The organism is Novosphingobium sp. BL-S-19 (genome assembly GCF_055521675.1).
Map to the genome: position 1 here is coordinate 1,119,230 of NZ_CM145497.1, position 113,848 is coordinate 1,233,077.

The following is a 113,848-nucleotide window of genomic DNA, read 5'->3' on the forward strand; positions in this document are numbered from 1 at the left end:
CTCTACGACCGGCTTAACATTGGCCGTCCGGGCTTGCTCAAGCAGCAGTCGGCATTCCGGCGAGGTGGACCGCAGGGTCCAGAGCTGTTCGACAGTCCGGGCAATGGCACTGTTTCTGCCGGCCCTGGCGATCGTCATGTGAAAGGCCATGTCGGCATTCTCGCCACCATTTTCCTCGGCGTTCTCCTGCTGGATGGCTTTGACGAGTTCTTCCAGTCGCTGGAGTTCCTCATCGCTGATATGGCGCGCGGCCAGCGCCGCAGCCTCGCCCTCGATGAGCAGCCGGGCTTCTACTAGTTCGAATGGGCTGACCGCGAATTCCGGTTCATTGTCGATTTCGCCGGGAAGGCGGATCACGAATGTGCCAGCACCCAGCCGGGCCTCGACAAGGCCCAGTACTTCCATCGCGAGCATGGCTTCGCGCACGACGGGCCGGCTTACGCCCATGCCGATGGCAATATCGCGCTCCGCCGGCATACGGTCGCCCACGGCATAAGTTCCCGATTGCAGTTCGGCGATCATCGCCTTGGCCACGCGGCGGTATAGCCGACCGTCATCGTCGGCCGCCGGATCCGCTCCAAGCGGCGGCTTCGCCCCCATGATACCTGCCATAGCTTTCCACCTTATCGTTGTGGTAAGACCAATATTATCTAACTGGTCAACGCAATCTAGCGTGCTTTAACCTAGCCGGGATCAAGTCGACACATGAAAATTCAATCGGCCAAAGTGATCGTCACGTGCCCGGGGCGCAATTTCGTCACACTCAAGATCGAGACCGACCAGGGCGTCTACGGGATCGGCGATGCCACGCTGAACGGGCGTGAGAAATCGGTGGTCGCCTATCTTGAGGATCACGTGGTGCCCTGTCTGATCGGCATGGACCCGCGCCGGATCGAGGATATCTGGCAATATCTCTATCGCGGCGCCTACTGGCGTCGTGGCCCGGTGACGATGCGCGCGATCGCGGCAGTGGATGTGGCTTTGTGGGACATCAAGGCCAAGATGGCGGGCATGCCGCTCTACCAGCTGCTGGGCGGCCGCAGCCGCGACGGCGTGATGGTCTACGGCCATGCCAACGGCAGCGACATCGCCGAAACGGTTGAGGCGGTGGGCCAGTATATCGACATGGGTTACAAGGCGATCCGCGCCCAGACCGGCGTGCCCGGGATCCGCGATGCCTATGGTGTGGGCCGGGGCAAGCTCTACTATGAGCCCGCCGACGCGGCGCTGCCTTCGGTAACCGGATGGGATACACACAAGGCGCTGAACTACGTGCCGAAGCTGTTCGAAAAGCTTCGCGAAACATACGGGTTCGATCATCACCTGCTGCATGACGGGCATCATCGCTACACGCCGATGGAAGCCGCGCGGCTAGGCAAGGCGCTGGAGCCGTTCCAGCTGTTCTGGCTGGAGGACTGCACCCCTGCCGAAAACCAGGAAGCCTTCCGGCTGGTGCGCCAGCACACCACGACACCGCTGGCCGTGGGCGAGATCTTCAACACGATCTGGGACGCCAAGGACCTGATCCAGAACCAGCTGATCGACTATATCCGCGCCACGATAGTCGGCGCCGGCGGGCTGACGCATCTGCGCCGGATCGCCGACCTTGCGGGCCTCTACCAGATCCGCACCGGCTGCCATGGCGCCACCGACCTCTCACCCGTCACCATGGGAACGGCGCTGCACTTCGATACGTGGGTGCCCAATTTCGGCATCCAGGAATACATGCGCCACTCCGAAGAGACCGACGCGGTGTTCCCGCACGACTACCGCTTTGAGAAGGGCGAGCTGCTCTGCGGCGAGACCCCCGGCCACGGCGTCGACGTCGACGAGGCGTTGGCAGCGAAGTATCCGTACAAGCCGGCCTATCTTCCCGTGGCGCGCCTTGATGACGGCACGATGTGGAACTGGTGAGATGAAGCGCCTTCCCCCGGCACCATCCCTTCGCGGGCCGATGCCGGGGCGCACGGGTCAGGCGAGTTCGACGAGGGCGAGACCTTCAGGAGGCAGTTCGAGCGTGAGCGTTCCGTCCGCATTGAGGCGGCGGGTTTCCACGACCGGACGAGAGACCTGACGCAACTGCGCGATCTGGGGGCGCGAGGGATAACGGGGCGAGCCCATCGCCCGCCAGGTCGGCATCGGTGATCCGCGCTCCCAATCGACGAACCGGACTTCGGCCGTCTTGCGGCCCTTGATCCCGTCAAGCTGCAGCGTCAGCCTCTTGGGGCCTCCCGTGATCTTGCGCTCCGAGGTCATGCCCGGGATTCCGCCCGGCTGGTCGACTTCGGCAAGGTTCCAGACGAGTACGGAAATCCGCCCGTTCTTGTCCTTTGAAGCCAGTGCCGGCCCCTTTGCAGCAAGGCGCTCTGTGCCGAGGCGATGCAGCAGGCGATAGGTGTTGAACGAGGGCTTGGCGATGCCGTCGATCATCATGCTCCATCCCATAGAGCCTTCCTTGAGCATATAGTCGTCGACGCCGAGTTCCTCGTACATGCCGCTGAGGGTCCACTGCGACATGCCGGCGCAGTGGACCATGCTGTTGGCGATGACGTGGGCAATCATCGCCGGGCTATCGGACGACCATTCGGACAGCCACATCGGCTTGCCCGCGAATGGCCCGGCATCGATCGTGCGCCGGGCATTGGCAAGGGCCTCGGGGATGACGTCGTTGATGCCGCGTCGGGGGCTGCCCTTGCCGAAGACGTCGTCCTGATCGTCACCCGCATAGACATGGGTGGCGAAGAAATCGACCGGGGCGTTGTTGGCCGCGCACCATTGCCCGAAATCGCCGATCCAGGCGGTTTTAGAGGTTGCCGGTCCGCCGACCTGGATGCGCGGATCGACCGATTTGATGGCGGTCGCGGCAGCCTTGTACATCTCGAAGTAGCGCTGCTTGTCGGCGGTCCAGAAGAAGGAGAGGTTGGGCTCGTTCCAGACTTCGAACGGCCATGTGCGCACGGTCTCGATGCCATAGCGATCCACCATCGCCGCCGTGAAAGACTTGATGAAGGAGGCGTATTCCGCATCGGAGGTCGGCGGTGTGATGTTGCCACCGTAAAAGCCGAACTGGCTCTTCCCGGAAGCGAGCTTGCCGGGCATGAAGCTAAGCTCGACATAGGGCGAAACCCCGAGATCGAACAGGCCGTCGTAGACACGGTAGACATTGAGCCAGTTCGGCCCGCCGTTCCGGCGCATCTCCAGAATGCTCTTGCCGAAGACGCCAAGCTCGTCGTTGAAGATGCCGTGGAACCGGGCGCGCTTGATGCCGGCTTCGGCCACCGCCAAGCGCATGTCCTGCCGCCATTCCTCGCGCATGGTGATCGCCGCGCGGTCCGATCCGACGCATTCCTCCCAGACATGCGGCAGTGTGCCGGCAATCGTGCGGGTATCGACCCGGACAGTTTCACCGGGAATATCGGCGGCCTTCACGCCGCTTGCCGAAAGCGCGGCCGCCGCCGCGCTCGATGCCAGAAAGGTGCGCCTGTCAAACATGCTTCTCTCCAAGGAATTCGGGCTTGCGGCGTTCACTGCGAAATCTCGATCCCGGCCAAGGCGGCATTTCCCGAGACGCTTGAAAAATCGAGGATCAGGCGGCCATCGGCGACGGTGACCGGAAAGCTGCGGACCAGTTCCTTGAGCGGGGCGCCGGCTTCCTTCAGGATATTGAGGCCCTGGATGACAGTCTGACCGTTTGCCTTCACGGTAAGCGCCTGATCGGGCGAGGCCGTCTTGCGCGGTTCGAACAGATGAAGGGTTACCGTCCACCGGCCGTTGGGCAGCGGGATGTCGTAGGCGTAAGCGTCGCCATCGCGCCAGTAGTCGAACAGAGCCGGGTCTGCCGCCTGCACCTGCCGGATCGGCGCCATCGAGCGGCCGCCGAAGCCCACGAGGTTGAGCACGACAGGCTTGCCGCCCTTCACGAAAGTGTCCGAGCCGAAATGCCGGGTGCCAAGGTCCAGCCCGGCAAGACTGCCGGCATTGATCCGCAGGCCATTGCGTTCGAGATCAGGGCCGTTCCAGATGGCGGTATCGCGCAGGGTCTTGCCGTCCGTTGTCGTGGAGACCACCGCCTCATTGGCGCCGGGGAGAAGGGCGACATTCCTCCATTCGCATACGAAATCGCTGCAAGGCGCCGTGCCGATCGATTTGCCGTTGATCGTCAGGGTCGCGGTCGGGGCGGTCGAATAGGCTTTCACATCCATGACCGGATAGGCCCGGTCGACATAGCGCTTGCCTGCGAAATGCAGGGCAGGGGTATCGCTCCAGGCGACCTTGTAGAACCAGAATGCGTCCTTGCGTTCCTTGCGGTCTGCAGTGACCAGCCCCTTGTCGTTGAGATCGACGGCATCGCCTTCGTCGCGCAGGTCGCTGGAGAAATCGAACATGGCCCAAACCCAGCTGGCGAAGACGAAATCGCGCTTGGCGATGCTCGGCCATGTCTGTTCGTGGACCCATGCCTGATATTCTTCGGGGTGAGGGCGGCCGACGAAATTGACGAAGCCGCTCAGCACGTCGTCGCTGTGCTGGCTGATCGCGCCGCCTGCGCCGTATTCGCTCAGCGATAGGGGCAGCGCGGGATGGTCGCGGTGGAACTTGTCGAGCGTGTCGCCAAGGTCCGCCCGTGCCTGCAGCGGGTTGGGGTAGTACCACCCGTAATAGCGGTTGTAGCCGATAAGATCGGCAGTCCCGGCGAGTTTCTCGCCGGCGGTCTGGATAAGGCCGAGACCCTCACAGCAGTCCGCAAAGGTCGTCGGGCGGTCCGGATCCTCCTCCTTTGCGATTGCATTGAGGTGCTGGAGCAGCGCGAGCGGTTGCGGTGGTGCGCCCTTCTGGCCGAAGCCCTTGGCGGAATCCACTTCATTGCCGACCGACCACATCAGGATCGAGGGATGGTTGTAGTTCTGCCGGATCTGTTCGCGCAACTGCTGTTCGGCGTTGGCCCAGAGTGCATCCGAACCTTTTCCGCCCGAGACACTGGGCGTGGTGACGTAAGGCAGTTCGGCCCAGACGACCATGCCGGCTTTGTCCGCCAGATCGGACCAGGCATCGGCATGCTGGTAATGGGCCTGACGAATGGTGTTCGCACCAAGTTCCTCGATCAGCGCCATATCATCGGCATGCTGTTTGGGTGTGAGCGCCCAGCCTGCGCCAAGCGCGTCCTGATGGCGGGAGACGCCCCGCAGCTTTACATGCCGATCGTTGAGGAAGAAACCGGCATCTGCATCGAAGCGGAATGTGCGCAGGCCCAGTGGCTGCGTCACGCGATCTAGCTGTGTCCTGCCGTCCGAAAGGGTGGAAGTGACCGAGTAGATGTAGGGATCGGCTCTGCCGTCCCAGCGATGGGGGCGGGCGATATCCAGCGCTGCGCGTTGCTCGCTGGCTCCGGGTGCCAGAATGACGGGCTGAACCGTTCGGGCCACGATCTTGCCACGCGCGTCGCGGATCTCGGTTGCAAGCGTGAGGTTTCGAGGCGCAGCGCCTGCGTTGCGGAGCTTCGTGCGGACTTCGACGGCGGCAGTTTCCGGCGTGATTTTGGTTGCGTGCGCGTAGACCCCGGGCCCGCCGAAATCGAGCGGGTCGATCGAGGCGGCCGGAAGCTGGAGCAGCGAAACCTCGCGGTAAATGCCCCCATGCACGAAGAAATCGCCCGACAGCGGGATGACTTCGGAGGTGGAACTGCCGGGCTCCACTTTGCTGTTGTCGGCACTGACCACGACCAGATTGCGCTGGCCCGGCTTCCATGCGTCGGTAACGTCGAGGCGGAAGCGGGCGAATGCGCCCTTATGGGTGCCCACATGGTGGCCGTTCACCCACACTTCGGCCAGCTTGCCGACCGCGGCAAAGTCCAGATACTGGTGATCGCCCGGCTTCGCCTTCGGCGCATCGACCCAGAGGCGATACCAGCCCACCCCCTGCCGGTTATCGGTCTCGGCGCCGCGTGTCAGGGTATAGGCGCCGATGTGGTTCCAGCTGTGCGGGACAGAGACCTGCTGCCAGTCGCGGTCGTCGAAGTCGCTTCCCGTGACTGACGCAGGTTCATCGCCGAAACGAAAGCGCCAGCCATGCGACAGGTCGATTGCGGGCCGGGCGGCGGTGGTTTGGGCCGCAGTGCGATCCTTGGCAACCAGAGAAGGCGAAGCGAATGCCGCGCTCACGATGGCCGAGCCCAACAGCATTGTTTTCAGTACCCGCTTGATATCGCCCACTTGCCTTTCTCCCGGTTAGTTGAGGGGCCGCGCTTGCGGCCGGCCGACTTGTGTTCATTCGGAATTACCGGTTGTTCAGCAGCCGTACCGGGCCGAGCAGACCGGATGGGCGCAAGGGCGCGTCCTTCCGGTAGGTCGGGGTCGCGGTCCATGTCACTTTCGTGGCGCCCGGCTGTGCGTCGCCGATGAGACGATTGACCCACAGGTTCGCCACGCGGATCGAGAGCCGGTTCTTGCCGGAACGCATCTGGCCCGAGATGTCGATGCGGTAAGGCTTGTGCCAGGCATAGCCTGCCCGCTGCCCGTTCACGCTAATCTCTGCGATCTCGCGCGCCTCGCCGAGATCGAGAAACAGCGGCATTCCCTTCTTCCATCCGCGCGGAGCCGCGAACTCTTTCGTGTACGTGGCGATACCCGAAAAGTAGCGGATGGACGCGTCGGCGTTTTCGCCCAGCGGAGAGAGTTCGGGAAGGCGGGTTTGGGGCGGTGCGCCGCGACCCGGCTCGAATGCGACATCCCATGGACCGCCAAGGATCGCTGCTTCCGTCAGTTCGACCGGAGCGACTTTTTGTTCGGTCTCTGCAGTGTTCTTGCGGAAGACCACATGCACGGACTCGTCCGGCCCCAGGGTCAAGGGAACCGTGGTCATCCCATCCTGAACCGAGAAGCTGACGGGTTCTGATTTACCCGTCTCTGCATGCCAGAGTTCCGGGGCCTTGCCGGTCACTCTGAAGCGCGCGGTGATCGTTTCGCTGCGATCCTTCTGGTTGGCGATGAAATAGGTATCGCCATCCGCCAGCTTGCGGTGGACGAAAGGTAGTGCTGCTCCCTGCTGGGCATCTTCGAAGACGAAATCGGGCAGGATGCCAGCCTGGGGCAGGGCTCCGGCGAGATCGCTGGTCGCGATCACCCTGCCTCGTCCGACCTGGTTCACGCCCGATCTCGGCCACAGCTTTTCGAGCAATGCCTGGTAGCGCTCAGGATCAGCCGAGAGACCCGGGTCGCTGACGGGGCGAGGGCCGATGACCGTCGCGCCTGCTTCCACCAGTTCGGCAATCCGGTTGAGAACCCCAAGGCTCATCTTGCCAGCAGAGCCTCCCAGATAGAGCGCGCGGTAGCGTGCCCCTCCGCTGCTCACCAGATCGCCGCCGTCGTTGGACAGGGCGCCGAGGAGGGCATCGGCGTTCACGAAATCGAATGCGGTGCCGGCAGGAACATCGGCGACCGGCCTGTCGCCGAACAGCGATGTCAGCGGGGCCTCTTCGCCGTAGAAATAGGCGATATCGGCGACATTGGTGCCCTGCTGGAGCATGAGGGAATTGCGTGCGATATAGTCCATCCACGGGCGCGCGAGTTCGCCCCATGCCTCGTTGCGGTTGAAGTCCTGTCCAAAGATCGACAGGCGCAGACCCGGCTTCTTGTCATCTACCGGAACATGTACTGAAGTATGGATGACAGGGCGGTTGATGCCGCTCACAAACTCGAGGTCGATCATCCGCTTTAGGTCGTTCGGGGCAAATGCCCAGGGCGAGAGCATCGAGGTCAGGGATTCCGCTGCGACGTACTTGCGCCCGTAAACGTGCGCGACCGATGCAGCGCCCTTCATGTCGGCAAGGTAGGTCGGCTTGGGCCCGCGGTCGCGCTGGAACGACCACATGGCGGACATGGGCACGTCAGCCCATCTGCGCATCGCCATATCATCGCCGAGCTGTGGTCGGTGATCCTCCAGCGCCTCGCCATAGACGACAAGGTCATTGTCATGCGCGGCCTTGGCAACCGTGCCGTAGTGCTCGCTTGCCAGAAGGTCCGCCAGGGTCCGCCGAAAATCGTAGAGGAAGCGTTCGCTTTCCTGCCGCGATCCGATGATCGTCCCGGTCAGTGCTGGCATCCAGGGGATCGGATCATAGCCACGCAGTCGCTTGAACTGGGCCACCATTTGCGGCGTCCAGTTCGCTGCGCCGACCTCGATGCTGTCGGTGAGTATGGTCCGGATGCCCTTGCCGCCCATGAGGTCGGGACCGACCGTTTCGCGGTAGGTCGAAAGGTAGTGTTCCATGTAGCGACGGACCGCATCGGCGTCGTACTTGTCCACTTCAAGCCCGGTCGCCTCGAATGGAGCGGGATGGTTCATCGTGCCGACAAGCGAATAGCCGAAACGAATGATGCGCCAGCGCCCGGCGGGAGGCGTCCAGTCCAGCGTGCCGTCCGGCCTCAGCCGATTAGTAAGGTCGATGACCTTGTTCGGTGCCACCCCGGCAGAATTGGCAAGGCCGCTGTCGAGCGCATAGTAATCGGGAACGACATCGAAGCCCGCCTTGGCCTCAACCCGATTGACCCGATCCTGGCCGGACAGCACGAATTCGGCGATGCGGATCGAGGTGCTGGGCTTTTCACCTGAAAAGCCGGCAGCGAGTGCAGAGAGGTCCACGCCGGCAGGCGGCGGGGCGATGTTGGGAAGGCTGCTGACCTCCTGAAACGAAATGCGGAAATTGCGGGCAGTCACGGGCGCGAAGCCGAGCGTGGTGGGGACACGGCTCATCGGAATGTCGCCGATAGAGATCCATTTTCCCGCAGAGACTTCCGCCTCGAGGCTCGCCTTGAGGTTGGCGCCGATGAACTTGCCCGCGCCTCCGGGAACAAACAGCGTGACCGCGCGGATCGTTTGAGCGCTTGGGTAACGAGCGACAAGGAGCGTCGCTCCCTTGCCTGCCTTGGCAAGGGCGATGCCCGTCTCGAGATCGCTGTCGGTTAAGGCTTTTGCATCGATGGCTTTCCCTGCGGCGTCGGCGAATGCGGGAAGGGCCGAAGTGTCTCCGGGCGAGGCGGGCACTGCGACAATCACGGCGTCGCGATAAAACGGTGCCGGGACATCAGGCGCTTTCTCGTTGATGGTCGAGTTGGTCCCCGACGTCGCGGCGATCGACTGATAGGGTCCGGTCACGGATGGTGGGGCGGGAAGGCTGAAGGGCGCACGCGCTCCGCCGCTGACCGTCACTTCGCTCCAGACCAGCTTTTTCATGCCGTCTGCTGAAGGCACCCATGGCCCGCCGGTTTCCGACCAGCCCGGCGAAGAGGCAATGGCCAGTTCAATGCCCAGGCGATCCGCTTCCCGGGCGGCGGCCTTGAAAGCCGTTCGCCATGCGGGTGTCATGTAGACTAGGCGCTGATCTACAATCTGCGGGCTTTGGAGATTGACGTCGAACGCCTGCGCGCCGCCAATCCCCACACGCTTCATCCAGGCGAGATCCTTGAGAAGTCCGTCCTCGGTGATGTTGCCGTTGATCCAGTGCCACCACACGCGAGGGCGGGCATCCATCGGCGGGTCGGAGAATTCCGCTTCGAGATTATCCGATACGGCGGGCGGTGATGCTGCTTCGCTGTGCGCGCGTGCCAATGATGGGCACGCGGCGACTGACAGCAAAAGCGCCAACTTCACCGATACGGCAGAGTCTCGAAACGCGTAGTTCTTCGCCATATCTGTTTTTCGCCTGACGTTCGCATCAGCAGGTGCGCATGATCGAAGCGCATCCCGCAATTCTCCCAGCATCGCCTCTTTGTGCGATAGTGTATCGCGTATAATTGAGGGTCCGTACTGTCAAGTCGGTCAGACCAATTTGGAAGTTGCGTATCCGAGAAGGGAGCTGAATTCATCAGGTTTCGGTCTCAGAGCGCCTTGGAAGGCACCTCGGACGCCATGGATAACGCCGCAGCGATCAAACCTATCGAAGTTCTATTCGGTCGTGAGATTCGCCGCGGAACAATCGCGCCGCCAGTGGGCGCGTTGGCGGCCTGTAGGTTCGAGAGTTTCTAAGCGGATGGCCGGGAGATTAGGTCGGCCGCATCAGGACCAATGCCGCTCGAGCGGGCCATTTCTGCAATGCGCGATTGCAAGCCTTCCGGGTTGACGTCCTCAAGTTGGTAGACGTATGCGACACTGTATCGCATAAAAGTGGATGTGCTCATTTTGGCCTCACGCGAGCCGACGGAGTGCGGTTCGCACCGACGGCAATGATCGCAGCCACGAGCACACAATAGGTCAGAACCTGAAAGAGGGCTGAAAATGGCATCAATTACCGTCGTGGGCGTCTTGGGAGAGGAAAGGGTTCTCGAGGCAAGGCCCGGGCAAACCGTGATGGAAGTCATACGCGACGCAGGCTTCGACGAAATGCTGGCGCTGTGCGGCGGGTGCTGCTCGTGCGCGACCTGTCATGTCCATGTGGAAGCTGGCCCTGCCGACGCTCTCGCCTTGATGAGCGACGACGAGAACGACCTTCTCGACTCGTCCAGCCACCGTGGCGGTCAGTCGCGCCTGTCGTGTCAGTTGCCAATTACAGATGCCCTCGAAGGGCTGCGTGTGAGGATCGCGCCGGAAGATTGAACGAACGGACATCGCTTGCCCGCCGAAAGAGCGGGCAGGAAGCAGGAGTGGGATGAAATGACTGAACTGGCAGATCGCGATTACTTCACCGACCACGAAATCCTCGTCGATCCTTACGCTTACTTCGAAGCGGTGAGGGGCAAGGGCCGGGTCTATCAGCCCAAGGGCAAGGACTATCTGATGGTCATGGGGTTTGAAGAAACCCTAGAAATCATGCGCAATTCGGAGGATTTTTCGGCGATTATCGGTCTGCAGGGGGCTGCTGCACCTCTCCCGTTCACGCCGCACGGATCCGACATCACGGCCCAGGTCGAGGCGCACCGCGACGAGTTCCATGGCGGCGACCTGCTGGTCAACCTCGACGACAATCCGCACCTGCAACTGCGTTCGCTGGTCAATCGGTTGTTCACGCCTTCGCGCCTCAAGGCGAACGAGGAGTTCATTCAGGCTTTCTCGGACGAACTGGTTCGTGACGCCGTGGCAAATGGCGGCGTCGAACTGGTCAGGACAATCGCTACGCCCTTCGTCACGTTGGTCATCGCCGACCTGCTCGGTATTCCGGCCGTGGATCGGCAGAGGTTCATCGACCTTATCCAAGACGCGCCGCCTCCCGGAAATCTTGACGGCGAACTCGACCTCGATGCCGAAGACCACCCGTTCATGATCATGGGCGGCTATTTCGCCCAATACGTCGCCGATCGTCGTGCCAATCCGCGCGAGGATATTCTCTCCGAACTGGCGAATGCGCTCTACCCCGATGGCACGCTTCCCGACGAGATGGCGATCGTTAAGCTGGGCATGTTCATGTTCGGCGCTGGCCAGGACACCAGCGCCAAGCTCCTCGGCAATGCGATGCGCTACATCGTCGATGAGCCGGGCCTGCAGGACAAGCTTCGGGCCGATCCCAAACTCATCCCCGCACTGATCGAGGAAGTTCTGCGGCTCGAGGGTTCGACCAAGCAGACTGCTCGGCTGGCGCGCCGTGACACGAAGATTGGCAATATCTCGGTCCCGGCCGGGACTAAGATCATGCTGTCGATCGCTGCGGCCAACCGGGACCCTGCACGCTGGGAAGATCCGAAGGAATTCAAGCTAGACCGGCCGAAGATCCGCGAACACGTGGCTTTCGGACGCAGTGCGCATACCTGCGCCGGTGCACCGCTTGCGCGTGTGGAAGTGCGGATCATCCTGGAAAAGCTGCTCCAGTATACCTCGGACATCGATCTCGATCCGGAGATTCACGGCCCGCGCGGCGCGAGAAAGCTCAACTTCGAGCCGAGCTTCATCATCCGCGGCCTCGCGGAACTGCATCTCAAGCTGACGCCGGCCGCCGGCGTCGATCTTTCGTCGGACCGGCCATCGGTGATCCAGAAGTCGGAAGCAGCTTCGGCTGCGCCCGTGGCGACTGACGTGCCTGCTGCCGCACCGACCGCGGGGTACTCAACCGGCGCAACGAAGCTGGCAATTCTCCTGGCGGATGCTGGTGCCAAGGCGGTGCTCGATCAACACTTCCCGGGAATTACCACCGACAAACGGATTGGGATGGCGAAGTCGATGACGCTGCGGGCTATTCAGAAGTTCGCGCCGGGCCAGTTCACCAATGAAGCACTCGATGCCGCCGACCGGGACCTGGCCGCTCTGCCGGCAGATTGAACCGAACGATCAGAGTGATGAGCCGGCAGAACCGCGAGGCGTCTGCCGGCTCCGTTCAAATACCAGATCAACAGACTTCGCCTGAGCGAAAGGTCAATCCATATTTCTTAAATGGATTGACCAATGCGATAGTGTGGCGCACAAAATAACAAATAGAAAATATCAGGTAGGGAAGGGGATTCGATGCGTAGGAAGAATGCGCTCATATTCGTTGGAGTGAGTACGCTGGCCATGGCCGCACCGGCGTTTGCACAGGATGCGACTTCGGCGGCGCCTGCTGAACCGGCTGACGCAACGGCGGTGAATGAGATCATCGTTCAGGCTCGGCGCCGCGACGAGAGCTTGCAGGACGTGCCGCTGGTGGTGAATGCCGTTACTGCGGATGCGATCTCCAAGCTGAACATCCGCAACTTCACCGAAATCAGTTCGGTTGTCCCTGGTCTTCAGCTCACGCCCAATGCGAACGGCATCGGAACCTCGTCCTCGATCCGCGGGGTCAATCATGACGTGAACGTGAGCGCCGAGAACGGCACGATCCAGTACTACCGCAACGATGCTCCCGTACCGTCGAACTTCGTCATGCAGACGATGTACGACGTTGGGCAGATCGAAGTGCTGCGCGGTCCGCAGGGCACGTTGCGGGGGCGCTCGACACCGTCCGGTTCGGTTACCGTGACCACGAGAGAGCCTGACCTCGTTGAAGCAGGGGGCTATGTTGCCGGAACGCTTGGTTCGGCTTCCGCAACCAATTTCTATGCTGCTCTGAACATTCCGATTATCGCGGATGTACTGGGTATACGCGTGGCAGGACTGCACAGCTTCGATCGCGGTAACCGCGTGACAAGCGTGAACAGCGACGAGAAGCCGCGCAGCGAAACCAATGCGATCCGCGCAGCGGTCCGCTTCGAACCGATCCAGTGGCTTCGCCTGGGCTTCCTGTACGAAGGCATGCAGAATGACGGGACCCGCTTCGATCAGGTGCGGTCCGTCAGCCAGTACGATCCCGATTATGTGCCCAGCGTCGGTGCTCCTGACTATGGCGAGATCGGCCTGAGCGACCGGCTTTCGGTCCAGTCACGCCCAAGCACGACCACGCAAAAGTTCCAGTTCTACAACTGGAACGCCGAAGTGGACTTCCTGGGGCAGCGCCTCATCTACGTGGGTTCGGCTACGTCTCAGAAATACCACAGCTACGGCGTGCGCGACCTTGCCAACTTCTTCCCTGACCTCGAGATCGCACAGATTGCGGATACCAAGGGGACGACCAGCAGCCACGAAGTGCGCTTGCAGAACCTTGATCGGGTCGCAGGGCTATTCGACTATGTGGTGGGCTATTTCCGCTACTCGGTCCCGTCGCAGACCAATCTAAGCGATCTCAGCATCACCCAGCTCCGTCTTGCCGGTCTCGGCATTCCGATCGCGGCCCCGAGCGTTACCGACACGCCCATCTACATTGCGAAGGGCACTCCGACGGAAGACTCGTTCTTCGGCAACCTGACATTCCATCTGACCGAATCCACCGAACTTTCGGGCGGACTGCGGCGCATACACTTCACCGATAATCGGGACGGGCTGTTCATCAGCTGTACGCCGGACATGTACGCTGCAGGCGATTGTACGCGCCAGAACGGCACGCAATCGGACGTCAACGAAAACACCACGATCTACAGCGCCAGCATCAAGCACCGCTTCACGCCGGGGCTGATGATCTATGCTTCGACCGGCAGTTCGTGGCGCCCTCCTGTCGTGGCCATCGGCAACTTCACCCATGCCGATTACACGCCCAACGAAGTTGCCCATATCTCGCTGCCATCGGAAAGCTCCAAGTCCTACGAAATCGGTTTGAAGTCGGATTGGTTTGACCGCAAACTGCAGTTCAACCTCACTGCTTATCACCAGGACTACAAGAACTATCCCTACCGGGCCGGCGGTGCAGGTATTGCCTACATCAACATCAACTCGGCGGGCGCGCCGACGATCGGCAATTTCAATTTCGTGAGCGCAGTGCCGATCAAGGTCAACGGGGTCGAGGCCGAACTGGCATTCACGCCGACATCGCGCTGGAACCTGGGCGCTACGGTCAACTTCGCGCGCAGCCGCATCGGTAATGCCCTGCTGGCCTGTACCGATGCACTCAACAACCAGACCGGGGCTGTGGGTTCGGATGGGGTTCCCGATACGGTCACGCCCACGCTTGCGCAAATGGAGCAGGCTTACGGCGATGAGCGCGTGGCGCAATGTCCCGGCGGCGGACAATCGGCGACCTTCCAGCCGGAATGGTCGGGCGTGTTCAGGGCCGAGTACACTCTGCCCGTCGGCAACAAGATGGATGGCTATTTGCGCGGGCTGTTTAGCTGGAAGGGCAAATCCAAGACGGATCCGAACAACCCCTACGATGATGTAAAGGCTTACGGCATCGTCAATTTGTTCGGCGGCCTGCGCTCGCAGGATGGTGCCTGGGAAGTGTCGGTCTATGCCAAGAACATCTTCGATACGACGAAGCTGATCAGTCAGGACGATCTGGCCCAGTTTACCTCCGTCACCGACGTCTATCTCCGCCCGCCTACCTTCGCTGTCTCGGGCATCGGATCGACGGTCTACAGCAGCCGCTATGCGGGTGTCTCGGTAACCGCTCCGCGTGAATTCGGTGTGACCTTCCGGGCAGCATTCGGCTCGCGGTAAGAAGCTTCCGAACGGAAGGGCTGTGGGATCTCCCAACCGCAGTCCTTCCGGCCTTGGATTTGCAATGTGCTCCGGTGATGGCGGAGCCCCTGGCTTTGACAGGTAAGCGAGCAGGGAGGACCATAATGCGAACTCAAAATAGCGGTCCTGTCTCTCGTCGGGAACGCGCGCGGCCAAGGAAAGGGCAGGGGCCCGATCTCAAGCAGCTTGGGCGTTGTGCCTTGTCGGCATTTTCGCGACGCGGTTTCGAGAATGTTGGCCTGCGCGAACTTGCGGCATCGGTGGGCATCGCACCGACCTTGATCCTCTATCGTTACGGCTCGAAACTGGCATTGTGGAGGTCGCTGGTCGATGAATTGGGTGAGCGCGTCGATTTGGCATGCGCCGCAATCGATTCTACTTACGCACTGGCCCAGCCGTTTCCCGATCGCGCCAGTGCGGCGCTGCGGCACTTCGTGTTGCTTACCATAGAGATACCGGAATTATCCCCGCTGTTTATAGGCGAGATGTCCGAGCCGGGAGAGCGGCAGGAATACGTCCTGGAAAAGATCTGGAGCCCGTTTCTCGCTTCGGTATTGCCCATCATTCACGATGCCGAGCGTTACGGGAATTCCGACCTGGGTGCCCCCAAGTTTGCCGCTTTTTCCATCGTCAGCATGATATTCGCAGCTCAGTACATGGCCCCCATTATCGACCTGGCCGCCGACGACCGGCAGAACGATTCAGCAGTACGCGTTCTTCGGCCCATTGAGCGGTTGCTGACCCTGGTACCTACGCAGAACTCAATCCGGCGCCATGATTGAGGTCGAAAGAAGTCGGTAGAGGATCTTGGCGATTTCGGAGACGCTGTAGGCCTCTTCGGGTTGGCCGACCCACCACGCTAGCGTTTCGGCAATGAGCGTGGCGGCGCAGATCGTGCCAAGTTCGGTAGGCAACCAGGCGTTGATGGGCTTCTCACTTTTTGCCACGACCATGGAGACCCGCAGCCATTCCTCGCGCATTGCGCTGCCGGCACCGCCGTTGAGAAGGATTGCCCAAAGAGCGCGGTGGTCGGCGACGTATGCGCACAAGGCTTCAAACCCGGCCTCGTAGCTTTCGGCATTGCGAATCGACAGAGTCAGCTGGTTGAGGTGCGCGATTTCGTCCTTGGCGATGGCATTGAGCAGCGCTTCTTTGGTCTCGTGATGCCGAAAGAACGTGGCGTAGTGGACCTTGGCTTCGGCGCAGATGTCGCGGACGCTGATCTGGTCGAATGGCTTGCGCTGGAGCAGGGCCAACATGGCTTCCTGCAGTGCCTTGCCTGATCGCAAAGCACGCGCGTGGGTCGATCTAGATGATGCCAGCGGCTCGGTTTTATGCGATACTGTGTCGCCCAACTTGCGATTCGGTTTGCTGTTCTCGGCCATCCCATCGTGTGTGACGCAAAAATGCTGGTTAGCGCAAGCAGGTAGCTGGTTGCCACGCTAGGCCGAGCAAAAAGGGTCAATGCCTGATCGAATTGGATCGGGATGATATCAATGAAGAGAGGATTTAACTTATGCTTCGTCAGATTTTGACCGCCGGAACCTTCGCTCTCGCCGTAGCTGCGCCGCTGTCGGTCAACGCCGCCGAGCCCGCTACAGCCTCGGCACCAGCCGGGGCCTTTTCGACCTCGACCAGCTCGATCGGCACTCTGCTGGACAATCCGGCAACCAAGGTCATTCTCACGAAGTATCTCCCGGATTTGGTGAGCAACCCTCAGATCGAGATGGCGCGGGGCATGACCCTGAAGCAGATTCAGTCATACTCTGCCGACACGGTCACCGATGAAGTGCTCGCAAAGGTCGACGCTGAACTCGCGAAGGTCCCGGCTCAAAAGTGATCCAATGAAGGAGCCGGCAGCCCGGTGGCCGGCTCCGCTAGCTGGAGATATCGCTTGGGACCTTTTTTGCGTGTGTTTGCCGCAGGCCTTGTCCTTCCGTTGGCTGCAGGAAGCGTAACGGGGCTCGCCCGAACGATGATAGTTGCCAACAAGGGAGAGAACACCGCGAGCTTCATCGATATGGAGACGGGAAAGGAATGGTCTCGCCGGCCGACCGGACCTTCGCCTCACGAGGTGAGCATCTCGCCAAACGGCAAAGTTGCAGCCGTCGCCGCCTATGGTGGCTCGACAATCGACTTGTTCGATGCCCGCACAGCAAGGCACATCAAGACTATCGACATATCGCCGGGCAAAGCGCCACACGGGATCGCCTGGATTTCGGACCAGCGCCTTGTGGTTGCTGCTGAAAAGTCGCGCAGTCTGGTTGTTGTGGATGTGACTGATGCCAGCTTGCAGTCCGTAGCCCTTGAGCAGGCGGGATCGCATATGGTGGTCCTCTCTCCCGATCACAGGACCGCCTATGTTTCCAATGTTGTGGCCGGGACGGTCAGCATCGTCGACCTTCGTGCAATGCGAAAGCGCTCTGATCTCAAAGTGGGTGGTAACCCGGAGGGGCTGGCAGTCAGCCGAGATGGCACGGAACTCTGGGTTGGCGATAACTCGGCGCCGCGCCTGCGTGTCGTCGACATCGCAAAAGGCAAAACGCTCGCCGTTCTGCCCGCGGACCCGGTGCCGATCCGAGTTGTGATGAGCCGAGATGGCAAGACCGCGGTCAGCTCAAATATCGGGGCCGGAACGCTCGGTATCTACTCTGTGCCTCGGCGGCAGCTGCTGCGCACAATTTCCGTGAGCGGGGCGGTCGATGCGATTCAGGTAACGGCGATTTTTGCCGATTCTGATGATCGAGTTCTCGTGGCGGAAACCGGCCGGGACACTGTAGCGGAAGTGCAGGTAGCAGAAGGAAAAGTCGTCAGACGGTATGCGGCCGGCAAAGGCGGCGATGGGGTGGCCATATCGCCGTGAAAGCATTTCGGAGTCCGGCGGAAAACGTCGATCAAGCTGACAAATCCACCGCGCAGCCGGCACATGCAAGCCGCCACCGCCGCAACGAGCAAAAGAGCCGGTTTGAGGATCTCAGGGTCGCGAAATCATATCATGCCTTGCGCAGCGCATTTCTCGACCTGCTGAAATCCTCTCCGCTTGAGCATATCGCGATCACAGGCATTGCGGACAAAGCCGGAGTGACCGTGCCGGTGTTCTACCGGCAGTTTGCCTCGAAAGAGGCTTTGCTCGCCGACATCGCAGGTGATGAGACTCGGTTCGTCATCGAGCATATCCGTTCGGCAATCGTCAGTTCTGACAATGCCGGCGACCTGCGAGACCTTTGCGCGCTTGTCGACGGGAAACGCGACCTCTGGAAGCTGCTGCTCACACATGGAGCGGCAACATCCATGAGAAACGAATTTACTCACTCGATCATCGGGATGGATTTGGATCTCGAGACTTTCTGCGCCGATATGCCGCCTGCGTTGGCGGCCACGTTTGTTGCGCACGGCGTCTTCGACGTCCTTGCCTGGTGGCTGGATCAGGGTCCGAATTATCCTGTCTCGACAATTGTGCAAGCTTTGCAGAATCTGGTGATCGGACCCGCAGCAAACCGGGTCAATCGCTAACCAGCGGGCGGAACGCTCATGTCGAAGCCATCCTCGAACGCCATGCAGTGTGCGAAGCCATGCTGGGGATACAGGGCATCGTTCGGATTGCCGATTGAACTCGGACCCGGCTTCCCCCAATTTGGAGATCCGCTGGGCCGCCTCTCGCACGGTCGTCGCGTAGTATCGCCATGCGGTGGAATGGATAGGCGCCGACTGTTTGGGTTGCGACATTCACATACTTTATCCCCTCGGACTGGTCGCGGACGTGGATCACACACCTACTGTCAGCGATGATCTTGTCATCGACTGCTCTTCATCCAGTCATTCCTCTTGGGCCAGGACCGGAAAGCTGACGGGCCGGTTTTGGGATCATCAAAGCGGTCGGGGAACGACTGGAATGGGGGCGAAGCCTGCCACGGGCCCGACGTAAACCGGCTGCCTCGTCGGGCGCGTACTCGAGACCCGCGAGGGAGGGGTAGGTACAGAACCGGTCTCTTGCAGCACGGTGTATTATCTCGCCAGCATGTACCGGTCTGGTGGTGAAGGAAAGTTTCACCAGGCAAGCGGTGTTGCCGTTCCTAGAGTGGCATTCGGGGGGCAGGTCAGGTCGAATGTGGCGAATTCATTTCTACTCTATCCTGCGCGTTATTCAGAAAGCCGATGATGAGTTGGGCCATCGCGTCCTCCAGCTCAACCGTACCTAGCAAAGTGAGAGATCGTAGGGTTGCGGCGCGTAGGACCTCCACGATGGCCGTGGTCAGGACGAATCGCTCTGCGTCGGTCAGCCTCCGGTCATCCGCCTTGCTTGCCCCACGCCATACGGCGACAATGGCATCAGCGACATACTCGGCGGGTTCGGGCAAGCCGCGATCCAGTGTGAAGGTGACAAGAGCGCGGATCAGGCGGGGATCGGCATGGCGATACCGGGCGAAGGCATCGTGCATTAGGCGCACGATCGCCCGGACCATCACCTCCCGCGGTTCGTCGTCGCGCGCTTTCAGCAGCGCGTCGATATCCCTCCGCATCGCCTCCCGCTGGCGCTCGATCAGTGCGACGACGACGGCCTCCCGGTTGTCGAAATACTGGTAGAGAGTGCCGATAGAATAGCCGGCGCGCTGCGCGAGCAGGTTGGTGGTCAGGCTTTCGCCGCCGTCGCTGTCCAGAATCTGAGCGGTTGCCTCTAGGATTGTGTCGACGGTGCGCCGGGATCGATCCTGTCTTGGAGTTTTTCTTTTTAGATCAATTCCTTGATTCATTGGCATCCTTGCCTGCGACCGCGTTTTGGTTCGCGAGTATGAGCCTCAGCGGCGCTCGATACAATGCCGGCTCCCGAACGTTGCCGCTTCGACGCGATCACCGCATCAGACAGAGAGCCCTATGATCAACCTACGCCGTTTCCGCGAACGGTGTCGCAACGCGTCATCTCGGCTTGCGATCATTTGCTGCGCGCTGCCCCTCTTGTTCGCTTGCCACAACGCACGCGCACAAGGATCAGGCGGCGAGGAACCGTACCATGCCAGGGTTGCGGCCGCTGGCTACGTGCACCGGTTCGCCGAGGTGAACGGAGTTCGGCTGAGCTATTGGGAGGGGCAAGCGCCATAATGCTTCATAGCGATGCGACCGCTGTCGCGACGGTCAGGCTGCAGGAGGATGCAGTCATCGAGCATGATGCGCGGTGGATTCCGGGCTGGACGCTGGCCGATAGCGACCTGACGGGTCGCGCAACCTTCGAGAAGCGCGGAGCCAAGCTCGACGTATTCACGGCCAACAAGCGGCCGCTCGAGCAGTTGTTCGGCGTCGATCTCATTTACTTCAACGAGGCCCGCGGGGCCCTCGTGATGGTCCAATACAAGATGCTCGAACCGCAGGAGCGCGGCCGCCGCACGATCACGACCGACCTGTTCGATTTCGAGGAACTCGACGACGAGGAATGGATCGTTCGCATCGACGATCAGTTCGAAGACGAGATGGAGCGCATGCGTAGATTCGATAGGGATCTCGACCCACAAGGCCCCTATCGCCTCCACTCCGGTGCCTTCTTCTTCAAGCTGGTCCGTCGCCATGCCTCGGCCAGATCGGCCGGCATGCTGCTGAGCCTTGGGCATCTCGATCATCTGAAGGGCGACGGCACACTCGCTGGTCCCAAGGGCGGCCTCAGGATCAGCTATCAGCGCCTTGATGGACATTATCTTCGGGGCGACCCGTTCGTGGAACTGATCCGCTCGGGCTATATCGGAACGCGGGGCGCCACGACCGACCATCTGCAGGCGCTTATCCGCGCGTCGCTCGAGGGCGGCAAAGCCGTGGTGGCCGGCGTGCAGCGCGCGCTTGATCCGGAGCGGCACGCCGTTTAGTTGGACATATGCCGCCCACCTGACGGGCTGAAATCAATGATGCCCCCTCACTAACAGGGCGTTTCATCAAGCGATCTTCTTCCCGAATTCGTTGCCGATGCCTTCATCGAGTGGAATGGCGCGCGACAGATAGCCGTCGGCAGGATCTCGCACGGAGGACAGATGATCCGGTGCGAACGCTTTCTCGGCGAAGGTGATAGCGTCCTTGGTGGCTGCGACAGCGCAAGCGTGAGGAACGGTTATGATGTGATGATCTGACCGCCCAGCAAGGATGGGGCTGCCGTGATGGGCGGGTTCGGCATCAGCAACGAAACGGGGCCCGCCTTCCCGCAATGCTTGTCTGCTAGATCACGATTTGCTGTGGAAAAAAGAACCATTGGGCCACGCTCGATGTCCGCCGGTGACCGAGGTTGCTCGCACTCGGATATTAGACCCATATTAGATCGGTCATTTTTTAGGAGGCGGAAAGCAAGCTAAGTGCTTGAAAAGACTGGTGACCCCTACGGGAATCGAACCCGTGTTTCAGCCGTGAGAGGGCCGCGTCCTGACCGCTAGACGAAGGGGCCGTAAAGACCAGTCGCGACTGTCCGGAGACTGTCGATATGGTGACCCCTACGGGAATCGAACCCGTGTTTCAGCCGTGAAAGGGCCGCGTCCTAACCGCTAGACGAAGGGGCCAGAAAAGGCATTTTAACTGCACTCAGCGCACCGAAATGGTGACCCCTACGGGAATCGAACCCGTGTTTCAGCCGTGAAAGGGCCGCGTCCTAACCGCTAGACGAAGGGGCCATTCCGAGCTGCGCCGGAGGCAGGACCGGCCCTCTAGCGGTGGTCCCCCGGGGGGTCAAGCCCCTCTGACGAGAAAAATGAGCTATGGGTGTCGGTTGTTGAAATCAGGCGAGGAAAGCCGCGTCGTCGACGTGCAATTCCGCCTGCGGGCGACTGCCCCAATCGTCGATTTTCGCGCGACCGGCCAGCCAGAGCCGACGTCCCTGCGTGGCGTGGAGCAGTGCCTGGCCCAGTTCGGATTCGGCGGCACGAAAAGCCATGGCCTTGAAGCGGCCGCCATCATTGCCGCTTACGATCAGGCGGACGTGATCGGCGCCGACGGTATCTGCCTTGATCACGCGGACCGGGCCGACGGCTACGCGCGGGCCGGGCCAACCCATGCCGTAGGGGCCGGCGCTTTCCAGCGTTTCCACCAGTTCGGGCGTAAGGCCGCCGGGGGCGAGGGCGAGATCGAGCAGCATCGATTGATGGGCGCTGGCGAGGGCCACGTCGTTGCCGAGGCGCGAATCCAGCCATTCGGCCAGAGCGTCCACCTTGTCGGGTGCGATGGTGAGGCCGGCAGCCATGGCATGCCCGCCACCGGCGACCAGCAAACCAGCCTCGCGCGCGGCGATGATGGCGGCGCCAAGGTCGACGCCGGAAATCGATCGGCCCGAACCTTTGCCCTGTCCTGCCTCGTCGGCATCGAGGGCGATGACCAATGTCGGCTTTCCGGTCTTTTCCTTGATTCTACCGGCCACGATACCGATTACGCCGGGGTGCCAACCCGCGCCTGCGACAACCACGACCGCGCGGTTGTGCTGCGCGGCCAGTTGCGCCTCGGCCGCTTCCTGCACGGCCTGTTCGATGGCACGGCGCTCATCGTTCAGGCGCGAGAGTTGGGCGGCGATGTCACGGGCCTCGTCAGGGTCGGTCGTGGTGAGCAGGCGCACGCCAAGCGTCGATTCGCCCACGCGGCCGCCGGCATTGATGCGCGGGCCGAGCGCGAAGCCAAGATCGGAACAAGTGGGCGCGCGATTGAGGCGGCTGGCGTCGATCAGAGCCGACATGCCGATATTGTCGCGCCGAGCCATGATTTTGAGGCCCTGCGCGACGAGCGCACGATTGAGGCCGTGCAGGGCGGCGACGTCTGCGACGGTGCCCAGCGCCACGAGGTCCAGCAGAGCAAACAAGTCAGGCTCTCGCCGGCTTGTGAAGAATCCCTGGCGGCGCAGCACGCGCACGGTGGCGACAGCCAGCAGGAAAGCCACGCCCACCGCGGCGAGATGACCGTGCGCGGCGGCAAGTTCGCTCTCGTCCAGTCGGTTGGGATTGACCAGCGCCATCGCGCGCGGAAGCACCGCAGCGCACTTGTGATGGTCCACGACCACGACGTCGACGCCGGCGTTGCTGGCCATCTCCAGGGCTTCATAGGCCATGGCGCCGCAGTCGACAGTGACGATCAGGCTGGACCCTTCGCCGGCGATTCGCACCAATGCCTCTCCGCTCGGGCCGTACCCCTCCAGCAGGCGATCCGGAATATAGTACCGTGCCTTATGCCCCAGTTCGCGCAGAAGGAGGATCAGCAGGGCGGCGCTGGTCGCGCCGTCCACGTCGTAGTCGCCGTAGACCGTAACCGATTCGCCCGTCAGCACGGCCTGCGCCAGGCGCTCCGCAGCCGCATCCATGTCGCGAAATTCCGACGGATCCGGCAGGAAGGAACGCAGCGAGGGGTTGCGGTGGCGGTCCAGATCCTCACGCGGGACACCGCGCGAAAGCAGCAACTGGGTGACGATATCGTCGATGGACCCGCCGCCGACGCCGGAACCCGGTTCGGAGAGGTCCATGTTGCCGCCGCGCCAGCGCCAGGATTTGCCGGAGAGCGAGCGATCTACGCCGAAGACGGATGCGGGTCGGGAAGCCATTCAGGCCGGTTATACCAGCGCGAAGCAGACGGGAAGACGCGGATATGCCGATGGCGGGTGTTCTGGCGGCATTGATGACTAGGGAACCGCTTCAAGCGAGCGTATAGTACCGGCAAAAGCCGAGGAGAGGGCTGCCATGACGATACGCGCGGAACAAGCGATGCGTCCGCCTGCTGGCTGGAAAGGCTGAACCATGCTGGCGATCATCTGGCACAGCCGCACCGGCGCCGCGCGCGCAATGGCCATCGCCATCGCGGAAGGGGCAGGGCAATCGTCGTACCTGCTTCCCGCCGCCGAGGCGATGCCGGCCATTCTACTGGGCGCGAGTGGATATATCTTCGTCTGTCCCGAGAATCTTGGCACGATGTCGGGAATGATGAAGGAGATGTTCGACCGCTGCTATTACCCTCTGCTCGGCAGGCTTGAAGGGCGCCCCTACGCCACTGCCATTGCCGCCGGCACCGACGGCATGGGCGCACAGGCTCAGGTGGACCGCATCGTCACCGGGTGGCGGCTGAAGCGCGTTGCGGATCCGTTGATCGTGCATGTGAATGCGCAGACGCCCAAAGAAATTCTTGCCGAAAAGACGGTTTCACACGGCGATCTCGATGCATGTTGTGAACTGGGCATGGTCTTTGCCGAAGGACTGGCGCTGGGCATCTTCTGAAGAGTCTGCGATGGCATGGTTAATGCTTGTTCATCGTGAAGAATCGGACTCGACGAGTCTTGAATATTGGTGCCAATTGTTCGCGTGGAAACGGATGATCCCGTGAGCTTGGGGCTTCGCAATAACGACGCGCGATCGCGTTCGGGGACCTCCACCGGCATTTCGTTGTTGTTTGCCCCCCCGTCCAGGCCGTCGGTTGCCATTATCGAAGGGGTGCTGGCGGCAAACGACGGCGGCGCGCCGACGGCACGGGTCAGCCATCGGCCACCTGCCGACCAGGGATGGCTCGAATTGCTCGCAAGCGGGCTCACTTTCGACATATCGGGCCTTGCGCCCGCCAAAGCCGCTTCGGTTATGCCTTCGTGCCATGTCTATGGGTTCGAAACACCACCCAGGCTGGACGAGCTTGAGGCGATTGATCTGATGCCGAGCGGCCATATCGCCGGGGGCGGAACGATGCCTCCGGTCGTCCGCACGCTGGTGGGCCTCGCGGCCGCACTGAGCCTGCAACTGCCCGTTTCGGCGGTTGTGTGGCATTTGGCCGGCACGGTCATGGCGCCGGGCTATTTCGTACGGATCGTGATGAACTGGCTCAGCGGCGGCGCATTCCCGGCCTTGGGTCTGTCGGCGCTGGCGCAGGCGGACGACGGCAGCATTGCCAGTCAGGGGCTGGAGGCCTTTTGCGGCCAGGAATTTCAACTTGAAGCGCGGCAGGGTGAAGCGCAGGCGGATACCTTGAAGCTTGCCCTGCGTGTGGCCGATTACCTTGTGCGTCGCGGACCCGTAACGTCGCCCACGCCGATCGAGGGAACAAGGTTGCTTGCAGAACCTTCGCAGGTCGGCAGGCTGGTCTGGATCTGGCGCCAGGATTGAAAGGGGCGGCAGACCACTGCGAAAGCCCCTACCTTTTCGGGCGGTGAACCTGCGGCATCACCCAGACTACGATCCCGGGCTCCAGCGGCACCATCTGGTGCCGCGAGAATTGCTGGGCAGACCAGCCTTCGCACGCATGTTCGCAGCCGTTGGCAACGAGCGGGCCCATTTCGACAATTTTCGCGAGAACGGCTTGCTACTGCCATGCAACGAGCGTGCGGTGCTGCGTATGGGCTTGCCGCTGCATAGGGGGCCGCACAACCGCTACACCGAACTCGTCATGGAACGCGTTTCGCAGATCGAGGCGCAGTGGCTTTTGGGCAAGGCGCGGAACCCGCGCGGCGCAGCGGCCGAAGCGCAGATGCGCCTTACCTTTCTGCGCCGTGCGCTGCGGCGGCTTTTGCTTTCTCGCCGGGCCGTCCGTCCGCAGCTGAACCGGCATGATCCGTTTAGTGCGAACCTCGATTTTTCCGATCTGGATGCCGCAGCGGATATGCTCTGGCTTGGAACAGGGACGGGGACAAGAGACGTCACGCACCCCGTCCCCGTGCCTCAGCAAATGCCGGTTCGTCCGCTCAGCTCGATCTTGGCGGCCTGATACTGCGCCTCCAGAGCGGCGACGCGATCGGCAACCGATTCGATCCGTTCCACCGCGCCTACGCCTTGTCCCGCGCCCCAGATGTCTTTCCACGCCTTTGCCGCAGTGTTGCCGCCGGAGCCGAAATCCATCTGGTTCTTGTCACCCTCGGGCAGATGGGCCGGATCGAGGCCAGCGGCCAGGATCGAGGAGCGCAGATAGTTTCCGTGCACCCCGGTAAAGAGGCTGGAATAGACGATGTCTGCAGCATGGCTGTCGACGATGGCCTGCTTGTAGCTTTCCGCCGCGTTAGCCTCGGTCGTGGCGATCCAGGGGCTGCCGACATAGGCGAAATCGGCGCCCATGGCCTGCGCCGACAGGATCGAGCGGCCGCAGGCGATGGCGCCGGAAAGCGCCAGAGGGCCGTCGAACCAAGCGCGAATTTCCTGCATCAGCGCAAACGGCGATTGCGTTCCGGCATGGCCGCCGGCTCCAGCGGCAACTGCGATAAGTCCGTCGGCACCCTTTTCGACTGCCTTTCGCGCGAAACGATCGTCGATCACGTCATGCATGACCAATCCGCCCCAGCCATGCACTGCGGCGTTCACCTCGGGTATCGCCCCAAGCGACGTGATCACCAGCGGCACCTTGTGCTTTTCCAGAACCTTCAGGTCTTCTTCAAGCCGGTTGTTGCTTTTGTGGACGATCAGATTGACCGCAAGAGGCGCGCTGCAGCCCGATGTTTCTTCGGAAATTCTGTGAAGCCATTCGTCCAATTGGCTGGCCGGCCGCGCATTGAGCGCCGGAAAGCTGCCGACGATCCCCGCGCGAAGCTGGGCAATCACCAGATCGGGATTGGAAACGATGAACATCGGGGCAGCAATCACGGGAAGGCGCAGGTGGGAGAAGGGCGCAGGCAGGGTCATGTCCGGTCCGTTTAAGTGATCGATTAAATTGCGGCATAATCGGCTACCGTCACCCTGTCGAGAGCGGCATAGCGCCACGGCGTTACCGCAACGCACCTGTCCCTTTGAGGCGTGACCTTCGCATGGCGAGGTGTAATAGACAGCACTGTCGACCATTAATGGGCCAAGCAATGGCCTGGATCAGGAGAGGATTTCGCCATGGCCGAAGCGGCAACCGCCACGCTGGATTGTTCGGACATCGATCAGTACCTCGGCAAAGTCATCGATTCCTCGCCGATCCGCGAACCGCTGGGCAACAACGACATCCGCCGATGGGTTCAGGCGATGCACTATGCAAACCTGCTCCACTTCGATCCTGCCTATGCCGCGGCAAGCCGTTATGGCCGTCTCGTCGCGCCGCAAAGCTTTCCGATCGTCATGGACGACGGCCACGGCACAGCGCCTTCTTGCGTCGGCTGCATCCCCAATTCTCACCTGCTCTTCGGCGGCGACGAGTTCTGGCACTACGGCCCCCGCGTGTTTGGGGGCGACACCGTCACCAATGAGCGCATTCCGTTCGACTACGTGGTGAAGAACACGGGCTTTGGCCCCACCTGCTTCCAGCGCGGCGACAACTTCTATCGCAATCAGCATGGCGAACTGATTGCCAAGCAGCGCTCTACGGCGATCCGCTATCTTGCCCATGCCGGCGGCGATACCGTCAACACGGCGGAGTTCGACGAACCCGAATGGACGGACGAGGAGCTGGAGAAGCTGGAGGAGCGCAAGTTCGCGTGGATCCAGATGATTCACGATCTGGGTCACAAGGAGCGCTGGTGGGATGATGTGAATATCGGCGACCAGCTTCCCGAACGCGTTTTCGGGCCGCACACCGTTGCCAGCTTCACGACCGAATGGCGTTCCTATCTCTTCACGACCTGGGGCACGCTGGATCGCCGCGAGCTCGATCTTGCCGCGTTGGGCTTCACGCCGGAAATGGCTGGTCACGAGAACGATCCGCATATGGAGCGGATCAACCCCGAACTGACCGACGGGGCTTATTTCGGCCCCTCGCGCGGGCACCTGTTCCCCAAGTATGCACGCAAGATCGGTATGCCGCGCGCTTATGGCTATGGCGCCTCGATGGGGGCCTGGGTGACGGACTATCTGGCCGGATGGGCCGGTGAATGGGGCATGGTGGTCCACTCCACCGCGAACTATCGCGGCCCGGCGCTTTCCGGCGATGTCACGATCCAGACGGCCGAAGTGGTGGACAAGATGGTGGACGAAGACGGCCGCCACCTTGTCCAGGTCAAGCACAAGATGGCGAACCAGAAGGGCACGTTGATGTGTGCCGGTCTGGCAGAGATTGCGCTGCCGAAGAAGCCGGGCTGAATCGTCAGGCGGTCATGGTCGTGATCGGCAAAACGGATGCGGCCCTGGGATCGGGGCCGTATCCGTTCGCGCCTTTCGTGCCGGGGGCCAGCAGCAAAATCAGGTAGACGAAGCCGAACGCAGGAAACAGGATCCAATCCAGATAGCGCGTGACGGCTTCCATGCTGCCGCGCGCTTGCCACCCGGCGGTGCGTGTAACCAGTTCGAGCGCCAGATTCTGGATGGCCACGAGCGGCATCGGCAGGGTCCACCATCCACGATAGCCGATGTCATGCATACGCCGCGCAAACAGCGCAAAGCCGGGGATTATGGCAAGGACGGTAATGGCGAACCGCGTCCATTCCAGCGTGGCGCCGGAAACCGTGAGCGAAGAGACCGCGCCGGCAACGGTGTCCACCAGCAGGACCAGGGCGGCCCACGAGATCAATTCGCTGCGCGTGGCTCGGCCCGATACCACGAAAGTTCGACGTACCGACTGAGTAGCGAGCGTCAGCCAGAGTTTAAGCGTATCGTTCATGAAATCGCTTCGATTCCGTGGGTGCTGGCATCCAGTCCGGCGCGCTCGGCACTTTCCGACATGCGCATTGGAAACAGGATCGAGGCCATCAGGGCGGCAATGGCGCTTACCACGGCAGACCACAGGCAAACTACACCTAGCCCTACTGCCTGGGCAAAGGTTTGTGAAACCATCGTGTAGCCGGCGGCATATCCGGTTCCGCCCAACTGAGGGTTTTGAAAAACGCCTATCAGAAGAGTCCCGGCCGCGCCGGCCAACCCGGCCGAGGCAAAGATGCCGAGTGCATCGTCGATTCGCATGCGGCCGAGCAAGGCAAGGCCCGGCAATGCGATCAGCACGCCAACCACGCCAAGCACCAGCGCGGCGCCGGGGGACACGTAACCGGCGCCAGGCGCGATGGCGGCAAGGCCGGCCAGAATGAAGGTGCCAGGGCCGGCAATCATCCGGGCGCGATCGCCGGCAAGGCGCGCGGCCCCCAGCCCCGTCAGCAGCGCGGCTGCCATCGCGATGTGGGCATTGATGGCAGCCGCGGCGGCAGTATCGTTGGCCGCCAGCGCCCAGCCTGCGCAAAGTCCAAGTCCGCCTATCCACAGCAACGCGCTGCCCACGAGCGGCATGGGCGAGCGGTTCCCGACCCTGGGCGGGGCAAGCCGGCGGCCCATCATCATGGCAACGACCAGCGAGGAGACGCCGGCCGCGACGAACACCACCAGTCCGCCCGCCCAATCGAGCGTGCCGACCGAACTGGCCAGCCATCCCCCGCCCCAGATCCAGTGCGCGACCGGCGCGCCGATCATCAGGGACCATAATCCGCAAAACAGCAGCACCCAGCCGAACCGGGCCCGCTCTGCCCAGGCGCCGGTCATCAACACGGGGGCGAGTGCGGCGACAGCCAGTTGGAAAAGCACGAAGGCGCTTTCGGGCACGGCGGTGCCGACCCGCAGTACGCCAAGCCGGATCAGCATCCAGGCGTTGCCCGCCCCGATCCAGCCTCCGCTTACGTCACCGAAGGCCAGCGTATAGCCGACGACCACCCAACTCAGGGTGACAACGGCAACGATGGCAAGCGCCTGAAATATCACCGACAGGGCGTTACCTTCCCGCAATCGGGCCGAATGGATAAGCGCTATGCCGGGCAGCGCCGCCAGCAAGACCAACGCTGTCGCAGCCAGAAGCCATGCCGTATCGCCACTGTCTGCAACGAGCGCCGGGCCGGTAGCCGGTTGCGCTGCGCAGGGCGCGGCATTCACAAATCCTGCAAGCAGCAGCCCCACGGGAACCGTGTAGCGCTTGGTCATGGTATTCCCCCCGAACGGTTCAGGCAGCGGCCGAACACGGGGAAAGACTTAGAGCAGGAAATCGTGCGGGGGAAGCGGCGCTGCCGGGTTGGCGCCGGGCGCATCAGGGCAATTCGGGAAGCACCTGGTCCGGCGGGCGATGGCCGTCGACCCAGAAGCGGATGTTGGCGATGATCCGCTCACCCGCCGCGCCGCGCCCCTCGAACGTGGCGCTGCCGAGGTGGGGGAGCGCCACAAGGCGGGGAAGGGCCAACAGCCGGGGATCGATGTCGGGCTCATTGGCGAAGACGTCGAGCCCCGCCCCGCCGATGCGCCCTTCGGAAAGCGCGGCGATCAGCGCTTCTTCATCCACCAGTCGGCCGCGGCCGGTATTGATGAGGCAGGCCGTGGATTTCATACGGGCAAGGCGTTCGGCGTCGATCAGCGGCACGCCATCGGGCAGGGCCGGGCAATGGAGCGTCAGGATATCGCTTTCGGCGACAAGTCGGTCCAGATCGGCTTCAAAACGGGCGCCGAACATGGTTTCCAGCGCGGAAGGCAGCCGCCGGCGGTTGTGATACGTCACTTCCAGCCCGAAAGCGCGCGCGCGATGGGCAACGGCTTGGCCGATCCGCCCCATGCCGACGATACCGAGTCGCTTGCCCGAAAGCCCGTGGCCCAGCATCGCCGAAGGGCCCCATCCACTCCATTGCCCCGCATGGAGCAATGCCTGATTTTCGCCGAAACGACGCATCGTGAAGAGAATCAGCGCCAGTGTGAGGTCGGCGGTGTCGTCCGTGAAGACGCCGGGGGTATTGGTGACGACGATCCCGCGCGCGCGTGCCGCTTCCACGTCGATATGTTCGGTGCCCGCCCCAAAATTGGCGATCATTCCGAAGCCTTCTCCGGCTTGGGCGATCAGATCCGAATCGATGCGATCGGTTACCGTGGGGACCAGGACGTCGCACTCTTGCATCGCCTTGGCCAGCGCATCGCGCGACATCGGCGTATCGGTGCGGTTCAGCGTCACGTCGAACAATTCTGCCATCCGGGCCTCGACCGCAGGAAGCAGGCGCCGCGTGACGACGACGCGAGGGCGTCCACCGGGGCGATGGGCCAATTCGGTCTCGGTAACCAGGGTCATGTCGGAAACGGGCTAGGCCTTCCACAGGCGGCGGGTCAAGCGGCCTTGAAGCAAGGCGATGCGGCAATGTATGAACCTGCCATGTCTCGAGGAAAAACCTTCCGGCTGCGTGCGGCCGCCTATGCCGCGATTGCCGCCGGCCTGGCCTTTGTCGTGGCGAGCCCTGCCGCGGCCGCCGATGATGGCAAGGTGCCCTATTGGGCCTCGATCGATGCCGATATCGCCAATCTTCGCGTCGGGCCGGGAGAATCCTACCGGATCGACTGGGTGTACCGCCGGCAGCATTTGCCGGTGAAAGTGATCCGGCGCGAAGGTCCGTGGCGCTTGGTCGAGGATCCCGACGGCGCGCAAGGCTGGATGCGCGATCTGCTGTTGTCCCGCTCGCGCTCGGCCATCGTCCGTTCCAAAGGCGTGATCGAGATGCATGCCGAGCCGAAAGCATCGTCCGCCATGCTCTGGCGCGTCGAGCCCGGCGTGGTGGGAATGCTCGGCGAATGCAAGGAAGGCTGGTGCCCCTTCGACGTTGCCGGGCACAAGGGGTTCGTCGAACAGGATCAGCTATGGGGCGCCGGCTCGCTCTGAGAGTCCGTTTGAAAAATGCCCGCAGGGGCATTTTGAGGCGGCACTCTGAGACTTCCGGACCAAGCGTTCGACGTAAAAGAAAAACCCCCGCCGTCGCCGGCGGGGGTTTCTTCTTGAGAGCCGTGTGAGCCCGATCAGGCGAGTTCGATTGCAACCGCCGTGGCTTCGCCGCCGCCGATGCAGAGCGAGGCGACGCCCTTCTTCAGGCCCTTTTCCTTCAGGGCGTTGATGAGGGTGACGATGATGCGGGTGCCCGAAGCACCGATCGGGTGGCCGAGCGCAGTCGCGCCGCCGTGGACGTTGACCTTGTCATGCGGGATGCCAAGGTCGTGCATTGCGAACATGGCGACGCAGGCGAAAGCTTCGTTCACTTCGAACAGATCCACGTCCGACAGCTGCCAGCCCACCTTGTCCATCAGCTTGGTGATCGCGCCGACCGGGGCCGTGGTGAACTTGGCCGGTTCCTGCGCATGGGCGGCAACGCCCACCACGGTGGCGACCGGGGCAAGGCCCTTGGCATCGGCCACGCTCTTGCGGGTCATGACAACGGCGGCCGCACCGTCCGAGATCGAGCTGGAGGTGGCGGCGGTGATCGTGCCGTCCTTGGCGAACGCGGCCTTCAGCGTGCGGATCTTGTCCGGATTGCCCTTCGGCGGCTGCTCGTCGGTGTCGATCACCAGATCGCCCTTCCGGGTCTTGACGGTGACGGGGACGACTTCGTCCTTGAACGATCCGTTGGCGATCGCTTCCTGCGCGCGGCGCAGCGACTCGATCGAGTAGTCATCCTGGTTTTCGCGGGTCAGCTGGTATTCGTCGGCCGTCACTTGCGCGAAGGAGCCCATCGAGCCGCCTTCGTAGGCGTCTTCCAGGCCGTCGAGGAACATGTGATCGTAGAGCGTGTCATGCCCGGCGCGTGCGCCCGAGCGGTGCTTCTTCGACAGGTACGGCGCATTGGTCATCGATTCCATGCCGCCGGCAATGATCACGTCCAGCGAGCCGGAAGCGAGAGCCTCGGCGCCCATGATCACCGTTTGCATGCCCGATCCGCAGACCTTGTTGACCGTGGTGGCCTGCACCGACTTCGGCAGGCCGGCCTTGATCGCCGCCTGACGGGCCGGGGCCTGGCCGAGACCGGCCGGCAATACGCACCCCATATAGATGCGTTCGATGTCGTCACCGGCAACACCGGCACGCTCGACGGCGGCCTTTACCGCAGTTGCACCGAGGTCGGTGGCCGAAACTTCCGCGAGCGAGCCCTGCAGGCCGCCCATCGGGGTACGCGCATAAGAAAGAATGACAATCGGGTCCGAAACCGAGATCTGGGCCATTATTATGCCTTTCACGCTGGAAAACAGGTATCCTTGGCAGGTGAACTAGTGTTGCGCTGCATCAATTGCAATTGGCGACTCTGGCGATAATGGACGGGAAGATGCTCCATCCCCGTGGCGTTGGGCAGTTCCCGACAGCGTCGTTTTTCGCAATCTGGCTGCGAAATCTTGCATCTGTGAGGCGAAAGCGGGTTTGCGGGTAGTATGCGGCCTATCCCGCAGGGTTCTGCGGGTTTCCGGATGATGCCCGATGGTAGCGTTCCGTGTCTGGAGGTGCCCTTATTGCGAACGTGTTGCAACGCGGCGAAATCGGGCCGAATATTCCCATCGGACACCTTGCGATAGGGGGAGGGCTGGCCTAAGGACGCCCGCAACGACCGGGCGTTGCCTTATGGCATGAGTCCGGCTGCCGTAATCCGGTATGAGGCCAGAACCATTGACTGATCTGTCACAATACCTGCCGATTCTGATCTTCCTCGTGATCGCGCTTGCGCTCTCGTCGGTGATCGTGCTCCTGCCGCTGGCCGTTTCGCGCCTGACCGGCACGCACAATCCGAGTGCCGACAAGAACAGCGAGTACGAGTGCGGGTTCCCCGCGTTTGAAGACCCGCGCAGCCAGTTCGATGTGCGCTTCTATCTCGTGGCGATCCTTTTCATCGTCTTCGACCTTGAAGCCGCGTTCCTGTTCCCCTGGGCCGTTTCGCTCAAGCTGACCGGTTGGGCCGGTTGGCTGACGATGATGGTGTTCCTGGGCGAACTGGCCATCGGCCTCGCCTATGCATGGAAGAAGGGAGCTCTGGACTGGGAATGAGCACGCTCGTGAACTCCGCCGGCCAGCCTCTGGCGCCGGCTGCAAGCCAGGGCGGCGCGATCACGCCGCCCGATCAGTCCTTTTTCAAGGACCTCAACCAGGAAGTGTCCGACAAGGGCTTCCTTGTCACCTCGACCGAGGAACTGTTCCAGTGGGCCCGCACCGGCTCGCTGTGGTGGATGACGTTCGGCCTCGCCTGCTGCGCGGTCGAGATGATCCACGTGAACATGCCGCGTTACGACATGGAGCGCTTCGGCGCCGCGCCGCGCGCGTCCCCGCGCCAGTCGGACGTGATGATCGTGGCCGGTACGCTCTGCAACAAGATGGCCCCGGCGCTCCGCAAGGTCTACGATCAGATGTCGGACCCGAAGTACGTCATCTCGATGGGCTCGTGCGCCAACGGCGGCGGCTACTATCACTACAGCTACAGCGTCGTGCGCGGTTGCGACCGGATCGTTCCGGTCGACATCTACGTGCCGGGCTGCCCGCCGACTGCCGAAGCGCTGCTCTATGGCGTGATGCAGTTGCAGCGTAAGATCCGCCGCGTCGGCGCGCTTGCCAGGTAAGGACGACGATGACCGTTCTGCATTCCGCCCCGAAGTTCGCTTCGAATGAAGGTGTGATCGAGACGCTCTCGGCCGCGCTGGGCACCATGGTCGAGGCGAGCAAGGAAGAGCATGGCGAAGTCGTGCTCACCGTCGCGCGTGACCAGATCGAAAACGCCCTTCGGCTGCTGCGTGACCATCACGAATACCAGCAGCTGATGGAAATGGCCGGCGTCGATTATCCGTCGCGGGCCGAGCGTTTCGAAGTCGTCTACATGCTGCTCTCGGTGACGAAGAACCATCGCCTGATGGTGAAGGTGAACGCCGCCGAAAGCACCCCGGTGCCGACCGTGACCACGCTGTGGCCCAACGCGGGCTGGCTGGAGCGCGAAGTGTTCGACATGTACGGCGTGATCTTCGCCGGCAACCCAGACCTGCGCCGCATCCTCACCGACTATGGCTTCGAAGGGCACCCGTTCCGCAAGGACTTCCCGCTCACCGGCCATGTCGAGCTGCGTTACTCGGAAGAGGAACAGCGCGTGGTCTACGAGCCGGTCAAGCTCGCGCAGGATCTGCGCCAGTTCGACTTCATGAGCCCGTGGGAAGGCGCCGAATACGTGCTCCCGGGCGATGAAAAGGCCGAAGGAGAGGCGAAGTGAGCATGTTGCTTGAGCAGTCGCCGACCACCGGCGACGAAGTCATCACCAACTACACGATCAACTTCGGCCCGCAGCACCCGGCGGCCCACGGCGTTCTGCGCATGGTCATGGAACTCGATGGCGAGATCATCGAGCGCATCGACCCGCACGTCGGCCTGCTGCACCGCGGCACCGAAAAGCTGATCGAGCACAAGACGTATCTTCAGGCGCTGCCGTATTTCGACCGTCTGGACTACTGCTCGCCGCTGGGCATGGAGCATTCCTACGTCCTCGCGGTCGAGAAGCTGCTCAACCTCGAAGTTCCGATCCGCGCGCAGTACCTGCGCGTGCTGTTCGCCGAGCTGACCCGCATCTGCAACCACATGCTCAACATCGGCTCGCACGTCATGGACGTGGGCGCGATGACCCCGAACCTGTGGCTGTTCGAAATCCGCGAGGACTGCCTCAACTTCTTCGAGCGCGCTTCGGGCGCGCGCATGCACTCGGCCTGGTTCCGCCCCGGCGGCGTCCACCAGGACGTGCCGCTGAAGCTGCTGACCGACATCGCCGACTGGCTCGACACCCGCTTGCCGGAGCTGTTCGAGGACGCGATGAGCCTCGTGGTCGACAACCGTATCTTCAAGCAGCGCAATGTCGACATTGCGCTGGTGAGCAAGGAAGACGCGCTGGCATGGGGCTTCTCCGGCCCGATGATCCGCGGCGCGGGCATCCCTTGGGATATCCGCAAGTCGCAGCCTTACGACGTCTATGACCGCATGGACTTCGAGATCCCCGTCGGCACCAATTCTGACTGCTACGACCGCTTCATGGTCCGCGTCGAGGAAGTGCGTCAGTCGGCCAAGATCATGAAGCAGTGCCTGGCCGAGATGCCGGAAGGTCCCATCGCCTCGTCCGACCGCAAGGTTACGCCGCCGAAGCGCGGTGAGATGAAGCAGTCGATGGAATCGCTGATCCATCACTTCAAGCTCTACACCGAAGGCTTCCACGTTCCGGCCGGCGAAGTCTATGTCGCCACGGAAAGCCCGAAGGGTGAATTCGGCGTCTATCTGGTGTCGGACGGCTCGAACAAGCCGTATCGCTGCAAGATCCGCCCAACCGCCTTCTCGCACCTGCAGGCGATGGATTTCATGTCGAAGGGGCACATGCTTCCCGACGCGACCGCCATCCTGGGCGCCATCGACGTGGTGTTCGGGGAGTGCGACCGTTGAGCAAGCTCGCCATCGCCGAGGCCATGATCGCCGCCTACAATGCGCAGGACGCCGATCTTTACGTGACTTACATGACCGACGAAGCCAGCGAAGCGAACTATCGCGGCGCCGTGGTTCGTGAGGGCAAGGAAGGCACGCGCTCGGGCCTCAAGACGGCTTTCGCCAAGTGGCCCGAGAACAAGGCCGAGATCGTCTCACGCGAAGAGACCGACAATTATGTCGTCTTCCGCGAGCACGTGACGCGCGGCCCGGCGACGGACGGTTCCGATCTCGTCGAGCCGTTTGACGTTCTCGCTGTCTACAGCTTCGAGGGCGACAAGTGCTCCCGCGTCGAGTTCATCCGGTGAGGGAGGTCTTCCGGTGAAGTTCAATACGCTCGAACTGACCCGCATCTGGGCCGCTGTCACCGGTGTGGCGCTCGCGGTCTGGTATTTTGCCGCCGTCTACCTCGCATTCCAGCCTTCGGCCGTGCTGCCGATGATGGTGACTGCGATCGGCGGTTTCGAATTGTTTCTTTTCGGCCAGGACCAGTGGCTGAAGCGCAGAGGTAAGCATGGCTGACCGCTATATCGAACCCGATACGCCCGAACTGCGGGCGCGTTGGGGCAATTTTGCCTGGACTCCGGAAAACGCCGAAAAGGCGAAGGAAGTCGTCGCGCGGTATCCGGAAGGGCGCCAGCGCTCGGCCGTGATGCCGTTGCTCGATCTCGCCCAGCGCCAGGTTGGCGCCGAGCTGAACACGCAGGGCTGGCTGCCGATCCCGGTGATGGAATACATCGCCGCCTATCTCGACATGCCGATCATCCGCGTTGTCGAGGTCGCGACCTTCTACACGATGTACAACATCGCGCCGATCGGCCGTTTCCACGTGCAGGTCTGCGGCACCACGCCGTGCATGCTGCGCGGATCGGACGATCTGCTGGCGACCTGCAAGTCGCGCGGCATGAAGAAGGGCCACATCTCGGAAGACGGCCTCTGGTCGTTCACCGAGGTCGAGTGCATGGGCAACTGCGCCTCGGCCCCGATGGTCCAGATCAACGACGACAACTACGAAGACCTCACCTCCGACCGCCTGAACGCGGTGCTGGACGCGCTGGCTCGTGGTGAAACGCCCAAGGCCGGTACCCAGGACCCCGCCCGTCACACCGTCGAACCGGTGGGCGAGCCGACCAACCTGGCGGCCATGATCACTGAAAACCATGACTATCGGAGTGAGTGGTAATGGCTCTCCTCGATAAAGACCGCATCTTCACCAACCTCTACGGCTATCAGCCGTGGAACCTGAAGGAAGCACAGGCGCGCGGCGCCTGGGACAACACCAAGGCGCTGATCGAGCGCGGCCGTGACGCCATCATCGACGAGATGAAGGCTTCGGGTCTGCGTGGCCGTGGCGGTGCGGGCTTCCCGACTGGCATGAAGTGGTCCTTCATGCCCAAGCAGCCGCCGCTCGACCAGCACGGCAATCCCAAGCCGAGCTTCCTCGTGATCAACGCGGACGAATCCGAGCCGGGTTCGTGCAAGGACCGCGAGATCATGCGCCATGACCCGCACCTTCTGTTCGAAGGCGCGCTGGTCGCGGGCTTCGCAATGGGTGCGCGCGCGGCCTACATCTACATTCGCGGCGAATACATCCGCGAGGCAGAGACCCTGTTCGCGGCGCGTGAAGAGGCTTACGCAGCCGGTCTGCTGGGCAAGAACGCCTGCGGTTCGGGCTATGACTTTGACGTCTTCGTCCACCGCGGCGCCGGCGCCTACATCTGCGGTGAAGAAACCGCGATGATCGAAAGCCTCGAAGGCAAGAAGGGCCAGCCCCGCCTGAAGCCGCCGTTCCCGGCCGGCGCAGGCCTCTACGGCTGCCCGACCACGGTCAACAACGTGGAATCGATTGCCGTCGCGCCGACCATCCTGCGTCGCGGCGCCGCGTGGTTCTCCAGCTTCGGCCGCGAGAACAACAAGGGCACCAAGCTCTTCCAGATCAGCGGGCACGTGAACCGTCCCTGCGTGGTCGAGGAAGAGATGTCGATCCCGTTCAGCGAACTGATCGAGCGTCACTGCGGCGGCATTCGTGGCGGCAAGGACAACCTGCTGGCGGTGATCCCCGGCGGTTCGTCGGTTCCGCTGGTTCCGGCTGCCGAGATCTGGGACGCACCGATGGACTTCGACGGCCTGCGCGCCGTCGGTTCGGGCCTCGGCACCGCTGCCGTCATCGTCATGGACAAGTCCACCGACATCGTCCGCGCCATCAGCCGCATCTCGTACTTCTACAAGCACGAGTCCTGCGGCCAGTGCACGCCCTGCCGCGAAGGCACGGGCTGGATGTGGCGCGTGATGGAGCGCCTGCGCACCGGCGACGCGGAAGTCGAGGAAATCGACATGCTGCAGCAGGTGACCAAGCAGGTCGAAGGCCACACCATCTGCGCTCTGGGCGACGCTGCGGCGTGGCCGATCCAGGGCCTGATCCGTCATTTCCGTCCGGAGCTTGAGCGCCGGATCGCCGAAAACGTCCGCGAGGCTGCCGAGTAATGCCCAAGGTCAAAGTCGACGGCGTCGAGATCGACGTCCCCACCGGCGCAACCGTGCTGCAGGCCTGTGAGCTTGCCGGCAAGGAAATCCCGCGCTTCTGCTACCACGAACGCCTGAGCATCGCCGGCAACTGCCGCATGTGCCTGGTCGAAGTGAAGCCCGGACCGCCGAAGCCCCAGGCTTCGTGCGCGCTTCCGGCCGCCGAAGGCCAGGAAATCCGCACGGATTCCGAAATGGTCAAGAAGGCGCGGGAAGGGGTGATGGAGTTCCTCCTCATCAACCACCCGCTTGACTGCCCGATCTGCGATCAGGGCGGCGAGTGCGACCTTCAGGACCAGTCCGTCGCTTACGGTCGTGGCGCTTCGCGCTATGACGAGAACAAGCGCGCGGTCACTGAAAAGTACATGGGCCCGCTCATCAAGACGACGATGACGCGCTGCATTCACTGCACCCGCTGCGTGCGCTTCTCGGAAGAGATCGCCGGCGTGGACGAGATCGGCGCGCTCTATCGCGGCGAGAGCATGCAGATCACGACCTACCTCGAACATGCTGCCAAGCACGAGATGTCGGCCAACGTGATCGACCTGTGCCCGGTCGGCGCGCTCACCTCGCGTCCCTACGCCTTCGAGGCCCGTCCCTGGGAACTCAAGAAGACGCTGGGCATCGACGTGTCGGACGCCACCGGCGCCAACATCCGCATCGATGCGCGTGGCCGCGAAGTGCTGCGCGTGCTTCCTCGTAACAACGATGACGTGAACGAGGAATGGATCAGCGACAAGGCGCGCTACATGGTCGACGGGCTTACCAAGCGCCGTCTCGACAAGCCGTTCCTGCGCCGTGACGGCAAGCTCGTCGCGGTCAGCTGGAACGAGGCTTTCGCCGCCATCGCCACGCTGAACCCGGGCAACTCGATCGCCGCCGTCGCTGGTGACATGGTCGATTGCGAAACGATGTTCGCCGCCAAGAAGCTGGTCGGCGCGCTCGGTTCGAAGCTCATCGAAGGTCGCCAGACCGGGATGGACTACGCGACCGACAGCCTCGCTGCCGTCAACTTCAACACCACTTTCTCGGGCATCGAGACGGCTGACGCGATCCTGATCGCGGGCAGCCAGGTGCGCTGGGAAGCTCCGCTGCTCAACGTTCGCCTGCGCAAGGCGGTCAAGCGCGGCGCCAAGGTGGTCCTCGTCGGTCCCGAGTGGGAAACCACCTTCGGCGGCGAGTTCCTCGGCGAGGATCTCTCGGTCCTCGGCAATCTTCCGCAGAACGTCACCGATGCGCTGTCGAACGCGAAGCGTCCGGCAGTCATCCTCGGCGGTGCGGCGCTCGGCCGTGGCGGTCTGGAAGCGGGCCTCGCGCTCGCTGCCCAGTTCAACCTCGTTCGCGATCTTGAAGACGGCACCAAGTGGAACGGCTTCAACGTCCTCCACATGGCGGCAGCCCGCATGGGCGGCCTGATGCTCGGCTACGCGCAGAAGGGCGGCATTGCTGACCTCGTCGCCGCCAAGCCCAAGGTTCTGCTCGCGCTCGGTGCCGACGAAGTGGACTTCACCCAGTTCGCCGGTTCGATGATCGTCTACATCGGTCACCACGGCGACAAGGGCGCCCACGCGGCGGACGTGATCCTGCCGGCTTCGGCCTACACCGAAAAGGCGGGCACTTACGTCAACACCGAAGGCCGCGTGCAGTGGGCCGACAAGGCCGTCTTCGCACCGGGCGATGCCCGTGAGGACTGGACGATCCTGCGTGCACTTGCCGATGCCTTCGGCGTGACCGTGGGCTTCGACACCTTCGATCAACTGCGAAACGCAATGATCGAGGAAGTTCCTGCACTTGGCAGCGAAGGTCTTGCCGACTACGGGAGCGTTCTGCCCAACGGCGGCGGTTCCGCTGCCGGTCAGATCGCTTATCCGATCAAGGACTTCTACATGACCAACCCGATCGCCCGTGCGAGCGCCGTCATGCAGCGTTGTTCGGCTGAACTGCTGCGCGGTGAAGAGCTGGCGGAGGCCGCGGAATGACCGCTTTCTTCCAAACTCTCGGGATGAGCTACGAGTGGGCCTGGTTCGTGGCCACCGTTTGCGGCATCCTGCTCATCGCGCTGCCGCTGATGCTGGCCGTGGCCATGATCATCTATGTCGACCGCAAGATCTGGGCCGCCATGGCGCTTCGCCGTGGTCCCAACGTGGTCGGCCCGTTCGGTCTGCTGCAGTCCTTTGCGGACGGTCTGAAGGTCTTCCTTCAGGAAACGATCATTCCTTCGGCGGCGAACAAGGGCCTGTTCCTGATCGCCCCGGTGGTGACCTTCACGCTGGCGCTGCTGTCCTGGGCGGTGATCCCGTTCAACTCCGGCGCTTTCGTCTCCAACATCAACATCGGTCTGCTCTACATCCTCGCGATCAGTTCGCTGGGCGTCTACGGCACGATCATGGCGGGCTGGGCTTCGAACTCGAAGTACCCGTTCTTCTCCGCGATGCGCGCTTCGGCGCAGATGATCTCGTATGAAGTCTCGATCGGCTTCATTCTGATTACCGTCGTCCTCTGGGCGGGCACGTTCAACATGAACGACATCGTCTGGGCGCAGAAGGGTCACGTTTGGATCATCAACGGCTTCGTCGCGAACCCGCTGCTGTTCCCGATGTGGGTGATGTTCCTGATTTCCAGCCTTGCGGAAACGCAGCGCGCCCCCTTCGACCTTGCCGAAGCGGAATCGGAACTCGTCGCCGGTTATCAGACCGAATACTCGTCGATGGCCTTCGCCGCCTACTGGCTGGGCGAATATGCCAACGTGCTCCTGATGTGCGCGCTCAACGCGACGCTGTTCTGGGGTGGCTGGCTGCCGCCGCTCGACATCCCCGTTCTGTACCTCGTGCCGGGCTTCATCTGGTTCCTGCTCAAGGTCTTCTTCTTCTTCTTCGTGTTCAGCTGGATCAAGGCCACCGTTCCCCGGTACCGCTATGACCAGTTGATGCGCCTGGGCTGGAAGGTCTTCCTGCCCGTATCGCTGCTGTTCGTTGTTCTCGTCAGCGGCTACCTCATGGCTACCGGACACTTCCAATGACCGTCGGACAACTCATAAAGAGCTTCACGCTCTGGGAGTTCGTGAAGGCGCACTGGCTGACCTTGAAGTATTTCTTCAAGCCCAAGGCGACGATCAACTACCCCTTCGAGAAGAACCCGCTTTCGCCGCGTTTCCGTGGTGAGCACGCCCTGCGCCGTTATCCCAACGGCGAGGAACGCTGCATCGCCTGCAAGCTGTGCGAAGCGATCTGCCCGGCGCAGGCGATCACGATCGAAGCCGCACCGCGTGAAGACGGTTCGCGCCGTACCACGCGCTACGACATCGACATGACGAAGTGCATCTACTGCGGCTTCTGCCAGGAAGCCTGCCCGGTGGACGCGATCGTCGAGGGGCCGAACTTCGAATACGCGACCGAAACGCGCGAAGAACTGCTCTATGACAAGGCCAAGCTACTGGCGAACGGGGACAAGTGGGAGCGTGCGATTGCCGCGAACCTTGAAGCCGATGCGCCGTATCGATAGGGGCCCGCGGACATGATCCAGACCATCGCCTTCTATCTCTTCGCTGCGCTGACCATCGCGTCGGCCGCTGCGACGATCCTCTCGCGCAACCCGGTTCACTCGGTGCTGTTCCTGATCCTGGCGTTCTTCAACGCCGCCGGGCTCATGGTGCTTACCGGTGCCGAATTCATCGCCATGCTGCTCATCATCGTCTATGTCGGTGCGGTCGCGGTGCTGTTCCTGTTCGTCGTCATGATGCTCGACATCGATTTCGCCGAACTGCGGGCCGGGTTCGTCAAGAACTTCCCGCTCGGCATTCTCGTCGCTGTCATTCTGCTTGCCGAATTGGTGCTTGGCATCGGCGCTTACAAGTCGGGCAGCCTCATTCTCGGCACGCCTGACGGCACCAACGCCGCTCCGGCCGGCACCACGAACATCGAAGCAATCGGCGCGCTGATGTACAGCCGCTACTTGTTCCTGTTCGAGGCCGCAGGCCTGATCCTGCTCGTCGCGATGATCGGCGCCATCGTGCTGACCCATCGCCAGCGTGGCGACACGCGCGGCCAGAAGATCAGCAAGCAGATCGCCCGTCGTCCCGACGAAGCGACCGTGAACGTCAAGCCGGAAGTCGGCAAGGGGGTCCAGCTGTGATCGGCATCGAACATTACGTGGTCGTGAGCTCGATCCTTTTCGTGCTCGGCGTCCTCGGCATCTTCCTCAACCGCAAGAACGTCATCGTTCTGCTCATGGCGATCGAACTGATCCTGCTTGCGGTCAACCTTAACCTCGTCGCGTTCAGCGCGGCCCTGCACGACCTCACGGGTCAGATCTTCGCGATGTTCGTGCTTACGGTCGCCGCCGGCGAGGCTGCAGTGGGGCTTGCAATCCTCGTGATCTACTTCCGTGGCCGCGGCACCATCGCCGTCGACGACGTCAACCGGATGAAGGGATAAGGCCTTGCAGTCGATCCTGATCATCGTCTTCCTGCCATTATGGGCAGCGATAATCGCCGGGCTGGGTAACAAGCAGCTCGGCAACGTCGCCGCGAAGTCTCTCACGACGGGCGCACTCTTCGTGTCGTGTGCCCTGTCGTGGCCGATCTTCCTTCAGTTCCTCGGCGGTCACGCCGAAGCCAGCGTCGTTCCGGTCCTCAAGTGGGTCCAGTCTGGCGCCATGACTTTCGACTGGGCGCTGCGTGTCGATACGCTGACCGCCGTCATGCTGGTGGTCATCACCTCGGTCTCTGCGCTCGTGCACCTCTATTCGTGGGGCTACATGAGCGAGGAGCCGGATCAGCCGCGTTTCTTCGCGTACCTGTCGCTGTTCACCTTCGCCATGCTCATGCTGGTGACGGCGGACAACCTGGTGCAGATGTTCTTCGGTTGGGAAGGCGTGGGCCTGGCCTCGTACCTTCTGATCGGCTTCTGGTTCCGCAAGCCTTCGGCCGGCGCTGCCGCGATCAAGGCCTTCGTGGTCAACCGCGTCGGCGACCTCGGCTTCATGCTCGGCATCTTCGGTACGTATCTGGTGTTCGGCACCGTCTCGATCCCCGAGATCCTGCATGCCGCGCCCGGCATGGCCGGTTCGACCATCGGCTTCCTCGGCGCCCGTTTCGACACCATGACGGTGATCTGCATCCTGCTGTTTATCGGCGCGATGGGTAAGTCGGCACAGCTTGGCCTGCACACCTGGCTTCCGGACGCGATGGAAGGCCCGACCCCGGTGTCGGCGCTGATCCACGCGGCCACCATGGTCACCGCCGGCGTCTTCATGGTCTGCCGTCTCTCGCCGATGTTCGAGACCAGCGAGACCGCGATGCACATCGTGGCCTTCGTCGGCGCCTGCACCTGCTTCTTCGCTGCCACCGTGGGTTGCACCCAGTGGGACATCAAGCGCGTGATCGCGTACTCGACCTGCTCGCAGCTCGGTTACATGTTCTTCGCTGCCGGCGTCGGCGCTTATGGCGCGGCCATGTTCCACCTGTTCACGCACGCTTTCTTCAAGGCGCTGCTGTTCCTCGGTGCCGGCTCGGTCATCCACTCGATGCACCACGAGCAGGACATGCGCTTCTACGGTGGTCTGCGTAAGCACATCCCGGTCACCTTCTGGGCGATGACGGCGGGTACGCTGGCCATCACCGGCGTCGGTATTGCTGGTTTCGCCGGCTTCGCAGGCTTCCACTCGAAGGACGCGATCCTCGAAGCAGCCTTCGGTTCGGGTACGCAGGTTGGCGGTTTCGCCTTCTGGATGGGTATCGCTGCCGCGCTCATGACGAGCTTCTATTCGTGGCGCCTGGTCTTCCTGACCTTCTTCGGCAAGCCGCGCTGGATCCAGTCGGAGCACATTCAGCACGCCGTTCATGACGCGCACGGCCACGGTCACGACGACCATGCTCATGACGCACATGCCCATGACGATCATGCTGAGGACGAAGATTCGCACGCCAGCGAAGACCTCGGCTCGCGCGGTCCGGACTACTCGCAGCACGGCGACGGTACGGGTGGTTATCACCCGCACGAAAGCCCGCTGGTCATGCTGCTGCCGCTGATCATCCTCTCGATGGGCGCGATCTTCGCCGGCTACATCTTCCAGCACGCCTTCGTGTCGGAAGGAGAGGGCGAGTTCTGGAAGGGCGCACTGGTCTTCCACGAACACCTGATCCACGCGATGCATGGCGTTCCGACCTGGGTGAAGTGGGCACCGTTCACGGTGATGGCGTTGGGCCTGCTGACCGCATGGTACGGCTACATGAAGAACCTCTCGTTCCCCAAGGCAGTCGCCGAACAGCTCGGGCCGGTTTACACTTTCGTGTTCCGCAAGTGGATGTTCGATGAGCTCTACAACACGATCTTCGTCCGTCCCGCTTTCTGGTTCGGCAATGTGTTCTGGAAGGTCCTGGATATCGGCGTGATCGACAAGTTCGGTCCCGACGGTGCGGCCTGGGTCGTCGCCAGGGGTTCGACTTACGCGCAGAAGGTCCAGTCGGGCTATCTGTACAGCTACGCACTTGTCATGCTGATCGGCGTCGTTGCCGCCATCAGCTGGGTGATCGCGGGATAAGATGATGAGTGGTTTTCCGATCCTCAGTCTGATGTTGCTGGTGCCGCTCGCGGCGGCACTGGCTTGTCTTTACCTTGATGCCAAATCGGCCCGAGTGGTGGCGCTTCTCGCCACCCTCGTGGACCTTGCGCTTGGCATCGTTCTTTGGATGAACTTCGACATCGGCGGTGCGCAGTGGCAGTTCCAGGAACGGCATGAGCTGTTCTCGGGCTTCTCCTACGCCCTCGGTATCGACGGCATCGCCTTGCTTCTGATCATGCTTTCCGTGTTCCTCATGCCGATTTGCATCGGCGCGAGCTGGAATTCGATCGAGAAGCGCGTCGGCGAATACATGGCCGCCTTCCTGCTCGTTGAAACGCTGATGATCGGCGTGTTCGTGGCTCAGGATATCTTCCTGTTCTATATGTTCTTCGAAGCAGGCCTGATCCCGATGTATCTGATCATCGGTATCTGGGGTGGTGCGGACCGCATCTACGCCTCGTACAAGTTCTTCCTCTACACGCTGCTCGGCTCGGTGCTGATGCTCGTGGCGATGCTGTGGATGGTCCACACCGCCGGCACGACCTCGGTCCCCGAACTGATGAACTATGACTTCGATCCGAAGGTCCAGACCTGGCTCTGGCTCGCCTTCTTCGCCAGCTTCGCGGTGAAGATGCCGATGTGGCCGGTTCACACCTGGCTTCCGGCGGCCCACGTTCAGGCGCCGACCGCAGGTTCGGTCATCCTGGCCGGCGTGCTGCTGAAGATGGGTGGCTACGGCTTCATCCGCTTCTCGCTGCCAATGTTCCCCGAAGCCTCGGCCTATTTCGCGCCGCTGGTGTGGGGCCTGTCGATGGCTGCCGTCGTCATCACCTCGCTCATCGCGCTGGTGCAGGACGATATGAAGAAGCTGATCGCCTATTCGTCGGTCGCCCACATGGCGATCGTCACCATCGGTCTCTTCGCTTTCAATCCGCAGGGCCTCGAAGGCTCGATGCTGGTCATGCTCAGCCACGGTCTCGTTTCGGGCGCGCTGTTCCTCTGCGTCGGCATCATCTACGATCGCCTGCACACCCGCGAGATCGCCCGTTACGGCGGCCTTGCCATCAATATGCCGCGTTACGCGCTGTTCTTCCTGCTCTTCACGATGGCCTCGATCGGCCTTCCGGGCACCAGCGGTTTCGTCGGCGAATTCCTGAGCCTTGGCGGCATCTACCAGGCATCGAGCTGGACTGCGCTGATCTGCACCACCGGCATCATCCTGGGCGCTGCCTACATGCTCTACCTTTATCGCCGGGTTGCCTTTGGCGACCAGAAGAATGCCGATGCCGCCGCCATGGCCGACCTCGATCTGCGCGAAATCCTGATGGTGGTTCCGCTCGGCCTCGCGGTGCTGTGGATGGGCGTCTACCCTGAGAGCTTCATTGCTCCGATGCGCGCAGACATTGCCGCGCTCGACGCCCGGCTCGCTCGCGCAAAGCCGGAAGGAGACGCCAAGTTGGCCATGGGCAAGGAAAAGCCTGCGCATGAAGAAGCAGCCGCGCATGAGGGGGCACACTGATGGACTGGTCACAGTCGCTGCGCCTGATCGCGCCGGAAGAAACGCTTAGCATCGCAAGCCTCGTCTTGCTCCTTGTCGCCGCTTGGGGTGGCGACAAGGCAGCGAAGCTGATCTCCGTTCTCGCCGTGGCGGCGCTTGTCGCCGCAGGTTTCCTGGTTGCCCCCGCGCTTTGCGGCGGCGCCATGGGGGCCGAAACTTACGCCTTCTTCGGCCAGTTCAAGGCCGACGCCTTCGCGTCCTACGCCAAGGTGCTGATCTACATTTCGGCCGCCGTCGCGCTCGTGGTGGCACCGAAGTTCTTCGATCGTTTCAACGCGATGCGTGCCGAATATCCGGTGCTCATCCTGCTGGCGACGATCGGCATGAGCATGATGGTTTCGGCCACGAACCTGCTCACGCTCTACATCGGCCTCGAAATGAACTCGCTGGCGGCCTATGTTCTGGCAGCTTTCCTGCGTACCGACGGTCGTTCGGCCGAAGCGGGTCTCAAGTACTTCGTACTGGGCGCGCTGGCTTCGGGCATCCTGCTCTTCGGCATGAGCCTGACGTACGGTTTCGCCGGCACCACCTCGTTCGACGGCATCAGCGCCTCGATGGCGCAGGGCCTCTCGAACGGCGCGCTGTTCGGTCTGGTCTTCGTCTTCGCCGGCCTTGCCTTCAAGATCAGCGCCGTGCCGTTCCACATGTGGACGCCCGACGTTTACGAAGGCGCGCCGACCCCGGTGACCACGCTCTTCGCCACGGCCCCGAAGGTTGCGGCGCTGGCGCTCACCATGCGCGTCGCCATGGAGGCGTTCGGCAACCAGGCCCATGCCTGGCAGCAAATCATCGTCTTCGCTGCGCTCGCCTCGATCGTCGTTGGTGCCCTCGGCGCCATCCGTCAGTCGAACATCAAGCGACTGATGGCCTACTCGTCGATCAACAACGTCGGCTTCATGCTGGTCGGCCTTGCCGTCGCCACGCCTGAAGGCATCTCGGCCATGCTGTTCTACCTCGCGATCTACGTCGCGATGTCGATCGGCGGTTTCGCGATGATCCTCATGCTGACCGACGAAAACGGCAATCAGGTTGAGGATCTTGGCAAGATGGCCGGCCTGTCGCGCACCCGTCCGGGACTGGCGCTGGGCCTTGCCATGATCATGTTCAGCCTTGCCGGTATCCCGCCGATGTTCGGGTTCTGGGGCAAGTTCCTGGTCTTCAAGGCAGCCGTCGACGGCGGTATGATCGCGCTTGCCGCGCTGGGCTTCGCGGCCTCGGTGATCGGCGCGTTCTACTACCTCAAGGTCGTCAAGATCATGTACTTCGACGAACCGGCCGACGTCGTGAAGGGTGAGAGCGACATCTGGCACAAGCTGATCCTGTTCGGCTCGTGCGTGGTGATCTCGCCGCTCGGCTTCTTCCTTACCAAGTGGCTGGGCCATCTGGCCGATACGGCCGCTGCGGCCCTCTTCGCCGGCCTTTGATAGAGGTCGTCGAAGAAACCGCTTCGACCAATGCCGATCTCGTCCGGCGCCTCGGCGCCGGCGAGGGCATTGGCGAAGGCTTCTGGCTGCGCGCGGTGCGACAGAGCGCCGGGCGCGGTCGCCGGGGCAAGGCATGGTCCTCGCCCGCCGGCAATCTATACGCCAGCACCGTGGTCGCGCTTCACGCTGGCGACCCGCCGGTCCACACGCTGGCCTTCGTCGCGGCGATTGCGGTTCGCGACCTGATCGTTTCGCTGCTGCCTGCCGAAACCACGATCCAGCTCAAATGGCCGAACGATGTTCTCGTCGAAGGGGCCAAGATCAGCGGCATCCTGCTTGAGCGCCGCGGCGATGATGTGATCGTCGGGATCGGCGTCAATGTCGTCTCCGCGCCGGAACTGTCGGATCGCGCGACCACCTCCATTCATGCTGCAAAAGGGCGCGATATCGACGCTCAGGGCGTGCTGGAACTGCTGGCAAGTGCGTTTGCGGAGCGTCTTGTCCAGTGGCGCCGCGATGGAATTTCCGCCACTTTGGCAACGTGGCAGCAGGGGGCCTATCCCCAGGGAACGGCGCTGAAAGTGATGCTGGATGGGGAGGGGGAAGTGACCGGCACCTTTGCGGGGCTTGACCCGGACGGTGCTCTGCGCTTGCGTCTTGCGGACGCGTGCCTACGTGTCATCCATGCGGGCGACGTCTCGCTGGTCTGAAGGAAATTCCATGCTGCTCGCGATCGATGCCGGCAATACCAATGTCGTTTTCGCGCTTTTCGAAGGACGCACGCTGCGCGGCCGCTGGCGCATCGCCACCGATCCGCGCCGCACGGGTGACGAATACGCGGTCTGGCTGATGCAATTGCTGTCGATCCGCGGGGTAGACCCCAAGGCGGTGGAAACGGTCATCATCTCCACCGTGGTGCCCCGCGCGCTGCACAATCTCGAAATCCTCTGCCGCCACTATTTCGAAGTCGAACCGCTGATCGCAGGTCGCGGGAAGGCTGAATACGGGATCGATATCGATGTCGATCAACCGAGTTCGCTGGGAGCGGATCGTGCGGTCAACGCCATTGCCGCGCATGAACGCCATGGCGGCGACCTGATCGTGGTCGATTTCGGGACTGCGACGACGTTCGACGTGGTGGACTATCACGGCGCCTACAAAGGCGGTATCATCGCGCCGGGCATCAATCTCTCGCTTGATGCACTGGTGGGGAACACCGCAAAGCTGCCGCGCATCGCCATTGCCGTACCCGAAACCAAGTCGGTGATCGGCCGCAATACCGAGGACCAGATGCTAATCGGCGTCTTCTGGGGCTATGTTGCGATGATGGAAGGCCTGATAGCCCGCATGCGGGCAGAGATCGGCCGCCCCGCGAAAGTGATCGCCACGGGCGGCCTTGCCGTCCTGTTCGACAAGGCGACCGATATTTTTGACGCCGTAGACGCCGACCTGACGTTGGAAGGCCTTGTGATTCTAGCCGAAAGGGCTGCCAAGAAGTGATTCCGGGTAACGAACTGCTGTTTTGCGCGCTGGGTGGGTCCGGCGAGATTGGCATGAACGTCAATCTCTACGGCTGCCAGGGCAAGTGGCTGATGGTCGATCTTGGCATGACCTTCGGCATGAACGAGTACCCGGGTGTCGATCTGGTATTTGCCGACCTTGAATTCATCGAGGGCGAGCGGGAGAACCTGCTCGGCATCGTGCTGACCCATGCGCACGAAGATCATATCGGCGCCGTGCCCTATTTCGCCGAGGAACTCGGCGTACCCATTTATGCCACCCCCTTCACCGCGCGCCTCGTCGCCGCGAAGCTGGAGGAAGCGGGCATTCTGGAAGACGTGGAACTGATCGTCGTCGAAGACCTCGAGCGGTTCGAACTGGGGCCTTTCGGCATCCGCTATGTCCCGCTGGCGCATTCGATCGCAGAGGGCAACGCGCTGCTGATCGATACGCCTTACGGCAAGATCTTCCACACCGGTGACTGGAAGCTGGACGATGAGCCTCAGGTCGGCACACCGGCCACCTCGCAGGAACTGACCGCGATCGGTGACGACGGCGTTCTCGCGCTCGTCTGCGATTCGACCAATGTGTTCAATCCGCAGGCTTCCGGTTCCGAAGGCGAAGTCTATCGCGGGCTGCTGGAGGAAGTGAAGAAGCACCGTGGCAGGCGAGTGCTTGTCACGACGTTCGCCTCCAACGTGGCGCGTCTGCAGACGCTGGGCGATGTGGCGCGTAAGACCAATCGCAAACTTTGCGTTGCCGGGCGTTCGCTGGACCGCATCATCGAGACGGCGCAGGCCAGCGGCTATCTTGGAAAGCTGCCGGACCTGGTGGACATCGATACCGCGATGGACTTGCCGCGCGGCGAAGTTCTGATCGTCGCGACGGGCGGGCAGGGGGAGCCGCGCGCGGCACTTTCCCGCATTTCGGAGGGCAACCATCCGATCAAGCTTGAAGCCGGCGACGTGGTGCTGTTTTCCAGCCGCCAGATCCCCGGCAACGAAATCCCCATCGGCCGCATCCAGAACCGCCTTTCGGATGCGGGCATCGTCATCGTTACGGACCGCCAAAGCCTGATCCATGTCTCCGGCCATCCCGGACGGCCTGAGCTGGAAGCGCTCTATGGCTGGATACGGCCCGAAATTCTTGTGCCGGTGCATGGCGAAGTTCGCCATATGCGCGAACAGGCCCGGCTCGGGCTTGAATGCGGCATTCCCAAAGCGATCTTCCAGAAGAACGGCGATCTCGTTCGCTTGGCGCCCAGTCATCCGGGCAAGTTCGGGGAAGTGCGTGCGGGGCGCTTGATCCTCGACGGCGATATCATCGCGCCCGCGGATGGCGATGCCATGGTCATGCGCCGCCGGATTTCGTTCAACGGCGTCGTATCGGTCGCCGCTGACCGCAAAGGCCATGTGCAAGTCGCTGCCATCGGCCTTCCGCTTGATGAGGACTACGCGAAGTTCGTCGAGGAAGCACAGCGCGACGTGGCCGATGCGCTCGGGCGGGCGAAGAAGTCCGACCGTGAGGTTCGCGTCGAGGCAGCGCGGTTGGCCGCGCGGCGCGCGGCAACGCGGTGGTCCGGCAAGAAGCCGCAAGTGCAGGTATTGCTGCTGGAGGATTGAGCGATGGCCATGCAATGGACTTCGATGGTGGCGATCTATGGCCTGTTCTGGGTCCTGAGCGCGTTCCTCGTAATGCCGTTCGGTTTGCGGACGCCAGATGAAGTGGACGGCTATCAGGTGGAGAAGGGACATGCGACCAGCGCGCCTGTGAACTTCCGCCCCAAGCTGATTGCAAAGCGCGCGACGATCCTCGGCGCCGTGCTGTTTTGCCTCTATTACGTGAACTATGCCGAGCAGTGGATCACGGTGGACGATCTGAATTTCTTCGGAAAGCCGCCGGTGCAAGATCTGGGATACTAAGCCGCTGACGGTTCGGTATGCGAAAAGAGGCGAGGGATTCCGGATCCCTCGCCTCTTTTCGTTTTCCGGTCAGCTGCGCAGGCGTTCAATGCCTTGCGCGAGCGCCACGTAGAGCTTGCCCATATCCGACGAGAGCAGCGTGACGCCCAGGGCATTGCCGTCTCGTGTGGAGAGTATCTGGCGCAGGATGGCCTCGAAATCGTGGATGTAGCGGCTGACATGCTCGCGAAACGCGTCGTCGCGCTCGAACAGTTGCTGGATTGATTTTACCTCGCCGGCGTCAAGCAGCGCCACGGCCCGCCGGGTGAAGATGCCACGATCGCCGCGCAGATAGGCGGCCCAGGACGTGTCCGAAACGTCGGTGGACAAGGAGTTTGCAATGTCGATCGCGTTCGAATTGAGCGATTCGGTGATAAGTGCCACGCGCCGGGCGAAATCATTGTCGACCTGCTCTTCGGCACGTTCGCGGGCGTGGGCGACGCGATTTTCCAGATTGCCCACCAGTTCGTCGACTTTGCCCAGCTGGTCGCGCAACTGGATCGTCGCTTCACGGGTGGCGCCGGATGCGTGGGCCACGGCTTGATCGAGCTGCCCGGTTACTTCGGCCACCCGCTGGCGCATTGCCTTGTCGATGGCCTGGGCGCTTTCCGAACCGAGCGATTCGGCCACGCGGCCGATGCGTTCGACACTGTCCGTCTCGATGGCATCGACGGCACCGGCAAGTGTGCCTTGAAGCGCCACCACAGCGTCGCGCAACTCGCCTTGAGCCTTTCCGGCGGCGTCGCTCGTGGCGATCTCGATCGCCGATACGGATTGGCGCAATTCGTCCAGCAGCCTGGCGTGCGCCTGCCCGCTTTGGGCAAGATCGGCCTGCGCTTCGATCAGTTCGCTGGTCAACGCCTTGAGGCTGCTGCCCGTGCTTTCCACGGTGCCGGCAAGTTCCGCACTGTTGCCGTTCGAGGCGTGCAGGGCGTCCAGCAGCGTGGAAATGGCAGTTTGCAGGCGGTTGAGGCGGTCTTCCGACACGGCCAGCGACTCGGGCAGATCGTGATTGGCGTAGCGTGCGCTGCCCTGAATCAGTTCAAGCAGGCGCACGCTGGATTCGGTCAGGCGGTCCACCTCACCATCGGTGGCGGTCAGCGTGGCCCGGGCCGCGGTGAGGCGATCGGTCAGCGAGGTCAGGCTGGCAGCGAGCCGTGCTTCGACGCTCTCGCTGCTGGAAACGATGCCGTCGAGACGCGCCTGGTAACGGTCCAGCTCCGCAGTGATGGCGCCGGCGCGTTCGCCCAGCGTCGCGGCTTGCAGGCGATGGCGTTCCAGCCTTTCCGCAATGCCGCTGTCGAGATCGCCGAGCATGAGTTCGATCCGCGCAGCGGCAGATCGTTCGTACTCGGACTGGCGCGACTGTCGTTCCTCCATTTCGGAGGCGAAATGTTCGCGGCGAGCGGCGATAGTGCCGTCCATCTGCTCCGCGTCGGCCGCAATCGCTTCCAGACAGGCACGCAAGGCGCCGATGGCGACATCCTGCGTGCGGGCGATGCCGCGGGCGACTTCGCGCTGTTCGTCCTCGAGTTCTTCCAGCGCCTTGCGCCAGGCCTCGGCAGCGCGCCCTTCGCTTTCACGCAGGGCGCGCGATACCACGTCGCTTTCCTCACGCAGTGAAACCAGGCGGGCGCGCAGGGAGGTAAGGCTTTCCTCCTCATGCCGGTCAAGCTGCGCGCGGGTGTCGGCTATTTCGCTTTCGAGCGCGGCGGCGCGGGTGCGAATGCCGGCGAGGGCCTCCACTTCATGGCGGTCCAGATCCGTCCGGAATGCCTCACCACGCTCCGCCAGCGCTGCAAAGCGTTCGTCGGCGAGGCTACCCATCTGATCGCACCGGTTCGTGAATTCATCCAAGGCCGTGCCCACGGCTTCCCGCAGGCGCGAGACCTGCCGTTCGCTGGCCGAACCGAATTCGTTGAGGCGGTTGAAACCGTTGATCATGTCCTCAAGCTGGACATGCGCGGCGCGCCCGGCATTGCCGATATTGTTCGTAACGTCCTTCGCGGAACTGGCGATCACGGGAAGCTGGCTGCGCAGTTTCTCCATGTTGTCCAGCGCGGCTACGCTGACATTGCTGATGGAATCGATCCGGCCGCCATTGTCACGGATAAGATCCTGAAGGCGTTCGGCATTTTGAGAAAGGCGCTCCGTGGCGATCCGGCCGAGCGATTCCAGATCGCGGGACTGCGCGGCGACGAATTCACGCGCCAGGCTCAACTCGCGATTGACCGTGACCAAGCGCGCCTCAAGATTGGCGGATTCCCGTGAAAGGGTCTGCGCAATGCTCCCGAAACGTCTGGACTCGCGCGCGCTGTGACGCATGGCCAGCAGCCAGGCAAGACCGATCAGCAGGAGCGGCACCGCCCATGTCGTCAACACGGCAGGCACGGCGCCGAGCGGCAGGGCCGCCAGCAGCGGCCATTGCGACCAGATGAAGAAACCGGTCCATCCGAATGCCATGGCCCCGGCAAGGGCGGGGGCGATCCAACCGGCGGCGCGGGGCGTTTCCTGGATTTCGACAGGCGTGAATGCCTGCTGCCATTCTTCCTGCGACGGCGCCATGATGCCGTTCCCGATCTCCGTCATGACCGGCTGCGATTCCGCGCCATTTTCGTCATGGTTCGCGCCGAACGCGATGATCCTGTTTTCCCCAGCCATGGCGGCAGGATACCATGTGCGCCGCGCCAATAAACCCTACTTTAACCCTTCCCGGATTAAGCTGGGGAAATGGCATATGAAGCAGGCGCACTGGAAGCGACCCTGGCCGCTGCGGCCGGAGGAGACGCGGAACTCTTCGCCGAGCTGCGGGCATCCTATATCGAAAGCATAGCGAGGCAGGCAGATCTGCTGTCGCGATCGCGGTGCGACGGGAATTGGCACATGGCCGCCATGCGGCTGAAGGGCATCGCGGCCAGCTTCCACAGCGCACCCCTGCTGACTCTGGCCGAAGAGGCGCTGGACGCGGCGCCGGGCGATCCATCGATCGTCCGCCGTCTGAAATCCTATCTGGCAGAATTTTCCGACAGCTGATTGCAGGCCCGCGCTTGGCACCTGCCCATGCCATGTCTACATGGTCGGGGGCGCTGGAGGGTTTACAAGCTGCGTATCGCATTGCTCGCCATGACGGAGCCCGCCGCAGCGGGGCAGGCGGTTCCGCGCGCGTTCCTGCGCGTGGGCGGGGCAACGCTTGCCCGCCATCAACTGGGCCTGGCGCTGGCGATGGACTGCCAACGGGTCATCTGTATCGCGCGAGGGGCGTCGCCCGAACTCATCGCCTTGCAGCACGCGGCTGAGGATGCCGGGTTGCAATTCTACATTTCCACCGGATCCCGCCCGCTTTCCGGGCTGGTGACGGCGAACGACGAACTCGTCGTCGTCAGCGAGGGGCTTTTCGTCGATCCCGCTCGGGCGCCGGCGCTGTTCGACGGTGTCGCGCCGGCAGTGCTGGTGCAGCCGGTCGAGAACGCGTTGGCCGAAGGGTTCGAGCGTATCGATCTCAATCGTGCGGGAACCGGGCTGATGCAAATCCCGGGGCGCCTGATCGAGCAATTGCACGAGCTTCCGGCCGATTGCGATGTGCCTTCGGCGCTCATGCGGATCGCTCTGCAGTCCGGCGTGCCGATGCGGGAAATTCCGGCGGATCTGCGCACCGGCGCGAACTGGCGGCTGATCCGCTCCGATTCGGAGGCCTATGCGGTAGAGACCGAATGGCTGCGCACCCGTTTCGGCGCGGGCGAACCGATGTCGCCCGGCCGGTCGCTGGCGCGGCAGGGCGTGATAATGTTCGGATCATCGCTGCTCCATGCAGGAAATGCCAGCAACGCATTGAGTGCGGCGGTGCTCGTCGTGCTGGCGATTGCCGGGGGTTTCGCTTGGTTCGGGGTGCTTTCCGTCGCCTTCCTGTTCACCGCGCTGGGCGCCGTGCTGATCGAGGCCAGCCGCCTCATCCGATCGGCGGAGCGGCAGGCGCTGGGCCAGCTGCCGCCGGCCATTCCCCGCGCGAATGTGCTGGGTTGGCTGATCGATACGACATTCGGCCTGCTGATCCTTGCCGGAGTGACCCGGCTCTTCGGCGAAACCCTGCTCTCGTGGATGTTCCCGCCGGCGATGCTGATGATGTTGCTGGCGCTGGTGCCGCGCGTGGTGGCGGGGGCGGCGACGCGGTTGATGGGCGATCGTGCCTTGCTTGGCGTGGTACTGGCGCTGGCCGCCGGTTTCGGGCAGGTAGAGCCTGTGGTGGAAATCCTGGCGATCGCCTTGGTCATCCTCGGCATGGCTCTTCCGCTGCGCCGCAAAGGATAACCGAGGCTTAACCAAGTACGAGGTAGATGGGACGGATGATCGACAATGCTGTCCATCCGGCCGACGTTCAGACCGTGGAGGCCCTGTTGCGCGCAGAACTCGCGCGGGGTGACGCCCTCGCTGCGAGCGTGCAGCCGGTATTGCGGCATCTGCTGGCTGCGCAGGATGGCGCCTTGTTCAGTGACGAGGTGCTTGCCCGCGTGCGCGGGATGCTTGGCGATCTTGCGCGCGGCCTGCTGGAAACCGCTGCCGATCAAGCGGAACCGGTGCCGTGCGGCGAGGAGTGCGACGCGCTTGTTCGCGCGTTGATGGATCATCGATCGCTGCTGGCCCATGTCCATGCACTGGCATTGGAATGGCATTGGACCGACCGGTTGCAGGGGCGTCTTGCGCTGGATCCGGTCGTTTCTCCGTTGGTGCAGTCGCTCGTCTCGTCCGAGCACGAGGCGACGCAATCGCTGGCGATGACCTGGCTGGCATCGCAGGCGCGCTGGTGCCAGATGCAGCGCCGGATGGGGCTGCCCTTCACCGAATTGCCGGGTGAACTGCTCTACGGCGCGCTTCAGGCGATGCGGGCTGCCCTTTCCGGCACGCCGGGTGCTGCTGTGCGAATCGCCGCGGCGGAGGCAGCCGTGCGGGCGCGCTATGAAGAAGCGACAAGCCGCCTTGGACTTGCCGCCCGACTGGTCATGGCGCTCGGCACCAGCGGAGGTACGGCCCTGATGGTCGGCTATGGCGGGCTGGCGCTGTTCCTCTCCGCTCTGGCGCAGCGGTCCGGCGTGGGACGTGACGATCTGGCGCTGTCCACACATCAGGCTCAGGCGACTCGCCTGGCGCTCGCCTTGCGAGCAGCAGGCCTGGCGCCTGATGAAGTGAAGCGGCAGATGGTGGTCTTCCACCCGGCACAGGCTCTTCCCGAATCGTTCGAGCAGATTGGCGCGGACGCAGCAGCGTCCATCCTAGCCACCGGGGGGGTGGGCGGCTGATGCTGGCGGTCGGCAACATCGTGGCGCGGGCAGAATGCGACGGGCAGGATTGCCTGTCGCGTGCCGATGAGCCGCTTGCTGGCTTGCAAGAGCGCTGCGGCGGCACCGTTCCCGGTGCGGTTGCCATTCCGGATTTGCTCGATCTGATCCGTAAGGCGCGTGGATACGGCTTCCGCCTGGCGCGTGCGATCACCGCTTTCGACGGGGCGGAATTCGTTACCGCGTGGGTGGAAGTGCAGCCGCTTTACGGCGAGGAAGCCGACGGCGAGGCGGGGTGCTGCGAGATTGTGGTCCGCAACTGGCAGGCGACGCCAATTCCGGTGGAAGACACGGCCTCTACCGATTTGCGCCGGACCATGATCGATCGGCATCTCGCAGAACTGACGGCGCGGCTTGACGGTGCCCAGCGGGTGCTTTCGGTCGAGAGCGAGAGTTCGGAACTGGCTGAGGTGGCAGCGGCGATGGCAGCCGGACGCGGCCGCCCATGGACGGAATTCCTGCCCCCCGACAACGTCACGCACAAGCAACCGCTCCATTGGCGCCTCCTGGACGGGGTATCCGTGTGCGTCGCCGGATCGCAACGACCCTGGCGGGTGGCGCTGGTGCCGCAATTCCAGCCCGGATTCGATCCGACCGGCTTCGAACTTCTCCTGGTTTCGGATGCGCCGGCGGCGATGGCGGCAACACGGCCCAGTGCGGAACCGTTGACGCAGCGCGGTCTGGTGGGGCAGGATCTGGCACCGGTGCTGCGCCAGCCGATTGCCCGGATCATCGCCAACGCCGAAACGATTCGCACGCGCCTGGCCGGCCCGCTGCCCGATGCTTATGCCGAATATGCTGGCGAAATTGCTGGCGCGGGAAAGCTGTTGCTGGCCTTGCTGGAAGACCTTGCCGACCTCGAAGTCGTCGAATCGGACAATTTCAGCACCGTCTCCGACCATCTGGACCTTTCCGACGTCGCCCGGCAGGCGGCCGGCATCCTCAACGTCCGGGCGCGTGAAAAAGGCATCAGTATCGAAGTCCCGCACCCAGCGGAGACACTTCCCGCAGTCGCGGAATTCCGGCGCGTGCTGCAGATCCTGCTCAACCTGATCGGCAATGCGATTCGCTATTCGCCTGAAGGCTCGCAGATCTGGGTGAGGCTGGAGTCCGCGGGCGGACGTGCCTGTGTAACCGTCGCGGACCAGGGCGCCGGCATAGCGCTTGCGGATCAGGACCGGGTGTTCGAGAAGTTCGAACGCCTCGGCCGTAGCGGCGACGGGGGCTCCGGCCTGGGGCTCTACATCTCGCGTCAGCTTGCCCGGGCGATGGGCGGCGACATTTCTGTCGAGAGCGCGCCGGGGCAAGGCGCCCGGTTCCTGCTCCAATTGCCGAGCGACTACGAGACCTGACCGCTTTTCAGGTCATTCGCCGACAATTCGGCCTATTTTCTTGATGTGCGGTGGATGCCGGCCGGAGCGCGCCTAGAGATGATTGCCGCTGCGCCCGTTATTGTTCCGACAGGCCAGCCATAACAGGATAACGCCGACGCAGGCCATAACGGCACCGCGAACGGCCCATCCGCGATCGTCGATCATGAAACTGTTTGCCGGCCAGAGTACCAGGCCGGTTCCCTGGCCAACCCACAGCGCGCCGAGCGCGATGGCTAGCAATCCGATGACGAAGGCAAGAATTCGCAAGAACAGCATCTTAATGCCCCTGTTTCGGCCCAGTGGCAGGATAATGACAACTTGCGGCCAATTTGTGGCTTGCGCAACCTTATCCGCAATTATCCGTGAAAATGCAAAAAGGCCCCCGCTTTCGCGAGGACCTTTGAGAGCGTTGCCGCGCCGAAGCGCAGGCAATACCGTAAATGCTGGGATCAGCGCTGTGCCATCGGCACGTAGTCGCGCTGCGTCGGGCCGGTGTAGAGCTGACGCGGACGACCGATCTTCTGGCCGGGATCCGAGATCATTTCGTTCCATTGCGCCACCCAGCCCACGGTGCGGGCAAGAGCGAAGAGCGCGGTGAACATCGTGGTCGGGAAGCCGATGGCCGAGAGGATGATACCCGAATAGAAGTCGACGTTCGGGAACAGCTTCTTCTCGGCGAAGTACGGATCGCTGAGCGCGATTTCCTCGAGGCGCAGGGCGGTCTCGAACAGCGGATCGTCGACCTTCAGCGCGTCGAACACTTCGCGGACGGTCTTCTGCATGACCGTGGCGCGCGGATCGTAGTTCTTGTAGACGCGGTGGCCGAAGCCCATCAGGCGGAACGGATCGTTCTTGTCCTTCGCGCGGTCGATGTAGTGCTGGATCTTGTCCGGCGTGCCGATTTCCTTGAGCATGTTGAGCGCGGCTTCGTTCGCGCCGCCGTGGGCAGGGCCCCAGAGGCAGGCGATGCCGGCGGCGATGCACGCGAACGGATTGGCACCCGACGAACCGGCAAGGCGCACGGTCGAGGTCGAAGCGTTCTGCTCGTGGTCGGCGTGGAGGATGAAGATGCGGTCCATCGCCTTTTCGACGGCGGGGATCACTTCATATTCTTCCGCCGGCACGCCGAAGGTCATGCGCAGGAAGTTGCCGGTGTAGCTCAGCTTGTTGTCCGGGTAGAGGAAGGGCTGGCCAACCGAGTACTTGTACGCCGCAGCGGCGATCGTCGGCATCTTGGCGATCAGACGGTGCGAGCTGATCTTGCGGTGCTCGGGATCCGAGATGTCGGTCGAGTCGTGGTAGAACGCCGAAAGGGCGCCGACCACGCCGCACATGATCGCCATCGGGTGGGCGTCGCGGCGGAAGCCGCGGTAGAACGTCGCCAGCTGCTCGTGGAGCATGGTGTGGCGCGTGATGGTGTTGGTGAAGGTGTCCAGTTCCTCTGCGTTCGGCAGTTCGCCGTTCAGCAGAAGATGGCACACTTCCATGAACGAGGAGTGCTCGGCCAGTTGGCCGATCGGATAGCCGCGGTGCAGAAGGACGCCCTCGTCACCGTCGATATAGGTGAGCGCGCTCTCGCAGCTGGCCGTCGACGTGAAGCCGGGGTCGTACGTGAACTTGCCCGTCTGGGCGTAGAGCTTCCGGATATCGATCACATCCGGGCCGACACTGCCCTTGAGCACGGGATAATCGAATTCCGTGCCACCAGCATTCAGTTTGACCTGATCACCCACCAGTTCTTACTCCTTATATGTGCGACCCGGTCGTGGCGTCCGCCTGCGCGCCAATGCGAGCAAGGCTTTCGTCCCGGCCGAGCAGAACCAATACGTCGAAAATACCCGGAGAGGTCGTCTGACCAGTCAGGGCGGCGCGCAGCGGCTGCGCGAGCTTGCCGAGGCCCAATCCCAGCTCCTCGGCCATTGCCTTCAGTTGCGCTTCCAGTGCCTCCAGGGCCCATTCGGACTCTCCGGAAAGGCGCTCATGGATCGCCGCAAGGCGCGAACGCCCTTCGTCGGTCAGGAGTGCCTGCGCCTTCTCGCTCATGGCAAGCGGGCGCTGGGCGAACAGGAAGGCGGCGCCTTCGGCAAGTTCGTTGAGGTCCTTTGCGCGGACCTTCAGGACAGGCATGGCCCGCGTCAGCAGGGTCATGTCGGGATCGGTGAATCCGGCCGTTTCAAGGCGCGGCTGAACAAGGCCGGCAAGCCGGGCGTCGTCCGCTTCGCGCAGATAGTGGCCGTTGAGGTTCTGCAGCTTGGCGATGTCGAAGCGCGAGGGGGATTTGCCGACATCGGCCATGTCGAACCATTCGACGGCCTGATCGCGGCTGATGAATTCCTCGTCGCCGTGGCCCCAGCCGAGCCGCAACAGATAATTGAACAACGCTTCGGGCAGGATGCCCATCTCGTCGCGATACGAATCGACGCCGAGCGCGCCGTGGCGCTTGGACAGCTTGGCGCCGTCCGAGCCGTGGATCAGCGGCACATGGCCGTAGACCGGCACGTCCCAACCCATGCCGTGGATGATCACCAACTGGCGGAAGGCATTGTTGAGATGATCGTCGCCGCGCAGAACGTGGGTGACACCCATGTCGTTGTCGTCGACCACGACGGCCAGCATGTATGTGGGGGTGCCGTCCGAACGCAGGATGACGAAATCGTCGATCTCCTCGTTCTTCACGGTGACTTCGCCCTGGACCAGATCCTGAATGGTGGTCTCGCCCTCACGCGGGGCTTTCACGCGCACGACGTAAGAACGGTCCGCAGGCCAGGTGGAGGGATCGGCATCGCGCCATTCGCTGTCGATGCGGAACGGACGGCGTTCTTCCTGCGCCTTCTGGCGGCGCTCGGCCAGTTCCTCGGATGTGAGGTAGCAGCGATAGGCGTGGCCGTTGGCGATCAGTTCGGCGGCGACTTCGGCGTGGCGGTCCGAGCGTGCGAACTGGAACTCCGCCGGTTCGTCACCGCCAAGGCCAAGCCAGTTCAGACCGTCGAAGATAGCCTCGATAGCGGGCTCGGTCGAGCGGGCGCGGTCGGTGTCCTCGATGCGGAGGAGGTACTTGCCGCCGAAATGGCGGGCGTAGAGCCAATTGAACAGCGCCGTGCGCGCACCGCCAATATGGAGAAAACCCGTGGGCGAGGGGGCAAAGCGCGTGACGACGGTCTTTCCACCCGTCTGTCCGCTCGATGCGCTGCCGCTTGCCATTGTCCTTACCTTCCGTCCTTATGTCGACCATGGGGAGCCAGGCCGCCACGATCGATGATCCCGATGTTCCGGCCCTCGCCGGAGCCGCTGCATTGCAGCATCGCCCATGGATCAGCCAGAGCCACATGTCGAGCAGTTTGGCTGGTGTCGAGTGTTTTCTTTCGAACTGCACTTTCGACCGCGGACCATGGCTTGCGGTGGGCTTCGGGGCCGGAATTTCGGCGTGGTTTACCATGCCAGACGCCCACTGGTGGATTGCGTTTTGCGCAATTTGTGCGAGCGGTGCAATCGGACTCGGCGTCTGGCGGCACGGTCGGGACAATTTTCCGCTGCTACGTCTCGCCGGAATGTCGTTCATGATCGTCCTGGCGCTTGGTTGTCTGGCCGCCTGGGGGAGATCGACGGTGATCGGGGCGCCCCCGATTCCCCGGCCCTTGACCGGTACGTTCGAGGGTCGCGTGCTCGCGATCGAGGAAATGCCGGCGTTCAGTCAGAACCGTCTGCTGCTGGCAATGCGGGAGCCTGGCACGGGCCGGGCGATCAAGGTGCGGCTGAGCCTGCCCCATGATTTGGGGGTGATGGGCGCGGGCCAGGCACCCGAGACGGGCGCCCTGATCCGGTTTCGCGGAAGGCTGGTCCCTCCTGCCGCTCCGATGCTGCCGGGAAGCTACGATTTTGCGCGCGCTGCCTGGTTTGCAGGGCTTTCGGCGTCCGGACGGGCGCTGGCACCCGTCGAGGTTTTGGAGCCCGGGAACGGGACGGATGTTTTCGCGGCATGGCGGGCCGACCTCTCCGGACATATCCGGTCTCAGCTTGAGGGCACAAAGGCCGGGATTGCCATAGCCTTTGCAACGGGAGATATGGGCGCAATCGCCGCGGATGACGCGCAGGCGATGCGCGATGCGGGATTGGCGCACCTGCTTTCCATCAGCGGGCTTCACGTCAGCGCCGTGATCGGCGCAGTCTATTTTCTTGCCATTCGCTTGCTGGCGCTTTCCCCCGCGATCGCACTGCGATGGCGCCTGCCGGTGGTGGCTGCGGCCTTGGGTGGTCTGGCGGGGATCGGCTATACCCTGTTGACGGGATCGCAGGTGCCCACCGTCCGCTCTTGCGCGGGCGCCCTGCTGGTGCTGGGCGCGATGTTGCTGGGGCGTGAAGCGTTGTCGGTTCGAATGCTGGCGACCGGGGCGTTTCTCGTCATGGTGTTGTGGCCTGAGGCTATCGTCGGTCCCAGTTTTCAGATGAGTTTTGCGGCGGTGCTTACATTGATCGCGGTGGCGAAGGCAGCGCCGGTGCGTCGCTGGATGGCGCCACGCGATGAAAGCGTGCCGATGCGAGTCTTGAGGTCGGCAGCGCTGATGCTGGTGACCGGCGTCGCGATCGACCTGGTTCTGATGCCGATTGCCCTTTATCATTTCCACCGTGCAGGCGTTTTTGGCGCGCTGGCCAATCTCGTGGCCATTCCGCTGACGACTTTCGCCGTCATGCCCCTTGTGGCCATTGCGCTCCTTCTCGACGTCGTCGGTCTTGGAGCGCCGGTATGGTGGCTTGCAGGCCACGCCATTGCGCTCCTTCTTGAGCTTGCCCACGTCGTTGCGGATATTCCCGGCGCGGTTCGCCTCCTTCCGGTGATGGGAGCGGGGCATTTTCTCCTGTTCGTCACAGGCGGTTTGTGGCTGGCCTTATGGTCGGGGAAGGTGCGTTTTCTCGGTCTCGTTCCGGCGTTTGCGGGTGTCGCCGGATTGGCGCTGATCGGTCCTCCCGACATTCTGGTGAGTGGTGACGGCCATTACATTGGCATGACGGTGGGGGATGGGCGCCTGGCTATCCTGCGTGAGAGCAGAAGCGGCTATGCGCTGGACAACATGTTGGAAGTTACCGGGCAGCGCGAACTGCCGCTCGCTCTGCCCGGACAGCGTGAGGTCCGATGCAATAACGACTTTTGCGCGGCGGCCTTCCGGCGAGGTGAGAGGATGTGGCATGTTCTGATCGCGCGCAGCGATGCTTATGTGCCGATCCCTTCGCTGGCACGGGCCTGCGGCCGCGCGGATATCGTCATTGCCGATCGCTCGCTGCCGCAAAGCTGCAAGCCGCGATGGCTGAAAATCGATCGTCCCATGCTGAAGCAAACGGGCGGGATCGTTATAGATCTGGAAGGTCAGGCGCTGCGAACGGTGGCCCAAAGCCATGGTAGCCACGGCTGGTGAGATATTTGGAGGGGTTGATCCGACTGCCTCGGATCAACCCCTCCAACTCCCGTATATCCCGTTTTCCGAACCATCCGGTGTTTTCACCCGATTGGAAAACACCCCAAGAATGTCGCGAGCCTGTGCAGCGATGCCAGTCCGGCGATCGGGTCCGTACCCCTTGTCAGTGATAGCGGCGCAAAATGCCTGCGAGTTTGCCCTGAACCTGCACTTCCCCGGCGCCGTAGATCTGGGGCTCGTATGCGGCGTTCGCCGGATCGAGCCGAACCTTTGGCCCTTCGCGGCGGAGATACTTGAGGGTGGCTTCCTCACCGCGGATGAGGGCCACCACGATTTCCCCATCGCGCGCCGTGTCGGTGCGCTTAACAAGCGCCAGATCGCCATCGAGAATACCGGCCTCGATCATCGAATCACCGGAAACCTCAAGCGCATAATGATCTCCCGAGCCCAGCAGGGCTGCCGGCACCGGCAGCGTCGCCTGACCTTCGATTGCCTCGATCGGAACGCCGGCGGCGATGCGGCCGTGTAGCGGTATCTCGATTACGTCGTTGGCCGGTTCCGGAGCCCGCGGAGCCGCGCGCAGTGCAGCGGGCGCTTCTCGCGGTGTCGCAGGCGTGGCGGCGGCAGCAGGGGCCTTATTGGTCACATCGTCAGGCTGGCGAAGCACTTCAAGGGCGCGGGCCCGATTGGGGAGACGACGGATAAAGCCGCGTTCCTCCAGCGCCGAAATCAACCGGTGAACGCCCGACTTCGATTTGAGGTCCAGCGCATCCTTCATTTCTTCGAAGCTGGGCGAGACCCCGCTTTCTTCAAGGCGAACCTGAATGAACCGGAGCAATTCGTGCTGCTTGCGCGTCAACATCTGGCTGCCTCACCTGCTTCGCCGAGATTGGCGGTCTGTTCCCTTCGCGAAGAACACATGGAGGTTCATTCGCGAACAATGAGGGAACAATTAAGCAACGAATCCGGTAGCGTCAAGCAATACCGCCATTCTGGAGCAAGTATACCCAAACCGTATCCCCGCGATTGGCAGCGGGGGCGTTGCCGGGGCGATCGATAAGAACATTGCTTGTGGCCAGAGAGACCAAGGCGCTGCTGTCCTGCACGCTATGGGCGCTGACGGTTTCGCCATCCCAAAGGCCGCGCACGAATTCGCGTCGATCGCCGCTGGGCGGCAAGGCGTCGGCCAAGCGGGTCAGCAACGGCATCTGTGCAGGCCTGCGGGCGCCGAGCAACGCGCGAAGAGCCGGCAACATGAAATGGTATGCGGTTACGAGACTGGAGACCGGATTCCCCGGCAATCCGATCACGATCTGCGCGCGCTGGCCGCGCGCTTTTCGCGCCACCAGCAATGGCTTGCCCGGCCGGATTGCCACGCGCCAGAAATCCAGATCGGCACCCCATGCTTCGAGTGCGGGACGAACGAGATCATGATCGCCAACGGAAACGCCGCCGCTGGTAACGATGACATCCGCGTCACCGGCAGATTCGAAGGCGCGGATCAGGGCGTCGAGATCGTCGCCCACCGGGCCGATTCTGTCGACCGCGACCGGAAGGCTTTGGCCCATCGCGGCGAGCATGGCGCCGTTGCTGGCGGGTATCTGATGCGGTTCGCAGCATTCCGGATCCACGGCCAGTTCGTCCCCGCTGTCGATCACGACAAGGCGCGGTATCCTTCGAACCGGCAAGTGCTTGTGCCCCGCCACGATCGCGAGTGCGGCCTGGGCGGCGCCGATACGGGTGCCGGACGGCAGGATTTCCCGCCCCTCGGGGAAGTCCATACCCTGGCGGCGTATATGTTTGTGCAGCGGGGTGGGGCCTTCGCCGGTCAAGGTGACGCGATGCTGATCGCGCGTGACATCTTCCTGAAGGATGACTCCTCCTGCGCCGGCAGGGATCAGGGCGCCGGTCGAAATGCGAATGGCCTGCCCCGGCGTGACGGCGGCTTCGTAAGGATGCCCCGCGGCACTTTCGCCCACGACATGCCAGGGCCCGGCGGTATCGCCTTCCGCAACCGCGTAGCCATCCATTGCCGAAATGTCGCGCGCGGGCTGAGTCCTCCGGGCAACCAGGGGTTCGGCCAGATAGCGGCCGAGGGCGCTGGGCACATCGACGCGCTCGACCGGCGTGGGCTCGACAAGCTGCAGCAGGCGGTCCTGGGCATCTTCCAGCGAGAGCATGGGCTGCCGGGCCATCAGATCGCGCCTGCCGCGATCCACACGCCGGACTTGCCGCCGCGCTTTTCGATCAGCCGTATCGCGCCGATCACCATGCCTTTGTCGAGTGCCTTGGCCATGTCGTAGATCGTCAGGAGGGCAATGGAAGCTGCCGTAATTGCCTCCATTTCGACGCCGGTCTTGCCTGTGAGCGAGGCCGTGGCGATCGCGCGGATGCCGTCTTCCTCGAAACGGAAGTCGACGTTGACCGCGTCGAGCGGCAGCGGATGGCACATCGGAATCAGGTCGGAGGTCTTCTTTGCCGCCATGATCCCCGCAATCCGGGCCGTTCCCAGCACATCGCCCTTGGGCGCATTGCCGGCGCGGATCGCGTCGAGCGCCTCCCGCGTCATGGTGATGAGTCCGGATGCGATGGCGAGGCGTTGGGTATCCGGCTTGGCGCCGACATCCACCATGCGGGCGGTGCCATCCGAATCGATGTGGGTGAGGCTCTTGGTCATTTCGGGCGGCTCATGTGCGTTGCAAGGTGACAGGTCGGTTGACACAGTTGACACGGTTCTGAAGTGAAATAGCGGAAGGCACCGAACTGGCGAATTTTTGCGCTTTCAACGAAAAACGGGCGACTGGTCATGGCGTTGCGATGGCAGATTTCGTCACAGTAGGACAGGAACCGCAAGGCGAATTCCGCAAGATCGGTCAGGCAGGCCGGATTCCTTCGTGCCAATACGGTGGCCATGACGCAAACCCCGAAATCACCTGGACTATTCCAGCGGCGCTATCTGGAACGGATGGCGCAGGTGGTGGAGCGGATCGAGGCTGAGCCGGACGCCGCGCTCGACCTCGAAACGATCGCGGCCTGGGCGGGGTTTTCGCCTTTTCACTTCCATCGACAGTTTCGGGCGCTGTGCGGGATGCCGCTTCAGCGCTTCGTGCAGCTTTCGCGGCTGCACCGGGCCGGAATGCAGCTTGCCTTCAAGCCCGGCACGCGGGTGATCGATGCGGCGCTGGATGCCGGGTACGAGACGCCCGAAGCCTTCGCGCGGGCATTCCGTGCGCAGCTCGGCCAGACGCCATCGGCGTTTCGGTCTTCGCCGGATTGGTCGGCATGGGAAGCGGTGAGCGCGTCACTTCAGGCAGCAAGGAGCAGAGCCATGAATGACGTGATGACGGCAAAAGTCGAAATCCGGGAATTCGCACCCATTCGCGTAGCGGTGTTGGAGCATCGCGGCGATCCTGCGCTGATCGGGGATAGCGTTCGCCGCTTTATCGACTGGCGTCGAGATGCCGGATTTACCCCGGAGAAAAGCCGCACGTTCAATGTATTCCCAACCGATCCGCGCACATCACCTGAAGATGATCACCGGGTATGGCTGTGCGCGTCCGTGCCCTCATGGTTTGTTGGCGACGATAAGGTCAGGATCGAGGAAATCCCCGGCGGGCGCTGCGCGGTTCTGGCCGTGACAGGCCCGGCGATGGATCTGGAAGGACCCGCGCTGCATCTCTATCGCGATTGGCTGCCCGGCAGCGGCGAGGCCCTGCGCGACTTTCCGCTCTTTTGCGAGCGGGTGCGCCTCTATCCGCAGGCGTCTGCGGCAGAGGCGCTTACCGAATTGATGTTGCCGCTGGCCTGAGGATCAGGCGCCGGTCAGCAGCGCGCGGGTCGCCGCTTCGACGTCAACCTCGCGCATCAGGCTTTCGCCAACGAGGAAGGTCCGCGCCCCGCAACCCGAGAGTCTTTCGAGGTCGGCGTGGGTATTGATGCCGCTCTCGGCCACCAGCAGCGTGCCTTCGGGGGCCAGCGGAGCGAGGCGCTCGGTGGTGCCGATATCGGTGACGAAGCGCTTGAGATCGCGGTTGTTCACGCCGATCAGCCGCGATTTCAGGCGACTTGCGCGCTCCATCTCGGATTCGTTGTGAACTTCGACAAGGCAGTCCATGCCGCGCTCGTGGGCGGCGGCTTCGATTTCGGCCATCAGCACGTCGTCGAGCGCGGCGACGATGATGAGGATCGCGTCGGCGCCGATCGAGCGGGCTTCGGCTACCTGCCAAGGGTCGACCATGAAGTCCTTGCGGATCACCGGCAGCGCGCACGCAGCGCGTGCGTCCATCAGGAAGTCCTCATGGCCCTGGAAGTACGGTGCGTCGGTCAGCACCGAGAGGCAGGCCGCGCCGCCGCGCTCATAGGCCACGGCATGTTCGGCCGGACGGAAATCAGGCCGAATCAGGCCTTTCGATGGCGAAGCTTTCTTGATTTCGGCGATCAGCGCGAAGCCGGTTGCAGCCTTGGCGCGCAGGGCCGCCTCGAAACCGCGCGGGGCGGTCTGATAGGCGGCATGGGCGTCGAGGTCGGCCATGGTCGCAACGGTCTTGCGCTCGGCAACTTCCTCGCGCTTGGTGTCGCAGATTTCGGTAAGCTTGTTGGACATTGTAACCCTCTCGCGCGGCTCAGGCCTTGAGCGCGGAAATCCAGCAGTTGAGCAAGGCGTTGGCGAGGCCCTTGTCGATGGCTTCGGCCGCTTCCTCCACGCCTTCGCGCCAGGTTTCGACCTCACCCGCCACGATCAGCGCGCCGGCGGCATTGAGCAGCACGGCGTCGCGATAGGGGCCGTGTTCGCCCAGCAGCAGGCGGCGCAGGGCATCGGCATTGAAGGCGGCATCACCGCCCCGGATAGCGCCGACCGGCGAGAGCGGGAGGCCCACGTCTTCCGGCCCGACGCGGCGCATCGAGAGTTCGCCGCTGCGGATCTCGGCCACTTCATTGCCGCCGGCAAGGCTCAACTCGTCGAGCCCTTCATCGCCGGAAATCACGAAGGAGTGCTCGCTGCCAAGGCTCATCAGCGCCTCTGCATAGATCGGCACATAGGCCGGGCGGGCGATGCCGACGAGCTGGCGGCGCACATTCGCGGGGTTTGCGAGCGGGCCCATCAGGTTGAAAATGGTGCGGCGGCCGATCGCCTTGCGGATCGGCATGATGCGGCCCATCGAGGGATGATGACGGGCGGCGAACAGGAAGCAGATGCCAAGATCGCCCAGCGTCTCTTCCGCCGTTTCGGCCGCGCGGTCGAGATTGAGGCCGAGCGCTTCCAGCGTATCTGCCGCGCCGGCCTTGGAGCTGGCGGCGCGATTGCCGTGCTTAGCGACCGGCACGCCGCAGGCCGCGACGACCAGCGAAACTGCGGTCGATACGTTGAGCGTGTGATGCCCATCGCCGCCAGTTCCGCAAACGTCGATGGCGTTGGCAGGGGCGTCGATGGGGATCATGCGGCTGCGCATGGCGCGGGCGGCGCCGGCGATCTCGCTCGCCGTCTCACCGCGCTCGGTAAGGGCGAGGAGGAAGCGGACGACGGCGTCGTCACCCACGCGGCCATCGAGAATGGCGCCAAAAGCCTCTTCGGCCTCGGCTTCCTCGATAGGGTGGAGAGGATCGGGCAGGATCATCGTCGTCATGCTACCTTCAGGCCGGTGTCGAGGCGAACCGGGAGCTTTGGCTCGATGCCGCAAGTCCGCAGGAAGTTCGCCAGCATTTCGTGGCCGTGCTGCGTGGCGATGCTTTCCGGGTGGAACTGCACGCCTTGGATCGGCAGCGTCGCATGGCGGAAGCCCATCACATGGTTGTCGTCCGAACGCGCGTTGACCACCAGTGTCTCCGGAATGTCCTCGACGATCAGCGAGTGGTAGCGCGTGGCCGTGAAGGGCGAGGGCAGGCCGGCGAAGACGCCGGTACCGTCATGGGTGACGGGGCTGGTCTTGCCGTGCATCAGCCCGCCGCGCACGACTTTGCCGCCGAAGTACTGGCCGATCGATTGGTGACCGAGGCACACGCCGAGCAGCGGCTTTCCGGCATCGGCCGCAGCGCCCACGAGGTCCAGGCTGATGCCGGCCTCGTTGGGGGTGCAGGGGCCGGGCGAGATCAGGAAGCCCTGCGCGCCGCTGGAAATCGCCTGTCCGGCAGAGAGTGCATCGTTGCGCACCACTTCGACTTCGGCGCCCAGTTCCATCACGTAATGGACCAGGTTCCAGGTGAAGCTGTCATAGTTGTCGATGACGAGGATCATGGCCTGTCCTTTCCGCTAGAGCCCTTTGCGCTTTTCTCGACGACGATCAAGGGGCCGAGCGGCGGTCCGCCGTCCACGCGCCCATGTTCGGGGTCCCATAGCGAGGACACGCTGCCGTCGAGGAACAGCGCGTTGGGGCAATCGAGCTTGTCGCGGAATAGCCGCGCCAGTTTGCCGAACGAGACCGGCTCGTCCGAAATCACGAAGTGGGCGCGGCCCTGCCGGTCCACCCCGACGGCATTGCGCAGTTTGAGCGACTGGCCATCGGCGTCGATCTTCGGGTGCAGTTTGCCATCGATCACCAGCATCGGGCCCGACTGGGTGCCGAAATCCGGGCGATTGTCGACATGGGCGGCGAAGTCCTCGCTCGTGCGGACCTGCCAGTGGCCGGCAGCGTCGCCGAAGAACACCCCATTGGGCAGGAGGTGGAAATTGCCCCAGCCCTTGTTGGTGTTGATCGCATGGACGCGCTGACCCTCGATCACGGCATAGCCGATGGGCTTGCCGTCGGCGTCGAACATGCCGCCGTTCATCGCGAAGGCGACCGCGGGGCTGCCCGAGGGCCGGCTTACCGCAAGCTGCGAGAGGCTGCGATAGGGCGCGCCATTCTTCGGCCCCAGAACGAGGTGGATCGTGTGGCGACCGGGCGTGGCGGTGCAGTGCGTGAAACTCGCGCCTTCGAACGAAGCGCCTTCGCAGGGCGGCGGAGGCGGGGCTTCCGCCTGCTTTTGCGGCTGCTGGGCGCCGGACGAACAGGCAACGAGTGTGAACGCAGCCGCCAGAGCGGCGCGCTTCACTGGCCGAAACCCGGTTCTCCGGCGACGCGGATCGCTTCGCGCGCGGCGGCGAACAGGGCGCCGGACTTGGCCTCGCACTCGCGATGCTCGTAGTCGGGATCGCTGTCGGCCACGATGCCGGCGCCGGCCTGCACATGGAGCACGCCGTCCTTGAGCACGCCGGTGCGCAGGACGATGCACGAATCGACCGTGCCATCCGGCCCGAAGTAGCCGACGCCGCCGGCATAGGCGCCGCGCGTTTCGGGTTCGAGGCTGGCGATGATCTCGCAGGCGCGAACCTTGGGTGCGCCGGAGACGGTGCCGGCCGGGAAGCCCGCGAAGACCGCGTCGATGGCATCGTGCTTGTTCGTATCGAGCCGGCCGATCACGTTCGAGACGATGTGCATCACGTGGCTGTAACGCTCGATCGTGTAGCTGTCGGTCACTTCCACGGTGCCGGCGGCGGAGACGCGGCCGACATCGTTGCGGCCGAGGTCGAGCAGCATCAGGTGCTCGGCGCGTTCCTTGGGATCGGCCAGGAGGCTGATCTCGTTGGCCTTGTCCTCGGCCACCGTCTTGCCGCGCGGGCGGGTGCCGGCGATCGGACGGATCGTGACTTCGCCTTCGCGCACGCGGACCAGGATTTCCGGGCTCGAACCGATCAGCGCGAAGCCGGGCAGGTCGAGGAAATAGAGGAACGGTGAGGGATTGATGCGGCGGAGCGCGCGGTAAAGCGCGACCGGCGGCAGCGGGAATTCGCAAGTGAAGCGCTGCGCCAGCACGATCTGGAAGATGTCGCCTGCCTCTATGTAGTCCTTCGCGCGGGTGACCATCGCCTTGTAGTCATTGGCCGCCATCACCGGCGTGCGCACCGGCTCCGGCAGGTCCGCGATGGCGGGCGAGGCGGGGAAGGGCTCGGCCAGCTTGCGCAGGGCTTCGTCGATCCGCTCGGCAGCGGTTTCGACAAGGCTCTCCGGCGCGCCGTTTTCCGGCCAGAGCGGGGCAACGCAGAACAGTTCGTCGCCCAACCGGTCGAACACCAGGATCAGCGAGGGGCGGACGAACAGCATGTCGGGCAGTTCGAGCGCGCTTTGCGGCGCGCGCGGCAGCTTTTCGACAAGGCCGATCGTCTCGTAGCCGAAATAGCCGACGAGGCAGGCGAGCGCCTTGGGCAGTTCCGCCGGAACGTCGAACCGGCACGATTCGACGAGGCGACGCAGTTCCACCAGTGCGTCGCCGGGCAGCGGCTCGAACGCCTCGCGGTCGTGCTGCCACTTGCGGTTGATCGCGCAGGCATGGCCCTCGGCGCGGAACACGAGGTCCGGATCGAGGCCGAGCAGGCTGTAGCGGCCGCGCACAGCGCCGCCTTCCACCGATTCGAGCAGGAAGTCGCCGCGCCCTTCGGTGAAGAGCTTCAGAGCGGCGGCGACAGGCGTTTCGGTATCGGCGACGAGGCTGCGCCAGAGCAGCGCGGGCTTACCCTCGCGCAGCCGTGACAGTGCCTCTTCGCGATCCGATTCGCGCTTCATCTGGGTGGGTGTCCTTTACTTGGCGTATTTGGGATCAGTTGGCGGCGGGGGTGCCGCCAAGCTGGTCGCGCACGGTCTTGATCGCGGCGTCGTGCTTCTGGAACCCGACCTGCTTCTTGATCGCGTTGGCAAGTGCATCGGTATAAGCCGAACCGAGCTGGCTGCCGAGTTCGCGCTGGGTGCCCTTCACCACGACGTCGTTCTGCGCCTTGGGCGTTTCCACGTCGTTCAGGGCGACCACGAACCAACCGCGACCGGCACCGGCCGACTGCACCTTAACGGTACCCTTGGCCATGTGGAACAGCAGCGAGACGGGCGGCGGAACCTGACGGCCCTGGCGCATGGCTTCGGTCAGCATCGGGCGGCTCATCGCCACATCCTGCACCGGGGGCAGCGTCTTGCCGAGACCGGCGACCGCCTGGTTCAGCGGCTTCCCGCCGCGCACGGCAGCCATGACCTTCAGCGCTGCGGCCTTGGCATCGGCGGAGCCCTTGTCCAGCTTCCAGGCCTCGGTCACGTCGGCGACGATTTCCTTGAACGGCGCGGGCGCCGAAGGGGTGATGTCGGTCACGTCATAGACGACGTAGCCGGCCGTGGTCGGCGTGGCGGTCGTACCGGGGGTGAGCTGGCCCAGCTGCGGCTTTTCCTGATCCATGGAGAACGCGGTCGAAAGGATCGGCTGCAGTTCGGCCGGGATCGTCTCGCCCGGCTTGCCATAGACGGCGCCGGTGGCGGTGACGGGCTGCGTGGAGGAAACCGTGGCGCCGATCGCCTTGGCGACTTCGACGAGGCTGGCGCCGCTGGTGAACTCCTCATCGATGCGCGAGAGCAGATCGGTGAAGGCGGCTTTGCGCTTTTCCGTGGTCAGCTTGGCGGCGATTTCCTCGCGGACGGCCGCAAGCGGACGTTCGGCGGTCTTCTGCTCCTGCTCCACGCGGATCAGGTGCCAGCCCAGCGCGCTCTTCTGCGGTGCGGCGAGCTTGCCGACCGGCGTGGCGAACACGGCGTCGGCCAGGGCCGGCGAGAACTGGCCCGCCAGTTCATCGTGGCTGAAGAATTCAAGCTTGGCGGCCGACAGGCCCTTTTCGGTGGCAGCCAGTTCCAGCGACTTGCCGGCAGCGACTTCGGCGGCGACAGCCTTGGCGGCAGCTTCGGTCGGCACGATCAGCTGGGTGATCTTGCGGGCATCGCGCGCGGCATAGAGGGCCGGCTTGTCGGCTTCGTAGCGCTTGGCGATTTCGGCATCGGTGGGGGCGGCCACGTTCTTCAGCGTGTCCTCGCCGAAGGTGGCGTAGCGGATCACGCGGCGCTCTGGGCGGACGAACATGTTGGAATGGGTCTTGTAGAACCCTTCCAGCTCTGCCTGCGTGGGGGCCTGGGTGGGCGCGAAGGCGATCGAGGGCAGGGTAACGACCTGGCCCTTGCGGTTTTCCTCCAGCAGGGCGGCATAGCGCTGGGCCAGCGACAGCGGCATGGTCGCACCGAACTGTGCGGGCACCATGACCTGCTGGGCGATCAGGCCCTGCGAAAAGTCGTCGCGCAGTGCCTGTTCGGGGATGTTCTTCTGGGCCAGCGCCTGTCGGAACGCATCCTGGCTGAACTTGCCATCCACGCCCTGGAACGCGGGGATGCGGGCGATTTCGCTGTCCACCAGGCGCTTGCTGGCAACGACGCCCACGTCCTTGCCGAACACGCCGATGGCGGTGCGTGCGATCAGTTCGTCAAGAATGCGCTCAAGCCCACCCTCGGCAACGAGCATTTTCATCGTCGCGGTCGGGTTCTGCTGCTTGATCTGTTCCAGCTGCGAATTGGCCGCGGTCGACAGTTCGCTCGCCTCGATGTTCTTGCCGCCCACCGTCGCAATCGCCGTGGCGCTGCCAAGGCCGGCGGAGTTGCGCAGGCCGTTGATATCGCCGCCCGCGAAGGCAAGCGTGATGAGCACGAGCACTGCCAGCGCGATGCCGGCACCGATCTTGGACTTCAGGAAGGTACGGAAGAATGAGAGCATGGACCGGGCCGATCAGCGTGAAACGAATGTGCGGACAAGCGCAAAGGCATAACCGATGCGGGCGCTGGCTTTAGGGGGCGCAATGCAATCCTGCAATGGCTGACGTCGCCGCTCATGGCAGCTTCCCGTCTCACATTCCCGTCTTCATACCCGCAATGAGACAAGTTGCATCCCGTGCAGGCGGTTTTGCTGAGTTGGCAGGCTGGGGATTTTGACAATTCGGGCCCGGCTGCCTAGCAGCGCCTCGCAAGCGTTCGGCCGATTCCCGCTCTCGTGGTAGGCGAAGTGGTAGATGGGCAGCCGGATGCAGATAAATGAATCAGGGTTTTAGTTGAAAATGGCCGCACTGCCTTACATCGTCGGTAACTGGAAAATGCACGGCACGCGCGCGATGCTGACCGAGGCACGGGCGATCGACCGGACTGCCGCACGCTTTCCCAGGGTGCAGGTTGCGCTGGCGCCGCCCGCCACGCTGATCTTCCGCATGCGCGATACCGTGGAACTGATCGGTGTTGGCGGTCAGGATTGCCGTGCCGAGGAAAGCGGCGCCTTCACCGGCGATATTTCCGCCCCCATGCTCAAGGATGCCGGTGCGGACTTCACCATTCTCGGCCATTCGGAGCGCCGGACGCTCCACGGTGAGAGCGATGCAGATGTGAACGCCAAGGCGCAGGCCGCGCTGGGCGCGGGCCTTGCAGTGATTCTCTGCGTGGGTGAGACGGAAGCGCAGCGCGATGCCGGCGATGCCGTTGCGATCGTTTCCGGCCAGCTTGAAGGTTCGTGCCCGCGCGTTGACGGGGCACCCGAGAAGCTTTCCATCGCCTATGAGCCGGTCTGGGCGATCGGCACCGGCCGCGTGCCTTCGATCGAGGACGTGGCCGAAATGCACGCGGCGATCCGCGCGAAGCTTGTCGCGCTTTATGGCGAAGGCGGCGCGGACGTGCGCATTCTCTACGGCGGCTCGGTAAAGGCTGAGAACGCGGCCGAACTGCTCTCCGTGCCTGAAGTGGGCGGGGCGCTGGTCGGCGGTGCCAGCCTGAGCGCCGAAAGCTTCACGGCAATCATTGGCGCGGCCGCGCTGCTGACCGCCGACTGAAGCCGTTTTTGGGTTTCGCCGGATCGGGGCGGGCTACGATTGTCGCCCAAATCCGGCTGATGGCTTGCGCAGAAGCGCCGCAGCGCTTATCTGCGCGGCTTGAATCGCGGGGTGATAATTCGCCCCCTTCGAAAGATTGAGATTTACACGATGCTGTTCACTTTCCTGACCGTTGTCCAGGCGATCGTCGCTCTTCTGCTGGTGCTCGTGATTCTGGTGCAGAAGTCGGAAGGTGGCGGCCTCGGCGTCGGCGGCAGCCCCTCGGGCATGCTTTCGGCACGCGGCGCGGCAAACTTTCTGACGCGTGCGACCGGCGGCCTTGCCGCGGTCTTCGTGATTCTCTCGATCGTCCTTGCGGCGCTGGCCGTCGGCAAGACCGGCGACGACGTCGACACCTCGCTTCAGCGTGACGCGATCCCCGCTGCACCGGCGCCTGCCGCGCCTGCGCAGTCCGATCCGCTCGCCGGCGCGGCCAATCCGGCCGCGGCTCCGGCCGGTGGTGCTCCTGCAAGCCCTGCTGCCAGCCCGGCAGCCGGTCAGCAGGCCCCGGCCAACGATCCGCTTTCGGGTGCTGCCGGTCACTGATCTGACCCGGTAACTTCCGGCGTATCATTGTAACACGAATGCCGTCTGGCGTTGTCAGGCGGCATTTGATCTGTTTTGTTTTGTGGATTGCGGTACAGGGCTCTTGCCCTCGTGCCCCCATGCAATTTAAGGGCCGACTCCCATGGCGCGGCATATTTTTATCACCGGCGGCGTGGTCTCCTCGCTCGGCAAAGGTCTCATGGCGGCGAGCCTCGCGGCTCTGCTTCAGGCACGCGGTTACCGCGTCCGCATTCGCAAGTTCGACCCTTATCTGAACGTCGATCCGGGCACGATGAGCCCGTATCAGCACGGTGAGGTCTTCGTTACCGATGACGGTGCCGAAACCGACCTCGACCTTGGCCACTATGAGCGCTTCACCGGCGTTTCGGCCCACCAGGGCGACAACATCACCTCTGGCCGCATCTATCGCGACATCATCGCCAAGGAGCGCCGCGGCGACTACCTGGGCGCCACCGTGCAGGTGATCCCGCACGTGACCGACGCGATCAAGGATTTCGCGCTGGCCGATACTGACGACCTTGACTTCGTGCTCTGCGAAATCGGCGGTACCGTCGGCGATATCGAGGGCCTGCCCTTCGTCGAGGCGCTGCGCCAGATGCGCAACGAACTGGGCCGTGAGCAGACCTGCTTCGTCCACGTTACGCTGGTGCCCTACATCGCGGCGGCGGGTGAGCTGAAAACCAAGCCGACGCAGCACTCGGTGCGCGAACTGACCGGCCTTGGCATCCAGCCCGACATCCTGCTGTGCCGTTGCGACCGCGAACTGCCGGAGAGCGAGCGCCGCAAGATCGCGCTGTTCTGCAACGTGCGTCCGCAGGCGGTCATCCCCGCGCTCGACGCGCCGAACATCTACGCCGTTCCGCTGCAGTATCACATGGAAGGTCTGGACGCGGAAGTGCTGCACCACTTCGGCATGACTGCCCCCGGCCCGGAACTGACGCGCTGGAACGACATCACCGACCGTTTCGAACACCCCGAAGGCGAAGTGACCATCGGCGTGGTCGGCAAGTACGTTGGCCTGCCCGATGCCTACAAGTCGCTGAACGAGGCGCTGGTCCACGGTGGCATGGCCAACCGCGTGAAGGTCAACGTCCAGTGGATCGATGCCGAAATCTTCGAGAAGGAAGATTCGGAAATCGCCGCCGCCCTGGAACCGATGCACGGCATTCTGGTGCCCGGCGGCTTCGGTGAGCGCGGTTCGGAAGGCAAGATCGCTTCTGTCCGCTTCGCGCGTGAACGTGAAGTGCCGTTCTTCGGCATCTGCCTTGGCATGCAGATGGCCTGCATCGAAGGCGCCCGCGCCGCCGGTATCCAGAAGGCCAGTTCCACCGAGTTCGGCCCGACCGAGGAGCCGGTGGTCGGCATCATCACCGAGTGGATGACCGAGGACGGACTGCAGACCCGCGCCGAAGGCGGCGATCTGGGCGGCACGATGCGTCTTGGCGCTTACCCGGCGATGCTTTCGGCCAACAGCCACGTCGCCTCGATCTACGATTCGACCGAGATTTCGGAGCGCCACCGCCACCGTTACGAGGTGAACGCCAAGTACCGTGATGCGCTGGAAGGCAACGGCCTGATCTTCTCGGGCATGTCGCCCGACGGCCTGCTGCCCGAGATCGTCGAGCGTCCCGAACATCCGTTCTTCGTGGGCGTGCAGTTCCATCCCGAACTCAAGTCGCGCCCCTTCGAACCGCACCCGCTGTTCAAGGGCTTCATCGCCGCCGCACTGCGTCAGGCGCGTCTGGTCTGATCCTTCGGGCGGATTGAAATCGAAAAAGGGCCGGTTCCTCAGCGGAATCGGCCCTTTTTCATTGCCCGCTTTCAGCGCAACAGGGAGAGCAGCAAAGTCACCGTGCCGACGGAAAGGACGGTCGAGGCAAGGATCACCTTTGCGGTTAAAGCGCCTTCGCGGCGGTGGAATTCCGCCAGCATGAAAGGCCCGGTGCCGGTAGGGAGCGCGGCCAGCAGCACCGCCGCATTGCGCAGCGCCGCGGGCAGGGGGAATACCCAAAGCGCCAGCACCAGCGTGAGCGCCGGATAGACGAATAGCTTGAGGGCAACGAGGGTTGCCGTCTCCGCCAGCGAGCCCTCGCCCTTGTCACGCGGTTCGGCCAGGAACATGCCCAGGCAGACGAGCGCGCAGGGGCTTGCGGCAGAGCCCAGCAGCTTCAGGAACGCGTCCAGCGGCGCGGCCACGCCAAGGCCGCTGGCCATCACGGCGGCACCGGCAAGCGGTGCCAGTACCAGCGGATTGCGGAACAGCGCCTGCCCCACGCGCAAGGCGATCACTGCCGGATTTCCGCCCTTCTGGTTGCCGAACTCGATCAGCACGATGGCAAGGGCGAAGAGCACGCAGACGGTGTTGATCGTGGCGATCAGCGTAAGCGTCTGCGAGGCTGGCCCCAGCGTTGCCAGCAGCAGCGGAAAGCCCAGAAAGGCCGTGTTCGAATAGCTGGAGTTGAGCCCCAGGATCGCGGCGTTGCCGATCTCCCGCCCCAGCCAGCGGCTGACCGCGACTGTCAGAACGAAGAACAGGAAGGTGCTGAGCGCGAAGACGGCAACGAAGCCCGGCTGCCAGAGTTGGTCGAGGTTCGCCTTGGCGACGATGTCGAACAGCAGCGCAGGCAGGGCCAGATAGACGACGAAGCGGTTCAGTTCGGTGGTCGATTGCGGGCCGAAGATGCCGACGCGGCGGGCAAGCCAGCCCACGAAAGTCAGTGCGAAGATCGGCAGGACGACCGAAAGGATCGAAAGCATGGGAAGACAGCGGCCCGCATTGTGCAGAAAGCGCGGGACTTATCGCCAGCCTGCCACCGACGCCAGCGCGGAAAAGGCTCTCAAGAGTGCGGTGCACGCAAAAAGGGCGGCCCGGATAGCCGGACCGCCCCCAATCATGTCAGTGTCTTGAAGCGGGATCAGGCCGCTGCAGTCTCGTCCGAGCCGCCTTCGACCACGGTCAGCGTATTGCCGCCGATCGCGATCTTCTTGGGCTTCATCGCTTCTGGCACTTCGCGCACGAGGTCGATCACCAGCAGGCCGTCGGCCAGGTCTGCGCTGTCGACGCGGACGTAATCGGCCAGTTCGAAGCGACGTTCAAAACCGCGCTGGGCGATGCCGACGTGCAGCATCTCGCCTTCGGGCGTTTCCTCGGGCTTGTGGCCCTTGACGACGAGGAGGTTGGCCTGTGCGGTGATGTCGATATCTGCCGGCTTGAAGCCCGCCAGCGCCAGCGTGATGCGATAGGCATCGGGGCCGCGGCGTTCGATGTTGAAGGGCGGATACTTGTCGCCTGCGTTCGCGCGGGCCTGGTTTTCGATCATGTCGAACAGGCGGTCGAACCCGACCATGGTGCGGCGATAGGGGGTAAAGTCGATACGGTTCATGACAAAAATCCTCTTATGAGCAATCTTCGTTGCAAGCGGCCCGGATCGCCGGCGCCGCATGTTCGAGCCATCCCCATGGCGGGCCATGACTCGCATCCCTAGATATGATAGCGCCCCCGGCTTTCAAGGGGACGCTACCCCTTTTGGAGGATCCCGTTCGATGAGCCAGCCGAAGGTCGAAATCTACACCAAGTGGGGCTGCCCCTATTGCGTCATGGCGAAGTCGCTGCTGGACGGCAAAGGCGTGGTCTATGAGGAATACGACGTGACCATGGGCGGCGAGAAGCGCGCCGAAATGGAAGAACGCGTGCCCGGCGCCCGCACCGTGCCGCAAGTGCTGGTGGACGGAAAGCCCTATGGCGGATTCGACGATATCAACGCGCTCGACCGTGCGGGCGAACTCGATCCCGTGCTGGGGCTCTGATCCGATGACGCGCGCCGCCCTGTTCCAGATGACCACGGGTATCGATCCCGCGGCCAATGCCGAAGCGATCGTTGCCGCCGTGGCAGAAGCCCGCGCAGGCGGTGCGGCGATGCTGTTCACGCCGGAAATGTCCGGCCTGCTGGACCGCAAGCGCGATCGCGCTGCCGCCAACATCGTTGCCGAGGGCGACGATCGCGTGCTGGCATCGGTGCGCGATGCGGCGGCGCGTGAAGGCATGTGGGTGCACATCGGCTCTCTGGCGGTACGGCCTGAAGGTGGCGACGGACGCTATGCCAACCGCGCCTTCGTGATCGACGACAAGGGCGAAATCCGCGCTCGTTACGACAAGATGCACATGTTCGACGTGGATCTGTCGACGGGCGAATCGTGGCGCGAATCCAACGCCTATGCACCCGGCGACAAGGTGGTGACGGTGGAAACCCCGCTTGGCCGTCTGGGGCTGGCGATCTGCTACGATGTGCGGTTTCCCGCTCTGTTCGAAGCACTGGGCCGCGAAACGTGCGATGTGATCGCGACCCCTGCCGCTTTCACCGTGCCGACCGGCAAAGCGCATTGGCATCTGATGCAGCGGGCCCGCGCGGTGGAGGCCAGCGCCTTCGTGCTCAGTGCGGCGCAAGTGGGCCATCATGAGGACGGGCGCGATACTTACGGGCACAGTCTGGCGATTGATCCCTGGGGTGATATCCTGCTGGACATGGGCGGAGAGAAAGCGGGGCTGGGCTTCGTCGATCTCGATCCCGCGCGCATTGCCGAAGTTCGCGCCCAGTTGCCGAGCCTTGCCAATCGCCGCGCGATCGCCAAATAGCCCATGGAAGCTAACGGGTTCGCGTAAGAAGTGCCTCAATGATTGTCTATGATCTCGAATGTCGTGCCGAGCGCCATCGTTTCGAGGGCTGGTTCAAGTCCTCGGACGATTTCACGCGCCAGCAGGAGCGGGGGCTGCTGTGCTGCCCGCAGTGCGGCACGGCGGAGGTCGACAAGGCGCTGCAGGCGCCGCGACTGACCCGCAAGGGCAACCAGCGGAGCGAGGTGGTTCCGACGCGCGCCGCGCAGCCGGCGTCGCCGCCGCGCGATCAATCCGCGCCTCCGGTGCCGGTGTCGGCGGCTCCGTTGCCACCGCAGGCGGTCGAGATGATCAAGGCGTTGGCGAAGATGCAGACCGAAGCGCTGAAGGACAGCCGCTACGTGGGCAAGAGCTTTGCCGACGACGCCCGCGCCATGCACTATGGCGAGCGTGAGCAGGAAACCATCCACGGCGAGGCGAGCGTGGAGCAGGCGAAGGAATTGCTGGAGGAAGGCATCGCCGTTGCCGCTCTGCCGTTCGCCGTGGTTCCGCCGGAACGCGCCAACTAATCCTTTGGCGCGCCGGGTTTCGGCCAGGCCTGAAATCATTGGATCATGCGAAACGCCGCCCGTGAGACGGGCGGCGTTTCTGCATTCGGAAGGGTTCAGATCAGCGTTTCAGGCCGGCAGCGGCGCGGCGGGATCGACCAGCCCTGCCTGGCGGATTTCCGCCCAGAACGCGGCCGGAATGATCTCGGCATAGGCGGCGCTGTCCTCGGCAATGCGTTCCGGACGGCTCGCGCCCGGGATGACGGCCGCCACAGCCGGATTCGCGAGCGAGAACTGGATGCCCGCCGCCTTCATCGAAACGCCGTGGCGGTCGGCAATCGCCTTGATCGCGGCGACCCTTGCGAGGATTTCCGGCGTGGCTGGCGCATATTCAAAATTCGGCCCGCCGACGAGCGCACCCGAACTGTAAGGCCCGCCGACGACGACACCCAGCCCCAGTTCAGCAACCTTCGGCATCACCCGCTGAAGCGCGCGTCCATGATCCAGCAAAGTGTAGCGGCCGGCCAGCAGGAAAGCGTCCGGACGCGGTTCCTGAAGATCCAGCAGGATCTCGATCGGCTCCACCTTGTTGACGCCAAGCCCCCATGCCTTGATCACGCCTTCATCGCGCAGCCGATCCAGCGCCTTGAACGCGCCGCCACGGGCTTCCTCGAACCGGGCGATCCATTCGTCGCCCCAGAAATCCTGGGCGAGATCGTGGACGAAAACGATCTCGACATGATCGGTGTGGAGACGCTTCAGGCTGTCCTCGATCGACTTCAACGTGGCGTCGTAGCTGTAGTCGTTCACCACCTTGTTCGGGCGGCCGTTGGCAAAGACATCGCCCTTTTCGCCGTTGTCGCGCAGCGAAACGTCCTCGACCTCATCCAGGATGATGCGGCCGACCTTGGTGCTGATCACATATTCGTCGCGCGGCTTGCCCTTCAGCGCCTCTCCCATGCGGATCTCGGCAAGGCCGGCGCCGTAGAAGGGGGCGTTGTCGTAATAGCGGATGCCGTCGTTCCAGGCGGCCTCTACCGTGGCCAGCGCTTCCTCTTCCGGGATTGCGCGGAACATGTTGCCAAGCGGCGCGGCGCCGAAGCCCAGCTTGCTGGGGAGGATATCCTTGAGTGCCATCGTCTGCATCCTTTCGTCAGGCGACCACCAGCGGGTCGAGGGTCAGTGCCGTGCGTTCGGCGAGGTCGTTGATGGTTGCGAGATAGGTCTGGAAATGGGCTGAGGTGCGATGGGCGGACACGGCCTCGCTGTCGACATAGAGTTCATCGAGCACGAGGCAGGCCGGATTGGAGCTGTCGGTCCAGAGATCGTAGCGCAGATTTCCCGGTTCCGCGCGACTTTGTGTGACCATTGTGTCCAGCAGTTCGCGCAATTCGGCGTCCTTGCCGGGGCGAGCGGTGAGGATGGCCATGATCTTCACGTTCGTCATCGGATGTCCCTTATTCCGGAGAGCGGGGCGCCGAAGCGCCCCGCCGGTCATGCGCGTTCGCATCTGCTCGCCGCGGGATCAGCGCTGGCGCGCATCGAGTGCTTTGACCAGCGCCGCCGCGATCGGATGGTCGGAGCGCGGGTTCTGGCCAGTGATGAGTTCGCGGTCGATCACGACGTTCGGCGCGAAGTCGGTTGCCGTCGTTTCCACCCTACCGCCCGCTGCAGTCAACGCCTGCGGCATGGTGAAATACATCTTTGCGTGGAGGATGTTATCCTCGACCACCTTTTCCTCGGATGCCGAGAAGACGGTCATGCGATAGCCGGCATAGGGCCAGTCATGCGCAAGTTCGGCTGCCTTGGCGGTGTCTCCGGCGATCAGCGCGGCGCGGAAGGCCGGGGCCTGCTCCATCGCGGCGGTCAAGGCGATCGGGCCATGGCAGAGAAGCGCGGTCGGCTTTGCCTGCGCATGGAAGTGCCGGAGGATTTCGCCCAGTTCGGCGCTCTGCATCAGGTCGACCACTGGGGCCTGACCGCCGGGCACGAAGACGGCGGCGTAGTGGTCCAGCCCCTCGTCGATCACCTGGCGCAAGGTGCGCACGCCGGTCATCGCGGGATCGTGGAAGAAGAAATCCCGGGCCCGGGCGTAGGCAGCCTCATCGCCCTCGAAATGAGCGGCCGAGTCCGATGCCTCGTCGATGTGCGGCTGGGTGCCGTCGGGCGTGGCGAGGACCACGTCGTATCCGGCATCGATCAGCGCCATCGCCGGCACGACCGTTTCGTTGAGATACTGACCGGTTGCGCCCCATCCGCCCTGAACCTCGATCCGGGTGGCGTTGGAGCCGATCACGAGCACTGTACCCTTGGTCATTTGAGTCTCCATCAAGTTGGTGTGGTCCCTTGCGGGCACCGCTTGAATGCGCCTCAATCAGGCATTTCAGAACTTTATTTCTTGGATATTAGACATATCGATGAGAGTATATCTCATGCGCTATGACCTCAATCTCCTGCCGATCTTCGTCGCCCTGATGGAAGAACGCAACGTCACCCGTGCGGCCGAGCGACTGGGCATGACGCAGCCGGCCATGTCCAACGCACTATCCAGATTGCGGGCCATGTTGCAGGACCAGCTTTTCATCCGCGAACGCTATGGCATCCAGCCTACGCCCGTGGCGCTGGAACTGGCACCGGGCATTGCGGACGCGCTGGCGCGGCTGGACGATGCGATATTGGGGCAGCAGGATTTCGATCCGGCCAGGGCCCAGCGAGAGTTCACCATTGCGCCCAACGGCTATGTCGAGTTCGCGCTCGTACCCGCGATCGTGGCCCGGCTGGCGGAGGTGGCGCCCGGCATCAAGCTTCGCCTGACGCCGTACAGCAACGATCTGGTCGAAACGGGCGTGGTATCGGGCATGACGGCGATGGTGCTGGGCCGGATAACCGACCCGGCCGACAATCTGGTGGTTCAGCACCTGATGAACGATGGGCTGGAATGCGTCGTCCGTTCCGGCCATCCCGAGATCAGGGAAACGATCACGCGTGAACAGTTCGAGCGGCTGCGCCATGTGAACGTGATGCCGCCGGGCCGTATCCGCGCCGGCCTGCATCAGGCGCTCGCCTCGCAGGATCTGCGGCGCGATGTCGCGCTTTCGGTCACCAACTTCTTCGCGGTGGCGGAGATGGTTGCGGTTACCGATTATTGCACCACCCTGCCGCATCTGATCTGCCGCCGGCTGCGCCACGATCCACGGTTGAAGGTGCTGCCGGCGCCGGTCGACCTCGGCACGTTCCCGGTCGAGATGGGTTGGCATGTCCGTTATCGCCACGATCCGGCCCATCGCTGGTTGCGGGGCCTCGTTGCCGATGTCGTGCGTGGGATCGGGCAGGGGGAGGGAGTGGCCGTCTAGCGCTACTTCCCGTTTCCGGTCGCCACGCCGCGTATCTCGTTCGCCTGCCAGATGAGCAGGGTGGGCAGGCCGATGGCCAGATCGCGTGCCCGCTTGGCGAGCGACAGGGCAAGGGCAGTTTCCGGGGGCAGGCCGAACAGCGGGCCGGCGAAGGCATAGCCGGCCTCCTGCACCCCCAGCGCGCCGGGGATGATGAAGGCCACGCTGCGCAGCGTGAAGATCAGGCTTTCCAGGGCCAGGATGTCCCAGACCGATGCATGGGTGCCCATCCATCGCAGCGCCAGCCACGCGCCGATGCCGCTGGCGATCCAAGCCGCCAGATTGGCGCCGAAGGCCAGGGCCACGCGGTCGCGCTGGGCATAGATGCGCGATAGTTCGGCACGGATACCGGCCATGGCGATCGATCCGGGAACGAGGCGGGCGGCAAGGCGGCTGGTGAAATCCAGCGCGGTGCGCTGCATGGCGAAGAACAGCAGGATGATCGCGATCATGACGAACGTGCCGCCAAGGATCGCCGGCCGCAACTGCGCCGCCGCGCCGTCCCCGATCAGCAGGGAACCCATAAGCGCCAGCCCGAACAATGTGTAGGCGAGTTGGCTGGCCATCTCCGTCGTCATGTCGACTACCAGAGAGCAATGCACGCGGTTGGAAGGAAGCGCGGCGGCCGTCAGCGTCCGGACGCTGACGATGATGCCGCCCAGTTGCGAAAACGGCAGCAGGTCGGATACCGCCTCCCGTACCATCCGTGCCCACGAGAACAGCGGCCAGGCGGAAAGCGGTAGGGATCGGCCGTTTTCGTCGGGCGCCGCCGCGAACCATGCCGCGCCTAGCAGGAAGAAGACACCCAGCGACCACAAGCAGTACAGCAGAAACCCGGCTGCGCCCATGCGGCCGGCGATGCCGAGCACATCTTTCAGCCCGGCCGCGCCGATCGTCCAGACGGCGATGCCCAGCCCCGCCAGAGTCGCTAGCAATATGCCGATGCGGGTCCAATGCTTCAGGCGACTTCTCCCGCCTTCGGCCCTTTCACGAAGCGCAGGACGAAGCGGATCGCGCCCGGCACGAAGCGGGGCCGCAGCAGGCGCCGGTCATAGGCGGAAAGCCGCCGGTCGTTCTCCGCAAGACACAGCCGCGCCAGTTCGGGGAAAGTGATTTCCACGCCTAGTTCCTTCGACCCGTTCAGCGTGAAATTGTTCTCCTGCGCGCGGGTATTGTCCTTGCCCATGCCCTTGGCCATGTCGAGCCGTTCCCAGATCAGGAAGATCCACACCGCAATCACCTTGAGTTCGAACCACGGCCGCCGCCACAGCGGCATGTTGCGCCGCCACCAGGCCACCCAGTTCACGAAGAACAGGATATGCCGCCCTTCCTCGCGCATTACGGGCTCGAACGTGTCCACCAGTTCGGGTGGGAAGAAGCCCGAATCCTTGGCCACCTTGAACAGGCCGAAGCCGAAGAAGCTGTCTATGCATTCCGAATAGCCGGTGCGCATGAAGGCGAATTCGGGATCGGCGGGGCGCTTGTATTCCGGTTCCGGAACCAGTTCGATGCCGTAGGCCTGCACCATGTCTGACAGCACCAGCTTGTGCCGCGATTCCTCGAAGGCGTTCATCTCCACGGCGGATTTCAGCAGCGGATCGTCCACGCCTTCGGAAAATGTGCGCACGTTCATGCCCGCGCGGCCCTCGGTGGCGACGGCGATGTCCCAGATCGGCAGGGAGACGATCTTGTTGCGGGTGCTTTCGTCCAGCGTCGGCCAGTCGATCAGCGCCGGGCGATAGGGATCGTGCGTATCCAGCAGCGTCCGGCTCATCAGCAGCAGGTGATCGGGGCTGCCGTACTTCAGCCGGCCGGTGGGCAGGGGGACCGTCTTGTCATAGTCGCCCCAGGAGCGAGCCAGTGTCATGAGCGCTCTCCTTCGATAAAGTCCGCAAAGCGTCCGAGAGTGATGGCATTGCGCGCGATCACCCGCTTGGCAAGCGCGTCGGTCAATGCCGCGAGTTCTTCGGCATAGCGGTAGCCCGGCGCCGATCCGGGGTAAGGCCCGGTGGCGGGGTGGGCATAGATCTCGCTGAGCCCATTGGGCAGATGTTCCAGCAATCCGTAGACGCGCGCCGGGGTCATCGCGCCGGACCATGCCAGCCCGAAGACCTGATCGGGCGTGGCAAGGCTGGCGCGGCGCATCAGTCTTTGCACCTGCCGTGCCCAGATCCCCTCGATGCCCGAAGGCGTGCCCTCATCCTCGACCTCGCGCAGCACGGCGCGCGGCTCCACCGGGGCGCGAACCGTGCGCATGCCATGCGCCTTGCCCACTTTCACCAGCGTCGCCGCGATAGTGGGGTGCAAGTGGAAGTGCTTATGCGCATTCACGTGGTCGAGCGGCAGACCGGTGGCGGCAAAGGCGTCGAACTGCGCTTCCACTTCCGCCGTAAGCTGGCGGCGCGCGGCGGGGGAAGCGAAGATGCGCATGGCGGCGCGCACCATGTCGGTGCGGAAATTGCCCTGCGCGTCGACCAGCGCGGGAATGCGCTCCGGCGGCAACACCGGCCGTCCGTCCACCAGCACGATATGCAGCCCGACGCCGAGTGTGGGCAGGCGCCTGGCTCGCTCGACCGCGTCGCCTGCCGCCGCTCCGTTCACCATCAGGCTGGCGGCGGTCAATATGCCATCGCTGTGCGCGCGCTCGACCGCCTCGTTCACTTCGGGAGAAGCCCCGAAATCGTCGGCGGTGACGACGAGGCGCTTCACGACACGGATCAGTGCCGGCTGGCGAAGGGAACGCGCATCACGCCGTTGCCTTGCGTCGGCGCAGGAAGTCGAAGAACTCCACGCCTTCGCGCAGTCGGCGCTTCATCATGTCCCAATCGCGCACCATTTCCCAGACGATCGATCCGATCTTCGATGGGCGGAAGTAGAAGCGCTTGTAGAACTCTTCCACCTTGTCGAAGATCACCGGCGCCGGCAGATGCTCATAGCTCAGCTGTGCGATCTGGTTGCCGCCGTCGGTCAGCAGATGGTCGGTGCCGTCGAACCAGCCGTTGTCCATGGCCTGCTTGTAGAGGAACGTGCCGGGATAGGGTGCCGCCAGCGAGACCTGGATCGTGTGCGGATCGATCTCCTTGGCGTAGTTGATCGTTTCCTCGATCGTCTCTTCCGTCTCGCCGGGAAGGCCGAGGATGAAGGTGCCGTGGATGACGATGCCCAGTTCGTGGCAGTCCTTGGTGAACTGCCGCGCGACATCGACGCGCAGACCCTTCTTGATATTGTGCAGGATCTGCTGGTTGCCGCTTTCGTAACCGACCAGCAGCAGGCGCAAACCATTGGCTTTCAGCACTTCCAGCGTCTTGCGGGGGACATTGGCCTTGGCATTGCAGCTCCAGCTCATCGGGAAGCCCGGCTTGCCGAAGCCGAGCTTCCCCAGCGCGATGGCCAGTTCCTCCACGCGGGGGCCGTTGTCGGTCAGCGTGTCGTCGTCGAAGAAGATCTCCTTGGTCTGGGGGATGTTCTCCATGACGTATTTCACTTCCTCGATCACATGCGCGATCGATCGGGTGCGGTAGTTGTGCCCGCCCACGGTCTGCGGCCAGAGGCAGAATGTGCAGCGGCTCTTGCAGCCGCGCCCGGTGTAGAAGCTGACGTAGGGGTGCTTCAGATAGCCGCCGAAGTACTTCTCTATCGTCAGGTCGCGTTTGTAGATCGGGGAGACGAAGGGCAGCGAATCCATATCCTCCAGCACCTTGCGGTCCCGGTTATGGATGATCGCGCCATCGTCATCGCGCCATGAGATGCCGTCGATTTCGCGCAGCGGAATGCCATTGGCAACGTCTACGATCGTGAAGTCGAACTCATTGCGGCAGACGAAATCAATCGCCGCGCTGGCGGTGAGTGCCTTTTCGCTCTCCACCGCCACTTTGGCGCCGATCATGCCGATCAGGGCTTTGGGATTGCGCGCCTTTATCAGTTCGGCGGTGTGCACATCCTGATTGAAGCTGGGGGTGGAGGTATGGAGGATCACCAGATCCCTGCCGTCCACCTCATGCGCGATATCGTCCCACGACAGATCGTGCGCGGGGGCGTCGATCAGTTTCGATCCTTCCACCATGGCGGCGGGCTGCGCCAGCCAGGTGGGATACCAAAAGGACTTCACCTCGCGCTTCATCTGATATCGCGCGCCGGCGCCGCCGTCGTACCCGTCGAAGGAGGGGGCCTGAAGGAAAAGCGTAGACATCATGGTCCGGCAGTCTCCGAAGCTTGGACTCGACCGTCACTCAGCATAGTAAGCGCGCTTCCGCGCCAATCAATCGACCGGACGAAGAAGCTGGCAAAGAAAATCGCGAAATTCAATGTATCGCGTAACGGCAGCATCCAAAAAGGCGTCGAAGCGTCCCTGGAGTGACTGTCCGCCACGTGCTTCGTGTATAGCCGAACGGCTGCGGTCACGGCGATTACCGCGAGTGCGGGCACGGGGTGAAAGGGCAGGGCCAACAGCGCCAGCGGCAAAGGCATGGTGATGAAGGACCCGGCATATCCCACGGGGGCCAGTCCGCGCACGGTGGCCGCCCAGCGCAATTCGTGACGCCAGAGTTCACGAAAACCGCAGTCAGTGAAGGCGTGGGTCAGGAGCATGGGCGGCATTTCCACTGCCAGCCCCAGCCGCTCCACCGCCTGCCCGATGGCATGATCGTCCGCCAATACGTCCGCAAAGCGAGCGAAGCCGCCGATGGCGTCCAGCGTCTCGCGCCGCAGAGCGATCGTCGATCCCATGCAGGGCGTCGCCATGCCATGGGCCTTTGCAAAAGCGAGGTTCGGCAGGAACTGATACGTGCTGCCCGCAGCGGCCAGCACGGACCAGAAGCCGGCGTCTCCCCGCCCACGATAGGGGCAAGTCACGGCACCGACTTTCGGCTTGCGAAGTGCGGTGAGTATGCCGGACAGGTAGGAACGGCCCACCGCGATATCGCTGTCGCTCACCACCACGGTGGGGTGGGACGCGTGCTTCATCATGTTGGTAAGGTTCGATATCTTGCCGTTGGCGCCGTGATGCGCGGGATCGACGACAAGTTCTATCCGCGCATGGGGGTAGCGGGCCTGAACCTCCCGCACCGCACAAATGGCGGGATCGCCTGCTCGCTGTACGCCGCACAGGATCTGGACAGAGCCTTCATGATCCTGCTCGATGAAGCTTGCCAGATTGTCGGCAAGGCGCGGCTCGGCGCCGTGTAGCGGCTTCAGGATGGTGACGGCTTCGTTTCCCGGCCGGTGCTCGCCCCGCGCATGCAGGAAGCGTCGGAGCGCCAGGGTCGCAGCCACCATGTAAAGCGCGCCTGCTGCCGCCGCCAGCAGCAGGGCCCAGCCCAGGGCAGAGGTCACGATGGACAATCCGGCCATTGCTTTCCTTAAAACAAGCGCTGAACCCGGCGAATGGAAAACTTGTGAAACTCAAGAAAGATACTTGCCAGTTGCTTTCACGGGAATAGGAATAGCACAGTCTGTCGGCAACCATTCGGATGTTCGGTCAGAAATGCCTGAATCCAATCGATTGATCCTCATTACCGGCGTTTCGGGTTTTGTGGGTTCGGCGGTCGCCCGGGCGCTCGACGGCCGTGGCTACAGGCTGCGCGGGCTCGTTCGTTCCGGCAGTTCGCCTGTGAACCTGGCGGATTTTCCCGGCGAACTGGTGGAAGGCGATCTGCGCGATGCGGCCGCCATGGGCCGTGCCATGCACGGCGTGGACATGCTGTTCCATGTCGCGGCAGACTATCGCCTATGGGCCCGCGATCCCGAAGAGATCGTCCGCAACAATCTGTCCGGCACCCGATGCGTGATGCAGGCGGCGCTGAAAGCAGGCGTGGGCCGGATCGTCTACACCAGCAGCGTCGCCACGCTGAAGCCGTCCCATACCGGCGCGGTGGACGAACGGGCCGCCGCCACTCCGTCAGAAGCCGTCGGTGCGTACAAGCGCAGCAAAGTGGTGGCAGAGCGGCTGGTAGAGCAGATGGTGGCGCAGGAGGGGCTGCCCGCCGTGATCGTCCAGCCATCGACGCCGATCGGCCCACGCGATGTGAAGCCGACGCCGACGGGCCGGATCATCGTGGAGGCAGCCAGGGGCAGGATGCCCGCATACGTCGATTCCGGGCTCAATCTGGCGCATGTCGATGATGTGGCGGCCGGGCACGTTCTGGCGATGGAGAAGGGCAAGGTCGGCCAGCGCTACATCCTTGGCGGGCAGGACGTGATGTTGGGCGATATGCTGGGCGAGATCGCCACCCACACAGGCCACCGGCCGCCGCGGGTTCGCCTGCCGCGTGCACCGCTTGTGCCGCTGGCCTGGATCAACGAGGGGATCACCCGGCTGTCCGGTGGCAGCGATCCGTTCCTGACGCTCGATTCGCTGCGTATGGCGCGGCATCGGATGTTCTTCAGTTCGGCCAAGGCGGAGCGTGAGCTTGGCTATCTTGCCCGGCCCTGGCCGCAGGCGATCGGCGATGCCGTCCACTGGTTCCGGCAGCGGGGAACGATCCAGTGATCGGGCAAGGCTTCGGACTGGCCGTGCTGGCCATCTGGCTGGGCCTGATCGTGGGGCGCGACGGTTTCTGGATGGCGCGTGAGCGAGACGATCGCGACCTGCCCCTTCCGCCGGCGCGATGGCCGGACGTGACGGCGGTAGTGCCCGCGCGAGACGAGGCGGATGTCATCGCCCGTTCGATCGGCAGCCTGATCGCGCAGGACTATCCGGGCCGCTTCCGCATCCTTCTCGTCGACGATTCCAGTAGCGACGGCACCGGCGCCATTGCCCGATCGCTGGGGTCGGAGCGCGTCGAAGTGCTGACAGGCAAGCCCCTGCCGCACGGATGGACGGGCAAGCTCTGGGCCATGGAGCAGGGCATCGAACAGGCCGGCACCGTGCCGCAATGGCTGTGGTTGACCGATGCCGATATCGCCCATGCACCCGATACACTGCGCACGCTGGTCGCGCGGGGCGAAGCGAACGGCCTGTCGCTGGTCAGCCTGATGGCGCGGCTGCGCTGCGAAACGCTGGCCGAGCGGATGCTGGTGCCTGCCTTCGTGTTCTTCTTCCAGATGCTCTATCCGTTCGGGCGCGTGAACCGGCCGGGAACCCTGGGCGCGGCGGCGGGCGGTTGCATGCTGGCAAGGCGCGCGGCGCTGGAGCGGGCGGGCGGCATTGGCGCAATTCGAGGGGCTTTGATCGACGATTGCTCGCTGGGTGGCCTGCTGAAGCGACAGGGCCCGGTCTGGCTCGGGCTCACCGATCGATCGGTGAGCATTCGGCCCTATGACGATTTCGGGTCGGTTGCGGCGATGATCTCACGCTCCGCCTATGCCCAACTCCGCTATTCTCCGTGGATTCTGATGGCGACATTGGCGGGCATGCTGATCGTCTATGGTGCGCCGCCCATGCTTGCCCTGTTCGGGCATGGGGTGCCGCGCTGGTCAGGCTTGATCGCATGGTTGGCGATGGCGGCTATTTTCCAGCCCACGCTACGTTTCTATCGGCTTAGCCCGCTCTGGGGACTGGCCTTGCCGGCCATCGCGGCCTTCTATGCGGGCTGCACGGTGCTGTCGGCCTGGCAACATGCGCGCGGGCGTGGCGGCATGTGGAAGGGCCGGGCCCAAGCGGGAGCGGAAAGCTGATGGAAGCGGCTGATCTGGCATCCGGCAAGGGCCACCGGGACGAGAACTTTCCCGTCGCCAGCCTGCTGATCCGGCCAGACTGCCGCCCGCCGATCATGGCATTCTATCGCTTTGCACGCGCGGCGGACGATATCGCCGACAATCCCGCTGTCACGGCGGAGCAAAAGTTTGCCCTGCTGGCGCGGATGCGCAGCGGTCTGGATGGAGAGGGCACGGAAGAAGCCATGGCGCTGCGCGATGCGATGGCGGCACGGCGGATCGATCCGATCCACGCGCATGACCTGCTGGACGCCTTCGACCGCGACGTCACTGTAACGCGTTATGCCGATTGGGCCGATCTGATGGGCTATTGCCGCTATTCAGCGATGCCGGTGGGGCGCTTCGTTCTTGACGTGCATGGTGAGGATCGGGCGCTCTGGCCTGCGAACGATGCGCTGTGTGCGGCCTTGCAGATCGTCAATCACCTTCAGGACTGCGGGAAGGACTATCGGATGCTCGATCGCGTCTACGTTCCGCTCGATACCGGTTTGACCATTGCTGACTTGCAGGGCGACCGGGGTAGCCCGGCCCTGCGTGCGATCATCGCCGATCTGGCGCGGCGGACGCGCGGCCTGCTGGATCAATCCGCAGCGTTTGCCGCCGGCATTCGCGACCGGCGGCTCGCCGCGGAAGTCGCTGTGATCCACCGGCTTGCCCGCAGCCTGACCTACCGCCTTGAACAGCGCGATCCGCTCAGCGAGCGGGTCCATCACGGCAAGACGGAAACGCTGTTCCTTGCCGCCGGCGCTGCGCTGCCGGTTCTGCTGCGGAGGGCGGCATGAGCGAGGCCGTCGTCGCCGGCGGCGCCTCGCGCAGTTCGTTCTACGCGGGCATGCGCGTGCTGCCCAAGGTGGAGCGCAGCGCCATTTTCGCGGTCTACGACTTCTGCCGCATCGTCGACGACATTGCCGACGACCAGCAGGGAGATCGCGCATCGCGGGCCGCAGAGCTCGACCGCTGGCGCTGCGATCTTGACGCGCTTTACGCCGGGCGAGACGCCGGGCAGGCGAATTTCCTGCGCGCCGGCGTCGATCGTTTCGATCTTGAGCGTCGCGACTTCGAAGCGGTGATCGACGGCATGGCCATGGATGTTGAGCGCGACATTTGCTGGCCGGGCGAAGCGGAACTGGATCTCTATTGCGATCGTGTCGCTTCTGCCGTGGGCCGGCTTTCGGTGCGCATCTTCGGCATGGATCGCGAGCCGGGGCTCGATCTGGCCCATCACCTTGGCCGGGCGCTGCAACTGACCAATATCCTGCGCGACATAGACGAGGATGCCGCCATCGGCCGTGTCTACATTCCCGCCGAAGCCCTTGCCGCGGCGGGGATCGTCCCCGCGACCGCGCTGCAGGTGGCGGCCCATTCGGGCATGGACCCGGCCGGGCGCTGGCTGGCCGCGCGGGCGCAGCGGCATTTCGAGGAAGCGGGCAGGCTGCTTGCTTCGCGCCCGCGCGGGCTGCTGTTGGCGCCCCGCCTGATGGAAAGTGCCTATGCCCGGCTGCTGCGGCAGATGATCCGGACGGGCTGGGCGCCGCCGCGCAAGCGTGTACGCACCAACAAGCTGCGACTGGTTCTGACCGTGGGGCGATTGTTGGTGACCGGGTGAGGGCAGGCCGGGCCATCGTCGTCGGTGCAGGGCTGGCGGGCCTGTCGGCCGCGGTTCGTCTGACCGAGGCAGGCATGGCCGTTCAGGTGATGGAAGCTGCCGCACAGGCCGGTGGACGTTGCCGCTCCTACCACGATCCGCAGATCGACCTGACTATCGACAACGGCAACCATCTGGTGCTTGCCGGCAATCACGCCGTCCACCGCTTTCGCGACACGATCGGCGCGCGCGAACCTCTTGCCGGGCCGGATCATGCCGATTTTCCCTTTGTCGATCTCACCAGCGGTGAGAGATGGGTAGTACGCATCAACGATGGTGCCTTGCCCTGGTGGGTCTTCAGCCGCCGTCGGCGCGTGCCGGGCACGGCGCTCACGGACTACTTTGCGCTGGGCAGACTGATCTACGGCAAGCCGGAAGAAACCGTGGCCGACCGCATCGCCCCCGATGGAGCCTTGTGGTCGCGGCTGATCGATCCCGTTCTGCTCGCCATCCTCAATACGCCGGCCGAACAAGGATCGGCCAGCCTGACGGCGGCAGTCATTCGGGAATCGCTTTTGCGCGGCGGAAGGGCGAGTTTGCCGCGCATCGCGCATCCCAGTCTGGCGGCGGCCTTCATCGAACCGGCGCTGGGCTGGCTGGCCGCGCAGGGCGCGTCGATGACGCTGGGGCGCCGGCTGAGAGGCTTGGGCATCGAGGGAGGGCGGGTCCGCTCGCTGGATTGGGGCCAGGGACCGGAAGCCCTGAATGCGGACGACATCGTCGTACTCGCCGTGCCGCCCACCGTTGCGGGCGCCTTGCTGCCGGAACTGACGGTTCCCAATGCGTTTCATGCGATCGTCAACGCCCATTTCGCGGCAGCCCCGCCGGCTGGCGCTCCTGCAATGCTGGGGGTTCTGGGCGGAACGGCCCAATGGCTGTTCGCTTTTCCCGACCGCATTTCCGTCACCGTTTCAGCCGCCGATGCCCTTGTGGAGACGGATCGAGAGACCCTGGCCGTTCGGTTCTGGGAAGAGATCCAGCAGGCCTATGGCTTTTCCGCAGCGCTTCCGCCGTGGCAGATCGTGAAGGAAAAGCGGGCGACCTTTGCCGCTACGCCGGCGCAGGATGCCCGGCGGCCGGGCGCCGGAACCCCTCTTCGCAACCTGTTCCTGGCAGGCGATTGGACGCAGACCGGCCTGCCTGCGACCATAGAGGGCGCCATCCGGTCTGGAGAAACGGCCGCTCGGCTCGCCGTGGAGCGGTGTGGTGCTGGACGGGGACCGGGACGGGGAAGAGGATGACGATTGCCAGGCGCGCCGCCTCCATGCCTGCGATGACGGCCATCGAAACGGTCGTCGATCGGGCCGCGGCCGCTCTGGCCGAAGCGCAACGACCGGACGGGCACTGGGTGTTCGAACTGGAGGCCGATTGCACCATCCCGGCGGAATATGTGCTGCTGCGGCACTATCTGGGCGAGCCGGTGGACGGCGAACTGGAAGCCAAGATCGGCCGGTATCTGCGCCGGATTCAGTCCGCCGACCATCAGGGCTGGGGGCTGTTCCATGCCGGGGCCTTCGATGTCAGCGCCAGCATAAAGGCTTATTACGCGCTGAAGATGATCGGCGATCCCATTGATGCGCCGCACATGTCGCGCGCGCGCGAAGCCATATTGGGTGCAGGCGGGGCGGAGGCCGCGAACGTATTCACCCGCATCCAGCTTGCCCTCTTCGGTGCCGGTCCGTGGTCGGCAGTGCCCGATTTGCCGCCCGAGGTGATCCTCCTGCCGCGCTGGTTTCCCATCCATTTGTCCCGGATGTCCTACTGGGCGCGGACCGTGGTGGTTCCCTTGCTGGTGCTCTGCGCGCGCAAGCCGCTGGCCCGCAATCCGAAGGGCATCAAGGTTGCCGAACTCTATACGGGACGCATGGCCCGGCGCCGGACCCAGGCCGCCGATCCCAAGTGGCTTTGGACGCTGGGCTTCAACACGCTCGATCGGCTGCTGAAGCTGGGGCAAGGGCTCTGGCCGGCAAGGCTGCGCCAGCGCAGCATCGACACCTGCGTCGCGTGGGTGACGGAGCGGCTGAACGGAGCGGACGGCCTGGGCGCCATCTATCCGGCCATGGCGAACAGCGTGATGATGTTCGACCTGCTCGGCTATCCGGAGGACCACCCGCATCGCGCCATCGCCCGCCAGTCGGTCGAAAACCTGCTCGTGATTCAGGAGGAAGAGGCTTATTGCCAGCCCTGCGTCTCGCCAGTGTGGGACACGGCGCTTGCCAGCCATGCGATGATGGAGGCGGGCGGGGCGGCGAATTCGGCCCGTGCCGAAGCGGCGCTGGATTGGCTGAAGCCGCGCCAGATCCTGGAAGTGGCGGGCGACTGGGCAGAGGAACGCCCCGAAGTCCGCCCGGGCGGCTGGGCGTTCCAGTACAACAACGATCATTACCCCGATCTGGACGACACGGCCGTGGTGGTCATGGCGATGGACCGCGCGCAAGTGAAGGATCGCGCCCCGATCGAAAGGGGCGTTGAGTGGACCGTGGGCCTTCAGTCGAAAAACGGCGGCTGGGGGGCGTTCGATGCCGACAATACTTACGACTACCTCAACAACCTGCCGTTCGCCGATCATGGCGCGTTGCTCGATCCGCCTACGGCCGATGTCACCGCGCGATGCGTATCCATGCTGGCACAGCTCGGCGAAGGGCTGGACAGCCCCCGCATGGGCGCCGCTATCGATTACTTGCGCCGGGAACAGGAGCCGGAGGGAAGCTGGTTCGGCCGCTGGGGGGTAAACTATATCTACGGCACCTGGTCCGTGCTCTGTGCCTTCAATGCGGCGGGAGTGGATGCCGCGGATCCTGCGGTGGCCCGCGCGGTGGCCTGGCTCAAGGCGATCCAGAACGAGGACGGCGGCTGGGGCGAGGATTGCGACAGTTATGCTCTGGATCGCAAGGGGCACGCTCCGGCGCCGTCCACCGCATCGCAGACGGCCTGGGCGATGCTGGGGTTGATGGCGGCGGGGGAAGTGGACTGCGAAGCGGTGGAACGCGGTGCCGCCTGGCTGGTGGAGCATCAAGAGCCGGACGGGCTATGGGGGCAGGAGCACTATACCGGCGGCGGTTTTCCGCGGGTGTTTTACCTGCGCTACCACGGTTATCCGAAGTACTTTCCGCTCTGGGCCATGGCGCGCTACCGCAACCTCAAGCGCTCCAATGCGCGTCACGTCACGGTTGGCATGTGACCCTGCTGGTCGCCTGCGGCTTGAAGCGAGAGGCGCAATTGCTTCACCGGCCGGGTGGCAACATCTTCGTCGTCGCAGGCGGCGGCGATGCCGCGCGGTTAGAGCGGGCGCTTGAAGCGCTGGCCGGGACGCGGCCGGGCATCGTCCTGTCGTGCGGAATTGCCGGCGGCCTCGCGCCTGAACTGCGATGCGGCGATCTGGTCGTCGATGGCGATGCGATGCTTGTCGCCTATCTGCTGAAGCACTTGCCGCAAGCGATTTCAGGAAAAATCGTCGGGAGCGACACTATCGTGGCGACGGCGGCCGAAAAGCGGGATCTGGCTGCGCACAGCGGCGCCCTTGCTGTCGACATGGAAAGCCATGTCGTCCGGCGCGTGGCCGAACGAAAGCAACTGCCTTTCGGCGCGATCCGCGCCATTGCCGATTGCGCCGCGGACGATTTGCCGCCTGCGGCCCTGGTGGGGATGCGGCCCGATGGCGGGCTTGCCCTGGGGGCTGTGTTGCGCTCGCTGGCGCTACGGCCCGGTCAATTGCCGGCGCTCGTTCATACCGGGCGGCAGGCAAGCCAAGCGCTGCACGCACTGTCGCAGGGGTATGGCCGGCTGGTCGATGCCGGGTTGGATCGGCTGGATCCGGCCGGTCTCTCTTCCTGACCGCTTCAGCCCCGCCTGGCGACATGTTTGGCAGCGGAGGGATCGGCGGCCTGGATTTTCGCGAGTTCGCGCTCGACGTGGGATGAGTAGACCTCCTCCGCAGGCCGCTGGTGCGAGAGATCGACGTCGGGCGCCATTGGCCCCTCGGTCCGAACGCCCTTGCGTCCCACGGCAAACATCTTGAGCGGATGACGGATCGCGTCCGTTGCGGCTGTGCCTTCGAAGCCGCAATGGGTCATGCAATTGGCGCATTTCTCGTACTTGCCAACGCCGTACTGATCCCAGTCCGTGCCTTCCATCAGTTCGGCGAAAGTGTCGACATACCCTTCGCCGAGCAGGTAGCACGGCTTTTGCCAGCCGAAGACCGTGCGCAGCGGCATCGACCAGGGCGTGCATTCGTAAGTCTGGTTGCCCGCCAGAAAATCCAGGAACAGCGGTGAGTTTGTGAAGGTCCACGCCTTGCCGCCCTTGCCGCGCTTGAACACGTCGCGGAAGAACTGCTTCGTGCGTTCGCGATTGAGGAAATGCTCCTGGTCCGCCGCGCGTTCGTAGGCATAGCCGGGCGAAACCGTGATTTCCACGCCCAGCGTTTCCATCTGATCGAAAAAGGCCGCTAGCCGCGCCGGATCCGCGCCGTCGAACACGGTGCAGTTCACCTGCACGCGAAAGCCTTTGGATTTGGCGAGATGAATGGCTTCCACCGCCACGTCGAAAGTGCCGTCCTGATCCACCGCCTCGTCATGCATCCCCCGGTCGCCATCGAGATGGATGGACCATGTGAAGAAGGGAGAGGGCTGGTAGTCGCCGATTTTCTTTTTCAGCAGAAGGGCATTGGTGCAGAGGATTACCAGCTTCTTGCGCTCGATGAAGCCCTGCACGATGCGCGGCATGTCCCTGTGCAGCAGCGGCTCACCCCCGGCGATGGAGACGGCGGGGGCGCCGCACTCCTCGATCGCGGCCATGCACTGGTCGAAGCTGAGGCGTTGATTGAGGATAGAGTCGGGATAATCGATCTTGCCGCAGCCCGGGCAGGCCAGATTGCAACGGAACAGGGGTTCCAGCATCAGCACCAGCGGATACTTCCCGCCCTTGATGTGCCGGCTGAGAGTATAGGCGCCGATCCGCGCAATCTGAGACAGGGGCAGGGTCATCGGATGCTTCCTATTCGGCGGCGCGCACCTGCGTGGTGGCGGCGCGGCGCAGGGCTGCCGGCAGGCGGAACTGGATGGTTTCCTTCACTCCGTCGAGTTCGGAGACCGTTGCCGGGCGCAATTGCTTGAGCGCAGCGATCACGCTGTCCACCAGTTCGTCGGGTGCGGATGCGCCGGCGGTGATGCCCACCGTGCGCACGTTGTCCAGCCATTGCGGATCGATCGCGCTGCCATCGTCGATCAGATGGCTTTCGACACCCATTTCCGTGCCGATTTCACACAGTCGCATGGAATTGGAACTGTTGTGGGCGCCCACAACCAGAACCAGATCGCTTACCGACGCCAGTTCGCGCACGGCAGTCTGGCGGTTCTGCGTGGCATAGCAGATGTCGTTGACCTCGGGGCCGACGACGTTGCTGAAACGTTCGTGCAGCGCGGCGATCACGCTGCGGGTGTCGTCGATGCTGAGCGTGGTCTGGGTGATATAGGCGATGGCCGTATCGATATCGAACGGCAGCGCCATGACGTCTTCGGATGTCGAGACCAGATGGATCGGCGCATCGATCTGGCCGATCGTGCCGATGACCTCGGCATGGCCGGGATGGCCGATCAGCACCACCGCGCGCCCCGCTTTCACATAATGACGGCCCTGGAAGTGGACCTTGGTGACCAGCGGGCATGTGGCGTCGATCGTGGGCAGGCTGCGTTCGCGCGCCTCCTCCTCCACGGAGCGGGCGACACCGTGCGCGCTGAATATGGTCATCGCGCCGGGGGGGATTTCGGAAAGTTCGTCAACGAAGACCGCGCCTTTTCCACGCAGCTGGTCGACAACATGCTTGTTGTGGACGATTTCATGCCGAACGTAGACGGGTGCGCCGAACTGTTCGAGCGCACGTTCGACAATTTCAATAGCTCGAGTAACACCAGCGCAAAAACCGCGCGGGTTGGCGAGTACAATCTGCAACGGTTCGCCTGGGTCGGAATTCGGAGTTACCACCGATATCTCCCCTCATGGGAATGGCATCGCCCCTCTGATACTTGTTTAGTGGCATCGAGGAAAGCGAAGAGACGGTAACACCGGAATAAATCTAAGGAAGTCGCAGGAGGGTGCAGCTCGTCCTTGCCATCGCGACAGGTGATGGTGCACCACCGTCGGCGCAGAGGGATCGCGATCCGCCAGTGACGGAGTTCTTGAATGCGCCATCCGATTGTAACGCTGAGCCTGCTTTTCTCGCTGACGCCGGTTGTCGCCGCGGCCCAGACTGTAGATCCGGCACGCGCGACAGTGCAGCAACTTAATGACAATCTTATCAAGGTGATGAAGAGCGGCGCCGCGCCGCAGGCGCGAACGGCGGCGCTATCGCCGGTGTTGGACCGGGCATTCGATCTGCCGTTGATGACCCGTCTGGCCGTCGGACCCAGTTGGACGAAATTGGCAGCGGCGGACCAGGATGCGCTTGTTCGTAGTTTCCGGCGCATGACGATTTCGCAATACGCCCGCAATTTTGATACCTGGTCCGGCGAAAGCTTCGCGATGGACCCGCAAGTTCAGCAGCGCGGCGGCGACAAGTTGGTGCGCACGACGCTCAATGCGCCGAAGCAGGCGCCTGTCGCCATAAGCTATCGGCTGCGGCAGAGCGGCAGCGACTGGAAGATCATCGACGTCTTCTACCGCAATTCGATCAGCCAGATCGCCACGCGGCGATCCGATTTCGCCTCGGTATTGCAAAAGGGCGGGGCGGCTTCGCTGGTCGCGCACATGGATGCCATTGCAGCCAAGGGCGAGAAATTTTGATCACCCCGCTGATCGTGCCGGCAGTGCTGTTTGCGTCGCCGGCCGATCTTCCCGCGCCAAATGAGACCGCGGTTCAGGTGGGGCGACTTGCCCTTGCTACCCCGCTCGCGAGTGATTCGGGCGGGCCGGTGCAGATCGATCTGCCGCCGCCCGTGGTCATTATCGACATGCAGGGCCAGACGGGGCCTGCCTCTGACGATACCACGGACGCAGCTGCGGCCGTGCCGGCCGACGATATCGAAGCCGATGCCATCAAGGCGGAAAAAGACCCGCTGGAAGGCTTCAACCGCACGATGTTCGGCATCCATCAGGCGCTGGACAAGGCTTTGTACCGCCCGGTGGCCATGGGCTACCAACATATCGTGCCGAAGCCGGTCCGTTCCGGCATTCGCAATTTTCTGAGCAACCTGACCGAACCCTTCGTTTTCGTGAACTTCCTGTTGCAGGCGAAACCGGGCAAGGCGGCAGAGACTTTCGCGCGTTTCACGATCAATTCCACGCTCGGCCTTGCCGGGGTGATCGACGTAGCGAAACACAAGGACTTCAACTTGCCGCATCGGCCCAATGGGTTCGGCACGACATTGGCGATTTACGGTGTGAAATCCGGTCCTTACCTGTTTATTCCGTTCATCGGCCCGACGACGCTTCGCGATGCAGTGAGCATGCCCGCCGATGAAGCCCTGCTGCCGCTAGCGGTCGGCCGCCCCTTCACGGCCTGGCAGTACCAGCTGTCAACGGGAGCGGTGAACGGTTTCAACCTGCGGGCCGAGGCGGATGTGGAACTGCGCACCTTGTTTGCCGATGCGATAGATCCTTACGCGACATTGCGGTCGGTCTACCTGCAGAATCGCGCCGCAGAGATCGAGGAAACCCGGGGGCATCACCGGGTGAACAAGGGTGATACTCCATCGGAACTGGGCGATCCGCTGAACGATCCGGCGGGCCAGGCTGCGCCCGCCCAGCAATCCGAGGCGCCGGAGTTGCGGGATCCGATGAAGGATCCTGCAGGGAACTAGCGGTCAGACTGCTTGCGCGGAGGGCCCAGCAGAGCCGGCTCGAAGATCAATGCGCAGATCAGCGTCCAGATCAGCGAAATCATCAGGATTTTCCCCATGCTGGCGGTCCCCGGGTGACGGGATAGCCACAAGCTTCCGAATGCCGTTCCGGTAGCGAATGCGCTGAACATGACCGCGCGGGCCAGGCTGGATTGCAACAATCCGGTCGCGCCGCTGCGCCAGGCCATGACGAAATAGATGTGAAACGCCACGCCCACTCCGAAGAGCAGGGGGAAGGCAATGATATTCGCAAAGTTGATGGGCTGTCCGATCAGCACGCAACTGCCGAGCGTCAGGAAGATGGACAGGATCACCGGGGCAAGGGTGAAGGCCACTTCCGTCACATCGCGCAGCACCAGGAACAGCAGCACGCTGACCAGCAGGAAGGCCAATATGCCCGCCTGAATGAAAGCGCCGGCGACCGTGCCCGCCGCGGCTTGGGTCGCCACCGGCAGGCCGGAAATCGCGGGCGTGACTTGCGCAACGGCGTTGCGGAACTGGCGGATCACCGCATTGTCGTTGGCATTTCCGCTAGGGAACACCTGCAGGCGGACCAGTCCATTCGGAGCCACCCAGTCGCGGATCAGATCCGGCGGAAGCGTTTCGCGGGTCACGGGGGCGGCCTGCAATGCCAGCCTGATCTGATCGAGCATCACGCCGAGCGGTTGCGAGAGCATGGTGTTGACCTCTGCGCGCTTGTCGGCCGAAGTCATGCCCAGCCGGTGAAAGGACACTGCAAGCCGGCGGGCCTCGTTTCCATCGGCGCCGGGATGCGCGGCGGCGGCTTCGCGAAGCTTTGCCTCCATGCCGCCGATGGCATCGCGCAAGTCGGCATCGCTTGGCGGTGGCGCGGTATCGAAGGGATTGATCGTCAGGTCCAGCAGCAGCGATGCATCCTGGATCAGCGCCAGCTTGGCGTCCTGTTGTTCCGGCACGAAGCTGTCCAGCGAGACGACTTGCGCGACTTCGGGCAGGCGCGAGAGACGCTGGGCCAGTTGTTGGCCCTCGGCCGGATTGGCTGCCAGCACGTCGATCACGTTGGGGGTTCGATCGGGATCGCGGGTCAGATCCTTCAAGGCGCGCATCGCGGGGGCATCGGGATCGCGCAGGTCCAGCGGATTGAAGTCGAAAACGGCCCAGGGCAGCAGAGCGATGCCGGCAGCCATGGCCAGGCCGAAAGCCCACAATACCGCGCTGCGCTTGCGCTCCAGAAAGCGATCGACCGGGGCAAGCGCCTTGAAGCCCACGTCACCGCGGGGCGCGCCGGGGCGCAGCAGCAGGATCAGCGCGGGCAGCACCGTCAGGCTGAACAGCAGGGCCACGATCATACCAAAGCCGGCGATCACGCCCAGCTCGGCAATGCCGACGTAAGCAGTGGGCAGGAACGCGCCGAAGCCCAGGAAGATGGCCCCCGCTGCCAGCAGCAGCGGCGCGCCCAGCGCCACGGCCGCCTGCCGCAAGGCCACGTCCGGAGCGGCACCGGCAACCCTCTCGGCATTGAAGCGCACGCAGATCTGGATGCCGAAATCGACACCCAGGCCGACGAAAAGGGGTATGAAAGCGACTGAGATCAGGTTGAACCGTCCGATCGCCAGCAGGCCGACGGCGCTGGTGACGATCAGGCCGGACAGGATGGTGATCATGATCGCCGCGACCAGCCGCACCGACCGCGTGGCGAGCCAGAGGGTCAGCAGCATCGCCGCCATCATGACGATTGCGACCAGACCGATATTTTCCTGAAGCGTCGCAAACTCTTCGTCGGCCAGAGGAACTTCGCCGGTAAGGCTGATGCGGAGGCCATGCGCCTGATCGAGGGCAAGCGCCTTGGCAGCCTTGGCCACGGCAGCGCTTGCCGCCTCGCCGGGCATCAAGGCGCCGTGATCGAGTACCGGCTGGGTCAGGATCAGGCGCCGGGTCGGCGGGCTCAATCCTTTGCCTTCGCCGGCGAACAGTCTTTGCCAGGAAAAGTGAGGGTTCCTGCCATCGAGTGAATCGTCGATCGCGGTGCTGAGAGCGTCAAGCGGCCTGTCGATCCGGCTGAGGGGGATTTCGCCGGAGGAAACGCCGTCCAGCATGGTGGAAAGCGACACCGTCACGCCGCGCAGGCTCGGATCTGCGGCGAGGGGGCCCAGCATTGGCTGAGCGTCGATCATCGACTGGGTGGCACTGCGCACGTCTTCCACCGATCCGAACAGCAGGCCTTCGCGGGCGAAGAAATCGCCCCCGTCAGGCCGCGTGACCAGACGGAAATGCGCCTTGTCGCCGCTCAGGCTGGCGGAAAGCCGGGTGGCTGCATCTTCCGCCAGTTCCGGCGTTTCGCCATCGACGATGATGAGCATGTTGTCGCGCAATTGCGGAAACGCGGTTTCCATCCGCTGTTCCTGCTGCCGCCAATCGACCTTGGGCGAGATCAGCGCAGCCGTATCGGTGGTCATCGCGATGCGATCGGTCACGATGAACAGCGCCAGTCCGGTAAGGATCAGACCCAGCAGCAGCGTCACCCACGGTGTGCGGATGCTCGCGATGACGAGTGCGGATGGCGAAAGGTGCCTCAATGCCCGCCGGGGCCCCTGGCGCCCATGAAATAGCGCAGGCTGAAGCGGATCGTTTGCGCGCCGCCATCATAGTTGAAGGCCGCATCGGCGAATTTGGGCGGGCCGAGCGAGATCTTCGCGTCGTTTGAGAAGCCGACGCCTTCCTTGGGAATGCCAAAAAGCGCGCGGTCCACTTTGCCGTTGCCGTTCTCGTCCAGAAACGCCTGCACGGCATAGCGCCCGGCCGGAACGGAACGCGCGACGATCCGCGTAACGCCGGCCTGCGCCGGTGCTTCGGCCGAATAGGGGCAATCGTCCTTCAGGAAACGGCTCTCCGGACAGATATCGACATGGACGCGCCCCTTGGAGACGCGGACATTGCCGACATCGATGGTCAGTACAGCCCCGGCCGGCGCCGAGGCAGCCAGCAATCCGGGCATCAGGCAAAGAAGCAAGGCCGTTCGGGGCACTGCTGGCCGGAGCATCAAAAGTGAGGGCCGCCTACGGATTGACGGAGCCACGCGTCCGTCCATAGCCGGGGATTTCATGCCCCAAGGCTGCGAGCACCGTTTCCACGATCGCGGCCGCGTCCAACCGGGCTTCGGCATATTGCTTTTCGGGCTTGTCCTGCCCCTGAAACACGTCCGGCAGCCGCATGGTGCGGATTCTCAGCCCGGCATCGACCAGTCCCAGATCGCTGGCCAAGGTCAGCACATGGCCGCCCAGACCGCCAATCGCGCCTTCCTCGATCGTCACGGCCACGTCGTGCGTGAGCAGCAGCTTGCGGATCAGCGCTTCGTCCAGCGGCTTGGCGAAGCGCAGGTCGGCCACGGTGGTTGAAAGGCCCTTCGCATCCAGCGTTTCGGCCGCTTTCAGCGCCTCTTCCAGTCTGGTTCCCAGAGATAGGATGGCGACATGGCGCCCTTCGCGCATCACGCGGCCCTTGCCGATCTCCAGCCGCTCCGGCGTTTCCGGCAGGGGAACGCCAGTGCCGTTGCCGCGCGGATAGCGGAAGGCGATCGGCCCCGTATCGTGCAGCGCGGCGGTATGCACCATGTGCACCAGTTCCGCCTCATCGGCCGCCGCCATGACGACCATATTGGGCAGGGTGGCAAGGTAGGTGACATCGAAGCTGCCCGCATGGGTCGACCCATCGGCGCCAACCAGACCCGCACGGTCTATGGCGAAGCGCACCGGCAGCTTCTGGAGCGCCACGTCGTGCACCACCTGGTCGTAAGCGCGCTGCAGGAAGGTGGAATAGATCGCGCAGAAAGGGCGCATGCCCTGCGCGGCCAGACCCGCCGCGAACGTCACCGCATGCTGTTCGGCGATGCCGACGTCGAACGTGCGATCGGGGAATGCCTTGGCGAACTTGTCCAATCCGGTGCCAGCCGGCATCGCGGCGGTGATCGCGCAGACAGTCCCGTCGCGCTGGGCTTCGGCGATCAGTGCCTGCGCGAAGACACCGGTATAGCTGGGCGGCCCGGCCGGCGCCTTGGCCTGCGCGCCGGTGATGACGTCGAACTTCTGCACCCCGTGGTACTTGTCGGCCGCGGCTTCGGCTGGGGCGTAGCCCTTGCCCTTCTTCGTCACGACGTGGACGAGGCAGGGGCCTTCCGCCGCGTCGCGAACGTTTTCAAGGATCGGGATCAACTGGTCGAGGTCATGACCGTCGATCGGGCCCACGTAGTAGAAGCCCAGTTCGTCGAACAGGGTTCCGCCCATCGCCATGCCCCGCGCGTAGGAATCGGTCTTGCGCGCGGCGATCATCAGCGGGCGGGGCAACTTGCGGGCCAGCCGCTTGGCGATATCCCGCAGGCCAAGGAATTCGCGGCTGGACACCAGCCGCGCCAGATAGCCGGACAGCCCCCCGACGGGCGGCGCGATCGACATGTCGTTGTCGTTGAGGATGACGATCAGCCGATTGCCCGCCTCCCGCGCGTTGTTCATCGCCTCGTAGGCCATGCCGGCGGACATCGATCCGTCGCCGATGACGGCGATGGCCTTGCCCGGCTGGCCGCTCAGCTTTCTGGCGACGGCGAACCCCAGCGCCGCGCTGATCGAGGTGGAGCTATGGGCCGCGCCGAAGGGGTCGTAGGGGCTCTCGTCCCGCTTGGTGAAGCCGCTGAGGCCGCCGCCCTGGCGCAAGGTGCGGATGCGATCGCGCCGCCCGGTCAGGATCTTGTGGGGATAGCATTGATGCCCGACATCCCACACCAGCTTGTCGTCGGGCGTATTGAATACGTAGTGAATGGCGGTGGTCAGTTCCACCACGCCGAGGCCGGATCCCAGATGTCCCCCGGTCACCCCGACCGTAGAAATCACTTCCTGCCGAAGTTCGTCAGCCAGTTGCGGCAGTTGATCCGGCCGCAACGCGCGCAAATCCGAAGGCCAGACAACCTGATCAAGAAGGTTCCGCTTGGGCATCATAAGCTTGGGCTCCCTGTATATTTCAGGCTGCACAGCGCACGATTGGCCCATGGGTTAAATCAACTGGGTGCCGGATGCCATATAAATCATGCCGTTCAATGCCATGATCCCGTCGCATTCCCGGTTCGGGGGCTGCGGGATCATGGCATTGAGACGGGGTGTGGAGAGCTGTTCAGGCCTGGCCCCGAGCATTTGCGGCGGCCTGCGGCTCCGCACGAAAGCTGATGGCCATCCGGTTGTAGGTGTTCATCAGCCCGATCGCGAGCGTGAGGTCGGCCAGTTGCTTCTCGTCGAAGACCTGCGCCGCTGCCTCATAGGCCGCATCGGGCACGTGCGTTTCGGAAACGCGGGTGACCGTTTCCGCCCAGGCCAGTGCCGCGCGTTCCTGCGCATCGAACAGTGGGGCGCTCTCCGCCCAGGCCGGCACCAGCACCAGCTTTTCCAGCGCCATACCGTCCTTGATCAGATCGCGGCTGTGCATGTCGATGCAATAGGCGCAGCCGTTGATCTGGCTGACGCGCAGGTAGACAAGGTCCACCAGCGCCTTGGGCAGGCCGCTGGTCATGATGTAGCCATAGAGGCCGCCCAGCGCCTTCATGCCGTTCGCTGCTGCCCGGTTGTAATCCATGCGCATCGTTCGTCTCCTTGAAAGAGAGAAGGGGCGGCGCCCCGATGGAGCGCCGCCGGTTTTCCTTCAGATATTGCTCATGCCGCCGTCGATGATCAATTCGCTGCCGACGGTGTAGCGGCTCTCGTCCGAGGCAAGGTGGACGATGGCCTCGGCGATTTCGTTCGGTTCGCCGAAGCGGCCCGCTGGGATGGCGCCGATCAGATAGTCCTTCATGCCGCTGAGATCCGCATCGGACAGGCCCAGCTTGCCATAGATCGGCGTGGTGACCGGCCCGGGGCTGACGACGTTGGCGCGGATGCCGCGTCCGATCAGTTCGCCGGAAAGCGTGCGGGCAAGCGAGATCAGCGCAGCCTTGGATGCGGCATAGACGATCGAGTTGGGCTTGCCGAGGCGGGCGTTGATCGATCCGTTGAGAACGATCGAGGCCGGATTGCCGAACAGCGGCAGCAGCGCCTGTACCAGGAACAGCGGGCCCTTCACATTGACCGCGAATGTGCGGTCGAAGCCGGCTTCATCCCAGTTTTCGAGCGGGCGGAAGTCGGCCACGCCGGCGTTGACGAAAAGGACGTCCAACCGGCCGAACGCGGCGCGGATTGCCTCCGCGATCGCCGCCTGTCCGGCAACGTCGCCGGCATCGGCGCGGATGGTGAGCACGTTGCCCAGTTCGGCCTTGGCGGCGGCCAGCTTTTCCTCGCTGGTGCCGGTGATGGCGACGGTGGCGCCTTCTTCGATGAAGCGGCGGGCAGTGGCGAGGCCGATGCCGCTGGTTGCTCCGGTTACGAGTGCGAACTTGTTGGAAAGACGGTTCATTTCAAAGCTCCTTGTATGGGGCCGGCGTCCATCGCGTCGGCGACAGGTATCCATCTATGCTTCAATCGATCCTTGATCGATGGGCAGAAGATGGGGCATTCATTCAGGAAAGCTGAAGGATTGGCTTATGGACCGTTTGCGTGCCTATGAAGTGTTTGCCGCCGTGGTTTCGCGTGGCGGCTTCGCGCGCGCCGCCGATGCGCTTGATACCTCTCCGGCCAATGTTACCCGTTATGTCTCGGAACTGGAGGGGCATCTCGGCACGCGCCTGCTCAACCGTACGTCGCGCCGCGTCTCGCTGACCGAAGCGGGCGAGGCCCTTTACGAGCGCGCCCGCGCCATTCTGGACGATGTCGAAGAGGCGGAGGCCGCCGCGACCGCCAGCGCCGCCGGGGCGCGCGGTCGCTTGCGGATCAACGCGCCGCTCGTCTTCGGCATGCGCCATCTGGCCCCGCTGTGGCCGCGCTTCATGGCTTTGCATCCGCAAGTCGAACTCGACATCGCGCTGACCGACCGCGTTGTGGACATTGTCGAGGAAGGTTTCGACCTCGGCATCCGCATTTCGCGTGGCGGATCGCAAAGCTATGTATCCCGCAAACTGGCAACGTCGCGCAATGTCCTCTGCGCTTCTCCGGCTTATCTTGCGGAGCACGGCACACCTCGGGATCCTGCTGCACTCGCCGACCATGCCTGTGTAATCTATGGATATGCGCCGGAACCCGATATCTGGACCTTCCTCGACGATGCCGGCGTTGAAACGCGGGTGCGCGTGGGAACGCGGCTGCGCACGAATAGCGGCGATACCGCGCGCGCCGTGGCGCTGGCGGGCGAGGCGATCACCTGGCAGCCCAGTTTCCTGATCGGTGAGGATCTGCGTGACGGTGCCCTGCTGCCGTTGCTCCCCGGCTGGAACCTTCCGGATATCGACATCCTCGCCCTCTACGCCAGCCGGCGGCATCTTTCCGCCAAAGTACGGCTTATGGTCGATTTCCTTGCCGATGCGTTCCGGGGCATTCCGCCTTGGGAAAGCGATGCCCAGGCCCTGTCCGAAAGGCCCGCTCCAATGGCTCCCCAATAGTCCGTCCGGGAATCGTCACGCGCCAGAAACATCCGTGCAATGTGCGCCTGATAGGCCATGTTGAGCCAAAGCGGATGCGCTCGCTCTGGACAGTTGCGCCCTCGCTGCTTTAATTACCGATCAAACAGGTCGCTAGAATTGTGGAGTTGTGTGTGGCCGGTGGGCCCGATCTTGGACTTAAGGGGCTGTGCCCCGGTGATTTGCTGATCGCTTTCGGCCTGAGTCACGAATGTGCTGTTGGATACGGGCGATTCCCGTATCGGCGCCTCGATATTCAAGGCTGATCCCATGAAGCGTCGCTTGCACGTCCCCGCCATCGGCGGGCGGCATCAATTCGCGCACTTTTTGCCTGTCGCTTTCGAATTGCAACGCCGGGGTTCCTTCGACGTGACGGTCTTCGTGCCCCATGCCGACGATATCTGCGAGGTCAAGGCCATTGCGGACGGCGTGGGATACCCTTTGCCGAAGATCGTGGCCATGGATCTGCCTTCGTGGCTTGGCAGCCACATGCCCCAAAGGCTCGACAAGCTTTCCCGCCTTCTGTTTTGGGCCAATCGCATTCGCGCTGCCGACGCCATTCTCTGTGCGGAACGGACTTCCACCCTCCTGAAGCGTCTGCCGGGACGCTGTGGCAAGTTGATCCACATTCCGCATGGCGCCGGGGATCGGGCCGTCGGCTTCGAAAAGCGGTTCCGCTTTTTCGACTACGTGGTGGTTGCCGGTCGTAAGGATCGCGACAGGTTGCTCTGCGAAGGACTGGTCAACGAACAGAACTGCGCAGCCGCCGGCCCCGTGAAAATTGCCGCAAGCCTTCGCATGCAAGCGCAGCGGCCGCGCCTGTTCGACGACAGTCGCCCGATCATTCTCTACAATCCCCACTTCAACTGCAAGTTGTCCTCGGCAGGCGATTTCACTGCCCGCCTTGTCGAGGCGGTTCTCGCCGATGGCCGGTACAATCTGGTCGTCGCGCCCCATGTCAGGCTGGCGGAACAATGGGATGATGCCCGACTTGAGGCGCTGAAGGCGCTGGCCGTGCCGGGCCGCGTGATCGTCGATCTGGGATCGCGGCGTTCCATCGACATGACCTATACGTTTGGCGCCGATCTCTATCTGGGGGACGTCAGCAGCCAGGTTTACGAATTTCTCGTCCAGCCGCGCCCATGCTTGTTCGTCAATGCGCATGACGCCCGATGGGAGGGGAATCCCGATTATGCCATGTGGCAATTCGGCGATGTGATTTCGCCCGATTGCGATATTCTTGGCGGGATAGATCGGGCTTTCCACCGCCACGACCGGTACAAAACGGCGCAAAGGGCGCGCGCGCAGCAGGCGCTGGATGGCCTGGACTGGGACGAGAACGGCGAAGTCAAACTGGCAGCCGGGGATCCGATTGCGAGAGCGGCAGAACTCATCGAACAGAGCACGAAAGCCGACTACGCAAGGCCGGCGCGCGCCGCGATCGCCACGCGGTGGAAGAAGCGCGATCTGTCGTTCAGATGAGCGGTCGGAGCATCGCCGACAGGTGAGTTGAAGACCGCCTGCCGCACGGCGAAGGCCCCAAGCGTGCGAGGGGCGGGACCGACGCCGAATATCATGCATGAACGATTTTATCGTGTCTTGCCGAGGGATGGGCGCGGCGCAACCGTATCCCCTGCATGACGTCGCACGATATCTCCGGTCGCCCCCTGTTGCAGCGTAGACGTGTGCTTGCCCTTGGCGGCGCATTTGCCGGAAGTCTCGGAATGGCCGGGCTATTTCCGGCATGGGCGAAGAGCGGGACGTCGGGGATCGTCCATGCACGCACCGATCCCGGCGTTCTTACCGGCAACTCCATCGCGCTGCAGATCGGCGAGAGCCATTTTGCGACCGGCGGGCGTTCGGGCCATGCGGTAACCGTCAATGGCACGCTGCCCGCGCCGCTGCTGCGCCTGCGCGAAGGCGAGACGGTGCGCATCGCCGTCACCAATCGCCTGAAAGAACAGACCTCGATCCACTGGCACGGGCTGCTGGTGCCCTTCCAGATGGACGGCGTGCCGGGCGTCAGCTTCCCCGGTATCGATCCGGGCGAGACCTTCGTCTACGAGTTCCCGCTGACCCATTCGGGCACGTTCTGGTACCACTCGCACTCCGGGATGCAGGAGGCGGAAGGGCTGTTCGGCCCGATCGTGATCGATCCTGCCGGCCCCGATCCGATCGCTTGCGACCGCGAGCATGTGCTGGTCCTGTCGGATTGGAGCCCGATCCACCCGCACGAGCAGATGCGCCGGCTGAAGATGATGAGCGGGTACTTCAACCGCCAGCGCCAGACGCTTTCCGGGCTGCTGGCCGGCAAGGACCAGCCGCTGGCCGAGCGTCTTGCCTGGGCGAAGATGCGCATGGACGCGACCGATATCTCGGACGTGACCGGATCGACTTACAGCTTCCTCGTCAACGGCCATGGCAATGCCGAGAACTGGACCGGATTGTTCGCGCCGGGCGAGAAAGTGCGCCTGCGCGTCATCAATGCCTCGTCGATGACGAACTTCAACTTCCGCATCCCCGGCCTGCCGCTGACCGTGGTGGCAGCGGACGGCAATCCCGTGCAGCCGATCGAGACCGACGAAGTGCAGATCGCGATTGCCGAGACTTATGACTTCATCGTCGAACCCGGCTCGGCGGAAAGCTACGGCGTGATTGCAGAGGCCATCGACCGCTCCGGCCTCGTCCGCGCAACGCTGGCGCAGCGTCCGGGCCTTGTTGGCGAGACACCGAAATTGCGCGAACGGCCTGTGCTCACCATGCGCGACATGGGTATGGACATGAGCGGCATGGACATGGGGGAGGGCGGTGAGATCGACCTCAGCAAGCCCGCCAACAGTTCCATGAGCGGCCATTCGATGTCGATGCGCGATCCCTCGGTCGCGCCCGGCGTGAAGCTGGGGCCGGGCGTTGCCACGCTTTCGCCGATGCCGGTGGACCGGCTTTCCGACCGTCCGACCGGACTGGAAAGCGTCGACCACCGCGTGCTGACGTATGCCGATCTGCGTTCGCGCGATGCCAATCCCGATCCGGGCGTGCCGAGCCGCCAGATCGACGTGCATCTGACCGCTGCGATGGAACGGTATATGTGGAGTATGGACGGTGAAACGATGTCGGAGAACCCGGCGCCGATCCCCTTCCGGCTGGGCGAGAGAGTGCGCGTCAATCTCATCAATGACACGATGATGCCGCATCCGATCCACCTCCACGGCCACTTCTTCGAGCTAGTCAGCGGCGAGCCGGGGAACCGGGCGCGCAAGCACACTGTCAACGTGTTGCCGGGCGGCAAGGCCTCGTTCGATCTCACCGCCGATGGCGAGGGCGACTGGGCATTCCACTGCCACATGTTGCTGCACATGCACGCCGGAATGATGCGCGTGGTGACGGTGCGCCGGGAGGGAGAAGCCTGATGGCTCGGTTCTTCCGGGTCCTCACCTCGCTGCTGCTGGCGACCTCCCCTTTGGCCGTGCAGGCACAAGAGACCACACCGACGCAGGCCGACGAACATGCCGGAATGGATCATGGTAGCATGGACCATTCACAGATGGACATGTCCGGCATGGACATGAGCGCGCCGGAGATGAAGGGCATGGATCATTCCGCCCACGCCATGCCCGCAAGCACCGTCTCCGACGAGCCGGGCGATGCCCCGCCGCCGCCGGTGCCGACCGACTATCCCGCCGAGCGCTTCTTCGCGCGCGAACGCATGGCGGCCTCGCGCGCCGCGATGGTGAAGGAGATGACATTCAACACCTTGGCGCTTCAGGTCGATCAACTGGAATTCCGCACCGGCAAGGGCGGAGACGGCTTCGGCTGGGAAGGACAGGCGTGGTACGGCGGCGATATCGACCGGATCGTGCTCTCCAGCGAGGGCGAGGGCACGTTCGGCGAGCGGGCCGAGCGTATCGAGCTTAATGCCTACTGGCGCCATGCGCTCGATCCCTGGTTCAACCTGCAACTCGGCATGCGACAGGATTTCCGCCCCGATCCGCAGCGTACCTATGCATTGGTCGGCATCGAGGGGCTGGCGCCTTATTGGTTCGAACTGCAAGGCCAGTTGCTCGTTTCCAACAAGGGCGATGTCCATGCACGTGGCAAGGCGGGTTACACCCAGCGCATTACCCAGTCGCTGGTAGTGGAGCCCGAGGCCGAGGTGGATTTTGCGTTTCAGGACGTGTCCGCACTGAACGTCAGCGCAGGCTTCGAGCGCCTCGAAATGGGCGCAAGGCTTCGTTACGAGCTAAACCGATCGCTGGCGCCTTACGTGGGCGTGAATTGGGAGCGTAAGCTTGGCGGAACCGCCCGAATTGCGCGGAATGCGGGTGAGGGTGTGTCTGGCGTCTCGGCGGTTTTCGGCGCGCGTGTGATGTTTTGACTGCGGCGCTAAATGGTATTGGAATGGGCGCAATTTGTAATGGTTGCGCACCCCCGCAACCACCGATACCGACAACGGAGCAGGAACAGACCCGGATACGCGCTTGTTTCCGGCGGATTCGTGCTGCGATGCCCATTCCATAATAGCCCCGAACTCACCGTGAAGCGTGGCACTCATTTCGCCAGGATTCGCTCCGGGAAATAGCGTGACGCGCTCGACCAGTCCCCGCGTTGAATCACCATCGGCTATCATGTTTACAAGGCGCTCGACCGTCTTCACGACCTTTTTGAGTTCGGCCTTGTCAGCCGTTTCTGCTGCGCGCCGCTGTTGGTTCAGGCGGTTGGTTTCCTCGACATAGGCATGGACTGCTTCTGCTACAATTTCAGGGGCCAT

The 113,848-nt window shown here is 63.5% G+C and carries 103 protein-coding genes, 3 tRNA genes and 1 pseudogene (1 of these 107 only partly in view); 60 read left to right on the top strand and 47 right to left on the bottom strand.

The features are described from left to right. Positions 1-612, bottom strand: the 5' portion of a protein-coding gene (locus tag ACZ1JV_RS04840; protein WP_465148595.1) for a FadR/GntR family transcriptional regulator. It extends 189 nt beyond the left edge of the window; only the first 612 of its 801 coding nucleotides appear in the window; it begins with the start codon at positions 610-612; the stop codon falls past the left edge of the window. A gap of 93 nt (positions 613-705) precedes the next feature. On the opposite strand from ACZ1JV_RS04840, the gene manD reads away from it, so the two are divergent. Further along, entirely contained in the window at positions 706-1,914 is a 1,209-nt protein-coding gene (gene manD / locus ACZ1JV_RS04845) for a D-mannonate dehydratase ManD (RefSeq protein ID WP_465148596.1), read from the top strand. A 57-nt stretch (positions 1,915-1,971) separates the two neighbouring features. On the opposite strand, the gene ACZ1JV_RS04850 is transcribed toward manD, so the two are convergent. From ACZ1JV_RS04850 to ACZ1JV_RS04860, 3 genes are all read right to left on the bottom strand, one after another. After that, the gene (locus ACZ1JV_RS04850; RefSeq protein ID WP_465148597.1) at positions 1,972-3,492 is read right to left on the bottom strand and encodes a GH39 family glycosyl hydrolase; all 1,521 of its coding nucleotides are present in this window, start codon (positions 3,490-3,492) and stop codon (positions 1,972-1,974) included. Positions 3,493-3,524: 32 nt separating this feature from the next. Then, complete coding sequence (locus ACZ1JV_RS04855) at positions 3,525-6,206, bottom strand: glycoside hydrolase family 2 TIM barrel-domain containing protein (RefSeq protein ID WP_465148598.1); 2,682 nt, start codon at positions 6,204-6,206, stop codon at positions 3,525-3,527. A gap of 64 nt (positions 6,207-6,270) precedes the next feature. Next, positions 6,271-9,522, bottom strand: coding sequence for a glycosyl hydrolase (locus tag ACZ1JV_RS04860; RefSeq protein WP_465148599.1), 3,252 nt, complete (start codon positions 9,520-9,522; stop codon positions 6,271-6,273). Between the two features lie 744 nt (positions 9,523-10,266). Here ACZ1JV_RS04860 and ACZ1JV_RS04865 point away from each other — a divergent pair. From ACZ1JV_RS04865 to ACZ1JV_RS04880, 4 genes are all read left to right on the top strand, one after another. Then, on the top strand, positions 10,267-10,584 hold the full coding sequence (locus ACZ1JV_RS04865) for a 2Fe-2S iron-sulfur cluster-binding protein (RefSeq protein WP_465148600.1): 318 nt from the start codon (positions 10,267-10,269) through the stop codon (positions 10,582-10,584). 57 nt (positions 10,585-10,641) lie between these two features. Then, complete coding sequence (locus ACZ1JV_RS04870; protein ID WP_465148601.1) at positions 10,642-12,237, top strand: cytochrome P450; 1,596 nt, start codon at positions 10,642-10,644, stop codon at positions 12,235-12,237. A gap of 183 nt (positions 12,238-12,420) precedes the next feature. Continuing rightward, positions 12,421-14,919: a TonB-dependent receptor gene (locus ACZ1JV_RS04875; RefSeq protein ID WP_465148602.1), complete on the top strand. Its 2,499-nt coding sequence runs from the start codon at positions 12,421-12,423 to the stop codon at positions 14,917-14,919. Positions 14,920-15,140: 221 nt separating this feature from the next. Beyond that, positions 15,141-15,722 carry a TetR/AcrR family transcriptional regulator gene (locus tag ACZ1JV_RS04880; RefSeq protein WP_465148603.1) on the top strand — a complete coding sequence of 194 codons (582 nt, stop codon included), beginning with the start codon at positions 15,141-15,143 and terminating at the stop codon, positions 15,720-15,722. Here the strand turns inward: ACZ1JV_RS04880 and ACZ1JV_RS04885 are convergent. Then, positions 15,702-16,325 (bottom strand): TetR/AcrR family transcriptional regulator, encoded by a 624-nt coding sequence (locus ACZ1JV_RS04885; RefSeq protein ID WP_465139733.1) that lies wholly within the window; start codon positions 16,323-16,325, stop codon positions 15,702-15,704. The two genes, ACZ1JV_RS04880 and ACZ1JV_RS04885, sit on opposite strands and share 21 nt — an antisense overlap. 131 nt (positions 16,326-16,456) lie before the next feature. Between ACZ1JV_RS04885 and ACZ1JV_RS04890 the strand changes: the two genes are divergently transcribed. The 3 genes from ACZ1JV_RS04890 (at position 16,457) to ACZ1JV_RS04900 (ending at position 18,453) form a co-directional block, all read left to right on the top strand. Continuing rightward, the gene (locus ACZ1JV_RS04890) at positions 16,457-16,780 is read left to right on the top strand and encodes a hypothetical protein (protein ID WP_465139732.1); all 324 of its coding nucleotides are present in this window, start codon (positions 16,457-16,459) and stop codon (positions 16,778-16,780) included. A gap of 135 nt (positions 16,781-16,915) precedes the next feature. Beyond that, a complete protein-coding gene (locus ACZ1JV_RS04895) occupies positions 16,916-17,803 on the top strand; it encodes a YncE family protein (RefSeq protein WP_465148604.1) in 888 nt (295 codons plus the stop codon). Continuing rightward, the gene (locus ACZ1JV_RS04900; protein ID WP_465148480.1) at positions 17,800-18,453 is read left to right on the top strand and encodes a TetR/AcrR family transcriptional regulator; all 654 of its coding nucleotides are present in this window, start codon (positions 17,800-17,802) and stop codon (positions 18,451-18,453) included. The genes ACZ1JV_RS04895 and ACZ1JV_RS04900 overlap by 4 nt, the downstream gene beginning before the upstream one ends. 584 nt (positions 18,454-19,037) lie before the next feature. Here ACZ1JV_RS04900 and ACZ1JV_RS04905 read toward each other — a convergent pair. Then, positions 19,038-19,691: a TetR/AcrR family transcriptional regulator gene (locus ACZ1JV_RS04905; protein ID WP_465148605.1), complete on the bottom strand. Its 654-nt coding sequence runs from the start codon at positions 19,689-19,691 to the stop codon at positions 19,038-19,040. 345 nt (positions 19,692-20,036) lie between these two features. On the opposite strand from ACZ1JV_RS04905, the gene ACZ1JV_RS04910 reads away from it, so the two are divergent. Beyond that, positions 20,037-20,789, top strand: a complete 753-nt coding sequence (locus tag ACZ1JV_RS04910) for a hypothetical protein (RefSeq protein WP_465148606.1) — start codon at positions 20,037-20,039, stop codon at positions 20,787-20,789. A gap of 66 nt (positions 20,790-20,855) precedes the next feature. Here ACZ1JV_RS04910 and ACZ1JV_RS04915 read toward each other — a convergent pair whose 3' ends face one another. The 5 genes from ACZ1JV_RS04915 to recJ form a co-directional block, all read right to left on the bottom strand. Further along, positions 20,856-21,122 carry a hypothetical protein gene (locus tag ACZ1JV_RS04915; protein WP_465148607.1) on the bottom strand — a complete coding sequence of 89 codons (267 nt, stop codon included), beginning with the start codon at positions 21,120-21,122 and terminating at the stop codon, positions 20,856-20,858. A gap of 158 nt (positions 21,123-21,280) precedes the next feature. Next, positions 21,281-21,355, bottom strand: a tRNA-Glu gene (locus tag ACZ1JV_RS04920). A gap of 37 nt (positions 21,356-21,392) precedes the next feature. Then, positions 21,393-21,467, bottom strand: a tRNA-Glu gene (locus ACZ1JV_RS04925). 36 nt (positions 21,468-21,503) lie between these two features. After that, positions 21,504-21,578, bottom strand: a tRNA-Glu gene (locus ACZ1JV_RS04930). Between the two features lie 104 nt (positions 21,579-21,682). Then, on the bottom strand, positions 21,683-23,482 hold the full coding sequence (gene recJ, locus ACZ1JV_RS04935) for a single-stranded-DNA-specific exonuclease RecJ (RefSeq protein ID WP_465148608.1): 1,800 nt from the start codon (positions 23,480-23,482) through the stop codon (positions 21,683-21,685). Positions 23,483-23,675: 193 nt separating this feature from the next. Here recJ and ACZ1JV_RS04940 point away from each other — a divergent pair, with 193 nt between their 5' ends. The 3 genes from ACZ1JV_RS04940 to ACZ1JV_RS04950 all read left to right on the top strand — a co-directional run bounded on the left by ACZ1JV_RS04940 (position 23,676) and on the right by ACZ1JV_RS04950 (position 25,620). After that, entirely contained in the window at positions 23,676-24,149 is a 474-nt protein-coding gene (locus ACZ1JV_RS04940; protein ID WP_465139934.1) for a flavodoxin family protein, read from the top strand. Positions 24,150-24,251: 102 nt separating this feature from the next. Then, positions 24,252-25,022 carry a hypothetical protein gene (locus ACZ1JV_RS04945; RefSeq protein ID WP_465148609.1) on the top strand — a complete coding sequence of 257 codons (771 nt, stop codon included), beginning with the start codon at positions 24,252-24,254 and terminating at the stop codon, positions 25,020-25,022. A gap of 97 nt (positions 25,023-25,119) precedes the next feature. Then, the gene (locus ACZ1JV_RS04950; RefSeq protein ID WP_465149779.1) at positions 25,120-25,620 is read left to right on the top strand and encodes an AHH domain-containing protein; all 501 of its coding nucleotides are present in this window, start codon (positions 25,120-25,122) and stop codon (positions 25,618-25,620) included. On the opposite strand, the gene ACZ1JV_RS04955 is transcribed toward ACZ1JV_RS04950, so the two are convergent. After that, a complete protein-coding gene (locus tag ACZ1JV_RS04955; protein WP_465149780.1) occupies positions 25,575-26,525 on the bottom strand; it encodes an NAD(P)H-dependent flavin oxidoreductase in 951 nt (316 codons plus the stop codon). The genes ACZ1JV_RS04950 and ACZ1JV_RS04955 overlap by 46 nt on opposite strands. 198 nt (positions 26,526-26,723) lie before the next feature. Between ACZ1JV_RS04955 and ACZ1JV_RS04960 the strand changes: the two genes are divergently transcribed. Then, a complete protein-coding gene (locus ACZ1JV_RS04960; RefSeq protein WP_465148610.1) occupies positions 26,724-27,899 on the top strand; it encodes an FAS1-like dehydratase domain-containing protein in 1,176 nt (391 codons plus the stop codon). A 4-nt stretch (positions 27,900-27,903) separates the two neighbouring features. Here ACZ1JV_RS04960 and ACZ1JV_RS04965 read toward each other — a convergent pair whose 3' ends face one another. The 3 genes from ACZ1JV_RS04965 to ACZ1JV_RS04975 all read right to left on the bottom strand — a co-directional run bounded on the left by ACZ1JV_RS04965 (position 27,904) and on the right by ACZ1JV_RS04975 (position 30,837). Beyond that, a complete protein-coding gene (locus ACZ1JV_RS04965) occupies positions 27,904-28,416 on the bottom strand; it encodes a DUF805 domain-containing protein (protein ID WP_465148611.1) in 513 nt (170 codons plus the stop codon). Next, complete coding sequence (locus tag ACZ1JV_RS04970) at positions 28,413-29,714, bottom strand: ammonium transporter (protein WP_465148612.1); 1,302 nt, start codon at positions 29,712-29,714, stop codon at positions 28,413-28,415. Before ACZ1JV_RS04970 ends, ACZ1JV_RS04965 begins: the two co-directional genes overlap by 4 nt. Before the next feature lie 103 nt (positions 29,715-29,817). Next, positions 29,818-30,837, bottom strand: coding sequence for a 2-hydroxyacid dehydrogenase (locus ACZ1JV_RS04975; protein WP_465139929.1), 1,020 nt, complete (start codon positions 30,835-30,837; stop codon positions 29,818-29,820). A 45-nt stretch (positions 30,838-30,882) separates the two neighbouring features. Here ACZ1JV_RS04975 and ACZ1JV_RS04980 point away from each other — a divergent pair, with 45 nt between their 5' ends. Continuing rightward, a complete protein-coding gene (locus ACZ1JV_RS04980; RefSeq protein ID WP_465148613.1) occupies positions 30,883-31,419 on the top strand; it encodes an SH3 domain-containing protein in 537 nt (178 codons plus the stop codon). Between the two features lie 134 nt (positions 31,420-31,553). On the opposite strand, the gene ACZ1JV_RS04985 is transcribed toward ACZ1JV_RS04980, so the two are convergent. Beyond that, entirely contained in the window at positions 31,554-32,747 is a 1,194-nt protein-coding gene (locus tag ACZ1JV_RS04985) for an acetyl-CoA C-acyltransferase (RefSeq protein ID WP_465148614.1), read from the bottom strand. A 436-nt stretch (positions 32,748-33,183) separates the two neighbouring features. On the opposite strand from ACZ1JV_RS04985, the gene ACZ1JV_RS04990 reads away from it, so the two are divergent. The 20 genes and pseudogenes from ACZ1JV_RS04990 to ACZ1JV_RS05085 all read left to right on the top strand — a co-directional run bounded on the left by ACZ1JV_RS04990 (position 33,184) and on the right by ACZ1JV_RS05085 (position 51,497). Next, positions 33,184-33,558 (top strand): NADH-quinone oxidoreductase subunit A, encoded by a 375-nt coding sequence (locus tag ACZ1JV_RS04990; protein ID WP_142634012.1) that lies wholly within the window; start codon positions 33,184-33,186, stop codon positions 33,556-33,558. After that, positions 33,555-34,124, top strand: coding sequence for a NuoB/complex I 20 kDa subunit family protein (locus ACZ1JV_RS04995; protein ID WP_395332955.1), 570 nt, complete (start codon positions 33,555-33,557; stop codon positions 34,122-34,124). The genes ACZ1JV_RS04990 and ACZ1JV_RS04995 overlap by 4 nt, the downstream gene beginning before the upstream one ends. Before the next feature lie 8 nt (positions 34,125-34,132). Further along, a pseudogene (locus tag ACZ1JV_RS05000) lies at positions 34,133-34,744 on the top strand (NADH-quinone oxidoreductase subunit C); the annotation flags it as partial. Between the two features lie 20 nt (positions 34,745-34,764). Continuing rightward, positions 34,765-35,970 carry an NADH-quinone oxidoreductase subunit D gene (locus ACZ1JV_RS05005; RefSeq protein WP_465149781.1) on the top strand — a complete coding sequence of 402 codons (1,206 nt, stop codon included), beginning with the start codon at positions 34,765-34,767 and terminating at the stop codon, positions 35,968-35,970. Further along, positions 35,967-36,317 carry a nuclear transport factor 2 family protein gene (locus ACZ1JV_RS05010; protein WP_334185217.1) on the top strand — a complete coding sequence of 117 codons (351 nt, stop codon included), beginning with the start codon at positions 35,967-35,969 and terminating at the stop codon, positions 36,315-36,317. The genes ACZ1JV_RS05005 and ACZ1JV_RS05010 overlap by 4 nt, the downstream gene beginning before the upstream one ends. Before the next feature lie 13 nt (positions 36,318-36,330). Next, positions 36,331-36,531 carry a hypothetical protein gene (locus ACZ1JV_RS05015; RefSeq protein WP_465139925.1) on the top strand — a complete coding sequence of 67 codons (201 nt, stop codon included), beginning with the start codon at positions 36,331-36,333 and terminating at the stop codon, positions 36,529-36,531. Beyond that, entirely contained in the window at positions 36,524-37,192 is a 669-nt protein-coding gene (locus ACZ1JV_RS05020) for a complex I 24 kDa subunit family protein (protein ID WP_132385490.1), read from the top strand. The genes ACZ1JV_RS05015 and ACZ1JV_RS05020 overlap by 8 nt, the downstream gene beginning before the upstream one ends. Then, positions 37,192-38,493 (top strand): NADH-quinone oxidoreductase subunit NuoF, encoded by a 1,302-nt coding sequence (gene nuoF, locus ACZ1JV_RS05025; RefSeq protein ID WP_465139923.1) that lies wholly within the window; start codon positions 37,192-37,194, stop codon positions 38,491-38,493. Before ACZ1JV_RS05020 ends, nuoF begins: the two co-directional genes overlap by 1 nt. Further along, complete coding sequence (nuoG, locus tag ACZ1JV_RS05030) at positions 38,493-40,511, top strand: NADH-quinone oxidoreductase subunit NuoG (RefSeq protein ID WP_465148615.1); 2,019 nt, start codon at positions 38,493-38,495, stop codon at positions 40,509-40,511. The genes nuoF and nuoG overlap by 1 nt, the downstream gene beginning before the upstream one ends. Then, positions 40,508-41,551, top strand: a complete 1,044-nt coding sequence (gene nuoH / locus ACZ1JV_RS05035) for an NADH-quinone oxidoreductase subunit NuoH (RefSeq protein ID WP_465148616.1) — start codon at positions 40,508-40,510, stop codon at positions 41,549-41,551. The genes nuoG and nuoH overlap by 4 nt, the downstream gene beginning before the upstream one ends. Continuing rightward, entirely contained in the window at positions 41,548-42,033 is a 486-nt protein-coding gene (gene nuoI / locus ACZ1JV_RS05040) for an NADH-quinone oxidoreductase subunit NuoI (protein WP_142633994.1), read from the top strand. Before nuoH ends, nuoI begins: the two co-directional genes overlap by 4 nt. Positions 42,034-42,045: 12 nt before the next feature. Continuing rightward, positions 42,046-42,663 carry an NADH-quinone oxidoreductase subunit J gene (locus ACZ1JV_RS05045; RefSeq protein WP_465148617.1) on the top strand — a complete coding sequence of 206 codons (618 nt, stop codon included), beginning with the start codon at positions 42,046-42,048 and terminating at the stop codon, positions 42,661-42,663. Continuing rightward, a complete protein-coding gene (gene nuoK / locus ACZ1JV_RS05050) occupies positions 42,660-42,965 on the top strand; it encodes an NADH-quinone oxidoreductase subunit NuoK (protein ID WP_465139919.1) in 306 nt (101 codons plus the stop codon). The genes ACZ1JV_RS05045 and nuoK overlap by 4 nt, the downstream gene beginning before the upstream one ends. 4 nt (positions 42,966-42,969) lie before the next feature. Next, positions 42,970-45,072, top strand: a complete 2,103-nt coding sequence (nuoL, locus tag ACZ1JV_RS05055) for an NADH-quinone oxidoreductase subunit L (protein WP_465148618.1) — start codon at positions 42,970-42,972, stop codon at positions 45,070-45,072. A 4-nt stretch (positions 45,073-45,076) separates the two neighbouring features. Next, entirely contained in the window at positions 45,077-46,612 is a 1,536-nt protein-coding gene (locus ACZ1JV_RS05060; protein WP_465148619.1) for an NADH-quinone oxidoreductase subunit M, read from the top strand. Continuing rightward, on the top strand, positions 46,612-48,075 hold the full coding sequence (gene nuoN / locus ACZ1JV_RS05065) for an NADH-quinone oxidoreductase subunit NuoN (protein WP_465148620.1): 1,464 nt from the start codon (positions 46,612-46,614) through the stop codon (positions 48,073-48,075). The genes ACZ1JV_RS05060 and nuoN overlap by 1 nt, the downstream gene beginning before the upstream one ends. After that, complete coding sequence (locus ACZ1JV_RS05070) at positions 48,072-48,785, top strand: biotin--[acetyl-CoA-carboxylase] ligase (protein ID WP_465148621.1); 714 nt, start codon at positions 48,072-48,074, stop codon at positions 48,783-48,785. The genes nuoN and ACZ1JV_RS05070 overlap by 4 nt, the downstream gene beginning before the upstream one ends. A gap of 10 nt (positions 48,786-48,795) precedes the next feature. After that, entirely contained in the window at positions 48,796-49,575 is a 780-nt protein-coding gene (locus tag ACZ1JV_RS05075) for a type III pantothenate kinase (protein ID WP_465148622.1), read from the top strand. Next, complete coding sequence (locus ACZ1JV_RS05080; RefSeq protein ID WP_465148623.1) at positions 49,572-51,197, top strand: ribonuclease J; 1,626 nt, start codon at positions 49,572-49,574, stop codon at positions 51,195-51,197. The genes ACZ1JV_RS05075 and ACZ1JV_RS05080 overlap by 4 nt, the downstream gene beginning before the upstream one ends. 9 nt (positions 51,198-51,206) lie before the next feature. Then, positions 51,207-51,497 carry a DUF1467 family protein gene (locus tag ACZ1JV_RS05085; protein WP_465140257.1) on the top strand — a complete coding sequence of 97 codons (291 nt, stop codon included), beginning with the start codon at positions 51,207-51,209 and terminating at the stop codon, positions 51,495-51,497. Positions 51,498-51,566: 69 nt separating this feature from the next. Here ACZ1JV_RS05085 and ACZ1JV_RS05090 read toward each other — a convergent pair whose 3' ends face one another. Continuing rightward, the gene (locus ACZ1JV_RS05090; RefSeq protein WP_465148624.1) at positions 51,567-54,197 is read right to left on the bottom strand and encodes a coiled-coil domain-containing protein; all 2,631 of its coding nucleotides are present in this window, start codon (positions 54,195-54,197) and stop codon (positions 51,567-51,569) included. A gap of 69 nt (positions 54,198-54,266) precedes the next feature. On the opposite strand from ACZ1JV_RS05090, the gene ACZ1JV_RS05095 reads away from it, so the two are divergent. The 4 genes from ACZ1JV_RS05095 (at position 54,267) to ACZ1JV_RS05110 (ending at position 58,218) form a co-directional block, all read left to right on the top strand. After that, positions 54,267-54,569 (top strand): Hpt domain-containing protein, encoded by a 303-nt coding sequence (locus ACZ1JV_RS05095; RefSeq protein WP_465139912.1) that lies wholly within the window; start codon positions 54,267-54,269, stop codon positions 54,567-54,569. Between the two features lie 90 nt (positions 54,570-54,659). Then, complete coding sequence (locus ACZ1JV_RS05100; RefSeq protein ID WP_465148625.1) at positions 54,660-55,841, top strand: hypothetical protein; 1,182 nt, start codon at positions 54,660-54,662, stop codon at positions 55,839-55,841. Between the two features lie 35 nt (positions 55,842-55,876). Then, positions 55,877-56,827: a hypothetical protein gene (locus ACZ1JV_RS05105; RefSeq protein WP_465148626.1), complete on the top strand. Its 951-nt coding sequence runs from the start codon at positions 55,877-55,879 to the stop codon at positions 56,825-56,827. Beyond that, entirely contained in the window at positions 56,827-58,218 is a 1,392-nt protein-coding gene (locus ACZ1JV_RS05110) for a sensor histidine kinase (protein WP_465148627.1), read from the top strand. The genes ACZ1JV_RS05105 and ACZ1JV_RS05110 overlap by 1 nt, the downstream gene beginning before the upstream one ends. Positions 58,219-58,290: 72 nt before the next feature. On the opposite strand, the gene ACZ1JV_RS05115 is transcribed toward ACZ1JV_RS05110, so the two are convergent. The 3 genes from ACZ1JV_RS05115 to gltX all read right to left on the bottom strand — a co-directional run bounded on the left by ACZ1JV_RS05115 (position 58,291) and on the right by gltX (position 61,440). Continuing rightward, the gene (locus ACZ1JV_RS05115) at positions 58,291-58,515 is read right to left on the bottom strand and encodes a hypothetical protein (RefSeq protein ID WP_465139908.1); all 225 of its coding nucleotides are present in this window, start codon (positions 58,513-58,515) and stop codon (positions 58,291-58,293) included. A gap of 173 nt (positions 58,516-58,688) precedes the next feature. Then, positions 58,689-59,972 (bottom strand): citrate synthase, encoded by a 1,284-nt coding sequence (locus tag ACZ1JV_RS05120; protein ID WP_465139907.1) that lies wholly within the window; start codon positions 59,970-59,972, stop codon positions 58,689-58,691. Between the two features lie 13 nt (positions 59,973-59,985). Beyond that, positions 59,986-61,440 carry a glutamate--tRNA ligase gene (gltX, locus tag ACZ1JV_RS05125; protein WP_465148628.1) on the bottom strand — a complete coding sequence of 485 codons (1,455 nt, stop codon included), beginning with the start codon at positions 61,438-61,440 and terminating at the stop codon, positions 59,986-59,988. Positions 61,441-61,565: 125 nt separating this feature from the next. On the opposite strand from gltX, the gene ACZ1JV_RS05130 reads away from it, so the two are divergent. Beyond that, positions 61,566-63,647, top strand: a complete 2,082-nt coding sequence (locus ACZ1JV_RS05130; RefSeq protein ID WP_465148629.1) for a ComEC/Rec2 family competence protein — start codon at positions 61,566-61,568, stop codon at positions 63,645-63,647. A gap of 163 nt (positions 63,648-63,810) precedes the next feature. On the opposite strand, the gene lexA is transcribed toward ACZ1JV_RS05130, so the two are convergent. From lexA to ACZ1JV_RS05150, 4 genes are all read right to left on the bottom strand, one after another. After that, positions 63,811-64,509 (bottom strand): transcriptional repressor LexA, encoded by a 699-nt coding sequence (gene lexA / locus ACZ1JV_RS05135; RefSeq protein WP_465148630.1) that lies wholly within the window; start codon positions 64,507-64,509, stop codon positions 63,811-63,813. Positions 64,510-64,621: 112 nt separating this feature from the next. After that, the gene (locus tag ACZ1JV_RS05140) at positions 64,622-65,842 is read right to left on the bottom strand and encodes a molybdopterin molybdotransferase MoeA (RefSeq protein WP_465148631.1); all 1,221 of its coding nucleotides are present in this window, start codon (positions 65,840-65,842) and stop codon (positions 64,622-64,624) included. Next, positions 65,842-66,324, bottom strand: a complete 483-nt coding sequence (gene moaC, locus ACZ1JV_RS05145) for a cyclic pyranopterin monophosphate synthase MoaC (protein WP_465148632.1) — start codon at positions 66,322-66,324, stop codon at positions 65,842-65,844. The genes ACZ1JV_RS05140 and moaC overlap by 1 nt, the downstream gene beginning before the upstream one ends. After that, positions 66,321-66,560, bottom strand: coding sequence for a hypothetical protein (locus ACZ1JV_RS05150; RefSeq protein ID WP_465139901.1), 240 nt, complete (start codon positions 66,558-66,560; stop codon positions 66,321-66,323). Before ACZ1JV_RS05150 ends, moaC begins: the two co-directional genes overlap by 4 nt. A gap of 52 nt (positions 66,561-66,612) precedes the next feature. On the opposite strand from ACZ1JV_RS05150, the gene ACZ1JV_RS05155 reads away from it, so the two are divergent. Continuing rightward, entirely contained in the window at positions 66,613-67,455 is an 843-nt protein-coding gene (locus ACZ1JV_RS05155) for an AraC family transcriptional regulator (RefSeq protein WP_465148633.1), read from the top strand. A gap of 3 nt (positions 67,456-67,458) precedes the next feature. Here ACZ1JV_RS05155 and trpC read toward each other — a convergent pair whose 3' ends face one another. Genes trpC through ACZ1JV_RS05185 form a run of 6 tightly spaced genes read right to left on the bottom strand, consistent with a single transcriptional unit; the run spans position 67,459 to position 74,192 of the window. Next, complete coding sequence (gene trpC, locus ACZ1JV_RS05160; protein WP_465148634.1) at positions 67,459-68,250, bottom strand: indole-3-glycerol phosphate synthase TrpC; 792 nt, start codon at positions 68,248-68,250, stop codon at positions 67,459-67,461. A gap of 19 nt (positions 68,251-68,269) precedes the next feature. Continuing rightward, the gene (trpD, locus tag ACZ1JV_RS05165; RefSeq protein ID WP_465149782.1) at positions 68,270-69,262 is read right to left on the bottom strand and encodes an anthranilate phosphoribosyltransferase; all 993 of its coding nucleotides are present in this window, start codon (positions 69,260-69,262) and stop codon (positions 68,270-68,272) included. A 5-nt stretch (positions 69,263-69,267) separates the two neighbouring features. Then, positions 69,268-69,879 (bottom strand): anthranilate synthase component II, encoded by a 612-nt coding sequence (locus ACZ1JV_RS05170; RefSeq protein ID WP_465148635.1) that lies wholly within the window; start codon positions 69,877-69,879, stop codon positions 69,268-69,270. Next, positions 69,876-70,676 carry a phosphodiester glycosidase family protein gene (locus ACZ1JV_RS05175; protein ID WP_465148636.1) on the bottom strand — a complete coding sequence of 267 codons (801 nt, stop codon included), beginning with the start codon at positions 70,674-70,676 and terminating at the stop codon, positions 69,876-69,878. The genes ACZ1JV_RS05170 and ACZ1JV_RS05175 overlap by 4 nt, the downstream gene beginning before the upstream one ends. Further along, on the bottom strand, positions 70,673-72,184 hold the full coding sequence (locus ACZ1JV_RS05180; protein WP_465148637.1) for an anthranilate synthase component I family protein: 1,512 nt from the start codon (positions 72,182-72,184) through the stop codon (positions 70,673-70,675). The genes ACZ1JV_RS05175 and ACZ1JV_RS05180 overlap by 4 nt, the downstream gene beginning before the upstream one ends. A gap of 34 nt (positions 72,185-72,218) precedes the next feature. Continuing rightward, positions 72,219-74,192, bottom strand: a complete 1,974-nt coding sequence (locus ACZ1JV_RS05185; RefSeq protein WP_465148638.1) for a peptidylprolyl isomerase — start codon at positions 74,190-74,192, stop codon at positions 72,219-72,221. A 337-nt stretch (positions 74,193-74,529) separates the two neighbouring features. Here ACZ1JV_RS05185 and tpiA point away from each other — a divergent pair, with 337 nt between their 5' ends. From tpiA to ACZ1JV_RS05200, 3 genes are all read left to right on the top strand, one after another. Continuing rightward, a complete protein-coding gene (tpiA, locus tag ACZ1JV_RS05190; RefSeq protein WP_465139894.1) occupies positions 74,530-75,288 on the top strand; it encodes a triose-phosphate isomerase in 759 nt (252 codons plus the stop codon). Between the two features lie 153 nt (positions 75,289-75,441). After that, positions 75,442-75,873 carry a preprotein translocase subunit SecG gene (secG, locus tag ACZ1JV_RS05195; RefSeq protein ID WP_395395740.1) on the top strand — a complete coding sequence of 144 codons (432 nt, stop codon included), beginning with the start codon at positions 75,442-75,444 and terminating at the stop codon, positions 75,871-75,873. A gap of 142 nt (positions 75,874-76,015) precedes the next feature. Next, positions 76,016-77,644: a CTP synthase gene (locus tag ACZ1JV_RS05200; RefSeq protein WP_465139893.1), complete on the top strand. Its 1,629-nt coding sequence runs from the start codon at positions 76,016-76,018 to the stop codon at positions 77,642-77,644. A 71-nt stretch (positions 77,645-77,715) separates the two neighbouring features. Here ACZ1JV_RS05200 and ACZ1JV_RS05205 read toward each other — a convergent pair whose 3' ends face one another. Together ACZ1JV_RS05205 and ACZ1JV_RS05210 are read right to left on the bottom strand one after the other, a co-directional pair. Beyond that, positions 77,716-78,651, bottom strand: coding sequence for an AEC family transporter (locus ACZ1JV_RS05205; protein WP_465139892.1), 936 nt, complete (start codon positions 78,649-78,651; stop codon positions 77,716-77,718). Positions 78,652-78,809: 158 nt separating this feature from the next. Then, positions 78,810-79,277, bottom strand: coding sequence for an Hsp20 family protein (locus tag ACZ1JV_RS05210; RefSeq protein WP_465148639.1), 468 nt, complete (start codon positions 79,275-79,277; stop codon positions 78,810-78,812). A gap of 160 nt (positions 79,278-79,437) precedes the next feature. On the opposite strand from ACZ1JV_RS05210, the gene grxC reads away from it, so the two are divergent. Genes grxC through ACZ1JV_RS05225 form a run of 3 tightly spaced genes read left to right on the top strand, consistent with a single transcriptional unit; the run spans position 79,438 to position 81,075 of the window. Continuing rightward, positions 79,438-79,701, top strand: coding sequence for a glutaredoxin 3 (grxC, locus tag ACZ1JV_RS05215; protein ID WP_465139890.1), 264 nt, complete (start codon positions 79,438-79,440; stop codon positions 79,699-79,701). 4 nt (positions 79,702-79,705) lie between these two features. After that, positions 79,706-80,527, top strand: a complete 822-nt coding sequence (locus ACZ1JV_RS05220; protein ID WP_465148640.1) for a carbon-nitrogen hydrolase family protein — start codon at positions 79,706-79,708, stop codon at positions 80,525-80,527. A gap of 38 nt (positions 80,528-80,565) precedes the next feature. Then, positions 80,566-81,075, top strand: coding sequence for a DUF1178 family protein (locus tag ACZ1JV_RS05225; RefSeq protein ID WP_465148641.1), 510 nt, complete (start codon positions 80,566-80,568; stop codon positions 81,073-81,075). Positions 81,076-81,183: 108 nt separating this feature from the next. Here ACZ1JV_RS05225 and ACZ1JV_RS05230 read toward each other — a convergent pair whose 3' ends face one another. From ACZ1JV_RS05230 to ACZ1JV_RS05240, 3 genes are all read right to left on the bottom strand, one after another. Further along, positions 81,184-82,191 carry an aldo/keto reductase gene (locus ACZ1JV_RS05230; protein WP_465148642.1) on the bottom strand — a complete coding sequence of 336 codons (1,008 nt, stop codon included), beginning with the start codon at positions 82,189-82,191 and terminating at the stop codon, positions 81,184-81,186. A gap of 16 nt (positions 82,192-82,207) precedes the next feature. Beyond that, complete coding sequence (locus ACZ1JV_RS05235) at positions 82,208-82,501, bottom strand: putative quinol monooxygenase (RefSeq protein ID WP_465148643.1); 294 nt, start codon at positions 82,499-82,501, stop codon at positions 82,208-82,210. Positions 82,502-82,579: 78 nt separating this feature from the next. Further along, a complete protein-coding gene (locus tag ACZ1JV_RS05240) occupies positions 82,580-83,371 on the bottom strand; it encodes a type 1 glutamine amidotransferase domain-containing protein (protein ID WP_465148644.1) in 792 nt (263 codons plus the stop codon). A 100-nt stretch (positions 83,372-83,471) separates the two neighbouring features. On the opposite strand from ACZ1JV_RS05240, the gene ACZ1JV_RS05245 reads away from it, so the two are divergent. Beyond that, the gene (locus tag ACZ1JV_RS05245) at positions 83,472-84,407 is read left to right on the top strand and encodes a LysR family transcriptional regulator (RefSeq protein ID WP_465148645.1); all 936 of its coding nucleotides are present in this window, start codon (positions 83,472-83,474) and stop codon (positions 84,405-84,407) included. Positions 84,408-84,409: 2 nt separating this feature from the next. Here ACZ1JV_RS05245 and ACZ1JV_RS05250 read toward each other — a convergent pair whose 3' ends face one another. From ACZ1JV_RS05250 to hpnI, 5 genes are read right to left on the bottom strand one after another with little or no spacing between them, the layout of a single operon-like run. Continuing rightward, complete coding sequence (locus ACZ1JV_RS05250; protein WP_465148646.1) at positions 84,410-85,381, bottom strand: lysylphosphatidylglycerol synthase domain-containing protein; 972 nt, start codon at positions 85,379-85,381, stop codon at positions 84,410-84,412. Positions 85,382-85,404: 23 nt separating this feature from the next. Continuing rightward, positions 85,405-86,313 carry a ferritin-like domain-containing protein gene (locus tag ACZ1JV_RS05255; RefSeq protein ID WP_465148647.1) on the bottom strand — a complete coding sequence of 303 codons (909 nt, stop codon included), beginning with the start codon at positions 86,311-86,313 and terminating at the stop codon, positions 85,405-85,407. Further along, complete coding sequence (gene hpnK / locus ACZ1JV_RS05260) at positions 86,310-87,155, bottom strand: hopanoid biosynthesis-associated protein HpnK (protein ID WP_465148648.1); 846 nt, start codon at positions 87,153-87,155, stop codon at positions 86,310-86,312. Before hpnK ends, ACZ1JV_RS05255 begins: the two co-directional genes overlap by 4 nt. A gap of 37 nt (positions 87,156-87,192) precedes the next feature. Beyond that, positions 87,193-88,638 carry a hopanoid biosynthesis associated radical SAM protein HpnJ gene (hpnJ, locus tag ACZ1JV_RS05265; RefSeq protein WP_465139880.1) on the bottom strand — a complete coding sequence of 482 codons (1,446 nt, stop codon included), beginning with the start codon at positions 88,636-88,638 and terminating at the stop codon, positions 87,193-87,195. Then, positions 88,635-89,795 (bottom strand): bacteriohopanetetrol glucosamine biosynthesis glycosyltransferase HpnI, encoded by a 1,161-nt coding sequence (hpnI, locus tag ACZ1JV_RS05270; protein WP_465148649.1) that lies wholly within the window; start codon positions 89,793-89,795, stop codon positions 88,635-88,637. Before hpnI ends, hpnJ begins: the two co-directional genes overlap by 4 nt. Before the next feature lie 133 nt (positions 89,796-89,928). Between hpnI and hpnA the strand changes: the two genes are divergently transcribed. The 7 genes from hpnA to ACZ1JV_RS05305 are packed head-to-tail and all read left to right on the top strand — an operon-like array spanning position 89,929 to position 97,578. After that, entirely contained in the window at positions 89,929-90,933 is a 1,005-nt protein-coding gene (hpnA, locus tag ACZ1JV_RS05275) for a hopanoid-associated sugar epimerase (protein WP_465148650.1), read from the top strand. Further along, a complete protein-coding gene (locus tag ACZ1JV_RS05280; RefSeq protein WP_465148651.1) occupies positions 90,930-92,060 on the top strand; it encodes a glycosyltransferase in 1,131 nt (376 codons plus the stop codon). Before hpnA ends, ACZ1JV_RS05280 begins: the two co-directional genes overlap by 4 nt. Further along, positions 92,060-92,881, top strand: a complete 822-nt coding sequence (gene hpnC, locus ACZ1JV_RS05285; protein ID WP_465148652.1) for a squalene synthase HpnC — start codon at positions 92,060-92,062, stop codon at positions 92,879-92,881. The genes ACZ1JV_RS05280 and hpnC overlap by 1 nt, the downstream gene beginning before the upstream one ends. Next, positions 92,878-93,705 (top strand): presqualene diphosphate synthase HpnD, encoded by an 828-nt coding sequence (gene hpnD / locus ACZ1JV_RS05290; RefSeq protein ID WP_465139875.1) that lies wholly within the window; start codon positions 92,878-92,880, stop codon positions 93,703-93,705. Before hpnC ends, hpnD begins: the two co-directional genes overlap by 4 nt. Continuing rightward, positions 93,702-94,985 (top strand): hydroxysqualene dehydroxylase HpnE, encoded by a 1,284-nt coding sequence (hpnE, locus tag ACZ1JV_RS05295; protein ID WP_465148653.1) that lies wholly within the window; start codon positions 93,702-93,704, stop codon positions 94,983-94,985. The genes hpnD and hpnE overlap by 4 nt, the downstream gene beginning before the upstream one ends. Beyond that, a complete protein-coding gene (shc, locus tag ACZ1JV_RS05300) occupies positions 94,982-96,925 on the top strand; it encodes a squalene--hopene cyclase (protein ID WP_465148654.1) in 1,944 nt (647 codons plus the stop codon). The genes hpnE and shc overlap by 4 nt, the downstream gene beginning before the upstream one ends. Next, on the top strand, positions 96,922-97,578 hold the full coding sequence (locus ACZ1JV_RS05305) for a phosphorylase family protein (RefSeq protein ID WP_465148655.1): 657 nt from the start codon (positions 96,922-96,924) through the stop codon (positions 97,576-97,578). The genes shc and ACZ1JV_RS05305 overlap by 4 nt, the downstream gene beginning before the upstream one ends. A 5-nt stretch (positions 97,579-97,583) precedes the next feature. On the opposite strand, the gene hpnH is transcribed toward ACZ1JV_RS05305, so the two are convergent. Both hpnH and ispH read right to left on the bottom strand, forming a co-directional pair. Then, entirely contained in the window at positions 97,584-98,729 is a 1,146-nt protein-coding gene (gene hpnH / locus ACZ1JV_RS05310; protein ID WP_465148656.1) for an adenosyl-hopene transferase HpnH, read from the bottom strand. A gap of 10 nt (positions 98,730-98,739) precedes the next feature. Next, positions 98,740-99,693 (bottom strand): 4-hydroxy-3-methylbut-2-enyl diphosphate reductase, encoded by a 954-nt coding sequence (gene ispH, locus ACZ1JV_RS05315; protein ID WP_465148657.1) that lies wholly within the window; start codon positions 99,691-99,693, stop codon positions 98,740-98,742. A gap of 231 nt (positions 99,694-99,924) precedes the next feature. Here ispH and ACZ1JV_RS05320 point away from each other — a divergent pair, with 231 nt between their 5' ends. Together ACZ1JV_RS05320 and ACZ1JV_RS05325 are read left to right on the top strand one after the other, a co-directional pair. After that, entirely contained in the window at positions 99,925-100,524 is a 600-nt protein-coding gene (locus ACZ1JV_RS05320; RefSeq protein ID WP_465148658.1) for an ABC transporter substrate-binding protein, read from the top strand. Then, positions 100,521-101,540, top strand: coding sequence for an MlaA family lipoprotein (locus tag ACZ1JV_RS05325; RefSeq protein ID WP_465148659.1), 1,020 nt, complete (start codon positions 100,521-100,523; stop codon positions 101,538-101,540). The genes ACZ1JV_RS05320 and ACZ1JV_RS05325 overlap by 4 nt, the downstream gene beginning before the upstream one ends. Here ACZ1JV_RS05325 and ACZ1JV_RS05330 read toward each other — a convergent pair. The 5 genes from ACZ1JV_RS05330 to ACZ1JV_RS05350 all read right to left on the bottom strand — a co-directional run bounded on the left by ACZ1JV_RS05330 (position 101,537) and on the right by ACZ1JV_RS05350 (position 107,984). Then, positions 101,537-104,134 carry an MMPL family transporter gene (locus tag ACZ1JV_RS05330; RefSeq protein ID WP_465148660.1) on the bottom strand — a complete coding sequence of 866 codons (2,598 nt, stop codon included), beginning with the start codon at positions 104,132-104,134 and terminating at the stop codon, positions 101,537-101,539. The genes ACZ1JV_RS05325 and ACZ1JV_RS05330 overlap by 4 nt on opposite strands. Then, entirely contained in the window at positions 104,131-104,553 is a 423-nt protein-coding gene (locus tag ACZ1JV_RS05335) for a DUF2141 domain-containing protein (RefSeq protein WP_465148661.1), read from the bottom strand. The genes ACZ1JV_RS05330 and ACZ1JV_RS05335 overlap by 4 nt, the downstream gene beginning before the upstream one ends. Before the next feature lie 61 nt (positions 104,554-104,614). Then, positions 104,615-106,543 (bottom strand): 1-deoxy-D-xylulose-5-phosphate synthase, encoded by a 1,929-nt coding sequence (dxs, locus tag ACZ1JV_RS05340; protein ID WP_465148662.1) that lies wholly within the window; start codon positions 106,541-106,543, stop codon positions 104,615-104,617. Positions 106,544-106,715: 172 nt separating this feature from the next. Continuing rightward, entirely contained in the window at positions 106,716-107,177 is a 462-nt protein-coding gene (locus tag ACZ1JV_RS05345) for a carboxymuconolactone decarboxylase family protein (RefSeq protein WP_465148663.1), read from the bottom strand. A 60-nt stretch (positions 107,178-107,237) separates the two neighbouring features. Beyond that, positions 107,238-107,984: an SDR family oxidoreductase gene (locus tag ACZ1JV_RS05350; protein WP_465148664.1), complete on the bottom strand. Its 747-nt coding sequence runs from the start codon at positions 107,982-107,984 to the stop codon at positions 107,238-107,240. Between the two features lie 127 nt (positions 107,985-108,111). Here ACZ1JV_RS05350 and ACZ1JV_RS05355 point away from each other — a divergent pair, with 127 nt between their 5' ends. From ACZ1JV_RS05355 to ACZ1JV_RS05370, 4 genes are all read left to right on the top strand, one after another. After that, a complete protein-coding gene (locus tag ACZ1JV_RS05355) occupies positions 108,112-109,062 on the top strand; it encodes a LysR family transcriptional regulator (RefSeq protein WP_465148665.1) in 951 nt (316 codons plus the stop codon). Positions 109,063-109,350: 288 nt separating this feature from the next. Next, a complete protein-coding gene (locus ACZ1JV_RS05360) occupies positions 109,351-110,562 on the top strand; it encodes a glycosyl transferase (protein WP_465148666.1) in 1,212 nt (403 codons plus the stop codon). A 155-nt stretch (positions 110,563-110,717) separates the two neighbouring features. Then, positions 110,718-112,490 (top strand): copper resistance system multicopper oxidase, encoded by a 1,773-nt coding sequence (locus ACZ1JV_RS05365; RefSeq protein ID WP_465148667.1) that lies wholly within the window; start codon positions 110,718-110,720, stop codon positions 112,488-112,490. Further along, positions 112,490-113,455, top strand: a complete 966-nt coding sequence (locus tag ACZ1JV_RS05370; protein ID WP_465148668.1) for a copper resistance protein B — start codon at positions 112,490-112,492, stop codon at positions 113,453-113,455. Before ACZ1JV_RS05365 ends, ACZ1JV_RS05370 begins: the two co-directional genes overlap by 1 nt. Positions 113,456-113,848 lie beyond the last annotated feature (393 nt).

Excerpts from the sequence above, each read along its gene's own strand:
- shc (WP_465148654.1), top strand. The coding sequence starts at position 94,982 with ATGACGATTGCCAGGCGCGCCGCCTCCATGCCTGCGATGACGGCCATC.
- ACZ1JV_RS04975 (WP_465139929.1), bottom strand. The coding sequence starts at position 30,837 with ATGACCCTGGTTACCGAGACCGAATTGGCCCATCGCCCCGGTGGACGC.
- ACZ1JV_RS04905 (WP_465148605.1), bottom strand. The coding sequence starts at position 19,691 with ATGAATCAAGGAATTGATCTAAAAAGAAAAACTCCAAGACAGGATCGA.
- ACZ1JV_RS05240 (WP_465148644.1), bottom strand. The coding sequence starts at position 83,371 with ATGACCAAGGGTACAGTGCTCGTGATCGGCTCCAACGCCACCCGGATC.
- ACZ1JV_RS05245 (WP_465148645.1), top strand. The coding sequence starts at position 83,472 with ATGAGAGTATATCTCATGCGCTATGACCTCAATCTCCTGCCGATCTTC.
- nuoG (WP_465148615.1), top strand. The coding sequence starts at position 38,493 with ATGCCCAAGGTCAAAGTCGACGGCGTCGAGATCGACGTCCCCACCGGC.
- ACZ1JV_RS04870 (WP_465148601.1), top strand. The coding sequence starts at position 10,642 with ATGACTGAACTGGCAGATCGCGATTACTTCACCGACCACGAAATCCTC.
- ACZ1JV_RS04885 (WP_465139733.1), bottom strand. The coding sequence starts at position 16,325 with ATGGCCGAGAACAGCAAACCGAATCGCAAGTTGGGCGACACAGTATCG.
- ACZ1JV_RS05020 (WP_132385490.1), top strand. The coding sequence starts at position 36,524 with ATGGCTGACCGCTATATCGAACCCGATACGCCCGAACTGCGGGCGCGT.
- ACZ1JV_RS05370 (WP_465148668.1), top strand. The coding sequence starts at position 112,490 with ATGGCTCGGTTCTTCCGGGTCCTCACCTCGCTGCTGCTGGCGACCTCC.
- ACZ1JV_RS05095 (WP_465139912.1), top strand. The coding sequence starts at position 54,267 with ATGGCATATGAAGCAGGCGCACTGGAAGCGACCCTGGCCGCTGCGGCC.
- hpnC (WP_465148652.1), top strand. The coding sequence starts at position 92,060 with ATGGAAGCGGCTGATCTGGCATCCGGCAAGGGCCACCGGGACGAGAAC.
- ACZ1JV_RS04895 (WP_465148604.1), top strand. The coding sequence starts at position 16,916 with ATGATAGTTGCCAACAAGGGAGAGAACACCGCGAGCTTCATCGATATG.
- ACZ1JV_RS05140 (WP_465148631.1), bottom strand. The coding sequence starts at position 65,842 with ATGGCCCGGCAGCCCATGCTCTCGCTGGAAGATGCCCAGGACCGCCTG.
- ACZ1JV_RS05320 (WP_465148658.1), top strand. The coding sequence starts at position 99,925 with ATGCGCCATCCGATTGTAACGCTGAGCCTGCTTTTCTCGCTGACGCCG.
- ACZ1JV_RS05130 (WP_465148629.1), top strand. The coding sequence starts at position 61,566 with ATGTCGAGCAGTTTGGCTGGTGTCGAGTGTTTTCTTTCGAACTGCACT.
- ACZ1JV_RS05155 (WP_465148633.1), top strand. The coding sequence starts at position 66,613 with ATGGCGCAGGTGGTGGAGCGGATCGAGGCTGAGCCGGACGCCGCGCTC.
- trpC (WP_465148634.1), bottom strand. The coding sequence starts at position 68,250 with ATGTCCAACAAGCTTACCGAAATCTGCGACACCAAGCGCGAGGAAGTT.
- ACZ1JV_RS04865 (WP_465148600.1), top strand. The coding sequence starts at position 10,267 with ATGGCATCAATTACCGTCGTGGGCGTCTTGGGAGAGGAAAGGGTTCTC.
- ACZ1JV_RS05110 (WP_465148627.1), top strand. The coding sequence starts at position 56,827 with ATGCTGGCGGTCGGCAACATCGTGGCGCGGGCAGAATGCGACGGGCAG.
- ACZ1JV_RS05365 (WP_465148667.1), top strand. The coding sequence starts at position 110,718 with ATGACGTCGCACGATATCTCCGGTCGCCCCCTGTTGCAGCGTAGACGT.
- ACZ1JV_RS05180 (WP_465148637.1), bottom strand. The coding sequence starts at position 72,184 with ATGAAGCGCGAATCGGATCGCGAAGAGGCACTGTCACGGCTGCGCGAG.
- trpD (WP_465149782.1), bottom strand. The coding sequence starts at position 69,262 with ATGATCCTGCCCGATCCTCTCCACCCTATCGAGGAAGCCGAGGCCGAA.
- nuoN (WP_465148620.1), top strand. The coding sequence starts at position 46,612 with ATGGACTGGTCACAGTCGCTGCGCCTGATCGCGCCGGAAGAAACGCTT.
- ACZ1JV_RS05005 (WP_465149781.1), top strand. The coding sequence starts at position 34,765 with ATGTTGCTTGAGCAGTCGCCGACCACCGGCGACGAAGTCATCACCAAC.
- ACZ1JV_RS04875 (WP_465148602.1), top strand. The coding sequence starts at position 12,421 with ATGCGTAGGAAGAATGCGCTCATATTCGTTGGAGTGAGTACGCTGGCC.
- ACZ1JV_RS05350 (WP_465148664.1), bottom strand. The coding sequence starts at position 107,984 with ATGAACCGTCTTTCCAACAAGTTCGCACTCGTAACCGGAGCAACCAGC.
- hpnA (WP_465148650.1), top strand. The coding sequence starts at position 89,929 with ATGCCTGAATCCAATCGATTGATCCTCATTACCGGCGTTTCGGGTTTT.
- ACZ1JV_RS04850 (WP_465148597.1), bottom strand. The coding sequence starts at position 3,492 with ATGTTTGACAGGCGCACCTTTCTGGCATCGAGCGCGGCGGCGGCCGCG.
- ACZ1JV_RS05345 (WP_465148663.1), bottom strand. The coding sequence starts at position 107,177 with ATGCGCATGGATTACAACCGGGCAGCAGCGAACGGCATGAAGGCGCTG.
- ACZ1JV_RS05255 (WP_465148647.1), bottom strand. The coding sequence starts at position 86,313 with ATGACACTGGCTCGCTCCTGGGGCGACTATGACAAGACGGTCCCCCTG.
- gltX (WP_465148628.1), bottom strand. The coding sequence starts at position 61,440 with ATGGCAAGCGGCAGCGCATCGAGCGGACAGACGGGTGGAAAGACCGTC.
- ACZ1JV_RS05225 (WP_465148641.1), top strand. The coding sequence starts at position 80,566 with ATGATTGTCTATGATCTCGAATGTCGTGCCGAGCGCCATCGTTTCGAG.
- ACZ1JV_RS05230 (WP_465148642.1), bottom strand. The coding sequence starts at position 82,191 with ATGGCACTCAAGGATATCCTCCCCAGCAAGCTGGGCTTCGGCGCCGCG.
- ACZ1JV_RS05210 (WP_465148639.1), bottom strand. The coding sequence starts at position 79,277 with ATGAACCGTATCGACTTTACCCCCTATCGCCGCACCATGGTCGGGTTC.
- hpnJ (WP_465139880.1), bottom strand. The coding sequence starts at position 88,638 with ATGATGTCTACGCTTTTCCTTCAGGCCCCCTCCTTCGACGGGTACGAC.
- ACZ1JV_RS05085 (WP_465140257.1), top strand. The coding sequence starts at position 51,207 with ATGCAATGGACTTCGATGGTGGCGATCTATGGCCTGTTCTGGGTCCTG.
- tpiA (WP_465139894.1), top strand. The coding sequence starts at position 74,530 with ATGGCCGCACTGCCTTACATCGTCGGTAACTGGAAAATGCACGGCACG.
- ACZ1JV_RS05060 (WP_465148619.1), top strand. The coding sequence starts at position 45,077 with ATGAGTGGTTTTCCGATCCTCAGTCTGATGTTGCTGGTGCCGCTCGCG.
- ACZ1JV_RS04940 (WP_465139934.1), top strand. The coding sequence starts at position 23,676 with ATGCTGGCGATCATCTGGCACAGCCGCACCGGCGCCGCGCGCGCAATG.
- ACZ1JV_RS05235 (WP_465148643.1), bottom strand. The coding sequence starts at position 82,501 with ATGACGAACGTGAAGATCATGGCCATCCTCACCGCTCGCCCCGGCAAG.
- ACZ1JV_RS04985 (WP_465148614.1), bottom strand. The coding sequence starts at position 32,747 with ATGGCCCAGATCTCGGTTTCGGACCCGATTGTCATTCTTTCTTATGCG.
- ACZ1JV_RS05355 (WP_465148665.1), top strand. The coding sequence starts at position 108,112 with ATGGACCGTTTGCGTGCCTATGAAGTGTTTGCCGCCGTGGTTTCGCGT.
- ACZ1JV_RS05200 (WP_465139893.1), top strand. The coding sequence starts at position 76,016 with ATGGCGCGGCATATTTTTATCACCGGCGGCGTGGTCTCCTCGCTCGGC.
- ACZ1JV_RS05205 (WP_465139892.1), bottom strand. The coding sequence starts at position 78,651 with ATGCTTTCGATCCTTTCGGTCGTCCTGCCGATCTTCGCACTGACTTTC.
- moaC (WP_465148632.1), bottom strand. The coding sequence starts at position 66,324 with ATGACCAAGAGCCTCACCCACATCGATTCGGATGGCACCGCCCGCATG.
- hpnD (WP_465139875.1), top strand. The coding sequence starts at position 92,878 with ATGAGCGAGGCCGTCGTCGCCGGCGGCGCCTCGCGCAGTTCGTTCTAC.
- ACZ1JV_RS04965 (WP_465148611.1), bottom strand. The coding sequence starts at position 28,416 with ATGAACGATACGCTTAAACTCTGGCTGACGCTCGCTACTCAGTCGGTA.
- nuoF (WP_465139923.1), top strand. The coding sequence starts at position 37,192 with ATGGCTCTCCTCGATAAAGACCGCATCTTCACCAACCTCTACGGCTAT.
- ACZ1JV_RS05105 (WP_465148626.1), top strand. The coding sequence starts at position 55,877 with ATGATCGACAATGCTGTCCATCCGGCCGACGTTCAGACCGTGGAGGCC.
- lexA (WP_465148630.1), bottom strand. The coding sequence starts at position 64,509 with ATGTTGACGCGCAAGCAGCACGAATTGCTCCGGTTCATTCAGGTTCGC.
- ACZ1JV_RS04910 (WP_465148606.1), top strand. The coding sequence starts at position 20,037 with ATGCTTCATAGCGATGCGACCGCTGTCGCGACGGTCAGGCTGCAGGAG.
- ACZ1JV_RS05335 (WP_465148661.1), bottom strand. The coding sequence starts at position 104,553 with ATGCCCGGATTGCTGGCTGCCTCGGCGCCGGCCGGGGCTGTACTGACC.
- ACZ1JV_RS05220 (WP_465148640.1), top strand. The coding sequence starts at position 79,706 with ATGACGCGCGCCGCCCTGTTCCAGATGACCACGGGTATCGATCCCGCG.
- ACZ1JV_RS04890 (WP_465139732.1), top strand. The coding sequence starts at position 16,457 with ATGCTTCGTCAGATTTTGACCGCCGGAACCTTCGCTCTCGCCGTAGCT.
- ACZ1JV_RS04860 (WP_465148599.1), bottom strand. The coding sequence starts at position 9,522 with ATGGATGCCCGCCCTCGCGTGTGGTGGCACTGGATCAACGGCAACATC.
- ACZ1JV_RS05115 (WP_465139908.1), bottom strand. The coding sequence starts at position 58,515 with ATGCTGTTCTTGCGAATTCTTGCCTTCGTCATCGGATTGCTAGCCATC.
- ACZ1JV_RS05185 (WP_465148638.1), bottom strand. The coding sequence starts at position 74,192 with ATGCTCTCATTCTTCCGTACCTTCCTGAAGTCCAAGATCGGTGCCGGC.
- ACZ1JV_RS05100 (WP_465148625.1), top strand. The coding sequence starts at position 54,660 with ATGACGGAGCCCGCCGCAGCGGGGCAGGCGGTTCCGCGCGCGTTCCTG.
- manD (WP_465148596.1), top strand. The coding sequence starts at position 706 with ATGAAAATTCAATCGGCCAAAGTGATCGTCACGTGCCCGGGGCGCAAT.
- ACZ1JV_RS05360 (WP_465148666.1), top strand. The coding sequence starts at position 109,351 with ATGAAGCGTCGCTTGCACGTCCCCGCCATCGGCGGGCGGCATCAATTC.
- ACZ1JV_RS04955 (WP_465149780.1), bottom strand. The coding sequence starts at position 26,525 with ATGACCCTGCCTGCGCCCTTCTCCCACCTGCGCCTTCCCGTGATTGCT.
- ACZ1JV_RS04970 (WP_465148612.1), bottom strand. The coding sequence starts at position 29,714 with ATGACCAAGCGCTACACGGTTCCCGTGGGGCTGCTGCTTGCAGGATTT.
- grxC (WP_465139890.1), top strand. The coding sequence starts at position 79,438 with ATGAGCCAGCCGAAGGTCGAAATCTACACCAAGTGGGGCTGCCCCTAT.
- nuoI (WP_142633994.1), top strand. The coding sequence starts at position 41,548 with ATGACCGTCGGACAACTCATAAAGAGCTTCACGCTCTGGGAGTTCGTG.
- ACZ1JV_RS05170 (WP_465148635.1), bottom strand. The coding sequence starts at position 69,879 with ATGATCCTCGTCATCGACAACTATGACAGCTTCACCTGGAACCTGGTC.
- ACZ1JV_RS04960 (WP_465148610.1), top strand. The coding sequence starts at position 26,724 with ATGGCCGAAGCGGCAACCGCCACGCTGGATTGTTCGGACATCGATCAG.
- ACZ1JV_RS05090 (WP_465148624.1), bottom strand. The coding sequence starts at position 54,197 with ATGGCTGGGGAAAACAGGATCATCGCGTTCGGCGCGAACCATGACGAA.
- ACZ1JV_RS05150 (WP_465139901.1), bottom strand. The coding sequence starts at position 66,560 with ATGGCCACCGTATTGGCACGAAGGAATCCGGCCTGCCTGACCGATCTT.
- dxs (WP_465148662.1), bottom strand. The coding sequence starts at position 106,543 with ATGATGCCCAAGCGGAACCTTCTTGATCAGGTTGTCTGGCCTTCGGAT.
- ACZ1JV_RS05075 (WP_465148622.1), top strand. The coding sequence starts at position 48,796 with ATGCTGCTCGCGATCGATGCCGGCAATACCAATGTCGTTTTCGCGCTT.
- nuoH (WP_465148616.1), top strand. The coding sequence starts at position 40,508 with ATGACCGCTTTCTTCCAAACTCTCGGGATGAGCTACGAGTGGGCCTGG.
- ACZ1JV_RS04995 (WP_395332955.1), top strand. The coding sequence starts at position 33,555 with ATGAGCACGCTCGTGAACTCCGCCGGCCAGCCTCTGGCGCCGGCTGCA.
- recJ (WP_465148608.1), bottom strand. The coding sequence starts at position 23,482 with ATGGCTTCCCGACCCGCATCCGTCTTCGGCGTAGATCGCTCGCTCTCC.
- hpnI (WP_465148649.1), bottom strand. The coding sequence starts at position 89,795 with ATGGCCGGATTGTCCATCGTGACCTCTGCCCTGGGCTGGGCCCTGCTG.
- ACZ1JV_RS05045 (WP_465148617.1), top strand. The coding sequence starts at position 42,046 with ATGATCCAGACCATCGCCTTCTATCTCTTCGCTGCGCTGACCATCGCG.
- hpnH (WP_465148656.1), bottom strand. The coding sequence starts at position 98,729 with ATGACCCTGCCCCTGTCTCAGATTGCGCGGATCGGCGCCTATACTCTC.